Origin of the sequence: Nocardia goodfellowii (genome assembly GCF_017875645.1) — a bacterium.
Taxonomy (GTDB): Bacteria; Actinomycetota; Actinomycetes; order Mycobacteriales; family Mycobacteriaceae; genus Nocardia; species Nocardia goodfellowii.
Window position 1 is genome coordinate 2,857,238 of record NZ_JAGGMR010000001.1, and the last position, 113,914, is coordinate 2,971,151.

Consider the following 113,914-nt stretch of genomic DNA (forward strand, 5'->3'; position numbering starts at 1 on the left):
ATCCTGAGAGGTTCGGCGTCCAGTTGGCTGATGAAAAGGTAGTCGGAGCCGGACGCGGCGCGATGCGCTGGACTCTCGCCCCGGGGGGTGAGGATTGTTTGGGCGCGTTCCCAGGTGTCGATGTCGATGATCCGTGCGTGACAGCCGGTGATTGTGTTGTCGCGGCAGGTGAGTTAGCCGAGATATGTTCGGTCAACGCCCTCAGGATCTGCTGCCCCGACCAAGTGCCGCCTGCGGTGTTCCGGTGGCCACGTTCATTGAGAAGCTTCGCGATACCGCGAGCGCCGATGACGACTCGGTGGACGATGGCGTCACGCTCGAACTGCGCGAACATTCCGAGCATCTGCACCAGCATGCTTTCCATGGGGAAGGCTGTGTCGAAAGGTTTTGTCGCGGAACGGAATACGAAATCGACCCAGTCGCGCTCGTCCAGCAGCACGACCATGTCTCGGAGGTTGCGCGAGAATCGGTCCACCCGACAGACCAAAGCACGTCGATGGCTCCGCTCCGAGCGGCGGTCATCAACCTTCTCCAATCTGGGCTGCTTCGTGCTGGCGCCGGACGCATCATCAGAAATCGGGCGGTGAGCCGCCACCCGTGCTGTGAGTTGATGTAGGAGCCCAGCCGGGTGCCTTGAGCTTCGATCGAGTAGGGCTGGTGTTCATCGTCGGTGGACCGGCACACGTAGATCCCAACGCGGACATCATCGCCGCGAATGGTCACGGGGTTCTTGCTACTGGACCGCTTCGACGCCGGTCGTGCCATGTTCGCGCCTTCCTACCGTGCTGTCCCATTCGAGGGTAATTCCAATCCCAATCGAGAAGGTTTCTTGGACGGTGAGGAAGCTGCCCTCAGCGGAAGGTGAATTAGCTGGATGGGGCCTGAGCTCGTCCACCGAGATGAGTGGCCAGGAATGCTTCGATGGCGGCGTTGAGGCGCTCGGCGTTGGAAGCTTTGCGGATGCCGTGCCCTTCATCGTCGAATAGCAGGTATTCGTGCGGTATTTCGGCCTCGGTGAGGGCTGCGGCGATCTGGTCGGACTCGGTCACCTTCACTCGGGGGTCGTTTCGGCCTTGGACGATCATCAGGGGTATCCGTATGTCGCTGGCCCGAGATAGTGGCGATCGTTCCCAGAGCATGTCGTGTTCAGTGTCGGGGTTGCCGACTTGGCGGTGCCAGGTGCCGACTTGTCCTCGGTACTGTGCGGACAGGGTGTTGATAAGGGTGATCAGGTTTGAAGGGCCGCAGATGCTGATCGCGGCGCAGAAGACGTCGGGGGTAAATGCCGCGCCGACGAGGGCGGCGTACCCGCCGAAGGATCCACCGTAGATTGCCACGCGTTTCGGATCGATCCATCCCTGGCCAACCACATGGTCGACAGCGTCGAGGAGATCGTGGTGCATGGCGCGCCCCCATTCCCGGTCGCCCGCGTTGATGAATGCCTTTCCGTATCCGGTGGATCCGCGAAAGTTGACCTGGATCACCGCATATCCGCGGTTGGCTAGCCATTGCACGGTCGGTTTGTATCCCCATGTGTCGCGCACTGAGGGGCCGCCGTGGACGAGTAGCACGGCAGGCAGATCCGCACGCGGTTGCTCGACCGGGAAGGTGATGTAGCCGTTGATTGTGAGTCCATCGCGGGCGGTGAACGCCAACGGTTCCATGGCGGCGAACTGGTATCCAGCCAGGTCCGGACGCTCGTCGTAAAGTGGTGCGATTTTGTCGGTGGCGCAGTCGTAGATGTGATAGCGGGTCGACGTTCGGTCGCTGGACTCGGCGACGAGCCAGCGATCGGATCCAGGGGAACGGGAAATGCTGATGTCGCCATCGAGTTGCGCGCGGAGGTGGTCGATCCTCGTCCCGAAGTCCGGGTCGAGGTGGACCCAGATCCGCCGGTCCCCTAGGAAAACGGCAGATTGCGGCCGCAGGGTGAATGGGTCGGAGTAGACGGTCATCAGATCGTAGGTGTCGTGACTTGCGAGCACTGTGTGGTCACCGGTGTGCTGGTCGATATGGATCAGCCGCTTCGTGTGCGAACCAATGCCTGATGACATGTGGATGTTTCCGGCGCGGTCGAAGGTCGGCAGTCCAGTCGTCGCCGTGTCTTCCGGAGCGATCGTCATCCATGGCTCGTCGCGTCCAGTTGCGAGATCCCGCAACTTGATTTCGCGGCCACCGTCCGCGGTGATGCTGGCCCCGCCTCGGATGCGCAGATCGGAGTCGATGAGCCAGTTGCTGTACCCCGGGTTGGACTCCAGGTGTTCCAGGGTGCCGGTGGTGAGGTCGAGACGGTAGGGGTCGATGCGTCTTGGGTCGTCGGAAGGGAGCCCGATCAGCATTGTGTTGGAGTGAAAGTGGTTGTGCGCCAGGATGGTCGCGCGAACGCCAGCACCGGGGGTGAGGAGCCGGACCTCGCCGCTGGAAAGGTCGAGTGCGTACAGGCGCCAGTTCTCGTCACCGTCGAAGTCCTGGACGTAGACCAGGGTCGAGCGGTCATGGCAAAACAGGAACGACCGGATCCCCGGACCGCGGTCATAGGTGACCGGCGCTGCAGCTGCCACATTGTCGACCGGTCCGATCCACACATTTGCGACGCCGTCGACCCCATCGATGAAACCGATGCGGTAGCCGTCAGGAGACAGGCGGGGGGTGGGCCGCCCACGGCTGCCGAACAGAACGGATCGCGGGATCAATACGGGCATACCGTCAGCTTTCCGCATCCGCGGGTTCGCTCCTTCTCGGAAGCTTCAATGGAGAGGCCGAGCCCCGGCAGCACTGATGCTGACAGCGCAGCCAGGGATCAGACACCGGTGGGTCGTCGAAAATTTTAGGGCAGGTTGAGATGGTTGACGATGCCGTTTTCGGTCACGCACTCGTTGCCATCGTGTTCGCCGGTGCAGTTTTCCCAATGTCCGTCGAATCCCTCGTTGGCCATGGCGACGGCGGGGCCGAAGGCCAGGCCGCCACCGATGGAGCCGAAGGCCAGGGCGGCACCGGTAGCGGCGGCGGCGATGATCTTCTTGAACTTCATGGATCTTCCCTTATCTGTTGTGGGTTATTCGAACCACTCCAGCGAGGCTGGAGCGCGTCTCGGGTGGCTTCCCGGCCCGTGCTTGGCGGGCGCCGATCGAAGAGGGCGATTCAGAGCACTGCCGTCTACCTGGTCAGGGGATCTGGGACGTAACCTGGCTGTGCACACACCGTTTCGGTTTGGAACTCAGAGTTGATGACGTGTGGACTGTGGTACATGCAGATGGGCGTATCCGTCCCAATAGCAGGTGAGTCCATGGACAGTTGGTCAATCCCGAACGCAATGCTCGTGACAAGGACGCCTGCGGCCACGAGCAGCCAAATCCATTGCTTAACAGTCGCCCCCACTTGCTCCCCCTGTGATTTGTGCCTTACCTGATCCTCGCCAGCGTGAGGATGTTGCCTTCACTAACCTTTGACGGGCTTGCGGCGCAACAGGTTCCAGTAGAATCGGTGACCTGAGTCACAGTCAATCGGAAGGCTCCGATCGGAACGGGTACCGACAGAAAGGTTGACTGTTTCCCAGGCAGCCCGTCTCTTCGTGGCAGGTGCTTCAGCGGCGAAATCTACGGGGATAGCGCTTATTTCGCGATCCCGAGCGTCGTGGTTGGATCGTGTAGGTGGCCTGTTCGCCATGCTTCTGGGCCTCCTGCCCCTTGTCGTTCCTGCGCGGTGACCGGGCTAGTGCCTCGTCAAGCAACCTTCGGTAGGTAATCGGGTAACCGGATCTTGGAGTTGACTGCGAACTCGCGTTTGGGTTGGGCGTGCTGGTTGTGCCAGCGGATGTAGGCGCCGATCGCGGCGTCCTGTTCGCCGTGGCTGCGGTGGTCGGTGCCATTGAGTGCGAAGTAACGTAACGCCGCGAATTCGGACTCGATCCAGTTCAACCACGACGAACTCGATCCAGTTCAACCACGACGAATAGGTCGGCAGGAACACCAGTTCCACCTGGTGGGCCGCGGCCCACTCCCGGACCTCGGCGCGCTTGTGCGGGGAGAAGTTGTCGGCGATGACGTAGAGCTTCTCGCCGGGCCAACGCGCTCGCAGCGACTTCAGAAGTGCCAGGAACTCCTGCCAGCGCTTGCGATCCCGGATCAGGTAGTGGATTTCCCGGTGGCCAGATCCAATGCGCCGAGCAGGTGCCGTACACCTTGGGTGCGGTGGTAGGTCGTCGGCAACCGTTTCGGTCTGCGCCGCGGGAACCAGCCGCGCCCGGCGCGGGGTTGCAGGTTCAACGGCCCGAACTTGTCCACGCAGATCACCCGCCCGTCCGCGGGCCGGTAATCGGAGAGGTGGAGGATGCGGTTCATCTTGGCGGTGAACTCGGGATCGGCGCCGGCCTTCCAGGTTTCGGTGGCCTGCCACGACACACCCTCGGCTTTGAGGATCTTACGCAGCGTCTCACGGCTGATATCGGTTATCTCGTTGGTGGCCAGCGCTTCTCGTAGTTTCGACAGGCTCCACGTCGAGAACGGCCAGCCCAGATCGCGGGGGCAGCACCGGGCGGTGCAGGCGATGCGTTCACGCCTCGCCCGATCGACCTTCTTCGGCCTGCCCCCGCTCCATTTTGGACACTGATGGCGATTCGGCTGGGGCGGAGATCGTTCGGCATGATCGACACCGGTGTCTGGGTCATGGTGTCGATGGAGGCTGTGGTGTAGTTGCGTCCACGCGGGTTGGATGTGGCTCCGGCGGAGACGTTTCGGGTTGCGCGGTCCGTTACTCGGTGCTCAGCGAGTTCCGTTCGCGGCTGGTCGCGGGCGGGTTGGAGCAACGTGTGCTCGACGCGGTCCTGGAGGCAGCGCGCCGGGTCGGGTTGCTGAAGCCGGGCGGGCGGCAGCGAACTGATTCGATTCACGAGCTGGCCGCAGTGCGCGATCTCAACCGACTGCAGTTTGTCACCGAAACCTGCGAGCCGGGCTCAATGCACTTGCTGCCGTGGCACCGGAGTGGCTGACCGGCATCACCGATCCGGAATGGTTCGACAGATACAGTGCCCGATCTGAAGACGCTCGGTTCCCGAGCCGCTGGGCGGCGCGTGCCGCCCACGCGAACCAGATCGGCTCGGACGGAATGGCCGTGCTATCCGCGGTCACCTCCGCAGACGCACCTGCCTGGCTACGGCAGCTTCCGGCGGTCGAGCTGCTGCAAGAAATTTGGGTTCAGCGATACAAGGTCTCCGATGGAACGGTGTCCTGGAGAGACAAGAAAGACCTGCCACCAGCGGCGATCCGCTACTGCTCACCCTATGGCAACCAGGCCCGGACCGGCACCGAACGGGACGCGTCCTGGAACGGCTACAAGGTCCACCTCACCGAAACCTGCGAGCCCGACGCACCACACCTGATCACCCAGGTCGCCACCACGCCGGCACCGGTCCCCGATATGGCGATGACCGCGGCGATCCACACCAACCTGGCCGAGCGGGACCTGCTGCCCGAGGTGCACCTGGTCGACGCCGGCTACATCGATGCCGGATTGCTCATCGCCGCACGACGCGAACACGAGATCGAGCTGCTTGGCCCGGCGAAGTCGGCCACCGGCTGCCAAGCCGCCCCCAACGGCGGCTACACCCTGTCCGACTTCACCATCGACTGGGACAACGAACGGGTGACCTGCCCGCAAGGCACCGCCTCCAGCGCCTGGCAAGCCGGCCAATCCCAAGACGGGATCCCCGTCATCAGAGTTCGATTCCCCAGCTCAGCATGCCAATCCTGTCCCGCCCGGGAACAATGCACCCGTTCGGGTTCAGGTCGACGGCTTACCCTGCGCCACCAAGCCCAGCACCAGGCGCTTCAACTCGCTCGCACCGAACAACAGACCGAACCGTGGCAACAGCGCTACCAGCATCGCGCAGGCGTGGAAGGCACAATCGGCCAAGGCATTCGAGCCTGCGGCCTGCGCCGTTCCCGTTACCGCGGGTTGCCCGAAACCTGCCTCCAGCACCTATTGACCGCTGCAGACCTCGACCTCAACCACCTCGATACCTGGTGGGGGGGCAACACCTTTCGCTCCAACGCGAACATCACATGTCGGTGCGCTCAGGCCAGCCGTCTGACGGCTCACCAGGATTCGGCAACAGTGTTCATTTTGGGTTCAGTGCCTCGAACCTCCGGTCGTTGAACTCGTGAATTACTTGCCGCACATAGTTTTCCGATACTTGCATCAGTTGCGCGATCGCGGGGACCGGTTGCGGCTGGGCAGAGGGCATCACCACGATCGCGCGTCGCGTCCTGAGAGGTTGTCTGCTCGTCTTGGTGGTCTTCTGCAACCGGCGTCCCTCCTCCGGGCTCAACGCTCGCACAAAAACTTCCGGCTTCCGGGCCACCGGATGGCCAGTTTTTGCACGGCGCCGCCATAACCAGTCCAGATTGCGCAACCTGCATGGGTGCAGGCTTCGCGTGGAGTCAGTCTGCTCCACGCAAAGCCTCGCCCCCTACTGAGGAAGTTCGACACCCGCAGGGAGATCATACTCTTTGAGTACGACTGCATCGCTATAGTCGGGATCGAGATCCTCATTATCTCGGGAAACTCTGAACTGGATCTTCAAATACAATTCAGGGTTGTACGCCTTGAGAGGCTCAAGCGACACCTGATGAGAAATGCCGAACGGGTCAGTCAGCGTGCCTTCCCAAGAGTCACCGAATTCTTCGATATAACTCCGTATGGTCCGGCCTGGATAGCCAAGCCTTTCAACCGGGTTCAGCGCGGTCGCTTCAGCGGTGATTCTGACGCGATTGGTCATTGATGGTAACTCCCAACGCATTCGATGGAGGATTGCACCCTCAGTCTACCTGCGTATAAACCAGCTCTCCGTTGCACCTCTCCACCAGGAACTTCCCATCCTCAGTGATGCCCATTACCGCACAGCCGTCATCCGCAGTGGCATTCGCAACGGCTGGGCTGATCGCCGCCACGCCAGTAATGGAACCGAATGTAAGTGCCGAACCGGCAACGACGACAGCGAAGAGCTTCTTCAACTTCACGATGTTCCTAACTGTTTTGTGATTTTTCGATCCCTCCAGCGGAGCTGAGGGAGTTTTTGAGGGCGCGGTAGTTTCCGTCACCGCCATCCGCAGCGTTTCAGTAAGCAGGTTGATAGCCAGCGCGGGGTATCCGATCGCAACCGCAGCAGGCGACAGCCAAAATGTCAGCACCGCAGACTATTCGTCTCGCCGCACGGCCTGCTCGTCATCGATTGCCCTGAACGGCAGGAGATTCCCGGCACTGCCGAGGATTTTGTCTCCGTCTGCTCGGCTAGCCTGCAGGCATCGCCCCGCCTATCGGTGGTTCACCCCCGTATGTGGACGGTCGTGGAGTGAACTCCGGCGTGATCGTTTCATTTCGCCTCAATCGCCCTAGTGGTCCCCTGTTACTAAGATTCGACGCCCCTGCGACCCAACAGGTTCCATCTCTTATTGGTGACCTAAATCACATGAGCCGAAAGCAGTGGCCGTAATCGTTTGGGCTGCAAGCCAACTCCGCCAGAGCGGGTACCCGGGGCCCGTGCATGGAGTGCAGCAAGGCTGCCGCGATCCGGCAGGAGCTGCCGATGGCGGCCTGTGACCTGTGCTGGGACACGATGGGCGGCTGGCCCTCGGCGCCGACCGCGGCATGAGCGGCAGCGCGATGCAGGCTCCGCCAATTGGCCTGCACCACGCGATGGGCGACAGCCCCTTTCGCGCGCAGACCCGCTCGAAGACACCACCCCGAAGCGGATCCGGATCGGACTGGCCCCGCTACGCCGGCAAAGGTACCCCTTCCTGCAGCCCGCCGGCAGGACCTGGCTCATAGCGGCGGTCGGTTGTCGATCAGCCGATGCCTAAGCGCGCCACCCGTCGAGACCGACGCCTTTGTGGTGTCGCCCTTCACCGCGGAGCTGCGCGGCGGCTCCAAGACCTCCGTCCGAGGAACGGCTAGGCCCTGGTGACATCTGCCGCCGCAGTTCCCCTACTCGACAGGGGCACCCGTACGGGAAGCCCAGCGCGGGCCCGCTCGACGGCCGCTCTCGATGATTTGCCCTGTGCGATCTTCTTGTCGTAGTAGCTGCGTTCGGCACTGCCGCGCATGCGAATCTGAATCATCGCGATGGTGTGTAGGGCGGAGTTCAGTTCTCGATCGCCGTGGCGAGACAGGCGATGCCGAGTCGAGTCACCGCTGGCGATGTCGGCCGTCGCAGTGCCGGTGTAGTTGGCGTAGGCCGCCGCCGTCAAGAAACGACGTGCGGGCCGGTTCGACCGATGATGCGGGCGGCATCACCGGCCCGATCCCGGGGATGTCGCGCAGCGTAGTGCCGTGCATGTTGAGCAGTTCATCCATGGCCAGGGATTTGCGTACCCGATCGGTGGCGGTGACCGGGCGTAGAGCGCGCAGGGCAGTCGTAGCCTTCGGAGCGGTCAAGTCGGTGGGCACGCCGCCGGGCAGCAACTCCCTCAACAATGCATGCAGCTGGTTGACCGATCGAGTTCTGATGCTGGACAGGTCCTTTCGGCGTTCAACGAGCAGCGCGAGAGATTCGGCATGCGTTTCTTCGAGCACAGGGCGGGCATCTCCATGCAACGCTGGTGGCGGCGGCGTCGATTCGGTCGTTCTTACGGCGTCCGCTACGGGAGAGTTGGCGGACTCGCGCTGTTGCGGCTGGTGCGACATACGGTCACTGTTGTTTCGATGGCTTGCCCGATACGCAACTTAAGGCTGAGGAAGAAATCGCAGGTCATGAGAGTCAAAGTCCGTGGAGACGGACAGCGAGTCCTCGTCCATCACTCCTCGATCGGAGACGACAGGATCACCGCGAACCGTAATCCCAATCGTCCCAAGGAGAGTCGTACACCGAAAAGAGCTCCTCGTCTTCCCGGATCTGCGATGTCGGTGGATCGGCGGCCGCCGGTGAAATCGGATCCTCCGGGGCGCCCATTGCTGGGCTGTCGAGAATATCGGCCTCACGTCCAAGGTCGGCCCGCTGGTAGGAATCGCCGCCCTGACGGGACGTGGAGACGCGTTCCGCTTCGGTCGTGGTAACGCCGGGGAATCTTCTGCGGGGAGGGGGATTCGGCAGGATGCGAACGTAAGCAGAATCATCTTCTGGCAGTTGATATGGGCGGATGAGATGTTCCATCGAGCCATAGGAGAACTCGGCAGACTGGTGCTCCGCCGACAAATCTTGTTCGTCCTCGTCTAGGAGCCGATAGGGACGAATGGTAGGCCAATTCGCGTCGTCAGATACTGGTTCGGATTCGGCCGTGGATACGGGAGTCACATCGGCGACGGGAGCTGATGCTTCCGTATCCGCCTCTTCGTCGTGAGGGTCGTCGCCGTCGTCAATTTGGGCAACAGCATCGTTGAGTACAGCAATCGCGCGTGCGAGACCGATCTTGTGGATCTCAAAGATTATCTCGGCGGCTTGGGTTGCGGACAGCCTGGAGCCCTGTTCGCTCAGTTGAATCGAATGCAACGTGCCATCCGCGCCAACCTCGACTGTGACCATATCGTTGGGTGAAGATGCAGTGCCCCGCGCGATAGCCAGAGCCTCCTGCAGCGCTTCAGCTTTCGCTGTTTGTTGCTCGACTTTCCCCACTTTCCCCACTTTCCCCTTCTTGCTCCTGCCCAGCTGATCGGCCAGTCCGCGCAAGAGGTTCTCTCCGCACAAGCTACAAGGGTCGGGGGCTCCCCACCATAGGGGATTTGCGGCAGACTGTGATCTGCACCCCGGCGGCAGTAACGTCCTTGCGACTAAGTGAGGGATGGCCTAATCTACTGCTGCACTTGCCCATTCGCCCACATGAGGATCCTAGCCTCATGTGGGTAGAGTGATCATCGAGCGGCATGGGGTGGCTGGAGGCTAGGCGAAATGGGGGAGCAAGATGAAGGTCGATCCTGCTGAGTTGCGGGCCTTGGCTCGTTGGATGGACAGTGTCGCCGCGGCTATCGGCGCACTGGAGGTCAAAACCTCTGCGTCCGCTGTCCGGACGGTGTTGCCGGGCTCGCCACTGGGTGCCCTCACCGACACGGCTGTGGCGCAGGTGGAGGAGGCTTGGTCGCGGATGGCTAGTCGGTGTACTCGCATCTCGGTGGTAGCGAAGGGCACGGCAGGGGATTTCGAGGTCACCGACGACGAATTCGGCCGCAAGTTGAAGGCGATGGGCAGTTGACAGTGCAGACCACATCCGACACACCAACATTGACCCAGATCCGCGCCTGGCAACCGTGGAAACTCGGTGAGGTCGGTGATGTCGTTTCGGCGCGCAGCGGCGAGTTCGTGTCGCTGCTCGAGCGGATGGTCACCCAGATCAGAGATGCAGGCAGCCATTGGCGAGGCAATGCCTATTACGCCGCCTACGACCGGATCGCCGGCGACCGTGACCTCGGTAAGCGAATCGCCAGCGAAACCGTCGGGCTCGCACAGGCATTCACCGACGCCGGTAACACGCTTACGAACCATCGACGGTCGTTGCTGAACAAGGTTACCGACGCCACCGAGGCTGGCTACGCAGTGTCGGAGCAGTGGGTGGTATCAGCGAAAGAGTCCACCGACTCCAATGGGTTACGAACGCACCAGGCTGCGGTAGCAGCAGCCTTGACCGAGTTGCTCGCAGCGCAGACGATTTCCGCCGCAAAGATCCAGGCGGCGCAAACGGCGCTGAAGGCGTTGGTCGACCAACTCGAGCCTGTTGGCGCACCGGTGAATAGCCCAAGCGCGTCTCCCGCCGCCGCCAGCTCGGGTCCGCCGACCACAAGCACGCCCGCAGCGACAAAACCCGCGACTGCTGCACCTACCAGTCCCGCATCCACAAGTGCGGCGCCGACGACAACAACTCCAGCGACGACAACAACTCCAGCGACGACAACAACTCCAGCGACGACAACAACTCCAGCGACAACAACAACTCCAGCGACAACAACAACTCCTACGACGACACCTGCCACGCCTTCGCCGTCCAAGACTCCGAGTCCGACGCCTTCGCCGTCCAAGACTCCGAGTCCGACGCCTTCGCCGTCCAAGACTCCGAGTCCGACGCCTTCGCCGTCCAAGACTCCGAGTCCGACGCCTTCGCCGTCCAAGACTCCGAGCTCGACCCCTTCGCCCGCTGCGACGTCAACGCTTTTGGGAGATCTTGCCAAGCTCGTTAGTGCCGTTGCATCCCTGGACGATGATATCGCGAAGATCATCAAGGCGCCGGGTGAAGCGATCGCGCAAGTGATCGGCGCTGTCGACAAACTAGTTGTTGATGTCGACAAGGCTCTTGACTCCTCACATTCGAGCCCGACAGCCGAACAGCCGAAGGATAAGTAGAAATCCGATCTTGAAGATGACGGCCATTGTGGGTGGCTGTGCGTAGATTTCGGACCGACACCAGAAGCCAGCTGATCTTTCAGATCACTAGTACTTTTTAGTCTGGACGCTTCAAGCCAGTAAGCCGATGAAGTAATACACCGAAGTCGACTCGAGTTGTTCGGCTACAACCACGACAGCCGCGACCGGACGGTCCGAGCTTGCGCCGCAATCGAATCCGACGACGGTGCAGTCGCTGCGCAACTATCGGGACCAACTTTCGGGCGGACGGCAAATATTGAAATCGCCTTAAGTCCCCGCAGCTGCTGTCGTGTCACGGCGGCTGGTCGTGCTTCCCGGCGCGGGGTCCAGGAACCGGCCCCAGCAGCCAAAGCCCACCCGGAAGCTCTGGTGCCGCAGCGGGTTGACTCCCATCGCCTCTCGCCCTTCCAGCACCAGTCCGCTTCCTCAAACGCCCGTTCCGCACCTACGCTGAATTGCGCGTCTGCGCCGGCCATTACAGACGGCTGGCGAAGGCGAAGCCCAGCTCTACATCGTCGACTACCGCCACGATGGCCGATACCTATCTGCGGGGACGAATGCATCGGAGCCATCCGTGCCACCACTGAACACCTCCCGCGTTGAAATCGGCCACTTGATCAACCGTGCGGACACTAATATCCACGAAACTGCCTGCCAGCACTGAACAGTCGATGCTGCCCGAGAACGGTCTAACGCCACCACACCAAGCTCGACCGCGACCACAGCGCAAGATTCACCTCCATCTTCGGGGGGTTGGATCGACCAGGCCGCCCGCCAGGCCCCCCGCAAGAAGCAAACGCTTGTAGGACCACCAGCTAATTCCACCACCCGTCGGCCAATCAAAGTGCCGCGCCGGCTGCCGCCGCAGAGCGACAGGCGCAATCCGAGTCCACGTATGAGCCGTTCAGTGGTGCGCGAGAACGGCGCCGCGCGTGTGGCGAGATGCCGCCCCATCCGACGCCGAGCCCCCGGCGCATATGGCTGGCTGCCAACTGCCGCGGTTGGCAGCCAGTGAGGAAGATCTCCGCGGAGCGCCGACTTCACTGAACACCACGATATCGACGCCGTTTCGACGGCATGGGTATTGTGGCGCGCTTTCGTCGAGGTTCATCTTGCTTGACTTGGCCAGTGCCGGGTGTCAGCTGGTGTTCCTGTGCACTACGCCTCATTGACAGCCTGCGCAATCGCGCACCCGGCACCACCGAAGGACAGCTGTCAACTGGCAGGTTGCAGAGCGGTCCGCTCGTCCTCAAGCCATGTTGTCAGGCGTGGCCACGTCAGCATAAGGTCGTGACTCAAATACACCTCGTCGTCGGCCATGGTGATCAGCCTCGCGCGAAGTAGGATCTTTAGTGTGACAGTGGCGGCCGCCGTGCTGCCCAGGATCTGCCCGAGCTGACCACAGGGGAAGCGCCGACGCGCATCGTCCGAATCCGCTCGGATCGACACCAGGTTTAAAATCAGCCGTTTGGCGCAGTGCTGCTGGGCGGACGAAAGATCGCTCCAGCAGGCATCCGCCGCTTGGTGCAACACACCTTCGATTCCACCGATGCGACGGAAGCCCGCGATCGTCAATCGCAAGCCTTCTCGCTGCGGCCACATCGCATCCATCGTCATCGAGATCAGGGCGACGTCGCTGTTTTGATGGCGGCCGCTGAGTCGACGAACCCGACTACCGAGTATTAGCGTCAGAAGCACCTCCTCGAGCCCGGACTCGACCTTCACCCCCACCTGGCGCGGTGGTTCGCTGATGACGCTCCGTAGCTCGTCGGAATCCATAGGCTCGAGGGCATAGCTGCGGTGGGCAAGCGCGTCAGCAAGAATCGGATAACTCGCGCATGCCGTCCTGCAATCAGAACTGACGGAGATCAATACGACCGCAACTTCAGTCAAGTTCACCAGTAGTCGGAGCATGGTCTCGCGTGTTTCGTCCGTGAGCAGGGGAGAAAAGAACACTTCGAATCCGTCGATAATCAACAGTCGCCGATCGCCGGCTGATGAGTCAGTATCTGATGCGGGCGTGTTCGCGCGGCTCAACGCTGACCACGGACTGACAGTATCGCTCACGGACTGCACCGGATCGAGGCCCAAACAGACTGATAGCACCGTCCATTCGCGCCCGCGCGATGATTCGAGGGCCGGTGCCAAACCCGCTTCTAGCAGGGAAGTCTTGCCGCTACCTGTAGCTCCGACCAACCCGATGAGTCGTTCCACACCAACAGCGGTAGAGGACTTGTGAACCAGTGCAACCAAATCTCCTATGGCACGTGATCTTCCGGCGAAGAACGGCGCGTCTTTGCGGGAGTACGGGGCAGTGCCACGGAATGGGCAGCTGGCAGTTGCTGGGAGGCGACTCGCCTTAGGCGGTTGAGCCTGTGTCCAAAGGTCCTTCCAAGCTTTGAGGCTCAGAGATGTAGTGTCGCTCGTTTCTGATCGACGCCGAGCGCGTTCGATCAGAACCAGCAACACCGGAAGCAGCACCTCATATCGCGAAGGCACGTTCCGGCCGCTCTTCCAGTCGCTGATCCGCTGAGCCGATGCCGCAGGTTGCACACCCTGCGCTGGTTGTGTGCGCTTATGGGCCAGCGCGGAGAGGGCTCTAAGAGGCGGACTACCAGCGGCTACATACAGTACGACGAAGCGTCTTTGGAATTCCCCGCGTGGTGCATGCTCAGAGTTGAGCGGTGTGTGTTGGTAGGCAACCTTCGTGATCATCCATCCCCCGAGCGATCGAGCTAAATTACATGCAATTCTGGGGACGATCTCTACCGTCCTCTACAGATTCGACGCAGCGGTCATCTGTTTGGTTCCCGTACAGCACAACCGATTTCGTGGATGAGCGTTCGAGGTCGTGACCAGGACGCGGTGGACACCAAGAAGTCGGCCTAGCGACTGCTGGAGCACGCCAATGAACAGGTACATCGGCGTGGTCGAGTCGGGCGGGTTCGCAACCGGCCGGCCGAAACTGTCCTCGAACCCGTGCTGGCAGCGGAGCGAACCGAGCACATCGGCAGTGAGATACGCGATACTGGCAGACAATGACTTGCCCACTCCCGCAACAGGACTCGGGCTAGAAGCTGACTGTGTCACCTCCACCAGAGCCGGTCACTACGAGAGACGCCGAACACTGGCCCTCGTTCGGAACCATCGGGACGCAGTGAGTGGCGATCCCCGCGGGGAATCCGAAATCTGCACGACCAGCGCCGCGACGGCGCCGGTCGGCGGCTCCGGCAACCCATGAACCGACCGCTGCAGAGTACTCCAGCTGCCGACAACCTTATGCGGCTTGCCAGCCTCCCCGGCGCGCTGTTGACCTCCTGTGTTCACACGGAAAAAATTGGTGCGCAGAAACTTCAGTGGGGGGCGGCCATCTTGTCCAGCACCTTCACCACTGCGATCTGCAACACCTGATCGTTTCGGGCTTTGACCAGAGCCAACCCTAGTGCCCTGTGTTGTAACTCGCCGTTGAGCAAGCCCGTCATCCGGATTACCCCACCCCGGGGACTCGAACGCCGTCAGCAATAGTGCGGCGCGCCTACGCTCGGCGCCGGCAAGGTCCGACCTTGGCCACCAAATCCAGCCCGCGGAGCCCGGTGGCAACTGCTGAACCGCCACGGCACCGCGCCCACCCCCCTGAGGTTTGCGTAGGAGGCCGATACGAGGTCTCGTCGGCTATGTGTACGGGATCGAGATCAGTCCGGTCCGGACAGCAATTTAGCGCCATCATCCTCGGGTTATCGAACGACAGAGTTGCCTTGGGATGGCGAACACTTTGACGCATGTCTAGAGTCAGGTTTGAGGTGCTGCTCGTAAGCACCCCTCGTCTACTACGGGGTCAATAGGAGGGGGTTATTTGACGACCCGTGTCTATTTCGGACGGAACTCCTACGGCCACGTCTGCCGGGTCGTCGTTTAGCTTGTTGAGTAGCCGAGGATAAAGGCCTATTCGAACGATTATTGTAAGGAGGTGAACAGAATGGAAATCAAGTTCAAGAAGGTCAATTTCGAGATCATTGATGATCTTGACCTCGACGACATCGTCGGCGGGGAAGAGCCGGTTGTGGCTTGCCCGCTCCAAGTTTAGACGGATATCCGCCATGGGGTTCCGGCGCCGAGTGCTCCGGATCCCATGGCGCTCCGATCGTCGTATAGTTATTAACCCGAGGATCTCTATGAAATTTCCCGTTCTTGCTGGGCAAGCTGACTTGCTCTTATGGCAGGAAACTTCGGGGCATTCCCCTAGTCCCCTCGGTTTCATAATGAATTATCCAGATCAGGTACGGCCAGAGCATATCGTGATGGGGATAGAATCCGTCGTGCGGGGCTTTTCCGCACTCCGGCTCAAGTTCTCAGGCTCGGCGCAACTCGGCTACTTTCAGGAGATTGTTCCATTCGATCTCCATGTGCTAGATATCGAATTCCATGACGTATGTGGAGTAAGCGCCGACAAGCAATCTCGATACATTAATAGCATTCTCTATCGAGATACTGTTGAGTGGGACTGGGATCGTCGTGGAATGTATCGGTTTGTAGTGGTTAAGGTTTCGGAACAGAAATATCGACTCGTGATTTCCCTCCAACAGATGGCTGTCGACCGGGAATCAATCATCCTGGTTATCAATTCGCTTCGATCGACTGTCCTCGACGCTGCCAATGGCGACGTTCCGGTAGTGCCTGAAGATCGATACGAATCTGTCGTCGCGGGAGCGCGATTGACATCCAGAGTTGGGGCAGCAGCAAAACTGTATTGGCAACGTGAATTTGATCTACCCGCCGATGCATTCAACGACAATTCTGATATTCCTGCTGCGCGTCTACGAACGCACATTGTTGCCATTGAAGGTGCGGCGTATATAAATCTGAAGCAAACAGTAGCGGCCGGGTCCTGGGGGCCGGCGGCATTGTTCCTGGACCGCTTGGCTACCGTATGGCAGAGGTATCGACCTCGTGCAACTCTGGTTGATGCCGTCTGCACCTTTCGATCGGCCGAGCTAGCAAACCAAGTCGGAATGTTCTCCACCATCCGTCCTATTGTTATGGACCTTGGCGGAAATTCGTGGCATGACAGAATCGCTGGTCAACTCATCCGAGCGTCCGCATATCAGCAGTTCGATAGCAGCGAGCTACGGAGCATAGAGCAGCGATCGGCCGTCCCTCAACGCCCATTTCCAGTATTCAATTATATCGGCGCTGTCGGAACGGGCCCAAAGAGCGAAAAATTCGATGTTGTGTCCACAACAAGGTTCAGTCCATCGAATACCATGGCTAGGCCGATATTAGTGAAGATTCGCGATATTGGTGATGCTTTCGCCATCACCGTGCAGACCAATTATGCGAAATTCTCGGCTGAAGAATCGCAAAACATCGTCGGCGAGTTGATCGGGCAATGACATTTACGGAGAGCGTTGATCGACGCTCGATTTCTGACCGCTTTCGGAAGAATTCGATCGATCGATACGGTCGATCGGGAATATTCGGTACAGTAGCGTTCCTCGCTGGCCGTGACCCCAATGGCCGTGGCTCCTGGTTCGGAGATTCCGCTGTTGTGCCGTATTACCCACAGGTGACTGCGGCGGATTGTGGTCCTGCATGCTTGCGCATGGTCCTTGCCAGTAGGGGTATTCATGTATCTTCCGAGAAACTCCGGGAAGAATTGAGTAGCAGCCGGAACGGGGTTTCCGCGTCTGCTCTGCTCGAACTCGGTCGGCGCCATGGGTTGAACGGTCGCGGAGTGCGAACGAATTTGCCGGGGCTGGCGCACCTAACATCCGGATCAATACTGTTTTGGCGGTTGAGCCACTTTGTTGTTTTGGAAAAGGCCACCCGGTCACATATTGTGATCGTTGATCCGGCTGTCGGGCGGAGAAATGTCAGTTGGGATGAAGCGGATATCGATTTTACTGGCGTGGCTTTGGAATTCTCCGGCGAGGTTGCTATCGACTGCCATGATTCTGAAAATGCGAACCAGAACGAGGCAATCGAAATTGCGAAGTCATTTTTGCCTCGATCGGTGAAGTGGATGGGCATACTGACCACCTCAGGCATGCTCCTTCTCTACGGTCTGATATTCCCACTTCTGCTCGGAAATATAGTCACCAAAGGCGCTGACGCCGCGCGATCCACTGCGTCGGAGCATCTACTACTAGCTGCGGCACTGCTCTGCGGCATTATTTCATTCGGGCTGCTCAATTTCGTCCGATCACGGCTTATCGTCTCGATCCAAAGCCTTCTGGAAGAGCGTGCCGGACACCTACTCATGGCCCACCTCAACAGGCTACCGATAGACTTTTTTGCCGCGCGTCATCCAGGTGATTTGGTCCAAAGGGTGAGGTCGGTGGCGCGACTGAAATTGGTTATATCGGCAACTACCGTTAGCGCATTATTCGACACGATATTAGTTGTTGGGTATGTTGTCGTGATTGGTTATTGGGAGCTCTGGCTGTCGCTCGTGGTGGTTGGTTGCATTGTCGGATTTCTGCTGATTACGGCATTGTCGTGGCGCAGGCAGCGGCAGTTATCATCTGATGTTCTGGAGGCGCGAACAAAATCGTCCGGTGAGCTCAGCGAGATCCTGGCCAATATGACGACCGTAAAAGCGTTGGGCGCTGAAAACATCGTGCAGGTTCGCTGGCTGAACTTGTTCGCCAACGAACTGACAGCCGGCACACGGCAGCGGCGCCATGCCGCAACGATCTCGTCGCTTGTGGTGACGCTTCAGTTCGCCGCGCCGCTATTGGTGCTTCTCGTCGCTGTGTCGCTTACTGCGAACGGAAGTGCGGGTTTGTCCGCTGCGGTCTCATTGGGGGTGCTGAGCTCTGGGCTGTTCTTCTCGATGTCGAACCTCTCGCAGGTATCGACGACGTTCGCTGAGCTCACTCCAGATCTGCGCCGAATGAACGATATCCTGACAAGTTCAACTGAGCGACGTGGAATCTTCGACGTAGCGCAGGCAAGCCGACCGCCGATCGTTCGTCTGGAAAATGTTTCATATACCTATGCCGGTGCAACGACGGCATCTGTGTGCGCGGCAACAGCCGAAGTTCCATCAGGTGGGTTGCTGGCGGTTCTCGGTGCATCCGGCTCCGGGAAGTCTACGTTGGGAATGTTGCTAGGTGGTTTGTTGATACCGAGATCGGGCCGGATATTAATTGACGGCGTAGATCTGACTGACCTCGATCCGGTCCAATATCGCAAACGCATCGGTTACATCGACCAAAGCAGCACATTGATGTCAGGAAGCATTATCGACAATATTAGATTCGCCTGCCCTGAAGCTTCCCTTGACGAAATACGGGAAGCAGCACGCCTGGCAGAAATCGATGATTTTATCTGCGCTCTGCCAATGAAGTATGAGACTGTGCTGGGGGCCGGCGGCGCGGGTGTGTCCGGTGGGCAGCGCCAGCGCATAGTTTTGGCGAGAGCGCTGGTAAAGGCACCGTCCCTACTGATCTTGGATGAATCAACGAGCGCGGTTGATCCAGATACGGAGAGCAAGATTCTCCGCAACATTCAGACTCTAGGAGTCACGACCATTGTGCTCGGCCACAGGGCAGCGTTGGCAGTCGGAGCATCCGGGATCCTGACGATGACGAAAGGTATCGGGGAATTCAAGAACGTCCCCGCTAGCTCTTCGCCCCTAGATGAGAGGGTTAGGACGAACTCGTGACCTATGAACAATGCCGGACTTCGAACATGCCTATGGGTACTCATCGTGGCGAGCCGGTCTCGCCCTACTCCTATCGGGTTCTGGGTGCCTTGGAAGTGCGACGGTTCGGCAGGCGGGTCGACGTCCCCAAAGGGAATACCCTGAACGTTCTAGCAGCGCTGTTGTTGAACGCAAACGCGGTGGTGAGCAGCGACACATTGATTGAACGAATTTGGGGAGACGATCCACCCAAAACGGTGAAGGCGATACTGCAGAATTCTATTTCGCGCCTTCGGTCGCTGAGTAGCCCGGCCCACAGTTCCAGAGCAGTGCCAATGCCCGTCGTAACAGAACCGCACGGCTACTCGATCCGTGTCCAGGACGGTACGCTCGATATACACAGGTTTGACCATATGGTATCCGCGGCTGAGGCTGCCCGCACAGAAGGGCGAACAGGGGACGCTGCAAATCTGCTATATCGGGCGTTGTCAAGCTGGAAAAATAATCCGCTGTCTGACGTCACGGCGGCTGGCTTGCAACGCATCGAGATTCGGCAACTCAATGAGCGCCGCGTCGGTGTGCTGGACCGTTGGGCAGATCTCGAGCTCGACTCCGGACATTCAGACAAAGTCATTCCTGAGCTGCGCGCTGCCATTGCGGCGTATCCCACAGCAGAGCGCCTTCGCTACCAGCTTGTTCGTGCCTTGGCCGATAATCAGCAGCTCGGGGAGGCAAGCCAGCTCTTGCGAGAAACAGAAATTATGTTGCGCGAACGGTATGGCCTTGAAGCGCGACCAGTACTGGAGCGTTGGTGGAGGCAACTCGTTATAGGAGCCTCCGCCGAAGGCGTACATTGGCCGCAGATCGTCAATACCTGATAAGACGCGGTCTCCCTATGTCACGCACCCGTCAATTGGCCCCGGACTCGATCCGCTGACACGACCGATTCGATTCGCATTTTATTGAGACCAGAGAAGGCAAAGGATGAACCAGTACGTTCGTGCTTTCGTGGACCAGGGATTTGTCCTTGTCCCGGGAATGCTCGACGAGTCGACGCTCGGACGCTGGCGGGCCGCGGTTGATCGGACCGCCGCGACAGTGCGGGCGGCGCCTGATGCATATGAGAGTCGGTACACCATGCGTACCGAGGAAAAGAGCGACACCTGGGGAGTCAGCCACATCTTCGATCCGGCGTTGTACGACGCGGTTTTCTCGGAGGTCTTCGACCATCCCGCGTTGATGGGATTCGTCCATGAGGTGCTAGGGGAGCGATTGCGGTTCTGGAGTGCTCACGCACTGTGGGAGCCCACTTCGGTGAATTACGAACTCAACTGGCACAAAGACAACATGGAAACCGAACGATATGCACCGGACGGACGGAGCACCCATGTCCAGTTCAATGTTTGCCTCACCGCCGACGACTGCTTCCGAGTGGTTCCCGGTTCACATCGGCGCCCGTTGACGGATGCGGAACGGGCTGAGGTCGACTCGAATGGTACGGGTTCACTGCCAGGTGAGGTCGTGGTTCGATCCTTGCCCGGTGACGTGCTGTTCATGAACCACCATGCACTACACCGCGGTTCGGGTGTCGCCGGCGTCGTCCGCCGTACCTTGCATATGAATTTGCAGGCCGCAGACGAGCCGACCGGCGGACACACGTCATGGCGATTCATGCGGCACGAGGGCTACCTCCAGCGGATGTCGCCCACTGTGCGCGCCCTAATGGAGAACACGGTCGCTTGGGACGACGCACATCCGCTACCGATTGCTGAGGTCGTGCGCCGACGTCGAGCCAGCCGGTACATCAAGAAACATGACGCAAGAGCTGCCGGGGGGACACAACAATGACCACCACTCCGCAACAGTTGCGGCGTGACGCGATCCAGATGACCGCGCACGCCATAACCGGACATATCCCGTCGAACCTGTCGGCGATCGAGATCGTCTACACCCTTTTCCTACGTGTCTTGAAACTGGATCCAGCACGTCCTGACTGGCCAGACCGGGATCGTTTTATCGCAAGCAAGGGTCACTGTGCGGCCGCGATCTATTTGGCGATGTCCGCCGCCGGAATCATCGACCGGAAGCGGCTCGACGACTTCAATGTCGACGGTAGTGAGGTACCCGCAATTCTGGCTCGATACGGCCTGCCAGGGCTGGAGGCCGATTCGGGACCGCTCGGCCGAGGTCCTTCAATCGGGATCGGCATAGCCCTTTCCGCCAAGCACGACGGCAAGGACTATCGCACCTATGTGCTCGTGGGCGACGGCGAGTGCCAAGAGGGGCAGATCTGGGAGGCCGTCATGCTGGCGCCGACGCTCGGTCTTGACAACCTGATTTTGATCGTTGACGACAACCGGCTGCAGGGCTCATTCGAGACCAGCAGCGTGGTCTCTACTGACCTGGGTGACCGGTTCATTGCGTTCGGCTGGCAATGCCATCGAGTTGACGGTCACTCCGTTCCGGAATTGGAGGATGCGTTACGGGCTCCACAAGACCGTCCGAAAGTTGTCATCGCGAACACGATCAAAGGAAAGGGGGTGTCCATGATGGAGAATCAAGCAGCATGGCATTACCGGAGACTCACCTTCGGTGAGCTGGTAGCCAGCCTGAGGGAGCTTCGATGACCACGGTCGGCGAAGTCGTAGGCGAACTGCTTATGCGGGAAGGTCGCCGTGCCGGTGACACCTATTTCATCGTCGCCGACGGTAACCTGAACGGAACTGAGCCATTCATAGCGACGTACCCCGACAGGTTCCTCAACGTTGGCATCGCCGAGCAGAATGCCGTGTCGATCGCTTCGGGACTCGCATATAACGGCAAGCAGGTCTATCTCTGGAATTGCAGTACCTTTCTGCTCTACCGGCCGTTCGACCAAATCCGGGTGGACGCAGCCTTCGCGAGAACGCGGCTCCGTCTGATCGGTACGAGCTCCGGTCTGACCCGCGGTGCGTCCGGTATCGCACACATCGCCATCGAGGACATCGCCCTGATGCGAGCCCTACCCAACATGACCGTCGTTTGTCCCGGCGACATCTACGAGGCGAGTCAGCTGCTGGAGCAGTGCCACGCGCTTGACGGGCCTGTCTACATACGCTTCGGACTGGAGAACCACGACCTACCTGAAATCCACATGCCCGGCTCGCGGATCGTTCTCGGGCGCGCGATCACCGTGACAGACGGTGACGATGCAGCGCTGATCGCAACCGGGAACATGTTGGCGACGGCTCGACGCTGGGTCGACGAATTCGCCCAGGCGGGTTTGCGCGTGCGGCTGATAAGTATGCCAACCATCAAGCCGTTCGATGCCGCGAGGGTGGAAGCGCTCGTATCCGAAGGGCTGCCAATTATCACCTTGGAGGATCATTCCGTCATCGGCGGACTGGGCAGCGCAGTGGCCGAGGCAATCGCCGGCACCGGGCGCGGTGTCCCGTTTCGCCGGGTCGGCGTGCCCGATCGATACCCCTACGTTGTTGGCACTCCGGACTATCTCAACGCTCACTTCGAAATCCCGGGCGTTGCGGAACTGCTGGTTTGGATTAGCAACTCCGCAATGTCTCATCCGCAGGAGTACATCACACCATGAACAGGTCTCTCGCAGTCGCGGTCGCAGGAGTCGGCTCCTGCATGTCCAGTCTCCTGCAGCTGGTTGCCTTGGCCCGACAGAGTTCGGCGCCGTTAGCTGGAATTATGCACGAGCGCATTGGAGATTATGAGCTCAAGGACATCGAGTTCGTCGCGGCCTTTGATGTCGATGCGGGTAAAGTCGGACTGGATCTCAGCAAGGCCATCTTCCAATCACCGACCGCAGCGAATGCCTACGTATCCGTGGACCCCGTCGGGGTGGCGGTGGAAGCGGGACCGCTGCTCGATGGGCTCGTCGGGCCACTCAGCCGAATCATCACAATCAATGGTGAATCTGCTGGGCTAGACCCGGACATCGTTCGAAAGCGTTTGGTTGAGACTGGCGCCGAAGTGCTGATCTGTCTGCTGCCCACCGGTTCGACCGAAGCAGTGCAGATGTACGCGCGGGCCGCCGCGCTGGCTGGAGTTTCGTTCGTCAATGCGACCCCTGAGCCCGTCGCGCACGACGCGGAACTCGTGGCGCTTTTTGAGAACTGCGGAGTGCCGCTGCTTGGGGACGACCTGCGAAGTCATCTGGGCGCCACTACCTTGCATACTGCGCTGCTGGACCTCCTACATTCGCGTGGGTTGCGTGTGGTCAATACTTATCAGCTCAATGTCGGTGGCAATACCGACTTCCTCAACCTCGCCGATCCGAGCCGCTCGGCGAGTAAGCAGCGCTCGAAGCGGCGCGCGCTATCGGCAGCTGGGATCGACGCAAGCAATGTCGCGGCCGGTCCCAACGGGTTCGTGCCGCACTTGGGCGACACCAAGATAGGCTTCCTGCGAATTGAGGCGGACTCCGTCCTGGACACACCGGTGTCGTTGGAGATTCGGATGGAGGTCGAGGACAGCCCCAACGCCGCCGGCGTGCTTGCCAACGCAGTTCGAGCGGCGGCCGCGGCCAGCGCCTGCGGGCAATCGGGCGTGATCGACGACGTGTGTGCGTTCCTCTTCAAAAGCCCACGGCGAGCCGCCACCGAGGCCGTCGGATTGCGCGACTTCCAGACGTTTGTCGCAGCGTTGCCATGACAATTCGATACGCCGCCCTGGACCTGGACGGCACGCTGATCGATGGCGCCGACCAGCCCTATGAGGGAGTGATAGCGGGGCTTGAATCTCTGCGGGAACAGGGGGTGTTGCCGCTGCTAGTGACTGGTCGTTCTGCGTGTTCATTCCGTACTCTGCGCCACCTAGATGATCTCTTCGATCTTTTCGACGATCAGGTATTGCTAAGTGAGGGCAACGTTCGGCTTGCCCGGGACGCTGATGCGCTGACGTTCCTACAGACCTCCCCGCATGAGGTGCTGCGTCGCTTGACGGCTGCGCCCGGCATCGATTTGGTGGCGGAGTGGTCTGGCGAACTCCACGCGACCACTGCCCGCGCCGCGATGCAGTTCGCGATGGCGTACCGCGTGCCACGTCGTCAGATTGCGGTAACTACTTCGGTCGCGGAGATCAACGCTCGCCCGACCGCGGTGACAGTCTTCGGCAGTTGCACCCCGGTTCGCGAGCTTGTGATGGGTCTGGACTGCGAGGTCATACAGATCAGACCGTTCGATGCGCAGGTCGTCAGACCTTGCGGCACTGGAAAAGCTGCCGCACTCGTGCGGCACATGCTGTGGCGTTTTGGTGAACCAGATCTGAGCCGAACGCTGGCGGTGGGCGATGGTGCGGGCGATGCGGGGATGTTGAGCGCATGCGCAATGAGTGCGGCGACCCACGGCGCCGATCCGGCTGCGGCTGCTGCCGCAGCAGAACGCCTGCAGGGCGACCTCGCTAGTTTCCTGCGCGACTTCCACCCCGAAGGGAAGGTAAGACCGTGACCGAAACGGTTTCTCAGGAGATAGACCTAGTTCTACTCCTGGCATTGCCGCATCCGCGTCCCGATGAGGTCGATACGATGCTGAGGCTGCTGAATTCGCCATTGGATTGGAACCAGGTCCTCGGCATGCTGACGGTCCACCGAGTAGTCGGTGTGGCATGGCACAACATCGTCCGTTACGCGATCCAACAAAGACAGACGCTGCGGTCGGCGTACTTCCTGAAATCACTCGAGGTGACAGCGGGTGGGCAGCGGGTCATGGCCGGGGAGCAGACGTCACGGACTGCGCAAGTACAACAGATCCTGAACGAGGCCGGCGTACGCAGCGCCATCCTCAAAGGTGGCGCGGTGGCCGCGATGGCGTACCCAGACAGGTGCATGCGGACATTCCACGATAACGACTTGCTCGTGGACCGGGAGCGGCTCCACGAAGCAACTGAGGCGCTCCAGGCATACGGTTACGTGCAAGGAAGCTGGGACTATGCCACCGACACGGTTCGTCCCGCACCGCGACGCCAGATTTTGCATATGGCCATGCACTCACATCAGACATACTCCTATATGAAACCAACACCCGACGCATGGCTCCTGAGGTGTCATCGACTGGATGTGCACTTCTCGATCGACCTTATGACCGGAAACCGTAGCGATGACGCGGTATCGGCGTTGCTCGACGACCGAACTGAACTTGACGGGCTGAGCGTGATCTCGGGGCCTGACATGCTCATATTCACGTGCCTGCATCTGGCTAGGGAGGCCGTCCATCGCAACGAGGTACTGGCACTGAAGGATTTGGTGCTGTACAAGCTGGTGGATGTCCTGGCGCTGGTCGCCGACCGCGACTTGGCCGGATTGCCCGAGAGAGCCGAGCAACTCGGCTTCGCCCGGGAGCTCTATTTTGGTCTCCACTACACCGACGAGGTGTTCCCTGGGCGGGTGCCTGCCGAGTTACTCGATCGACTGCGACCGGACGATCTCGATTATTTGCATGAGGTGAACGACCGTGGGGCGGTGATCCATCGGTGGCGCGGGCCCGTGAAGGCCCGGATGTTCGACATTCACCGGCTGCGAGAACTCGACGGTGACCTGAGCCTTCCGATCCTGGGGGAAAGGGGAGCGGTGCGATGATCGAGGCGACTGAGCAGGTGGACGCCGCGTGATTACCAGTGGAAGCCTGCGCACTCTTGTCGCCGACGTGCATCGGATCGGCCGCCGCCGGGATATCGGTACTCAGCGAAGGCCGACGATTGACGACGGTACTCATTTCGTGGCCCTGGTGAAGCCAGAGGTGATGCAGATCGGTAGCGCAGCCGACGCAATGGCGGAGGTTGCGCGGGTGCTCGGCGAAGCTGACGTGACCGCCCTGCGCTATGCACTGATTCCGGCGAGGGAGTACGGCGAGCTCGGGTTTCTGATGCAGCACTATCCCCGTCTCCACCGCATCGCCGTCGATGGTGCCCGGGGTCTGTGTACGTATGCGCACCGAGAATTTACTTCCCTACTAGACCAGTCTGAAGCCGACATCGCAGTGGGTGCGTTCCAAGCGGGTGCGTACGAATTGGCGCTAACCGCGGAGATGTTGGAGGCTCGCTGTCGCCAGGCGGGCATCCACAAACTGGGTTCTGGTTCCTATGCCTCCGTTGTGGACCTCAACGGCTGCCCCGTCGTGGTGCTGAACGGATTCGTGCCGGCCTTAGCTTCCAGCTACGGCAGTGACCGCACCAGCCTGGTCGGCCTCGTCGAGTGCCACAGCTATCGCGAGATCGCTGATCTGCGCGCACACGTTCTCGGGGCTCTCAATCCAAGTGCGGCGCCTCCGACTTCACTGCGCGGCGCACTAGGCAGGTTGGTCGACCGGCAATACGGCATCACCCTGTCAGAGGGGCGTAACGGGGTGCATTTGTCGGCGGGGCACCTGGAAGGGATGTTCCAGGTCTGGCGGTATTTCGCAGCGGCCGATGGACTCGGGCTGGAGTGCACGGTACTGGGCCGAGCGCTGGCCAACCGCCGCATACGGATGGCCGCCGTGGCCGAGATGGCCGCAGATCATAACTTCAGCGAGGGTTCCGGAAGGAACGTATCGCCGCACGGTGCGACCGAGAATTTGAATCGCGAGGCGGTTATCGACTGTGTGGTGCGCTGGACTGACGAGTCGAGAGGGTCCCACGCGTGACAAATTTACGGGTCGGGCTCGCTGGCCGGACCGCAGTGGTGACCGGTGGCGCGCAAGGCATTGGCGCTGCCGTTGTCGAACGACTGTGCGCTGAGGGCTGCCGCGTGGTCATCTATGACAAGAGTGCCGAATATGGCCGTGCCACCGTACATGAATTGGCGCAGCGTGGTCTTTCGGCACATCTTGCCATCGGAGACGTCGTCGATTCAGCCGCGGTGGAGGATGCGTTCGCCAACATTCCGGTCGATTGGTCAACTCCGACGTTGTTGGTGAACTGTGCCGCCGGTTTCGTCTTCGAAGGTGTCGGGGCGACCCCGGAACAATGGCGAGGAGCGCTGGAACCAACCATCATCGGGCTGTCCGTAGTCACCCGCACCTTCGTCAACGGCCTGGCAGAGCATGCCGACGGGGCGGCGATCGTGAACATTGCCTCGATCTCGGCGCATATTGCGCAGGAGGGGTACCTCACGTACAACACGAGCAAGGCGGCCGTGCTTGGTTTCACTCGTTGTGTGGCGCAGGAGTTGGCACCGTGTGGGGTTCGGGTTAACTCAGTTAGTCCAGGAACAGTGTGGAACGCCAACAACGAGCGTTACCACCGCGAAGTCCTCGGCCTCGACCGCGCGGCGGCCGAGGCCGCTCCAGAGCACGGTGGCAAATTTCTACTCAAACGTTTCGCGGACCCAGCGGAAGTCGCAGCGCCGATCGCGTTCCTGCTGTCAGCCGAGGCAAGTTTCATCACCGGTGTCGATCTACCGGTCGATGGCGGATATCTGGCGGTCTGAAATGCCGACGGCAAGAACCCAAGGGAAGATCAAATGAAATCCAGCCAGCTAGCAGCTTTGACGCCGGTCGGCGCGACCACCAGGCAGCTAAGCATCCGCAGTCATCTTGTGCAGATTGTTACGACTGCGACCGGCGCCGCAGGGTTGGTCTCCGAAACCTTTTACCCGCCAGGGATGCTGAGCGTCTTCGAAGCCATCGATGAGCAGCAGCCCGAGCTGACGATCGTCGATCTGGCATGCGATGCTACCGAAATAGTCGAATTGCTCGAGACCGCAGCTACCGGAACCCATGGCGAGTATGAGCTCACCAGAAACTATCGCTTGCCCCGGTTCGATGGTGACGGTTATACGGTCTTCGCTCTGCGAGATGTGAACTCCGACGAGGTGGCTGCGCTCATCCGAACGGACCGACGCATCACGATCGTGCGTCCCAGGACCAATCTCGGTGATCGGTGGCTCACCCGCGTCATCCGCGATATCGCCACTCGATATGCGAAGGCAGACGGGGCGCTAGTCTTGCACTCTTCGGCATTCGTTTTTGGCGGTCGGGCATATTTGGTAATCGGCGACTCAGGCGCTGGAAAGTCAACCACAGCCATCGCGCTAGCACGTCTGCTGCCAGAAGGTGGTTGGATGGGCAACGACCGCATGCATCTTGATTTGAGCAATGACCATTACCGGGTGACTGCGTGCCCCTTGCCGCTGGCTATCAATAAGGGATCGCTCGATGTCATGGGAGTTACTGATTTCCACGAGTGGTCGGTGCGCGCAGGCTTTCCCCACCCTGGATCAGACTGGGACAAGTTCAATGGCGAGGATAAGCTGAAGTTGAGCTCGCTGGAAGTCAAGCGATATCTTGATGTCCCTGTCGTGCCCGAGGCGGAACTTGCCGGAGTGATCTTGCCACGGGTTGACCGCGCGGCGGACTACTTCTGCGAACCCGCGAAGCCTGACCAAGTCGCCGGAATCGTCGAGAGAAATTGCTTTTCCCTGGATGACAATCTCTATGGCGAGGATTGGCTGGAAATATCGGGCACCAGCCATATCGCCCCGCCATCGATTCACGAATTTCTCGATCACATCGCGATTCTCCCCGTACTCAGCTGCTCCATAGGCAACGCCGACCACGTGGCCCGGCTGTTGGTCGACTTCCAGCGTGCAGTCCGAGTATAGGGGACTCGCCGATGCTACCAATTCAAACCCAGAGGAACAGGGCAGTGACGCTTTCCTTCCGTCAGCACCTCGCCAACATCCAGGATATGGACGAATTCGACGAGGATGCCGTGCTCGCAAAAATACATCTTGTCGATGGGGACATCCTGATGCTGTCGGGATCGTTAGTGGACGGCTCTGGCACTCCTTCGTCGGATTTCGACTTCTGTGTCATCGCGCAATCGGAGGACGAGCGGTTTCACCGTGATACCTTCCCGCGGGAAAATCACATGCGGTATTACACCAGTGGTGACAGGGTTAAAGCCAGCTTTGACTACCTTCCGGACAGTCTACTCGGAGTGGACGTCGAATATTGGACGGTTCAAGGTATTTCCGACATGCTCGCCGCGCACCGACGACTTTACAATCACCTGACAAGCCGGGCGCGGAAGTCGTCCAGCTTCGCTTCATCAGCCGTTGACTTCCGGCTGCTGTCACGTCTGACATACGGGGTTCCACTGACGAGTGCCACCGAGTTCCAGACCCTCAGGAACGGGGTTATGGCTGGAGAGGTCGCGTATACGGCTTTTCGCACGGCTGTTGGTAGCTACCCGGACTTCCGTGACCTGGTTGGAATGTGGGTGCAGGGAGACTACGAGTCTGCGCTTATAGCGGCTCGCAAGCTCGGTATAGATACTTTCCGTGGACTGACGCACGTCTACGGAAATACGAATCGCAACCCAAAGTACCTCGGCCGTTTCCTTGCCCGTTTGCCCGAATCGCTTTTCGAGCTGACCGAAAGATTTCGAGAGCTGAACGCGTACGGCGTGGCCGGGGCGGCTCAAGCATCTGCGGCCATTCTTGCTTGGCTCGACCTCATCGACCTGGCCTTTGCTGAGATTCGCCGCGTCCGGGATGACGTCGAGGCATTTGTCGATCGAGAACGCTTTCTGGATCTTCTGAAGCAGGAGCTACACGAGACCATGAGTTGGAATCCCGAGATTTCGAACGAGTACTGCTTTCGGTCACGGGAGGCGCAGGAAGATGTTCCGACGCTCCGAGAGCTGCTTGAGGCCATGGAGAAGCGCGGGGCGGTCGAACACCGGCTGCCGTTGGAGCGGTGGGCAGCGGGACGATTGGCACCCGCCGGCGAAAACAACAGGTCCGCTTGATGTGTCGAATCTACGGTTATTTCGGCCGGGGCTTTGATTCATCTGGTATGGCCGCCGCACGGGATGCACAGCTGTCAGGTGGTCCGGATTACCAGCGCCATGTCACGGGCGATGGTTGGGCTGTTGGCTGCAACCGCCTGTCCATCCAGGACCCCGACAGTGGATTTCAGCCTTTCACCAACGGAGACGGCTCGGTGCACCTGGTCTTCAACGGGGAGATCTACAACTTTCGCGCCATCAGGAGCGAGCTCGCACAGCATGGTGTGCAAGTCGACGGCGACTGCGATGCCTCAGTCCTGCTGCCTTACTACGAATTGCACGGTGACCGTTTTGTAGATCAGCTCGAAGGAATGTTCTCCATCGCGCTGGTGGACCTGCGTTTCGGACAGCGGATGAAGATATGGTGCGATCCCCTCGCCATCAAGAGTGTGTACTATTTCGTCACCGACGAAGGCGTAGCTTTTGCGTCTGAACTGGGCGGCCTGGTCGCGTTGTTGAAGCAGCCACTCAGCGTTGACCCCTTAGCCGTCGACAACTATCTGGACTTGCAGTGCCTGCCGGGTGGCGCATCGCTGTATGGCGGGATCTCCGTGCTGCTTCCAGGCGAGCAGCTGGTCTGCTGCGATACCGACACCGTGGTCGAACGCCGTACGCGAGATTCGAATCCGCCCGACGACGAGTTGACACCGCGAGGGCTGCGTGCTCGGCTGTCGCATGAGGTAACACGTATGTCGGTGCAGTCCGCCCCGATCGCAGTTCAGGTCTCGGGCGGGCTCGACTCGAGTATCCTTGCGACGTTGCTCAGCGCCCGCCGCGATGACGTCACCGGGTTCCATGTAACGCATGAGGGTGGTCACCCAACAGACGAGTTGGTTTTTGCTCGTGCGGCGGCCTCGCACGCCCGTATTCCACTGCAGGTTGTCGAGGTCCGGCCGGCCGAGCTGCCGGATCTGATCCCAGCCATGGTGACGGCGCTCGGCGCACCGAACGCGACGCCGCATGCTCTCAGCGCCTTCGTCCTATTTAGAGAGATCGCGCGCAGCGGTTTCCGTGTCTGCTTCGTAGGTGACGGGGCAGACGAGCAGTTTGGTGGCTACCGTCGGTACACCACTGCCCTCGCGGCGAACAACGACGACTGGCCTTCCCGCTATCTGGATCGGCTTTCATTGGTTCCGCGTGCAGAATACCGGCAGCTTTATACCCCGGAGTACCGTGATTTGGTCGACTCGAGTGTGACCAGCCGACAGCGAGCCCTGGAAGTGCTGAATCGTCCAGCTCCGTCACGCCTAGAGCAGGTCCTCGCCCATGATCGGCTGTACAAGCTGCCGGGACTCAACCTGCGCAAGCTCGACCATCTCTCCATGGCGCACGCAGTCGAAGGGCGGGTTCCCTACTGCCAACCCGGCGTCACCAGATTCGCCCGACATACGCCCGATGCTTTAAAGGTCGACGGGTCACGTCGAAAGCAGATCCTGTGGGATGCAGGTGCCGGGTTGGTGCCGTCGTTGGTCCAACACCGAAGCAAGCAACCGTTTACGTTCCCTGTAAACGCCTTCATGAAACAGCCCAGCAAACTTTGGGACTTCGTCATCGACGTTCTGACGCGACCCCGGCTCTGCCTGTGGGGATTTTTGGATGAATCCGCTGTGCGGAAGGTGATCGCGGAACACGTCGCGGGTCAGGATCATTCACGTCTGCTGTGGGGATTGATGGTGCTCGAGCTATCAATTTCGCAGCCTGCTTGATAAGCGGGCTGGGGGCAGACAATTTGTTGGCGCATCTTGGTCGAGTGCTTCTGCCGTCCTGGTGATGAGATCCAGGTTGTGCCGGAACCGTAACCAAAAGCGGGAGATCCAGTCTAGATACCATGCGACCAAATTCGCATCGCGCTGCTCGAGCAGCGCGATGTGGCTGTGCCTCGGCAGGAACCAGATCGCCCCGAGCTTCGCCACGTCGGCAATGCTCCTATACGGGAGATGCAAACACGCGTGTACTTGCTCGACAAAGCTATGGACAGCCCTCGGATGCAGCGCAAAGTCACCGCGTTCGCGGCGGCACGAGAGCCATAGCGCCTTGCCTGCGTCTGCCGGCCGACGCGAGAAACCAGCTTCGTCCCAATCGATTACGGTGCATTGCCGAGACTTACTGAGGATCAGGTTTCGGCCGTGTAAGTCGCCGTGATACACGCTGATATTGTCCGCGCGGGTCAACCGCACGGCACTGGCGCGCAGTTCGGCACCGTGTTCATCGATCACCCGCACAAGCCCCGCCCATTCGCCAATCGAAATGCGGGCTGCTAGTCGGCGCTCCTCGGTCCAACCAGCAAGCCAAGGCGAGGCGTAGTCTTTGACCAAATCCTCCGCTACCTCGGCGCCTGCACCGCGGATAGCCAAGTCACCGAGAACACCCGTGAGTTCGGCGAGATGATGGCGCAGGTTATCCAGGGGGCCGCCGCTGGCAAACGGCCGGACTACTACAAGAACGGGGTGCTCGAATTCGTAGAGACCGATATCGATCACCGGTGGATACCACCGTGCTCCGTGAAGCGCAGCATCTGCTCGAAGTATCCGCCGCAATTCAACTTCGGAGGACTGATGGTGGCTATGCACCTTCACCGAGAGCAGCCGATCGCGGTCGGCGATCCGGTACGACGAGTTGACACCTCTGCCCTCGAGAACCTCGGCATAGCCACCCAGAATGGCGTCCATGGCACGACGGATATCGAACGGGAGCGGCATGGTCATGAGCCGTGATCGGCAGAACCTGCGGCGCAGCCGATCCATTCGGTCACCGCGCTGATCAACTGTTCGGTCGGTGCGGCGCTGTCCAGCCGTAGCACCGGGCAATGTAGCTCAGCGAGCCAACGCTCATGCTCGGTTCGACTACGGCCTGAGAATTCAGCGTTGTCGTATCCGCGGGCCCAGTCCAGGAAATCGTGGTGCGCCGCTTCGTTTATTCCACCGCGCTCGATTGTGTTGCCATATCTCAGGACTTCACGCCTCACCAATCGGTCGAGGCGCACGTGCGGATCGATGGTGAGGAAGACGACGCCGCTAAATGCATTGATTAGACTGTCGCCCCATCCAACGATGGACCCGGAGAGTATCCAGGCGTCCCGCGGCAGAAACACCGAGTGCATCAGTGTCAGTCGATCTTCCACTGGGCGCTTGTGTATATACGGTGGCGAGGTCGGGAGCCAGAAGTAGTCGTCGACGTCAGCATGAGGTACCGACTGCTGAGACGCCAATGCGCGGCCGAGAGTTGTGGTCCCTGCTCCGCTTGCACCGGTGATAAGTAGTCGTTGTGAGTACATTCGGGTCACCTAATTGGGTTGTCGGAGCACCTGTAGCCGCGCCGATGCAGACTGCAGCCGACACGCTAGATGCTCGCCGACAGGAAGTCAGCGAGTCGACCGACCTCCCGATGGACATCGCGGAAATCGTATCGGAAGTAGAAAGAAGGTAGCGTTGCCAAGGCGGTTTGCGTTCGATCGAGGCTTCCGGGATCCGGCTCGTGTCCAAAGATATTGAGATGTTTATTGGGTAGCTTCAAAACGCGCTTCTCCAGCAAGCTCTTGCCCGCCATCGCCGATATCGCAGTCAAATCGACCTCTGATCTCTCGTCTGCCAGGCTCAGGTGGACGATCGCGTCGATCCTCGTCGACTGTTCTATTTTGGTGGCAAGGAGCTCTGCGTACTCCCATGGGTACAGCAGCACAGTGCCGTGTGGCTCGACCCCAGATTCACGCAGGCTCATCAGAGTTCGGTTGGCTGGATGTGACAGTGAGGAGCGGATAGTTGCCGCCCGGCTCGATCCGAACAGAAGGTCCAGTGTGTCCAATCGGACCGAGATCGACCGAGGCCACCCGACCCCTGCTACGTATTCTCGGCCCGGAAACGTCGTCACACTCACGTCGTCGTTGCAGACCATGACGCCGGATCCTTCCAGCACACTCGCCATGATGAACGAGGTCTTGCCTGCTCGGCTTCCACCGACTAGCGCCACCCCCATTCCGTTCAATTGCACGAGCCCGGCATGGAGAAACATCACACCTTGCCGACTTGCTGCCGAGCGATGCATGGCGCGGGTCGCACGAAGGACAGACTGGGTTACCCACGCGTCGCTACTTGGAGCCACATGGAAACAGATTTTCTTTGCATGGTCGACGGCGTAGTCCACGGACACCTCGCCCTCTGCCATGACCGATGCCGCGATGGTGTCGGGGGGCCGCGCAGTCCCCGCGATCACTTGCCATGCCCCCGGGCCCGGGGGGCCGGGATCGAGTGCCAGATACGGTGCTGCGAGGCGATGAACATGTTCTGCAACCGCCTCGGTACAAGTCAGACCGCTTCTCGCGAAGCGCGAACGCACAGTGTAGTGACGCGGCGAGTTACTCCCACCGAGCTTCATAGGCGACCTCATTTGATTACCGGAGGATGCGAACAACGCCTGTCTCGGCGCGCCGGGTATGTCTCTGCTTGCGTCTGATTGATGTGCTCCCGGCGAATCGGGTTGGCGGTCACCACATCACAACGCCCGTGCTCACCAGTTGCGCCGTGATGCCGGAGACGTTGGCCAGCGACCGCTCTACGATCGCCCGCACGCGCGCCTCCTCCTCGGCGTCTGGCTCCCAGCCGACCAACCGGATGATGACCTCGTCAGGAGCTCCCAGAGGTGCCTCCTTGGAGGTAAACACGTGTGTCTCGACCGAGAATCCCGTCTCGTTGTGGATTTCGGCCGCAAGGTCGCGGGCCAGCACTCCATACAACTTGCCCGTATGGTCGAGCGGATTCTTGCCGGCCGGTGCCTCGATACTCATCGAACGCATGGGCGTGATCAATCCGTTGATCCGATTGCCCCGCCCGACCACGCCGACATCTCCGGTGTCTGCGACGGACCCGAGCGCGGTCAGATAGGGCCGGCCATTGCGGTCCGTTGGGTTGACCAACAGATCCGGCCGAATCCCGAGCAGCTGTTCGCTGAATATGCCGATCTGGTTTTCACACTGCTGTTTCCGAGTGAAGTAATGTTCCAGTGAGCTGATCTGGGACGCTAAGAACGGCATGTTGACGATCAACTTGAAATGTTCACCGAACCGACTGCCGAATACCTTGACATCCCAGCCGGTATCCGGATTGGTTCGTTTGAACTCGGCTCCGTTGATGTGCTGCTCTACGCCCAGCACCAACTGCTCCAGGCGGCTCAGCGGAGCATAGCCGTGCAACAGGTTGCAGTCATTGGAGACCAACCTCGGATCGCCGATATCGATGAGGTCGTCGAGGGTTTGTGGCCGATACCGCGAGTGGCCTCGGCCCGCGCCTTGATGGTCTACGATTTCGCACTGCACGGTCAGATGTCGCGCGGGGTCGAATCCCGTGGTCACCTCCGATAGAACCTCCGCCGCAGCATCGAAGAGCAATTCGCGCAGTGGGATGGGCTGATCGCCAAAACTATAGGCCCCTTTGCCTGCGTACAAAACGGTGTAAGGCTTGGTCAGATCCCCGCGACCGTAGTCGATGTCGGCCTCGCCGCCAAAAAGCATCACCTTGTCGAACCAGTGATGCGCAACCCGACCGAACTGCTTCAGGCAGTATTCCGAGTACCTGCGCGAGGCTCTTTCTGCGATGGCGTCGCACATTGTATCCGGATGTCCGACTCCTTTGCGTTCCACTAGTTCGTACGGCTGAGTCTCTGCGCTTGCGGAGCTGTCGGGCAGAATGTGAATAGTGCTGACGTCTTCAGCGGTCATTCGGTCCTCGCTCTTGCTAGTTACCTTCATTGGGTACCGAGAATATGTCGTCACGCACCCATATGATACGAAAGTAACAATCTGCCAATTGATCTCTAATCGCCTTCTAACGGCTATCTAACTCTTTCGTCGGACTGCTACTCGAAAGCGCTTCATTCCTCCGAGTTGCTGCTGAATCGAGCCAATTCGTTTGACGGCCAGCGCATCACTGGGTACTTTCTTGGTATCACTAGGGGAAGGTCGAAGAATGCCAAGCGAACCTCGGCCAGTTTTTGTTCACGAACTCGTTTCGAATGCTGCCACGAAAAGACCGAATACGGTCGCGGTCGTCGACATCGACGGTTCGTGGACTTATGCCGAGCTGAATAGCCGCGCGATGGAATACGCAACGGTTCTGGTCGCGGCCGGCGTGCGCGTCGGTGATCGGGTTCTGATCCGCGCAACCGCCGAACGCTGGGTCCTTGCCGCGATCTACGGCTGCTCCCGGATCGGCGCGATAGCCGTGCCGCTCAATCCTGATCTCCGACCGACGCAATGGACGGAGATCGGCGACGACGCGGAACCAACGTTCGTGATGAGTGGCCCGCTATCACTCGCACCACCGGCCGTAGCAGGGGAGTCCACATCGCAGGCTGTTAGAGATCCCGATGCGACAGTGTTGCTTCTGTACACCTCCGGCAGCACCGCCGCGCCAAAGGCCGTGGTGTGCGCACACCGCCCGGTGTTGTTCGCAACGACCGCCATCGCCACCCGGCTGAACTATCGACCGGACGACGTAGTGCTGTGCAGGCTTCCACTATCCTTCGATTATGGCCTCTACCAGGCCTTTCTCACCGCCTATTGCGGTGCAACGCTGGTGTTGGCCGGAGCCGGCGGCGATGCTGGATTGCTGGGGGTCATGCGCAGGCACCGCGTGACGGTGGTGCCAGTGGTGCCATCGCTGGCGACGATGCTTGTACGGCTTGCGGCTCGCGGCTCGGTCACCACGATTCGTCTATTCACGAATACGGGCCAGGAATTGACTGCTTCACAGATCGGTGCACTGCGCCGGACGTTCCCGTCGGCAGCCATCCAACTGATGTACGGCACCACCGAGTGCAAACGGATCACGATCGGGGAACCCGACGGTGACACCTCCCGTCCTGGCGCGGTCGGGAAACCGCTGCCCGGCACCGCGGTTCGGATCGTCGATGAGGATGCTCGTCCTGTGCCGACTGGGACGGAGGGCCAAATTGTGGTCGCCGGACCACACCTGATGAACGGCTACTGGCGGGCCGAGGACCTCACCGCGCTGACGTACGGCACCGACACCGCCACCGGCGAAAGGGTCCTCTACACGGGTGACTACGGTCGCCTCGACGAGAGCGGAAACCTGTACTTTCACGGCCGCCGCGATCAACTGTTCAAACATCGGGGTGTACGCACGAGCGTCGCTGAGATCGAGGCGGCGGCACGTGCGGTGCCGGACATCGTCGACGCCGCCGTAGTGCCACCGCGGGGCGGTGATGACGCAGTGCTTTTCGCCGTCACCACCCTGTCGCCTGTCGAAGTCCTGCGCCAGTTGCGCGCCCGACTGGAACCGCTCAAAGTGCCGGCGCACTGCCAGACGTTGGCCCAGCTTCCGCTCGGAGCCAGTGGCAAAACTGACAGGACAGCATTGGCTGCCCTGGTCACCGACGCGAAGGCACAGGGTGCCAATGCCTGACATCGCCGCACTGGTCCGGCAGTACGGAAGCCCGCTTTACGTTTATGAACTGGACGCAGTGCAGCAGGCCATCGTCGACCTGCGTGCCGCCCTGCCTGCGAAGTCTGTTGTCTACTATTCGCTGAAGGCGAACCCGCACATCGCGATATCTCGTGAACTGCGGGAGTCCGGTTGCCGAGCGGAGATCAGCTCACCGGGGGAGTTGGAGGTCGCGTTAAAGGCCGGATTCCAGGGCCTGGACTGTCTCTACACCGGTCCGGGCAAGACTGACTCGGAGATCGATCATGCTCTCGCAAAGGGAGTGCGGCGGTTCTCTGCCGAATCTGCGGGGGAACTCGACCGAATCGGTCAGGCAGCGTTGGCGTGCGGTACCGAGGCGACGGTCCTGTTGCGGATTAACGGGCGTTCAGCTGGCGCAACAGGCCTTCGGATGAGCGGGGCCGAGTCGCAGTTCGGAGTGGACGAACAACAGGTTATCGGCGATCCTGGGCGCTTCAGGGATGTGCCCGGCGTTCGCCTTGCCGGGGTGCACCTGTTTCCCCTGAGCAACGCCCGCGACGAGAGCAGCCTTATCGCTGCTTTCCAAGCGAGCATTGCGCTTGCCGCACGGGTGCGTGACCGAACGGGGCTGCCCCTGCGCATCATCGACTTGGGTGGCGGATTCGCGACTCCCTACGCCCAGCCTGGGTGTCGCCCCACCTATCGGAACCTGATCGATGCGTTGAGCGCCGCCCTAGACGAGGATCTGCCGGGTTGGCGGGATCGAGATATCGAGCTCGCCTTCGAATCGGGCCGGTACCTGGTCGGCGACAGCGGTCGTCTGATCACCACTGTCCAGGACGTCAAAACCAGCGGAACCCGCACCTTTGTGGTGGTGGACGCCGGGATCAACCACCTCGGTGGGATGGCCGGACTGGGCCGGTTGGCGATCCCGCGTGCGACACCAGAGCAAACCGGCGGTGCGGCCACCAGGGTGACGCTGGTCGGGCCGCTGTGCACCCCCGCCGATGTGCTCGGTCGCGAAGTCGAGGTGCCTGCCCCGACACCAGGCGATCTTCTCGTAGTTCCGAATGTCGGAGCGTACGGGCTGAGCGCGAGCCTGGTGGCTTTCCTGGGACGGCCAGCCCCCACTGAGGTTGTGATGGCGCGCGACAGGGTGGTGGATGTGAGTCGGTTGCGTTTGACGTACGAAAACCTGCCTGTCGAGGAAACCGTTTTGGAGGTGTCATGAAGAAGGCCGCTGCAATAGCCACCGAACTGGTTCCAGTGCTCGCTCGGCACGCGCCAAAGGCTGACGTCGACGCCGAATTCCCCCGAGCGAGTGTCGAGGCGCTGCGCGCAGCCGGCCTCTTCGGATTGCTGGTTCCGACCGAATACGGCGGCATGGGCGGTGACCTCGGGGACATGATCGACGCGGCGACTTTGCTCGCTGGCGGATGTCTGTCTACCGCCATGATATGGGCGATGCACTGCCAGCAGGTCGACGCCGTAGTCCGACACGCAAGCGGCAGTCTACGCACGGACCTGCTTCCCCGTATCGCCGCGGACGGATACTACCTCGCCTCCGTGACCACTGAGCCCGGAAAGGGCGCGCACCTGCTCACTGCCAGCGCCGCAATCGTCACCTCGGATCATCAGCTGCTTGTACGGCGTGCCGCGCCAGTGGTAACTGGCGGTGAGTTCGCCGACGGATTTCTGGTGACCATGCGTGCAGGTATCGACGCCCCACCGAACCACGTCAGTCTCGTCTATCTGGATCGCAGTCAGGTCGAGGCTGACACCGTGGGTGATTGGAACGCGATGGGTATGCGTGGCACCCGGAGTGTCGCTATGACGTTGTCTGGCACCGCTTCTACCAATCAGCTGATCGGGGCCGCTGGTGGGTTTCGGGCGGTGGCAGTAGACAGCATGATCCCAGCTGGCCATCTTGCCTGGTCGGCGTGCTGGCTGGGGGCGGCGAGAGCGGCTCTCGACTCGCTGGCCATGCTCATCAGATCCCCGGGCCGGCCCGCGAGCATCAAGATCGACAGCGATCTCGTTCGGCACCGTCTCGCCCGGACGCGGGTGGAACTCGAGCTGTGTGGCGCCTATCTACTGCACATTCGGAACGAGGTAGCGCACCGCAGGAGTATCGGGCGTGGAATGGATGAGTACGCCTTTCAGATCAAACTCGACACGCTCAAGGTCGCCTGCTCGGAGCTGACCTTCTCAGCGGTAGACCGCCTAGTCCAACTCGGCGGTGCGATGACCGGCTATCAACGGGATGCGCCAGTGCCGCTCGAGCGGCATTTTCGCGACCTACGGTCGGCGAGTTTGAACTACGCAAACGATCGCTTGCTAACTGCGATCGGAACGCTGACGTTGCTGGACGGTGCCGGTCGCCTCGCTGAAATGCCCGAAGCTGGTTCGACTGCCGGGCTCTTGGACTGAGCGGAGGGCCAGCATGACCAGACCAGAGTTTTCGAGAGTGTCGTCGACCGCGGCAGTCCACATCCTAATTACAGAGGAGTTCAGATGAGTCGGCAGACATGGTCCGAGCCGTTCGAAAGCAAGTTGCGTGCCTACCTACCGCTGTTGTCTGCCGACAAAGAGCTGACTTCGGATCTGAGCCTGGCCGATCACGGTCTTGACTCCCTGGCCACCGTAAGTCTCTTGCTCGATCTAGAAGACGCATTCGCAGTGATGATCCCCGACCACTTGCTGTCCGTGGACACCTTCGCGACGCCTGCCGGACTATGGGAGGTCATCGACAGCCTGCGAGACCGAGAGGCCGCAAAGTGACGGCGTCGTTATCGTGCACCGCAGTCCCCTCCGGGACGACGGTGGGCATCCGCCGACCCACTGCAGGGCGGTCGGATAGAGAATCCTCCGCAGTGATCCGGGTAGCGATCGTGTTGCCGCATCCGCTGGTCCGATTGGGTGTCGAATACGTGCTCGCCACAGATGATCGCCTGCGAGTAGTCGGGTCGGCGAACCTAGCGGATGGCGTCGGCGTAGCGGCGTTGGGAACCGATGTCCTGGTCTGCGGACCTGATTCGATCCCGGCCCTCGATGGAGGTTGTCCGGCCGTCGTTTTTACACCTCACCCCAGAAAGATTCGCGCCGGCGCCGCAGTGACCATTGGGTGGCGGGCTGACCCGGAGTGTCTGATTGCGGCTGTGCTCGAGGCGGCGGCGGGCCGATCGAATAACCCCTGCCTGACCGGAGTCCAAGGCCAAGGACAACTTGGGAGGCGGGAGATCGAGGCCTTGCAGTGGGTTGCTCGTGGCCTGACACACCGACAGGCCGGGCGACAGATGGGACTGACCGAAGAAACCATCAACACCTACATCAAGCGCATCCGCTCCAAACTCGGCGCCCACAACAAAGCCGCGCTGACCCGCCGTGCAATCGAGCTGGGTTATTTGGTCAGCCCTGAGACACAAAACTCGGAAAGGTACGCGGAGCTGCCTGGCTAAGGCCCGGCCTTCCAGCGGACTTCTCCGGTTAGTCTTCGAGGCTGTCTCCCTACAATGGTCGGCGATGGCGCATACGGTCGCGGAATATATACCAGTCACGGTAGCCCAGGCCGCGTAAATGCTCGCGTACTGCCTCGAAATCCTCTCCGATCCTGCCGGGCCGGTGGGCATCTGAGCCGAATGTAACTTTTACACCGAGATAGGCGGCTCGCTCCAGCACATCTGGTGCCGGATACCAGCCGCCTACTGGTTTCGTGCTACCAGAGGTATTGATTTCCATCACCACATCCGACTCGGCGATGTCACGCAGCATGCGATCCACCGCAGGCGTCTGAATCTCGGCGATCTTCGGGCAGTTGCCTTTTATAGCATCGACGTGGCCGAGTATGTCAAACAAACCACTGCGCGCGGCGCGGCCCACTGCAGCACAGTACATTTCTTTTTCGTCGAGTAGGTCTGCTCCCTCCCAGCGCGCGGGATTGAAGATATCCAGCTCTCCGAGCACGTGCACCGAGCCGATAACGTAATCCAACGGGTATCGCGAATATATTTCACGATACAGCTCTCGGTGATCATCGAAAAAGTCGGACTCCACGCCAACCAGCACTGCTATCCGTTCGCGGTACTCAGCGCGGAGTGCAATCGCTTCGGCCACATATTTCGGGAACTCCGACTTGGCCATTGCCACCCATGTTTTAAAATGGTCGACTGGTTCAGCAAAAAACGGCGAGTGGTCGGACAGGCCGATAGTGTCCAGGCCCGCTTCGATCGCAGCTTCGACCATCTCTCGAAGTGTGCCTTCGGCGTGGCCACAGCGGTTGTGATGGGTGTGTAGATCGAACATGCTCCAGCCTCTCACTCCTCGACCCCCGGATCATCCACCCGCCGGGCTTCCTCGTCGATGTCCCAGTTTTGGGACCCTGCTTCGAACACGGACAACCACAACAGGACCGCTAGCGTGATGCACCATGGCAAGAACCCGTTTCGCCGCAGTTGACCAACGGTCGAAAGCTGTTACCTTCCTTCGTGATCGGGGCATGCTGCTGGCCGAGCTGCGTCACGGCCGTCCGCTCGCGATCGGAACGCTCGCTACTTTGCAGCTAACGAGCAGCTCGGTGCCGGCGCTGATGGCGTTGGCGATGGAGAATCTGGTCGGTCGTCTGCTCGCTGGTGCTTCGGTGACGTGGGCTCTTGTGGTTCTCGGCGCGATTGTGCTGGTGGGGCGTTTGGCTCAAACTATGTCCGCGCCAACGGTTTATCTGGTGTCACAACGTATCGACATGGCTCGTCGAGCAGAGCTGGCCGAACTCGCGTCGTCGAGTGCGGAAATCGCAGTACTGGAACGGCCTCGGGTGCGTGAGCTTCTTCGGATCGCTCGGGCTGATCCAGAGTTCTGGGCCGAACGGACGCCAGGGCAAGGTGCAACCGCTCAGCTCGACCTGATCGTTCGTTGGATCGGTGTGCTCAGCTCGGCCGTGGTGTTGACAGTCTTCGCCTGGTGGCTCGCCCCCTTGGTAATCGTCCCGGCACTGGTGAGTCGGTCTATCTGGCGGCGGCAATTCATGGAGCACATCCAAATCGAAAGGACCGGTGTACTCGCTGGGATAGAGGCGGACTACTGGCGGCGACTGGCCGTGGATTGGGCAGACGGAAAGGAGAGCCGCACCTTCGGTTTGCACGACTGGTCGATCAACCGCTGGAAGCAGCAACATTTGGAGATGGCGTCGCCCAAATGGACCGCAGGGGTCCGCAGCGTTCTGGAGCAGTGGAAAATCGCGGCGGTAGTCGGTCCACCGCTGATGATGGCATTCGCGCTGATTGTGTGGCAGGCTGGCGGATCCGCTGAGGGTGTGGCAGCCGCGGCAGCGGTACTGGGCGCTGGATGGGGGATACTGAACCTTCTCGGCTTTGCAGACGCACTCGAGATCGAGGGCGCGATTCCGGGCTGTAAGGCGTATGTGGAACTACGCGCCGAATTCGAAGAGTCGGGGTGCAGTACCCAGGATCTTGGAACAGCGCAGTCAGAGCAGCCAAAAGCGCCTTTGGTTCGCTTCGAGGGTGTCTCATTCGGCTATTCCGATACGGGACCTGCGGTGCTCGATCAACTGGAGTTAGAGATCCGACCCGGCGAGCTACTGGCAATCGTCGGCCTCAATGGCGCGGGAAAGTCGACGCTTATAAAGCTCCTCGCCGGGCTGTACCGGCCGACCGCCGGGCGAATCACTGTGGACGGAGCTGACCTGGCACGAATTGACCGGCAAACATGGTATCGCCGAATCTCTATCGTGTTCCAGGACTTCGTTCGCTACCACCTTCCGGTGCTCGACAACGTAGCGCTCGGATACGCGGCTGTGCCGGTCGATCGGGAGCGAGCCGAACGCGCCGCGGCCGAGTCGGGACTAGGTCGTATCGTGGCAGGGCTTCCCAATGGGTGGGAGACCCCGTTGGCTCGGGCTCGGACTGGCGGTACCGATCTGTCCGGCGGCGAATGGCAGCAAGTGGTGTTGGCGAGAGCTATGTACGCGCTGAACAGCGGCGCGCGGCTATTGGTGCTCGACGAGCCGACGGCGCACTTGGACGTCAAGGCCGAGTTCGAGACCTTCCATCAACTCGCCCGCCACAAGCAACATGCCGGAGTTGTTCTGATCTCGCATCGCCTCTCCACCGTGCGGCTGGCGGACCGGATCGTCCTGCTCGACGGTGGCCGGATCGTGGAATCCGGTGGACACGCGGAGTTGATGGAGCTCAACGGAAGGTACGCCAAACTCTTCGTCACTCAAGCTGAACGGTTCAACCAAAAATTCGACGACCGAACCGCAGAGGGAGACATGTTGTGACCCGCTACCTTCGCCTATGGGGCGAGGTGCTCGGCATCTCGTGGCGTCATGCGCGTGCGCTGACGTCTACGGTGTTCGCCACGGAGATCGGTCTGGTTGCTGCCAACGTTGGTATCGCCCTGACGATGCGCACGGCTGTGAACAACCTAGTTGCCCATCAAACGGCATCTGCTGTCATCGCAGCCGTCGTCGCCGCTTCAGCATGCACCCTGGTGTTCGTGCTGAACCGAATGCATGGTCTTGTCGGGCTGTTCCTTGTTGTAGAGACGGTCAGCGTGGTCATTGAAGACCGACTGATGCACGATATCGCCAAATTGGAGACACTCGAGCATCTGGAAAGCAGCGAGTATCTCGATCGCATCACTGTATTGAGGGGGGCTCCGCGCCGGATCGTCGGCGGAATGTGGGCCGCCGTGCGCACATGCTTCACCATTCTCCAGCTCGTGTTGACATTGCTGCTGCTGGGAACGGTCAGTCCCTGGCTCCTGGTATTACTCCTGCTCGCGGTGGCTCCGCTGTGGTGCGACCGTAAGGGACGCGAGCTTGAGAGCCGCGCCGAGACAGACACTGCTGAAGCGTTCCGGCTCCAGCAGCACCTGTTCGACATTGCCACAGATGCCGGCGCAGGCAAGGAGATCCGGACGTCTCGAGCGGGCTACGTCGTGGCGCAGTTGCAGGCCGCAGCGATGAGAGAGGTCACCGCGGGCCGATACGCTGCTCGCGTACGAGCCGCTGGGTTACGTGCACTGGGATGGATTGTTTTCGTCGTTGGATTCACCGTATCGCTCGGTGTGGTGGCGCATTTGGCAAAATCCGACGCCGCCACCGCGGGTGATGTCGTTCTCGTGGTGACACTCACGGTCGCCCTGCAACAGACGGTGCAGGCAGCTGTGGGGCAGCTCACCATGACGATGAACGCCAGTGTGTTCCTAGAGCCTTATCTGTGGCTCAGGTCGTACCTAGCAGCCGAGCGGAAGGCACACTCCAGCGATCAGCCACCCCCGAAGCGGCTACGATCCGGAATCCGGTTCGAGGGTGTCAGCTTCACATATTGCGGCAGCGAGACACCTGTTCTCCAAGATATCAACGTCCTACTACCCGCCGGCAGTGTGATTGCGCTCGTCGGCGAGTTCGGCTCCGGCAAGTCAACTTTCGTCAAGCTGCTCAGCAAATTCTACAAACCCGGCTCAGGCATTATCACAGTTGACGGCGTCGACTTACAGGATATCAGGACCGAGGACTGGCGCCGGCGAACTAGTGCCGCCTACCAGGACTTCGGGCGCTATGCCCAGATGACCCTTGCCGAAGCAATCGGATTGGGTGACATCGACAGGCTTACGGATGAAGTGGCGTTGGCTAGCGCAATAAGTGCAGCCGACGCCGAAGGACTGGTCCAGAGGCTGTCAGCGGGAATCGACACCCGCCTGTCGCCAATTTTCGGCGGAGTCGATTTATCCGAGGGGCAGTGGCAAAAGGTTGCACTCGCGCGCTCTAGTATGCGGTCGGGCCCGCTACTGTTCATGCTTGACGAGCCCACTGCGTCGCTCGATGCCCCCAGCGAGCATGCCATCTTCCAGCAATATATGCAGCGGGCGCGCCGGTTGGCGGTGCTCAACGGTGCGATCACACTCGTGGTGTCCCATCGTCTTTCAACAGTCGCAGACGCCGACCTGTTGCTGGTGTTGGATCGCGGAAGGATTGTTGAGTACGGCACCCATCAGCAACTGCTGGCGCATAACGGACGTTATAGCAAGTTGCATCGCCAACAAGCTAACGCGTATAACCTGCGCCCCGGCCACGCCTTACACACCAGCGCCGATGAGGTGCCGCTGTGATCTCGCAGAGCCAGCCGACCGCATTGGTTAGCGGCGTTTCGCGCGGACTCGGGCGCCACATTTCCTACGCGCTCAAGGATGCAGGTTACCGCGTGTTGGGTGTGGGAATGGCTCCCAACCCGCAGAACGACGCGATTGACGACTACCAGATCGTCGATTTGCGCAAGCCGATTGCGGCCAACCTCTTTCTCAATCAGCAGATAGACGTGCTCATAAACAACGCTGGAGTCTACCTCGACGACCCTCGCAGGGGCTACGGCGATCTATTCTCTCTTTGTGTACAGGACCTGCGAAACACCTTTGAGGTCAACCTATTCGGAACCTTTCAATTTGTTCTCAGATATGCGCCTCAGATGATTGCCCGTACATCGGGCCGGATCGTCTGCGTCTCTTCCGGGATGGGCAGGCTACAAGACGCTGACGGGTCGTCGTTCGCCTATCGTTCATCGAAGTTGGCCGTCAATTCCATGGCGGTGACGGTAGCGCGACACTTCGAGTCCAGTGCCGGGGATCTATCATCTTTCTCCTACTGTCCGGGATGGATCCGCACGGAAATGGGTACGGAGTCTGCCCCGCAAAACCCCGAGTCCGCGGCGGCCGACCTGGTCCAGCTCCTGGAGCTACCAGCCGCCTGTTCCAATGGCAAATTCTTCCGTCGACTCGACGAACTCGGATGGGATACCCCCGAACCCATCGAGGGGGACGAGAGGCTTCAGCGGGCTACGCAGCTCGTCGACGCAGATCTGGTTAGCGCCACCGATGACGTGACTAGGAAGGAGGTCCAATTATGAGCTCGTGGTTTTGATTTCGGAGACCTGCCGTAAAGCTGCGGCGACAAGATTTCAATGGTGCCGACACAAGCAATAGGTACCGATCGTCGAGAGGAAAGCTAGGCTATGCGAACGATATATGTCATCGCGCATCCGGAGTCGACACACCATGTCGACGGACTAGTCGGGGGTTGGTACAACTCCAAGCTCACCCCACAGGGTATGAGTGCGGCGGCATCAATCGCCGACGCTCTACGAGCAAGGATCCCCGAGCAGGTCGATGTGGAGTTGTTCTCGTCAGATCTGGACCGTGCCTCACAGGCAGCCATAGTCATAGGTGATGTGTTGCGGGTAAAGCCGGTGCTCGATCGAAGGCTTCGTGAGAAGTCCTATGGAGAGGCCGAGGGCCAGCCTCAAGAATGGCTGACCAAACGATTCCTACCACCGCCTGCTACCGGGGAGCGGATGGGGCACGATGAAGGTATCCGGGGCGCCGAGACCATTGCAGTATTTGCGCAACGTATCTACGAGGCGATGGACGAAATCCTGTTGAGCGAGTGCGAACACCAAATCATCGTCACACACGGCGGCGCAATTACATTCGCTGTCGCATCATGGATGAAATTGCCGATCGGCTCGCTCGACTACGCGCGTTTCCAGGCGGCATCTGGAAGCATCACGGAACTCCGCCAAGACGACTACTTTCACAACCGCCAACTTGTAAGCCTCGGTGACACCCGTCATCTTGCCTCATGCGACCAAAACTCTTGAGTTGAACCCCCTCTTTTGGCCAGCAGCACCTTGTTTGGTGGGAAGCACCCAGCCGCCGTACTCGGTTTCTTCCCGCACCAGCTCGGGGCTGGTCGAGGTCGGCATATCGGGAGCGGTGTTGGCTTCGACGAAGCGGCCGCAGGCCGCGCCAGCCAGTGACGTCACGGCCAGGACCGTGAGGCCGGTTCGGGCCAACCGTCGATGTTTCACTGGAATCCTAGGAATCCTAGGATGTCCGGGTGGGGTACTTGGAAGGATGGCCAGTCGCCAGTGAATGAGGCCACTCGGTATTAGAGTCCTGTTGGCCCTGGTCAGGGCTGGAAGGGACACTGAGTGACATGGCAGGACGCAAGCGGCATTCCGCAGAGGAGATCGTGCGGAAGCTGCGCCGTGCCGATGAGCTGATCGCAGCGGGCCAGACCGGGGAGGAAGCAGCGGCCGAGCTGGGGGTGTCGGCGGCGACGATGTACAACTGGCGACGCCAGTACGGCGGTGTGGACACCGACGCGGCCAAGGAACTCAAGGAGCTGCGCGAGCAGAACGCCCGGTTGAAGAGGTTGCTGGCCGATGCCGAGCTGGAGAAGGACGCGCTGCGGGAGATCGCCAAGGGAAAATTCTGAGCCCCGCGGCCAAGCGCCGGGCCGTGGACATGCTCAAACAGGTCAAGAGTATGTCGGAACGGTTGGCGTGCAGGGTCGTTGGGCTTCACCGGTCCACGTATCGTCGGCTGCCGGCCGCGTAGACCTCGGCCGATCCCGACGCCGGTTTGCGGGCCTGGCGGCGTTCCTACGCCACGAAACACCAAGGCCACGGGTTTCGGCGCGCCTGGGCAGCGTTGCGGTTCGATGAGGGCAGCGGCGTGAACAAGAAGAAGGTGCACCGGCTCTGGCGCGAGGAAGGCTTGCAGGTGCGGGCGCATTCCCCGCGCAAGCGAGCCGGATGCTCGTCGGCACCGCCGTCGCTGCGGACGCTCCGAAAGTGGTGTGGGCGCTGGATTTCCAGTTCGACTCCACCGTCGACGGCCGCGCGGTGAAGATCGCGTCGATGATCGACGAGCACACCCGTGAATCGCTGCTGCATCTGGTCGAGCGGTCGATCACCGCCGAGAAACTCATCAGAGAACTCGAGCGCGTGTTCTCTGCTCTCGGCGGACCACCGAAGGTGCTGCGGATGGACAACGGCCCGGAGATGATTTCCTACGCGCTGCAACAGTTTTGCGCTGACCGTGCGGGGATCGTCTACATTCCGCCCGGCACGCCGTGGAACAACGGATTCATCGAGTCGTTCAACCGCAGATTGCGGGCCGAGTGCCTCAACCGCAACCATTGGACGAGCCTGCTCGAAGCCCGGGTCGTGATCGGCGACTTCAAGACCGAGCACAACCATCGGCATCGGCATTCGGCGCTGGGCTATCTCACCCCGGCCGAGTACTCTGCCCGCTGCGGGCACGTCCACCATCCCGTGGCTTGCGACATCAACTGAAACTGGATCGAACACAACCCGGACTCAACGACCGGGTGGTCCCGTTACAGGGGACCGGTCAGGTGCAGGGAGGCGATCGAAGAAGTACGGTCGACCAATTCTATTCCGTTCGTGGACATTTCGGACCCGGCATCCCGTCGACGGAGGAGCGGACCTCCGCCGAGTCGGACGCGCGCATCAATCCAACGCCTCGCAGAGATGATCGGTCAGGATGGTGGCCGTCGGATACTCGAACACCACCGTGGTCGGTAAGGAGATACCGAGCGCGGCGCGCAGGCGATTGCGGAACTCGACGGCGCCGAGGGAGTCGAAGCCGAGGTCTTTAAAGGACTGGTCGATTCCGATCGCGGTGGGGCCGTCGTAGCCGAGTACTGCGGCGGCGGTTGATCGAACGAGGGCGAGTATCTGTTCGCGGCGTTGGGTGGGGGTGAGGGTGGTGAGGCGGCCGAGGGTGGGGACGTTCGGCGTGACCCCTGCTTTTGGTGTTGTTCGCATCAAGCCGCGGGTCAGCGCTGGGAGGATATCTCCGGACTGCATGCCGGGGATGTTCAGTCGAGCGGGTAGGACGAACGGGCGGCCGAGGCCGAGCACTTCGTCGAACAGGGCCAGGGCCTCGGCCGATGACATCGCGCCGAAGCCGATTCGTTCGACGCGGGTCCAATCCTGTTCTCGGAGATGGCCGGTCATGCCGGTCGCGGCGGCCCAGACGCCCCAGCCGAGCGAGACGGCGGGCAGGCCGAGTTGCGTTCGGTGCGCGGCGAGCGCGTCGACGAACGAGTTGGCCGCGGCATAGTTCGCTTGGCCGGCTGGGCCGAATGCGCCTGCGATCGAGGAGAACAGGACGAACATCGACAGGTCGGATCCGGTCGTCGCTTCGTGCAGGTGCCAGGCGGCGTCGATTTTCGGCCGGAGGACGGTCTCGAGTTGCCGCGGGGCCATCGTGTCGATTACCGCGTCGTCGAGCACGCCGGCGGCGTGGATCACGCCGACGAGCGGCGGGTCGATGTCCGCGATCACCGCGCGTAGTGAATCACGCTGCGCGGCATCGCAAGCCACGATTCGGACGTCCGCCCCGAGGGCGCTGAGCTCGTCGTGCAGCTGGGCGGCGCCGGGCGCGTCGATGCCACTGCGGCTGAGTAGCACGAGGTTTCGGACGCCGTGCCGATCTACGAGATGGCGCGCGAGCATGGCGCCGATGGCGCCGGTGCCGCCGGTGATCAGGACCGTGCCGTCCGGCCGCTGTTCCGGCGGGATCACGAGTGCCAGTTTGCCGACATGGCGCGCTTGACCGAAGTGGCGCAGCGCTTCCGGCGCGCGACGGATGTCCCACTGCCCGACCGGCAACGGCCGGAGTGCTCCGGTTTCGAACAGCGCCGCGATGTCGGCCAGGTTCTGCTGGATCCGGTCGGGATCGACATCGAGCAGATCGAACGTCTGGTACGTCACGCCGGGATGTGCGGCCGCGACGGTCGCCGGGTCGCGGATGTCGGTCTTTCCCAGCTCGACGAACCGGCCGCCACGGGGAAGCAGTCGCAGTGCAGCATCGACGAAATCGCCTGCGAGCGAATCGAGTACGACGTCGACGCCGGCACCGGCGGTGGTCGCGAGGAAGTGTTGCTCGTACTCGACGGTGCGTGAGTTGCCGATGTGGTCGTTGTCGATTCCGAGTGCCCGCAGTACGTGCTGCTTGCCTGGGCTCGCCGTGACGAACAGCTCGACGCCCCAATGCCGAGCCAGCGCGATCGCGGCCATGCCGACGCCGCCGGTCGCGGCGTGCACCAGCAACCGCTGGCCCGGCGCCAGCTGTGCCAGGTCCCGCAGGGCGATGTAGGCCGTGAGGAACACGCCGGGGGTGGTGGCGGCTTCCGCGAACGACAGGCCGGTCGGGATCGGGACCACCAGCCGGTGATCGACGGTCACGGTCGACGCGATCGGGCCCAGTAGGCCCATCACCCGGTCTCCGGGCGCGACCGCCGTGACGTCGGGGGCGACTTCGACCACGACACCGGCCCCGTCGATACCGATGTCGGTGCCGGCTTCGGCGTGGGTCTCGTTGCGGATCTCGTCGTACTTGCCGAGCGTGACCACGACGTCGCGGAAATTCAGCCCGGCCGCGCGAACCGCGATCCGGACTTCACCGTTCCGCAGCGCCCGCTGCTCCGGAAGTGCCTCCAGGCGCAGGTTGGTCGACTGGAGCGTTCCGGTACCCGCGGTTCGTAGCCGCCAGGGTCCGGCCTCGACCAGTCCGGGATTTCCGACCAGGTCGGTGCGGGCGCGAATCAGCCTGGGCGCGTAGATGATTCCGTTCCGGTACGCGAGTTGCGGCTCGTCAGCGGCGAGCGCCGCCGAGATCGCCGGGCGGCGATGCGCCCAGTCGTCGACATCCACGAGCACGATTCGCCCGGGGTGCTCGTTCATCGCTGTCCGCAGCAGTCCCCACACCGGTGCGTGGACGAGGTCTTCGACGTCTTCGCCGCTGTGCACCGCGATCGCCCGGCGGGTGACGACGACGAGTGTGCTGTCGTCGTCGCGTTCCAGCCACCGCTGGATCTGATCGAGGATCGCGGCGAGCCGCGTGTGCACCGCCCCGGGGAGATCGCCATCGGCCACGGGCGTCGCTTGGCAGCGTAAAACGGTGGGGGATTTGCTGATTCGGTCCCGTTTGTGTTCCGGGATCGCGACCGGGACCCAATCCAGACCGAACACCGGCCCACCCGCGAACTGCCGTCGATCGATCGGCCGGGTTGCCAGCGAATCGATCGTGGCGACCACGGACCCGGCGGTGTCGAACAGGGTCACCGCGGCGCGGTCGTCGGCCAGCGGCGCCACGTGCACCCGCAGCGCTATCGCGCCGGTCGCGTACAGTCGCACGCCCTCCCAGGCGAACGGCAGGCCGAGCGTCGTGGTTTCGCGCGTGCCGAACGACTCGATCAGCGCGTGCAACGCGGCATCGAACAGTGCTGGATGCAAGCCGAATCCCGCGGTGCCGGACGGGAGCGGCACGGCGACCTCGGCGAAGAACTCCCTGGTTCTTCCGTCCTCGGAGTCCTTCGTCCAAGCGGAACGCAGCCCGCGAAAGGCCGGACCGTATTCGTAACCCAGAGCGGCGCACCGTTGGTAGAAGCCGGCGGCGTCGACCGGTGTCGCGTCTTGCGGGGGCCAGGTCGTGGCAACCGGCGGCGAGCTGTGGTGCTCGCTCGACACCGCACCGGTGGCGTGCAGGGTCCACTGCGCCGTATCGTCGGTGCGCAGGTAGCACCGGACCGCTCGCCTGCCCGACGTTTCGGGCGTGCCGAGAACTGTTTGGAGTTGCACCGCACCGGATTCCGCGACGATGAGCGGTGCGTGCAGCACGAGTTCGGACAGGTACGGGCAGCCGACCCGCGTGCCCGCCGACAGGACGAGCTCGACCGTCGCGGCACCCGGCAGCAGGGGCGTTCCGGCGACGACGTGGTCGATGAGCCAGGGCTGGCGGTCGACGGATACCTCACCGGCGAACGTCACCTCACCCGACTCGGGGTGTTCGACCATCGCGTCGATGAACGGGTGCACGGCGCCGGCGCCACCCGGGTCGGGTGCCAGCCAGTATCTGTTGTGCTGGAACGGATATACCGGCAGGTCCACCCGTTGCGGTCGCAGTGCTTGCAGGTAGGTCCGCCACGAGGCGTTCATCCGCGCCGCGGAAAGCAGGAAGCGGCGCATGCCGCCCTGGTCGCGGCGCAGGGTTTCGACCACCGTGATGTCGTCGGTCTCGAGCGTTTCCTGGATTCCGATGGTCAGCACCGGGTGCGGGCTGACCTCGACGAAGCTGCGGTATCCGTGCTCGTAGGCCGCTCGTATCGCCGACTCGAATTGCACCGGCTGCCTGAGGTTTTCGAACCAGTAGGTGGCGTTCATCACGGACGGGTCGAGCAGGCTGCCGGTGACTGTCGAGAAGAGTGGGACGGCGGGCGTGACGGTTTCGATGGCGGCGAGTGCCGAACGCAGCTCCGCGCCGATCGAATCGACCTGTGCCGAATGCGCGGCGTAGTTCACCGGAATTCGCTTGGCGCGCAGGTTATTGGCGTCGCTGTGCGCCATCAGTTCGGCGATCGCGTCAGCCGCACCGGACACCACCGTCGAACGCGGGCCGTTGACCGCGGCGACACCCAGGCGGCCGGACCACTTTTCGAGCAGGACGCTGACCTCTTCGACCGCCTGCGGCACCGACACCATGCCGCCGTGACCCCCGAGCGCGACGAGCGCGCGGCTGCGAACCACGACGACACGCGCGGCGTCGGCCAGTGACAGCGCCCCGGCGACATAGGCGGCCGCGATCTCGCCCTGCGAATGCCCGACCACCGCAACCGGTTCGACGCCGATCGACTGCCACAGCCGAGCCAGCGAGGTCATGACGGCGAACAGCACCGGCTGCACCACATCGACGCGGTCCAGTCCGGGCGTTCCCGGTTCGTGCCGCAGCACGTCGTGCAGCGACCAGTCGACCAGCTCGGCGAACACAGCGGCGCACGCATCGATGTGGTCGGCGAATGCCGGTGCGGTGTCCAGCAATTCGGCTGCCATCCGCACCCATTGCGACCCTTGGCCGGGGAACACGAACACACAGGGATGGGCGGACGCTGAGCCGACGGGGTGGATGAGCGCCGGGGAGTGGGCGACGGCGGAGCCGACGGTGACGACGTTCTCGGCGGCGCGGCCCTCGGCGAGCGCGGTCAACCCGGCACGTAATTCGTGGCTCTCCGCGCCGACGACGACAGCCCGGCAGGCTAGGCGCGCTCGGCCGGTCGCCAGCGACCACGCGACGTCCACCGGCTCGTGGTCCAGCACAGTCAGCAACCGGGAAGCCTGCTCCGCCAACCCTTCTGCCGTTTTCGCCGACAGTTCGAGCGGAACCACAACGGGTGGCCGTCGCCGCACCGGTGCCGCCGATCCGGCAGGCGCTTGTTCCAGAATCACATGAGCGTTGGTGCCGCTGATCCCGAACGCCGACACACCCGCGCGCCGAATCGGGGATTCCGACGGCCATGCGGTCGGTTCGGCGACCACCCGCACCGCGCCGGTCGACCAGTCGACCGCGGTGGTCAGCTGGTCGGCATGCAGCGTCGGCGGGACTGTCCCGCGCCGTATTGCCTCGATCATCTTGATCACCCCGGCGACGCCCGCCGCCGCCTGCGCGTGGCCGATGTTCGATTTCACCGACCCGAGCAGCAATGGTCTCGCGGCCGGACGGGCTCGGCCGTAGGTCGCGATCAGGGCGGCCGCCTCGATCGGGTCGCCGACCGTTGTTCCGGTGCCGTGCGCCTCCACGACGTCGATGTCGGCAGGCGTGAGTCCGGCATCGGCGAGCGCCTTGCGGATGACCCGCTCCTGCGCGGGACCGCTCGGCACCGACAGCCCGCTCGAAGCGCCGTCCTGCCCGGTCGCCGATCCGCGCAGCAGCGCGAGCACCGGATGATCGTGCCGGCGAGCCTGCGAAAGCCGTTCCAGGACAAGCACACCCACGCCCTCACCGATGCCGAACCCGTTGGCGGCGGCCGAGAACGGCTTGCACCGGCCGTCTTCGGCGAGCGCGCCGAGTTCGGCCAACCCGATGAAGGAACTCGGTGAGCTCAGCACTGTCGCACCACCGGCCAGCGCGAGCGTGCAATCGCCGGTCCGCAAGGCCTGCGCCGCGAGGTGTATCGCGACGAGCGAGGAGGAACATGCCGTGTCCACGGTGATCGCGGGACCGGACAGCCCGAGCGAGTACGCGACTCGCCCGGAGGCGACGGCGGTCGCGGCTCCGGTGGCGAGGTGCCCGGTCAAGCCCATGCGATCGGAGGCGATCCCGCCGCCGTATTCCAGCGCGCCGACGCCGAAATAGACGCCGGTTTCGGTACCGGCGAGTGACAACGGGTCGATGCCGCCGCGCTCCAAGGCTTCCCACGATGTCTCGAGCAGCAGCCGCTGCTGCGGTTCCATCGCCAGCGCCTCGCGCGGGCTGATGCCGAACAACGCGGCATCGAACGCGTCCGCGTCGTCCAGGAAGTTTCCGCGCTCGGAGCTGACCGAGGCGGGGAGTCTGCTTCGATCCCAGCCCCGGTCGGTCGGGAAGGCCGAAGCGGCATTGCGTCCTTCGGCGGCGAACCGCCAGAGGTCGGCCGAGGAGGCGATACCGCCCGGATACCGGCACCCGATGCCGACGATCGCGATCGGGTCGGCTGAATCGCGGGTCGACTCAGCCATCGACGAACCTCGGGTAGAGCGCCCGGGCCAGCTCGAGGGCGATCTCCATACTGACGGCGTCCATGTTCACCGACGCGTTGGTGACGACCGCGATCGACGCCTCCTCGGCGGGATAGCGATACACCGCGCACGACGAGCCGGGCAGGATGCCGCTGTGGCCGAGGAGGCCGCCCAGACACTGCACGCCGAGGCCGTATCGATGAAAGGCCCGCCGGCGGTCCAGGTGCCTGCGCGTCAATCGCTCACGTTGCAGGTCCGCCGACAACAGCGTGCTGTCGGCGAGCTCGCGCACCCAGATCAGGAGATCGTCGACCGTCGAGGTCATCGCACCGGCTGTCCAGAGGAAATTGGGATTCAGATAACTGAGCTCGTGCAGTGTGCGGCCGTCGGGCATGAGTACGTAGTGCGTCGGATGCGGATCGGGAAGCTTTGCGGCCGAGAGGAATTCGGTGCTGTTCAGGCCCGGGACCGCGGCGACGACATCGTCGTTGATCACGTCGGCGGCCGGCTTGCCGGTCAGCTGCTCGAGCACGAGTCCGAGCAGAATGTAGTTGCTGTCGCTGTAGTCGGCCTTTTCCCCCGGTTCGAAAACCGCCGGCTTGCCGCGGATCAGGTCGACCTTGTGCTCTTGCGGCGAGTCCGCATCGGTGGGGTCGAACAGCGCGCCCTCACATGCCGGGAGCCAGTCCTGCGCTCCGACGAAGTTGGCGACACCGGAGGTCATGTTGAGCAGGTGCTTGATCGTGATGCGCGCACCGTTCGCGATGCCTGGGACGAAGGATTCGAGCGTGTCGTCGAAACTGAGCCGGCCCCGGTCGATCTGCCGCAGGACCGCCGTCGCGGTGAACGTCTTGGTGATACTTCCGATGCGGCAGTGATCGCCGATCCGGAACGGTTCGCCGGTGGTCACGTCAGAGACTCCGAGCGCGAGCTCCCACCGCTGATCGCCCACCTCGACGACCGCGCCGAGGCCCGGCAAGCGTTGCTCGTAGAACTGCGTCTCGAGGAGGAACTCGAGCGTGTCACAGGTCATGTCGTCCAACATCACACGTCCGCTCCGGGTCAGAGGACTCGGAAGTTGCGATCGGCGGGCCGGTTTTCGCGAATCCGCCGGACCAGTTCGGCAACTCGCTGGTTGACGAATCGCTCGAACGCGGCGTCGTCCACCGGAATCGCGACCGGATTGGGCTTGGGCTCGATCAGGTAGCGGCCGTCATCAGCGAGGTCGCGCCAGCGTAGGAGATAGCCACTACGGTCTTGGATCCAGTGCACCCCGCTGCCCGGCTCGACCTTCAGCTCGCCGAACTGAGTCGCCTTCGCGTTGCGCCAGGAGTCGGAACGTTGACGTGGTGAGTGGGCCGCTTCGAGCACCTGCGAGGAGCCGTAGGTGTAATCCATTCCGTCCGGCTGCTCCGAGAGGAGCGGGACGTCGCCTTGTTTACCGCGCCCCACTTTCGGCAACTGGTCGATCACGGCTTTCGCCAGCCCGGTGACGTCGGTCTGGTAGACATCGATATCACCGCCGCGCCCGATGCTCTCGCCGGGCTGCTGGACCAGGACCACCGCATAGCCTTCGCGCCGCAATCCGACGACCCGCGTCACCGCCGACATGTCCGTCTCGTCGTCGGGCGCCTCGCCCGCGGCCCAGATGACGATGTCCGGATTGACGGCGGCTTCCCACAGCTGCTGCGCCTCGACCTTCATATGCGCCAAAAGCCGTTCCGCCGTCGCTCTTTTGGCGCGGTAGTAGTCCTCCTCGTACTCGTGCGTCGGCCAGTGTGTCAGCGGCCACGGCAGCCTGTCACTCGACATCAACTCCCACAGCACTACCAGTTCGAGCGACGTCAGCCGCCCCAGATGCACGCTCATCAATCAGCGACCGGCTTCGAGGCGATAGGCGCGTCGCCGAGCGCCTCTTCGAGGTGCTCGGTGGATTCCAGGTAGGCGGGACGCTTGCGATTTTGGTTCTGTCCGCCCTGCGCACCGGCGCCGGCCGGGCCCATGCCGCCCGGTGTGCCGGGCTGGCCCGCCACGGCTCCCAGACCACGACCGGCCATCGCGGCGGTCGCCGCCGTGCCACTGACCGAGGCGCGCGGGAACAGCTTCGAGCCGTCTTTCGCGAGCGAGGGGCCCGCGCTCAACGCACCGGTCTTGGCGGGCCCGGGGCCCGGCCCCGCCGCCTTCGGCATGCCCTTGCTCAGCTCCTTGCCCAGGCCGGCCAGGGATGCGGGCAGCCCGGCCGCGTTCGCCGCCTGCAGGCCCTGCTGTGCCGCCTGTTGCGCGGCTTGCAGACCCTGCTGTGCGGCCTGCTGCGCCGCTTCGAGGCCTTTCTGCAAGCCCTGTTGGGCCGCCTGTTGCGCTTGTTGCGCCTGCTGCTGGGCAGTGCGCAGCGCCGCCTGCCGCTCGGCATTGGCGGTCTGCTTGGCGATCTCGGCCGCGCGTTGTTTGGCGTCCGCTTCGGCCTTCTTCTGCGCGTCCTCCATCGCTTTGCGCTGGTCGGCCAGCGTATTCTGCTGCTGTTTGAGCGCGGCCAATTGGGGGCTGGTGGCCGGGCCGGGTCCGGGCCCGCCGATCTTCGGTGACGGTCCACCGGAAGGGCCACCCGGGTTCGTCTTTCCCGTGGGGTCCGGGAGGCCCTGCGTCACCGGTTTCGGGAGCGGGAATATCGGCATGGCCGCGTCCGCGGACTTTCCGCCCGGCAGGAAGACCTGGTTCATGACCTCGTTGGCGCGTTGTTCGAGCAAGCTCTTCAACTGCGCGCGCGTCTGGTCGGTCTCGTAGTCGCCGGAGGTCTCCACGATCGACTTCCCGTCGATCAGCTTGCCCTGCTCGTCAGGAATGTTCTTGCGCGTGGTGTCGAGGAAATCGGCCGCGAAATCCAGGCTGCTCGCGACCGCGTTGAGGACCGAGGTGAGACTCGTCAGTTGTTCGGCGTAGCGCTGTACCGCCGGCGCCGCGGCGGAGCGACCGGCGTCCGAATCCCAGGAATCGATGATCTTCGAATTCACTTGGTTGGAGAATTGGGCGGCGAGCGACTTCAGCGCGTTGCCGTGCGTACGCCAGTCCTTCGCCATGTCGCGCACCGATTCGGGATTGATCGAATTGCGGTATTGCACAAGGGTTTCCAAGGACTTACCGTAGGTGTTCCAAGGAATCTGGCCTTGTTCGGTCGTGACTGTGCCGTCGCCGAGGACCGTGCTCTTGTCGACGCTCGCGTCCTTCGGCTTGAATTCATCCAGGTCGTATTTCTTCGGATCCTGCTGGACTGAGTCACTTGACATTGATCGCCTCCACGGGCCGGGGCGGCCGGAACCTACTTCCGGTACCCCTTCGTCGTCGTGTCGTACTTGGCAAGCTCGTCGGCGGAAGCCTTCTCGTGCTCCAGGTAGGCACGGCCGGCCGCGATGAAGGTGTCCATCATGTCGTTGACCACCTCGACGTGCTTCTTCAGCGCGTACTCCAGTGAGGAGTCGCCGTTGGTCGCACGGTCGCTATAGCGTTGCGCGAGCGCGGTCGCGTCCGGGAGGTCGCCGAAGCCCTTGACATTGCCGAGCGTTTTGGCGTTGTTGATCGCGCTGTTGAGTTGGGTGACCATGTCGCTGCACAGCTTTGCGCAATCCTGAGCGGCGTTCGGCTCCAGCCGGATGTGCTTTCCCTCGGCGGCCTTGGTGAGGCGGTCGAATTCACTGTCTGCCATCGGTCGATCCTTACGACGGGATAGTCGAAAACATGGCGTCGGCCCAACGCTGCGGGTCGCTGCCGGAATGCTGAGTCGGCACTCGATCGGTGCGGGTGAGCGTTGCTCCGGTGGTCATCCCCCAGCCGACCTCGCACGTGCGGGTGCGGTGGTAGGGCTGCACCAGCACGATCGCGCTCACGCCGTTCATCGTATCGGATTGTGCGTTTCACGCAGCGGCAAGTAGGTGGCCAGGGCCACGGCAACGACTTGCATACATGGCTATGTATGCATAGATTCGGCGGCGTATCCGAACCTCTTGTCTGCCAGGGAGATAGACATGACCTCTGTTCTCGACCGCGCGGCGGCCTTCGATCGCGACCACGAAACGGTGAGTTTGCGCGCCGGTGGTCATGAATGGACTTACTACCGTGGCGGCGAGGGCACACCAGTTCTGCTGCTGCCGGGTGGGGCGGGCATTGCCATCAGCTGGCTCGACCTGACCCCTGCTCTGCGGCCGGGCTACCGCACGCTCACCGTCGACTATCCGCCCGGCCCAACGACTCTCGAAGAACTGGCCGACGGAGTGCTCGGCATCCTCGATGCCGAGCACATCGACAGCATTCACGTCATCGGACAATCCGCCGGTGGGATGCTCGCCGAGGTGCTGTCGCAGCGTGCCCCTGCGCGTGTGCGATCGCTGGTACTCACCAGCACCGGTCTCTATGGTCCCGAAGATCTTGCCCGGCTGCGGACGTCCCTTGCTCGCACCCGCGACACCCCTTGGGATGACACTCTGGCCGCGATCGGTCACTCGCTGCGCAAGACTTGGAAAGACGCCGCCGAAGCCGACTTCTGGGTCGAACGCGTCGGGCACGCGACCCGCACGGCGGGGCAGCAGGGGGCGGTCACTTCCTATCGGCGGCTGCTCGACGCCGCGCAACGGTTGACCGACCTGCACCCCGAAACTCCTTGGCACGGGCCCGCGCTCATCATTCGAGCCGCCGATGATCCCTTGATCACCGCGGCGCATACCCAGCGGCTGCAAGATTTGCACCCGGATGCCGAGCTACTCGTGTTTCCCGACGGCGGGCACTCCTTGCTGCTGAGCCGCCCTGCCGACTACGTCGACGCAGTCACCGATTTCTGGAAACGCCACTGCGAGTGACGAACGCGGTCGATATGAGCGGCATCGCAATTCGAAGAGTCCCTCGGGTGCACCGGAGGGTTCGGCGGCGGATCGGCGAACCCTCCGACATCCCGGGTTGTTACCGCGGGGGATTGGTGCTGAACGCGGCCGTGACCGCACCTGTCGAAGCGCCGTCGACCGCGCCGGCCAGTGCGCCTTCCGCGCCGACCAGTGCGCTACCGAGTGCGCAGCCGGCGGCGGCCGCACCGACCGGGGCCGGCGACGGCACCGCGGCCGGTTCGTCCAGCACGATGAAGGGTGCGAGGACGGCCGCCGTCAGGCCGCCGGTGATCGCCGCGACGCCGTTGCCGATCTCGCAGTCGACCGTGGTGCCGGGGATGCTGCCGGCGATCGCGCCGATCGCCGCGCCTTCGGGGATCCGGTGCGGCGGCGGGGGCGGCATGGACGGGTTGGCAGCCCTGGGGGCGTTGAGGTTCGGCCGCAGGGTCACGGTCCTGCCGGCGACCGCGGCCTCGATCGGATACGACACGTCGTCGAGCTCGAAGGTCCGGCTGAGGTTGCGCAGCACCGTGCCCTCGCTGTCCATGATCAGGATGCTGTCCGCGTTGATGGCGACGCTGCCGTTCTCGACGGTGATGGCGCCTTGATCGCCGTCCAAGCTGGCCTCGATTTCGACCCGGTCGTCCTCGGCGTTAGCGGGAATAATCGAAAAACCGACAGTGGAGAGGAAAGCGGTCGCCACTACGGCTGTTGCCTGTTTGAGCTTCATCGCGTTCTCCCTTTATTGGCGAACCGGACAGACCGGGCTTAACCCGGGACGGCGTGGTCACGCCGAAAACTGGCGACCGATGAACGACGGAGACTGAACTGATGCCGACTGTTTACTGGTGATTAGTTATTTGGCTGGTTCGGGGTGCGTTGTAGGGGTGTGGACGATGTCGTAGTAGCGGGCCTTGTCGGCGGGGTCGAGGTATATGCGGTAGGTGAATTCCTGGTCGTTCAGGGTGACGATGTCGACCACGCGGCGCGATTGTTCTCGGCCCGCATCATCTTTCGCGATGATGGTGCGGGTTTTGCCGTCGGGGGACACCGACCAGTCGCCGTGCATCTTGGGGGCGTCGTCGAGCCCGAACATGGTGAACGTGCCGTCCGGATCGAAATAGGCGAAGCCGACATAGTTTTCGACGTTGTCGTCGGTCAGTGGCACCTCCGACCCGTGGGAATCCCGCGCGGAGGTGGTTTCCCACGGCGTGGCCGCGAGGGCGGCCGCGGGGGAACCCGGGGTGACTGTCGGTGCCGCCGGGTGCGAGGTCGCGGTGGCCAGCTCGGTGGGCGTCGTCGAGTCGGATGTCGTGTCCGCACTGTCGTCGCTGCCGCACGCCCCGAGCAGGCCGACCGCGGCGATGGCGGCGGTCACGATCGTGAACCTTTTCCAATCGGTCATTCAACCGATGCTAGCTATTGGACAGCGAACTGGATTCCGGATCAGTTGCTATGCGGTCGCGATTTGGCCGGATGCGGCCGCGCGCGAAAGCACCGCGACCATAAAGTCTGATTCGTCCGAAAAGGGACGCAGGTCCCAGGTCGAAAATCGCGAATCGACCGTGAGTCCGGCGGTTTCGGCGTCGGCCAGGAATTCGGCGAACTCGTAACCGCGGTCCGCGCCGAAACCCACCACCGCTCGGCCGGCGGGGGCGAGATGGCGGGCGAAACCGGTCAGCGTCGCGACCCGGGTGGGCGGCGCCAGGAATGTCATCACGTTGCCCGCGCACACGATCGCGTCGAAGTCGGCGGCGATGCCGCGACCGGGAAGATCCACTTCGGCGAGATCGCCGACCAGCCAGCTGGGTCCGGGATAGTCCTGTTCCGCCGCGGCGATCAGCACCGGGTCGACGTCGACGCCGACCACCACGTGCCCGGCGCGGTGCAGATAGCCACCCACGCGTCCCGGGCCGCATCCGGCGTCCAGAACCCGGCTGCCGCGCTCCAGCATCGCGTCGATCAACCGCGCCTCGCCGAAGATGTCCGCGCCCTCGGCGGCCAATGTGCGGAACCGCTCCACGTACCACGTCGAATGCGCGGGGTTGGCGGCGGTGAGGTCCTCCCACTGACTACGGGTGCGTCCGCTCATCGTCTGTTCCTCCTGGCTCGGGCCCACGTCCGGTTCACTGTGCCAGTACCTGCCGCGCGCCGCATCGGCGGTCGTCGGCGTGCAGCGGCTGCCGTCGGGTGATCAGGAGTCGGTTTCGCTCACCGTGTGCCGCGCTCGGTCAGGCGCACTACGCTGCGGAACCCAGGCCGAGAGCTCGCTCCCGCAGGCTGGTCAGCATGCGCATCAGGATTCGCGACACCTGCATTTGGGAGACGCCCAGGCGGTCGGCGATCTGGGCTTGGGTCAGCGATTCCCGGTAGCGCCAGATGAGGAGTTGTCGTTGCGCCGGGGTGAGTTCGGCGATCAGCGGGCCTACGGTCATCGCCTCCTCCAGGAGGCCGTAACAGCGCTCGTCGTCGCCGAGCCGTTCGGCCAGGGGCAGCTGTGCACCGGAGTCGTCGGCGGCGGTCTGGTCGAGGGAATCCGCGACATAGCAGTTGGCGGCCAGTGTCGCCTGGGTGATCTCGGTGATATCCGTGGCGAGTTCGGTCGCGAGTTCGCTGGTGGTGGGCATGCGGCCGTGTCGTTGGGCGAAGGCTTCGGTGGCCGGGCCGAGCATGGCCCGGGTTTCCTTGGCTCGGCGTCCCACGCGCAGCGCCCAGGTGTGATCGCGGAAGTACCGGCGCACCTCGCCCATGATGGTCGGGATGGCATAGCCCAGGAATGACGAGCCCAACGTTGGATCGAAGCGGTCGATGGCTTGCAGTAAGCCGACGCGCGCGACCTGGACCAAGTCTTCGGAATCGGCGCCCCGTCCGGCGTAGCGCTGTGCGATGTGATCGGCCAGCGGCAGTGCCTGGCACGCGATGCGGGCGCGCAGCGCGCGGTGGCGCGGGTCGGTGGGGTCGAGCGCGGCGAGTTCGGCCAAGGCGGGCTCGAGGTGCTCGTAGTCGTCACATTCGACGGCGACCGGAGGGTTAGCGGCGTCGGATGGTCGATGTAGAGCGGTCGAGACCGTCATATGAACTCCTATCCTCCGAGTTTCGCTGCACGGCAGCGGATTTCGTTCGACCGGAGCCACGGTGGAAGTGCCGGTTCTGCTCGCTGCCCGCAATCCAGGCTAAGCGCGGTGGCGGGATTTTCGACAACAAATCGGTCACGATAGCTATCGTGCAGCAAATCACATTTGAGCAGCTAATGTGGGTGGGCGCTGACGGTCTGAACGGGGACCGGAAGCGTGGCGTGTGCCAGGACCGGCCGGAGCCGAGCGTCCGCACGGATAAGCGGCACAACTACGGCTATGCGACGCGGCTGATATGGCCTTCGATGCAGAGCGAAACGCGGACGGCCGGGGCGTTGTGCGTGCACTGACCCCAAGACTGTGGTTTTGAGCTCTCGTCGGCAGGCGCGGTACGGTTCGCCCGTACCAAATTTGGGGGGATTCCGCTGACTCTGATCATTACGCGCGATGTGGTGGAGCCCGAAGGGGTCGCGGGTGTGCCCGTGGCGCAGCGGGCCGGTCGTCTGGCTTTCGCCGGCGGAATCGTGGTCACAGCAGTGCTTTTCGCCGTGGGAGGTTGGAACCGGCGCTGGATCGCCGACGACGGTCTGACCGTGCTGCGTACGGTGCGGAATCTGCTGGCAGGCAATGGGCCGGTCTTCAACGTGGGCGAGCGGGTGGAAGTCAATACGAGTGCCGCGTGGACCTATCTCATCTGGTTCTTCGGCTGGCTGACGCACGCGCGGCTCGAATACGTGGTGCTGGGGATCGCGCTGGCGCTATCGGTGTCGGCCATCGTCTTCGCGATGCTGGGTGCGGCCCGGTTGTGGGGTGTCGGGGGCCGATTGCTGTGTCCGGTCGGCGCTTTGGTCTATATCGCGCTGCCACCGGCGCGCGACTACGCCACCTCGGGGCTGGAGTCGAGCCTGGTCATCTGCTGGCTGGCTGTGCTGTGGTGGTGGTTGATTCGCTGGAGCCGGACCGAGAGGGTCGGCCTGGCAGGGTTTTTCGGCGTCGCGTTCTGGGCTGGGCTGGCTCCGCTGATCCGACCGGAGTTGACGTTGGTCGGTGCGTCGGCGCTGCTGATTCTCCTGTGTGCCCCGTTGCCCGGAAACAGGCTGCGCCCCTGGCTGGTTCGTGGGATCGCGGTACTGGTGTCCGGCCTGTTACCGGTGGCCTATCAGATTTGGCGTATGGGCTATTACGGGCTGCCGTACCCGAATACGGCGGTTGCCAAAGACGCGAGCGCGGCGAAGTGGCGGCAGGGGTTCGGCTACCTGTGGAATTTCGTTGAGCCGTATCGGCTTTGGATGCCGCTGCTGGCGCTGGGTGTGGCGGCAGTGCTGACGGTGTGGTCCCGGCGGAACGACGGCTCCGCCCGGATTTCCGGAGGCGCGAAACCGGCGCTGCGAGAGCGCGTGCGCCGGTTCCGCCTGAGATCGCGGTCCCCGGCCGCGGTCGTCGTCCTCATGCTCGGCAGCGGTGCCATGCTGATCGGGTACGAGATCCGCGTCGGTGGTGATTTCATGCACGGCCGCATGCTGCTGCCGCAGCTGTTCTGCTTGCTGTTGCCCGTCATGGTGTTGCCACTGAGTGCACCGGGTACGCGCCGTCTGGTGCTCAGGGCGTTGGTCGCCGGAACCGTGGGCTGGGCGCTGCTCGCGGCCGATGCCACCGCCATCACGTCCGGCAGCAGGATCAGTGCCGCCGGCATCGCGGACGAGCGGCTCTACTACATCCAGACCACCGGTCGTGCGCATCCGATTCGGGCCGAGGACTATCTGGGCTATCCGCGGCTTCGCCCCATGCTCCGTGCGGTGGCCGACAGTCCGAACGGCGGTCTGCTCATCAATTCGCCGTCCTTCACCGCTTGGCACCTCGTCCCGCCGCCGCAGCCCGCCGGGCACACGGTGTTCTATGTCAACCTCGGCATGATCAGCATGAATACGCCGTTGGATGTCCGGGTCCTCGATCCGATGGGTCTGGCGTATCCCCTTGCCGCCCATACCTTCCGGTTCCCGGAGGCCCGCATCGGACACGACAAGAACCTCGACGCGGATTGGGCGCTGGTGGACGCGGGCATGGTGGACCGGCATCCCCGGATGCCCTGGTTCCTCGGCGAGGACTGGGTAACCCGGATCCGAACCGCCATCCGCTGTCCCGAAACCCAGGAACTACTGGCCTCCGCCCGCGCACCGCTCACCGCCGAACGCTTCCGGCGCAATGTCTTCCGGTCGTGGGACTACGCCCGGTATCGCATCGACCGGGTGCCGGAATTGGAGCTCGAGCGCTGCCGGCTCGGCTAACCAGAGGCCCGGCACCACCTGTGGGGGTCGACCCGGTCGGCAGTGCCGGTCCGCGGCGCGGGTCACTGTAGGGTCGGTACCCGGCGTAGGGAACACCGGTGCGAATCCGGGGCTGTCCCGCAACTGTCACCGGGGAGCAATCCGCCGATTCATGGTCACGACCTGCCCAGGTTGGAAGGCCGGCGGAGGTGTGTCGATCCGGGAGCCAGGATACCTGCGCCCGAGGTATCGGGATCACACCCACGAGGATGGCGATGAACAACTACACAACGGATCGGCCCGGACTCGGCCGCCGGAAGTTCCTGCTGGGCAGTGCGGGAGCCGTCGGTGCTGTCGTGCTGGGCACGATGACGACGAGCTGCGGTTCCGAAACCGGTTCGGCCGGTGCGCCGCTGGGACCACCGCGTCCGGGTGGACGCCTGCGTTCGGTGATCGCCGGACGGTCGGCGAGCGCGGATGTCCTGGACCCGCACCAGGCCGGGAGTTCGGCGGGCGGTGCGGTGTCCAAGAACGTCTGGGACAAGCTGGTCGCCTACAACAACGACCTGACCTTGCGCTACCGCCTGGCGCAGTCGCTGGAACCCAATGCCGACGGCAGTCTATGGCGCATCAATCTGCGCCCGGGTGTGGTGTTCAGTGACGGCAGCCCGCTCACCGCACGGGATGTGCTGTGGAGCTTCGAGCGGATGCTCGATCCGGCCAAGAACTCCTCCGGCGATCTCTCCGTCGTCGACATGTCCCGCACGCGCGCAGACGGTGAACTGGGCGTCGTGGTGGCGATGAAATCGCCGCTGGCGGACTTCGGTTCGGTGCTGGCGGGGTGGTACTGCTACATCGTCAAGGAGGGGACCGGGGTCATCGACGGGTCGGCGCTGCCTGTCGGCACCGGTCCCTTCGCGCTGGCCCGCTGGTCGCCGGGCGACCGAACGCTGTTGCGGCGCAACGAGCGATACTGGGACGGACCGGTGTTGCTCGACGAGGTCGAGATCATCCAGATCGCCGAGACCGAAGCGCGGATGAACGCCTTCCTGTCCGGGGAAGCGGATGTGGCGCACGAGATTTCGTACCTGCAGGCGCGGACGTTGTCGAGTGATCCGGACACCACGGTGGTGGTACCGCCGGCCGGTCTGATGGGCGCGTTCCAGATGCGGGTGGACACAGCGCCTTTCGACGATCCGCGGGTGCGTCAGGCGATGCGGCTGGCGGTGGACCGCCAGGCCATGGTGGATTCGGTGTACTACGGCTACGCCGAGCTCGGCAACGACGTCTACGGCAAGGGCGCGCCGTTCTATCACGACAGCCTGCCGCAGCGGTCCTACGATCCGCGCCGCGCCCGCGAATTGCTGCGGGAGGCGGGGCGGGAGAACCTGACGGTGACGCTGCCCACCGCCGACGGTATGCCGGGCATGCTCGAGGCGGCGACGCTGTTCGCGGAGCACGCCAAGCCCGCGGGGATCACGATCGAGCTGGAATCGGTGCCCGCCGACACCTATTTCTCCCAGGTCAGCGGCAAGGCGCCGCTGACCCATATCGGCTGGTGGAATTACAGCCTCGACTACTTCTACGGCCAGACCATGACCAGCGCCTCGCCCAGCAACGGCACCGGCTGGCGGCGGCCGGGTTGGGACGCCACCTTCGCCCAGGCTCGCGCCGCCATGGATCCGCGCCGCCGCGCCGAGCTATATCGGCAACTCCAGGAAGAACTTTGGCAGGAGGGCGGATACATCCTGCACAGCTTCGCCAAACGACCGGATGCGGCGAAGAATCGCGTGGGCGGGGTACGCAACGGCGTGCCCGGCACCGACGACTGGGCGAACTACGCGACCACCTGGCTGGCCGAGCAGTGACCCGCCGGTCGTGATCATCTACGTCATACGGCGCGCCGGGGCCGGGGCCGGCGTGCTGTTCGCCGTCGCGCTGATTGTCTTCCTGCTGTTCGAGACGTTGGATTCGGACGCGGCGACCGTGCTGCTGTCGCGGTCCGGTGCGGGTGACCCCACGCCGGAGCAGCTGGCCGCGCTGCGCGCTCAGCTCGGGCTGGACCGGCCCGCACCGGTGCGGTTCGCGGACTGGCTGATCGGCTTCGCGCACGGCGATTTCGGGAATTCGCTGATCTCGGGCCGCCCGGTCAGCGAGGTGTTGCTCGGGCGCGCCGCGAATAGCGCTGTGCTCGCCGTGAGCACGGCCGCGTTGCTCATTCCGGCGGCGCTCGCGCTGGGACTGGTGGCCGGCGCTCGGACGGGGTCACGCACGGACCGGCTGATCAGCGTGGGTGCGCTCGCGGCGGAATCGGTGCCGCCCTTCGTCATCGGTGTCCTGCTGGTGGCGACGGTCTCGCTGTCGCTGGGTCTGCTGCCCGCCGTCTCCTTGCTGCCGACGGGTGCGAGCGTGTGGAGTCGCCCGGAAATCCTGGTCCTGCCGGTGACCTGTCTGCTGATCGGGTTGCTGCCGCACCCGGTCCGGATGGTGCGGGCGCAGACGGCCGAGGTGCTGGCGAGTCCGTACATAAAAACGCTGCGGCTCAACGGGATCGGTGGTCTGCGCCTGATGCTGCGGCATGTCGCGCCCAATGCCGTGTCGGCGTCCATCCATCCGCTGGCGGGATCGGTCGTCGGGTTGATCGGCGGCGTGGCCGTGGTGGAGACGCTGTTCTCCTATCCGGGTCTGTCCCAGGAATTGCTGCGCGCCATCGAAGCTCGTGATTTTCCCTTCGTCCAATCGGCCGCGATCCTGCTGGCGGCGGTGGGGATCGGGGTCTACCTGCTCGCGGACCTGCTCACCCTGCTGGTGAGTCCGCGCGCCCGGCAGGTCGCGGTGGGGGACCGGCGGTGAAGGGCCGCAGCGGGATTCGTTCGGGATGGCTGCTGGTCACGCTGGCGGTGCTGTTGCTCATCATCATCGGGCCGGTCCTCGCGTCCTATGCGCCGACCGCCGTGACGGGACCGCCGTTCCAGCCGCCGTCGGCGCAGCACCCGCTGGGCACCGATGTGGTCGGACGGGATGTGGCCGCGCGCGTGCTGCACGGTGGTTTGCCGCTGCTGTCGATCGCCGGACCGGCGCTGATCGTCGCTTATGTGCTCGGTTCGATGCTCGGCCTGGTCGCCGGACTGCGCCGGGACTGGGACCACTGGATCATGCGGCCGGTCGACGCGATCACCGTCGTCCCGTGGTTTCTGTTGCTCGCGGTGATCGCCACCGCCATGGGTGCGGGGCCGGCCGCGATCATCGTGACCGTGGCACTGGCCTCGGTGCCGTGGATCATCCGCATCGTCCGCACCTGCGTGCTCGAACTCGCCTCGACCGGCTATGTCGAATCCGCCCGTGCCAGAGGCGAACCGCTGTGGCGGCTGGCGCTGGTCGAGGTGCTGCCGAACCTGCGGGCCGTGCTGCTCGCCGACGCGGGCGTGCGGATGTCGGCGACCGTTTCGCTGGTCGCGATGAGCGGATTCCTCGGGTTGGGGTTGCGTCCGCCCGCGCCCGATTGGTCTTTGATGATCACCGAGAACCGGCCCGGGTTCGCTGTGCAACCGTGGGCGGTGCTGGCTCCGGCGCTGTTGATCATGGTGCTGGTGGTCTCGGTGAACATGGTCACCGATCGGGCATCCGGCACCGGTCAGCGGAGCGCGGCACCTCGGCCGATGGAGGTTTCCGCACCCGGATCGGGGCTCGCGGTCGACGGTCTCACGGTTCGCGACGCGATCGGAACCGTTGTGCTGGAAGGTATTTCGCTGCGTCTGCCGCAGGGCGGCGGCATGGCCGTGGTCGGTCCGTCCGGTGCCGGGAAGACGACCCTCGCGCTGGCGGTGCTCGGGGCGCTGCCGCCCGGACTGACCGCGACGGGCTCGGTCAGCCTCGGCGGATCGGCCGACCGCCGCGCGGTCGGCTACGTCCCGCAGGATCCGGCGACCGGGCTCAACCCCGCGCTGCGCATCGGCACCGTGCTGCGCGAAATCGCCAGGCGCTACGGCACATTCGGCGACGGTGATTGCGTGGCGGCGGCCTTGCGCCGGGTCGACCTGCCCGATGACCGCCGGTTCCAGCGCCGATTCCCGCACGAACTCTCCGGCGGCCAGCAGCAACGGGTGCTGCTGGCCATGGCGCTGCTCGGCGATCCGGCGCTGCTGGTTCTCGACGAACCGACCACCGGACTGGATGCGCGTACCCGGGACCGGCTGATCGAGACACTGCGCCGGATCCGGCGCGAGAGCGCCACCACGCTGCTCGTGATCACCCACGACTCGGCGGCGGTGCGATCGCTGGTCGATGACGTGCTGACCTTGGCGGCGGGCCGGGTGGTATCGGCTCCGCGTGGAAGTTCCAGTGCCACAACGGTTGTCCGCGTGCCGCGCGCCGAGATCGCGACCCCGCCGATCTTGCGGGTAGCGGGTCTCACGGTGGCGCACGGGCGCGGCCGCAAGGCGCACCCGGTCGTAGCCGAGCTGTCGTTCACGCTGCGGGCGGGCGAATGCCTCGCCGTCACCGGCAGATCCGGCGCGGGCAAGACGACGGTGGCACGGGCCCTGTCCGGTCTGCACGTGCCACTGCGCGGCTCGATCGAATTGGACGGCGTGCCACTGCATCCACGTGTGGACCGGCGTTCGGAGCAGCAGCGCCGCGCCATCCAGCTGGTCTTCCAAAATCCCGCGACCTCGCTCAACCCGGGCTATCGCATCGGCGGCCAGATCGCCCGGCCATTGCGCCTGCTACGGGGCATGGACGGTAGCGCCGCCCGCGCGCGAAGCGGTGTATTACTCGACGAGGTGGGGCTGGACGCCGTCCTGGCCCTGCGCCGTCCCGGGCGGTTGTCCGGCGGCCAGCAACAACGTGCCGCCATCGCCCGCGCCCTCGCCGCCGAACCGCGCATTCTGATCTGCGACGAGATCACCTCGGCGCTCGACCCGGTCAGCCGGCACCGAGTGCTCGACCTGCTCGACGAACTGCGCCGAACCGGACTGGCACTCATCGTGATCAGTCATCAGGAGACGGTGATCGACCGTCTGGCGGACCGGGTGCTCAGTCTCCCCGACGGGCGAACCACCCCGATCCAGGGCTCGACCGCCGGTTTGCCGGGCGGTGTGCGAGGTAGTCGGCCGGTATGACTACGACTGCTCCCCTTCCCGAGGAACGCACCGGCGCACCGCTGCGGGCGGTGGTGACCGGATCCGATTCCGGTATCGGCGCGGCGATCGCCGTCGCGCTGGCCGGTGGCGGCGTCGATGTCGGCGTCACCTTCCATACCGATGCCGAGGGCGCGGAAAATACCGCGCGACAGGTCCGCGAACGCGGGGCCACGGCCGCGGTGCGCCGGCTGGACCTGAACGACCTGCCGACCGCGGCCGCGGTGATCGACGAACTGGCCGAGGAACTCGGTGGCCTGGATGTGCTGGTGAACTGCGCGGGGACCGGAACCGCGCAGAAGGCGATGGACATGGATTTCGACACCTGGCGGCAGGTGCTGTCGGTCGATCTGGACGGCGCTTTCCTGTGCGCGCAGCGGGCCGCGAAGCACATGATCGAGGGCGGGCGCGGTGGCCGGATCATCAATATCACCAGCGTGCACGAGCATGCGCCGAGAGTCGGGGCGGCGCCCTACTGCGCGGCGAAAGCCGGCCTCGGTGCGCTGACGAAGGTGCTGGCGCTGGAGCTTGCCGAGTACGACATCACCGTGAATTCGGTTGCGCCAGGCGAGATCTCGACACCGATGACCGGTCAGCACGAGGTGGATCCGCGCGAGCAGGCGCGACCGGGTGTGCCGCTGGGCCGACCCGGCCACGCGAAAGAGGTGGCGTCGGTGGTGGCCTTTCTGGCGACACCCGCGGCCGGCTATGTGACCGGGGCGTCGTTCGTGGTCGACGGCGGCATGTTGCTGATGGGACCGCAGGCCAGCAGCGCGCTCACCGATGAGAAGTGGCGCGCGGGGTAAAGCGTTCGAGCAGTGCGCGTAGCTCGTCGGCGCTGACGTTGGCGCCGAACGCCGCGGTGCCGGGCTGCAGCCGCACCCCCTCGGCGAGCGGGCCCGCGCTCACGGCGTCGAAGCCGAGCTTTTCGACGAAGCCGGTGACGGTGGCGACAGCCTCGGCATCGTCGCCCGCGACGGCGATCGCCTTGCGTCCCGGGGCTTGCGGCGGACGCCCCTCCTCGTCCAGATCGTGATAGCCCATGTGGTTGAACGCTTTGACCACCCGCGCTCCGGGCAGGAAGGCCTGCACGATCTCGCTGGAGGAGGTGCGTGGATCGGTGAGGTCGTCGCGGACTCCGTCCACCTCCCACCAGTAGTTCATCGCGTCGATCACCAGTTTCCCGCTCAGCTCCGCGGCCGGAATGCTGCGGTATTTGCCGAGCGGCAGGGCCAGGATGACGAGGTCGGCGGCGGTCGCGGCCTCGGCGGCGGTGACGGCCACCGCGCCGGGCGTGAGAACTTCGGTGGTGAGAGCGATCTTGGCGGGGTCGCCCGACCCGGCGAGTAGGACGCGATAGCCCGCGGCCACCGCGAGCCGGGCGAGTACGGTACCGACTTTCCCCGCACCCAGAATGCCGACGGTGCGCACGTCCATGGTGGTCATATGCGCCTCAACGGGTAACGGGCGCGGGGCATTCCCGTGGCCGAGCGCGTCGGCTACAGGTTGGCCACCTTGGCCTGGCCGGTGATCACATTGTCGGCATTGTCGACCAACGCGATCCGTACCTGTACGGTCTGCCCGCGCGAGAGCGGCGCCCCGTCCAGCACGACCACGGTGTTGTGCGGATTGCCATCACAGGTGAGACCGCCTTGGACGCCCACGGCCGAGGGCGCTTCGGCGTCCGGCGCGCCCACCATCGCCTTGATGGCGGTCGCGCCGGCCGTGGCGTCACAGCTGTAGTCGACCGCGATATTGGCCGGGCCGAGGGCCGTGGCGTCGATGCTGTTGGCGGCGAGAGCGGGGGCGGCGGTCGCGACGACGGCCGCCCCGGCCATCCCGAACAGGGCGATGCCCAGGGCCGGGCGGTGGAAGTTCTGGAATGTTGCCATGGATCTTGGTCCTTCCTGGTTCAGCGGAAGTAGATCGGCACCATCCATCCTGCCACTTCTTATTTGAACCGCTGCGCGAGGAGGTCCAGGGTGGCCATGGCATTGCGGTAGTCGGGGCGCTGACTGGTGGCGGGCAGGTCGTAGACCTGGCCGGAGCGGAAGGCCGGGAGCGTGGCGAGCATCGCGTCGTCCTTCAGCTGCGCGAGGTCGCGGCCGCCCTCGAGCCGCACGACGAACAGGGCGGGGGCGTCGACCACGACGGTCAGCAGTTCCGGGCTGAACGACACCCAGTCCGCGGCCGTGGCGCGGGTCGGGTTGCCCGCCTTGGCTTCCACCTTGTTGTCGACGGTGAAGCCGACCTCGGTCAGCAGCGCGGCCAGCGGGGTGCCGGGAGCGATGACCGACGGCTTGTTGTCCTTGCGTGACTGGAAGACCGAGACCGTGCCCGCCGGCACCTTGATGGCGGCTTTGACCTCGGCGACCTTGGCGGTATAGGCGTTGATCATGGTGTCGACCTTGTCGGCCTTGTTCACGATGTTCGCGACGGCCCGTAACTGGTCCTGCCAGTTGGTGAGGTTGGACGGCACCAGGACGGTCGGCGCGATCGCGCTCAACTTGTCGTAGGCGTCGATGGACTGCTGGCCGGGGAAGCCCTGGCCGCCGCCGATGATCAGGTCCGGCTGCTGGGCCGCGATGAACTCCAGATTGATGTTGTCCCCGGACGGCAGCACCGTGGTGCCCTGCTGCTTGGCGTCCGCGGCCCAGGCGGCGGGGAACTCGCCGGGCGCCAACGGAACGCCGAGAATGCGCGGGTCGGCGGCTTTCACCTTCGCGCCGAGGTCGAAGAGGTATCCGGCGAGCGAGCCGTTGACCACGGCGATGCGCTGCGGTTCGGCGGGCACCGCGATAGCGCCGCGGTCGGTCTGTACCTCGCGGGTGCCGGAGGTCTCGGCGGCGTCCGTACCGGAATTGCCGCATCCCGCGACGACCGCGACCAGTGCGAGGACGAACAGGGCGAGCGCAGCGCGCATGCGGGCTGCTGTTTGGTTTAGGCTAACTCTCACGAGCGAAGGCTAGCCTAACTTTATTTCGGCGCGAAACCCCCGGTTCTGCGGAACGAAGGGGCCGGAAGCGTCGCGGGTCTGCCGCAACGAGCGACGTGCAGGAGACTCGCGGGTTCGCCGATTCCGAGCAGGTCGGCCAGGGTGGCACGGGTCGCGGAGCAGTCGAGGAGTTGGCTCAGCGGGTGCGTCGTATGACCGTGGCGGGAGAGCTCGAGCCAGATCCGCAGCAGGGCCCGGCCCGCTCCGATCGGATCGAGCGGGTCGGCCACGAGAACGAAAAGATCACCGTCGCAGTCGAATCGACCTTGTGCGGCCAGCAGCCGTGGCAGGCCGAGCCGGCGCAGGACCGGATATCCGGCGAGTGCGACACGCAGCCCGCGAGCTTCGAACCGGGTAAGGCCCAGGGCCGCGGCGGTAAGTCCGTCTTCTCGGTATCGCGGATGATGCGAGGTGAGGCGCAGCCAGTCGCGCAGTTCGGCTACCACCGCGGGCGTACCGAACAGATGCCGATCAGCTTGGCGCACCAGCGGATTCACGCTGTCGCCGGAGAGGAGGCGGAGTTCGGCCCCGGAGGCGTTCGCGATGCCGGTGACCCGGGCCCGCAGCTTTTCGTTCAGCGGGCCGGGCTGATACGCGCCCCGGTGCGTGGTTCGGCGCTGCAAGTCCGCGATGGTGTACGGGGTTTCGTAGCGGAGTGCGGCCGGGACCAATCGCCCGATCCGACGGTCGCCGCGCTCCGGCTCGAAGGCGATCGCGAGACCCGAGTCCGCGCAGGCGATGAGGCAGCCTTCGACGAACGCGCCCAGGGATAGCAGGAGATCTCTTGCGTCGGAGTCGCTTCGGGGAAGCGTGCGGCCGACATCCCAGCCGATGGTGACGTGGTCGTCACAGTAGGTCAGGGTCCACGGCTGGGTGTTGTGCGCGCTGGGTGCTCGACCGAACACCGGTTCGAGGGCGCGCACGGCGTCGATGGTCATCGAAGGTCCTTGTCGTAGAAGGTATAGCCGTGCAGCGGGCGGCCGCCCATCGCGCGGTAGTGCGCCGCCGAGGCGGGATTCGCGCGTTCGACGAAGGTGCTGCGCAACTGCTCGTAGCCGCCCGCCCGCAGGTTGCGCAGCAGTTCGCGGGACAGATAGCGCATGTAGCCGCAGCCCTGGCGACCGGGGACGGTGCCCTTGATGACCAGCACCGCCTCGCGCCGGTAGCGCGACCTACCGGCGAGCAGTCGGAGCTGATTGCGGAGGCCGAGGTCGCCGTCGATCTTGCCGAGAAACTCGGAGATGTCGGGAACGCACAGCACGAACGCCACCGGGCGGTCCGCTTCGGTGAGGTAGAGCAACAGTGATTCGTCGAGCAGATAGGCCAGGCCGTCGGTCTGTGCTGCCAGCTGTTCGGCCGAGATACCGGTGTAATAGCCCAGTTGAGCGAAGGATTCGTTCAGCATCTCGCGCAGGATCGGCAATTGCGTGGCGATGCGTCTCCGGTCGCCTCGATGCAGGCGCAATCGCTCGGCGGACAGCCGGGCGTCGTCGAAGCTGAACGCGGTGTCGGGATCGGCGTCCGTCGGGCAGATCCAGGTGTCGGACTCGAAACGCCTTGTAAAGCCGAAGGATTCGTACTCCTTCGGGTAGTACTCAGGATTCCAGGCGCTGTCGATGAATCCGCGGTCCGCGAACCCGGAGGTGATGACGCCACCGGCCTGATTCGGCAGCAGAGATACCGGTCCGAAGACTCCGTCCCGCCCGTTTCTCCTTGCCGCACGGCCGATTTCGGCGAACAGCGCCGCTCCCGCGCCGGGCCGGAATTCGGTGAGTCCGAACAACTGCGGCCGTCGGCTGAGCTTCGTGTCGAAGGCGGCGTCGGTGTGCAGCGTGGTGCGCGCGATCACCCGCCCGCTGCTGTCCCGCAGCAGGTGGAGTGCGACGCCGTCGCGGTACCACCGATTGATGGTCTGGTGCGGTATCGGCACATAACGGTGATCGTGCAATTGCCGCGGCAACGCCAGGAACTCGCGCAGCGCAGGGGCATTCGTCACCTGCTCGAACCTCATCGCCGCACCACCGGCGGGCCCGCCTGCTCCGTGGACAGCGGCGTGAAGGTCGGAATATGCCCCATCCGATTGCCTTCGGCCCGCCAGATGCCATTGCTGTACCCCGCCGGATCCGCGTAATACAGCCGGATGAAGCCGCCGGTGGCGTTGTTGGTGTCGTCGGTTACCCAGACCATCAGTTCGCGATGGCGCTTGCTGCGGGCGAAACTCAGCAGCGCGTCGCGATCCTCGAAGAACGCGATCGTGCCGAGTGTGAGTGGAAACTCGTAATAGACCTTGTGCCAACGATATCCGCGCATGCGCCGCATGTCGCGCACCATCCGGACCCAGGTGCGGGTCAGGGTGAGAATCGAGCGCGGGCCGCGGTATCTCGTCGCGCCGATGAACATGGCGGAGGCCTGTCCCTGTGGCGGGGTCTTGCTGAAGTCGGTGGTTCTCACGACGCCTCCACCAGATACGAGTTCTTGAGCTTGGTCCGCGCGGCGAAGGGGCCGGTACCCGGCTCGAACAGTCGTACCCGCAGGTCGGCGGCGCTCGGATCCTCGCGCACGGAAGCGGCGAAGTCACGCGAGACATGCGCCAGGTGGTTCAGCACACCGCGGCGGCAGGATTCGGCGAGCAGCACCCGCTCGCGGGCGTCCAGGCCGGTGTCCCGCAGTTCCAGGTTGACCACCGGGCGCGCTTCCAGGCTGGGCAGCTCCGCCAGCGACAGGCAGAACCCGGCGATTCGGTCGGCATACGGGTTGTCCTGGTATAGGCCGTATTCGACATCCTGGGGATAGAGGTTAGCGCCCATGTAGGAGACGGTGCTGTCGGTGCGGCCGAACAGGAACAGCAGCGGCAGGTTCATCCGGTCGGCGCCGCGATGACGTTGGAACTCGGCCCAGCGCACCGGGTCTCGGCGCAACGCGCGCAGCACCGTGGGCAGAGTGTGCAGCACCGCTTCGTCACCGACGTTGTAGCGCAGCTTGGGTTGCAGGCAGTGCCGGGAAGTGATGGTGCACAACAGCTCCGAGCGCGCGTTGGTCTCCAGGTACGTCTCCAGCGGGTTGTAGTGGAAGATCATCGGCAGTCGCTGTTCGCCGGCGCCCAGCAGCTCGCGCCGCAGCTCGGCGTCCTGGGCCAGCAGCTTGCGCAACCAGACGGTGCAGCCGGTCTCCGCGCCGATGCCGATCGACAGATCGCTCGCGCCGTATCCCGACCGCACCCGGACGAACCGCTGCTCCAGGTAGTCGCGCAGCGCCTCGGTCAGCGCCTCGCCGCCCACCATGCCTTGCAATCGGTATGCGTCCCAGTCGAATCCGAGCTCGTCGAGGCGGTCGCGCAGGTGCTTCAGGAATGGCGGGTACGCGGCGACGACATAGTCGTAGTCCGGCCCGAACTGCCGCAGCGTGTCGACGATCTTGTCCAGATCCGGGCCGGTGTTCTTCACCATCGCGATCCGCGCCAGCGCGGCCCCGGTGGTGGTGCCGGTCGCCCACGCACCCATCGAGTAGGCGTTGATCACGAACAGTCGATCGCCGGGAAACGCCATCTGCACATAGCCCGCCGCATTGCGGTAGATGGTGCGCAACTCCTTGGGCCCGCGCGCCCAGTTGAACGGTGTGCCGGTCGAACCCGAGGACTCGTCGACGATGACGCCCGCGCGATGCAACCGGCCCTCGCGGCAGCGGCTCTCCTGGTCGTACCGGCTCGCGTAGCCGGACTTGTCGGTTTCGGGAAAATCATTGAGCCGCTTCGCCTTTCCGGCACCCGATCGGCGCAGGAAGTCCCGGTAGGCGGGAACTTCCAGGGCCGCGAGGCGGCAGGTCGCTTCGGCGTGCCCGGCCGCCACCCGGGCGAGACTCGGATGGTAGGTCCGAGCCATCCGCCGCCAAAGCGCCGGATGTGCCGACGCGGTGTGATAAACCCCCGTCAGGAACCCCGAAACAGCTTGCAGTCGAACGCGTCTCGCCCGCTCCCGCGCGGTCGCCCGGCGCGTTCCCCCGGTGAAAGTTCTGTTCATACGTCCAGCCTGCTCGCGCGCGGGCCGCCGGGAATCTGTGCGCCTACCCGGATGGATTAGGTGGCACTACTCATTCCGCTCGGCTACGGCGGCAACAGTCCCGCAGAAACGGCACCAGGTGCGCGGCAACGGCGTCGGGGTCGTCGGCGAAGGGCCAGTGGCCGAGCCCGGGCAAGATCTGGATGTCGGCCGCCGGCCAGACCTCGGACTGGGTGTGGGCGAAGTGGGCGGGCACCCACGGATCCTCGGCGCCCCAGAGAACCAGGGCCGGAACCTCGCGCGGAATGGCCAGCATCGATGCGGCCAGCATGGCGGCGGGGTCCCGGGCGGCGCGGTAGAGCTCGAGCACGGTGCGGCGGGTGTGCCGGTCGTAGCCGTCGTACATGTGGTCGATGAAATCGCGGGGCAGCCGCGGATTGGCGCGTCGCAGCAACCAGCGCATGCCGGGGCGGTTGGTCACCGCCTGGGTGAACTCGCCGAGGATCGGTGTCTGCCAGATCCGGGCGTAGGCGTGCCAGCGGTAACCGGGCAGCGCTCCGGCGTTGATCAGCGTGATCGAGGCGACCCGCTCGGGCCGGGCCGCGGCCCAGGCCAATCCCCACGGAACGCCGAAGTCGTGCCCGACGAGGTGGACACGGCGCAGGCCGAGCGTCTCGATGGCGGCGATGAGGAAGGCGCGGTAGTCGCCTTCGACGCGGTGGTCGAAACCGGGGAAGGTGCGGGCAGCGCCGTAACCGGGCAGGTCGAACGCGATCGCACGGGCGAACTCGCCGACCCGGGGCAGTAATGAGAGCCAGTCGGCCGCGTTGCCCGGGGTGCCGTGCAGAAAAACCACCGCCTCGTCGGCGGTGGGGTCACCGGATTGCAGCAGCGTGGACGTGACCTGGGCGACGCGGAGTTCTTCTGCGGAAATATTGTGCATGCCTTCGGCTTTCGATCGGTGGTTGCCACCAATCTGCCCGGTTGCCGTGGCGCTCGATACCGTCCAGGGGACGATGTTCGCCACCTACCACGGCAGGAGACGGCGCGACACGCGGCCTACGCGGGCGGTGGGCCGGGGCGCCGGTGCAGGCGGAGAAAATGCACGGTGACCATTGACTGCTCGTCCTCCCGGCTCCGGTCGGTGTGGTTTCTCGTGGCGGCGGCGCTAGCGCTGTCCAGCACCCCGGCGCACGCCGCGCCGCTGCCCGTGCCCTACGACGGCCCGGCCGGACAGGTCGTCACCGTTGTCGCTCCGGCGGAGTCGTCGACGACGGCCGTGCTCGAGGCGTGGAACCGCCAGGGCGCCGGCTGGATTCGCGTGCTGGGACCGTTTCCGGCGTTCGTCGGGACGGAAGGCGTCGGCGAGGCCCGGGAAGGGGTCGCGCGCACCCCGGCGGGAGTGTGGGGGCTGACCCACGCGTTCGGCAATCGGCCCGACAACGGCACTCGGCTGCCGTATCGCCAAGTGACGCCGTGGGATTGGTGGGTCGGGGACTCCCGGTCGCCGCTCTACAACATGCCGTTCCTCTGCCCGCCGGGCCTGTGTCCCTTCGATCAGGGAGCCAGCGAACGGCTCGGCGCGGTCGGTACGGCCTACGACTACGCCGTGGTCATGGACTACAACCGCCGCCCGGCGGTACCGGGCAAGGGGTCGGCGTTCTTCTTGCACGTATCCACCGGTTCGCCCACCGCGGGGTGTGTCGCCATCGCCGCCGCCGACCTCGACGCCGTCATGCGCTGGCTGGACCCGGCCGAACACCCGGTGATCGCCATCGCCGCGCAGCCGGGCTAGCGGAAACCGAACAGCGGCGGGAAGGCCAGCACCACGATCCACGCCCACCCGGCGTAGACGACGAGGTAGCCGGTCTGCCAGCCTTCCAAGCGCTCGAACGGCATACGGCCACGCAGGAACCCGAGCAGCAGCCAGGCGGACCAGGCGAGATTGGCCAGCAGGATGAGGTTCTCACCGAGGGCGGCGATCTTGTTCGGTGTGGAGCCGTATTCGGTGATCCGGCCGGTGAGGGCGGAGAGCACCAGCAGATCCACCAGCAGCGCGCTGACCACCAGCGCCAATTGCAGTTTGTCGAACAGTGTCGGCTCGGCCGGGCGGTCGAGGGCGGAGACGGCGTAGAGCAGCAGGCCCAAGATCACCACCAGCAGCAGATCGAAGAGGATCAGCACATCGCGGTCGACCTCGAGACCGGTCCGGCTCAGACCGAAACCGATCAGCAAGGCCAGCAGAACGACGGTGAACAGCGGGGTGAAGATCTTCGTCAGCACCGGCGCGATGGTCTCCAGCACACCCTGTTTGGTCTCCACCAGCCAGGCCGCGACCACGATCGCCGCGACCGCACCGCACGGCGCGAGCCATTCGCCGACGAAGGTCTCCGCGTCGATGCCGATGGCGTCGAAGGTGCCGACCGTGATGGCGGTGAGCACACCGCCGCCCAGCCCGATCAGGACGAGGTACACCAGCCATTCGCCGCTGAAGCGGATGAAGTCCATGCGCCGGTGGTGGGCGCGCCAGTCACGGCCCGCGTAGGCGACGCCGGTCGCCAGCCAGAGCGCCAGCGGCAGATGGATGGCGGACAGCGCCACCGACTGCGAATCACTCTCCAGCCCATAGGCATTGGCGGCGACCGCGCCGAGTACGAACAGGCCGGCCACGACCACGGTGGCGGCCGGGCTCAGCTTGCGGCGCAGCCCGAAGTAGAGCGCGAGCGGCGCGAGCGCGAACAGCGCGAGGTTGCGCAGATAGAACTCGCCGCTGTCGTCGAAGTCGACGCCGAACAGTGCCGGGGTCTTGATGGCGATCGCCGCCGTCGCCGCGCACCCGAGCATGGTGCGCAAAGCGGAACGGTCGGCGGGTTGCTCGGGCCCGTCGCTCAGCACCAGATCGCGCCACAACCGGTTGGACTGGGTACGCGCGAACTCGCGCGCCTGGCCGTCCTCCGCGGCCAGCCGCTTCAGTGCGACGAGGAAACTCTCACCGGGTCGCAGCCCGGTCGCGGTCAATTCCGCGATGCTGCCCCGCAGTCGCCCGTCCAGCGCGTCGACCTCGGCCTCGGAGCGGTGTTTACGCAGGTAGGTTTGCCATTGGTCGAGTTGTGTGTCGATCCCGTCCGCGCTCATTTCGTCATCACAGGCTGATCGAAACACAGGATGTTGTAGTTCCTGTGGTCATCGTGGGCGGGAGCGGTGTAACCCGCCGCGCGCCAGCCCCAAGCCCGGTACATCGCGTCGGCGGGGGCCGCCGGATCGACGGTGAGGACCGCGAGCGGCTCGGCCCGGCCGCGCAGCAGGGTCTCCAGCAGGCCGCGGCCGAGCCCGTGCCCCCGATTCGACTCGCGCACAGCCAGTTCCATCACCGCGAACTTCGGCACTTCCAGCGCCCCGGGCGGTGGCGGCGTGGCGGCTTCGGGCAACCAGGTACCGGCGGCGAGGGTGTACCCGTATGCCATGCCGACCAGCACACCCGAGTCGAGGGCGCAGACCAGTTCGAATCCCGGTTCCGCCATTTCGGCGGTCAGCAACTCCCGGAACCGGGCCACCTCCGCCGGTCCCTCGAGGTACGGCGGCTCGGCGAAAACCTCGCCGTACAACTCGATCAGCGCCTCGACCCGCGCTGCCGCCGAGGTCGCGTCCGCGCGGACGAACAGTGCAGTCATCATGCATATTCTGCCGGTGCCGGCACCCCGGGCCAAGGCCTCTTGGTGTCGGGATCGGCCTGAGCAGGTGACGAAGACGCACTGCGACCTTGCCGCGCCATGACGATCTGGCAGACGGCAATGAAGTTGACGTAGTTCCGCGCCGCGCCCAGTGCCGATCCGGCAGACGGCGCTGAGGTCGACGTAGCTCCGCTCGTCAGACGACAGTCGATCGGATCGGATGCGGGGCACCGATTCTCAGGCGAGGGGCTGCAGGGTAACCGCGGATCGCGCCAGCTGAGTGAGGACTTCCGGGGCGGGCCAGGTACGGATTTCGTAGCGCGGTGGGTCCATGCCGGGGATCGGAGTGAGCCCGGTGTGTTCGGCCGCGGCGTGGAAGGGGACGTCGAACAGTCGCTCGATGGCGCCGGATTCGGTGTTCTGGCAGAAGGCGATGTAATCCGCGTGCGGGAGCAGGTAGTCGACGCCCTCGCCCCAGACCGTGATCGTGCAGGGACCGTCGGTGGTTTCCATGAACGTCACCGCGGCCACATAGGCTGGTTCCAAGTCGTGGCCGGGTATTTCGTAATGCTCTTCGAAAGTTTCGTTGAGCCACTGGGTTTGGGTGCCGTACTCGGCGGTGGCGAGCCCGGCGCGGGCGCGGTGCGCGGCGGGGAGCATATCGTGCGGCCCGGCCTGGTCGAAGGGCACGACGTTGTCGTCGCCGTCGAGCGTGTAGCCCTGCGGGGAGAGTGGGCGCGCGGCCGCGCGGTACTGCTCCTCGGCCATCTTGTACATCCGGCCGAGCAACTCGGGGACGTCGGGAACCACGATCAGGGTGTCGGTGTCGGGCATGAAGGCGACCGGGCGGCGGTGGCCGTAGCGGGCGCGGAAGGAGGCGAGCCAGCCGGGGACCAGCGGCCAGGACGCGAAGTAGGCGCTGCCGTCGTCGACGTAGCGGACGATCGCGTTGCCGCCGCTGTCGTGCGGGTCGACCATCGTGGCCAGGTTCTCGTGGGCCGCGGCGAAGACCTCGTCCGCCGAAACACCCCAGGTGGCGAGGAAGGCGCGCGAGACGATGGCGCGCGATTCCGGCTTGTCCACCGCGACGAACTCATTGATGAACGGGAACGCCGGACGGGACAGTGGGCGGGCCTCCGCGAGATGCTCGATCCCATAGGTGACCGGCCGCAGGACCGGGCGCAACTGCGCGCGCACGGAGGGCCAGTCCTGCGGTGTCGCCGGATCGCGCAACGCCGACAAGAAGCGGGTGATGCGCGCGGTGCGTTCGACCGCGGGTAGTTCCCGCGTCTCGCGATAGATGTTGCCCAGATAGATTTCCAGGTCGTCGACGTGCAGGGTGAATTCGTCCGCGTCGTAGCGCACCTCCGGGGTGCCGAGCGCCTTCAGTTGCGTCATGACCAGTGCCGCAAAGTGATTCGGAGACTCGTCCGCGAAATCCGCCACCCGGTCACCGTAGTCCGGACGGTGCCGGCGTGCACGGCCGAGTTACCGCGGCCCTGGGTTCTGTTCGAATTTTTCGGCGTAGCGAATGAGAAGGTCCCCGGGGTCGGCGGGTGGCGATCGGCGGCGCCACACGGCCCGGAATTTGCGGGTCAGCACGGCGTCGGCGAGCGGGATCTCGATCAGTTCGCCGGACGCCAGGGCGGCCCCGGCGACCAGCCGGCTCAGGACGGCGGGCGCGGCGCCGGTCCGCGCGGTGGTCAATATCGCTGCCGTGGAGCCCAATTCGGCTGCGGGAGAGCAGGGTTCGGCATCGGCGGCCAGGAGTTCCCAGATGGTATCGCGGGTGCCCGAGCCGGGCTCGCGCCATAGCAGGGCGGTGGCGGCCAGTTCGCGCACCGTCAAGGGTTTGCGGCGCCGGGCCCAGGCGTGACCGCGCCCGACCACGACCACCAGGTCGTCCGCGCCCAGCACCCGGCTGGCCAGTTCGGCCGGCGGATGCGGGCCTTCGACGAATCCCACGTCGGCGTGCGCCTGCTGCACCCACGCCTCGACCTGACGCGAATTGCCCACCTCCAGTGCCACGGTCACCTCGGGCCGGGCGGCGCGCAGAGCCGCGAGCCAGTGCGGGATACGGTGGTCGGCAATGGTTTTTGACGCCGCGATGCGCAATTTGGGCAGGTCGACGGACCGCAGCGCCGCGACGGCGGAGGTGAACGCCCGCGCCGCGGCCAGCACCGGCCGGGCCTGGTCCACGACCACCCGTCCGGGGTCGGTCAGCGCGGAACCGGTGGGACCACGGTCCAGCAACCGCAGCCGCAATCGGCGCTCCAGCGCGGCGATGCGCATGCTCGCGGCCGGTTGCGTGATGCCGTGCCGGCGGGCGGCGGCGCCGAGACTGCCCAGCTCGGCAACCGAGACGAGAAGATCGAGCACCTCCAGGTCGGGTGTTCCCGGTGGGAGGGTCATGCGGGGATTATGCGGCATCCACCCATAAGCCCGCCTGATGAGGTGGTCGGCAGTTGGCGTCTACCGGCCGGCGACACCGACGGCGATGGTTGAGCTCTGCCCTGCGGGTAGCGAATACCGAGGAGAGATCATGACTTTCGTCATCGGAGCGGCTTGCGTCGACGTGCTGGACCGCGCCTGCATCGAGGAATGCCCGCTGGACTGCATCTATGTCGGCGATCGCATGGCCTACATCAATCCGGCGGAATGCACGGACTGCTCGGCGTGCGAGCCCGCCTGCCCGGTCGAGGCCATCTACTACGAGGACGATATGCCCGCCGGTGAAGAGGTATTCGTCGTCGAGAACGCACGCTTCTTCGAGGCGGTGTTGCCGGGCCGCACGTCGGCGCTCGGCGACCCCGGTGGGGCGACGAATCTCGGCGCGGTGGGTGTGGACACGGCCTACGTCGCGAGCTATCGGCCGGAGTGCTGACTACTTCGCGGCGCTCGCCCATTCCGTCCTGAGCATGGCGAAATCGAGTTCGGTGGTCCACTCGCCCTTGAAGAACTCGTTGTGCACCAGCCGCGCTTCCTGCCGCATGCCCAGTCGCCGCGCGACGGCGGCGGAGGCCGTATTGCGTTCGTCGAGCCGGGCGACGATGCGGTGCAGGCCCAGTTCCTCGAAACCGAGACGCAGCATGGCCTGCGCCGCCTCGGTGGCGTACCCGTGCCCGGCCGCCGCTGGATCGAAGACATAGCCGATCTCGCCTCCGGCATGGATTCGACTGTGCCAGAACAGGACCGCGTCCCCGATCAGGATGCCGGTCTCGGCCACCTCGACTCCGAGGGTAAGTGCCTGACCTTCGTCGGTGAGTCCGCTGTTCGCCCACTGCGTCGCGATCCGCTCCCGAATCAGTTCGCGCGTCATCGGCTCGAACGGTACGTAGCGGCACACGTCGGGGCGGCTGCGGTAGGCGAACAGCGCGTCGACGTCGTCCGTCGTGAAAGGGCGCAACAACAGGCGCTTGGTCCGGACCGGGTAGCTGGGCTGCAACGTGGAGAGCACGGCGTCCATCGTGCCAGTGCGAGTCACATCGCCGTCGCCGCCGACGATAATCGGAGAAGGGACCCACCTATTCCTGGAGCGATGTCATGGTCGAGCTCGGTTTCGTCGGCGTCAGCCGTCCCGCGAACGATCATCGGTTCGTCAGTACGACCGATGGTGACACCCCGAATATCGAGATGGCCGTGCGCATGGTCTCGATCGATACTCCCGAATCGCTGTTCGGTGGGAGCCCGCCGACCGCGCAGGCCACCCTCGACCGGGCGAAAACCCGTCTGCTGGACGGCACCTTCGACGCACTGCCCGAAGCCCTGCGCGACTATCTGGTCGCCCGCATCACGCCGGACGCCGCGCAGCGGCACTTGGCGGCGGGAAAGGCCGCGGCCGCGGTGCACAAGCAGATGGTGGACACCCGGCTCACCCGCCCGGACGGCAGCCAGCGCAAGATGGCGGTGATCGCGACCGGCGAGCTGATCGAGAACAAGGGCCGGATGCTCGCCTACACCGCGCCTTGGTTCAGCGGATCGGCGAGTGATCCGCTGCCGCCGCGCGACGACCCGCGCCGCCGCACGTTCAACCTCGACCTCGTCGCCGCGGGCTGGGCCGCCACGTTCGTCATCTATCCGTCGATTCCGTCCGCCGCGGATCTCACCATGCTGCTGGAAGCGGCGAAGTCGGCCTGGGACAACAAAACCGGCGCATGGACGCACGGTGGTGCGGACCTGCTGCTCGCCTATGAATACCGGGCGCTGATCAAACTCGGCACCGCGAACCTCGAAGATCCCGCCGCGACCATGGACGAGGCGTTCCAGCGGGTCTGCGTGGATCTGCGCGATCTCACCGAGGTGGGCCGGCACGGCTACCACGAGGTGCCGCCACCGGACCGATTGTGGTTCTGGGCCAAGGACATCGAACAGGCGCGGCGGGATCTGCCGATCAGCCACTGAGCCCCGTCCGGCGAGCGCATCGGCAGGACCGCGGGCTGGAGACGGCTCAGGGCCCGGCCCGCCGACGGCGAACCAGGCCCTGAGTCGCAGTTACTTACTGGTTCTCGGGGGCGTTGATGCGGTTGTAGAAACCGATGCCGACCACGATGGCGGCGGGCACACCGGTGATGACCAGACCGGCGGCCGTGCCCAGCGGGATGCCGACCGCGGCACCGGCGAGGCAACCGGCGATGCCGGTCGCGCCGCCCAGATCCAGCACGGGCAGACCCAGGATGAGGCCGCCCGCGCCGCCGATGGCGCAGCCCGCGCCGCCGCCGACGATGGTGCCGACGAGGGTGCCGATGGCGGTGATGATGCCGAACTGGGTGGCCGCCGCGGACACGGCGTCATCGAAGGCGTCCTGCTTGACCACGTCGTGGCGCAGGCTGGACGGGTGCGCCGCGGACACGTCCTTGACCGGGGTCAGGACGGCACGCAGGCCGTCGACACCGGCGTCGATCGGGTATTCGAGATCGTTCAGGGTGTAGGAGAGCGGCAGGCCGACGACGACGTTGCCCTGCTCGTCCCGGACCTGGAACTGGCCGTTGTCGGTGGTGAGCGAGCCCTTGTCGGTCTCGACGACGACGGAGTCGCCCTCGATGGAGGTCTTCCAGCCGATACCGGGCAGCACCTGCTGGACGCCCTGGTCCACGCCGTCGAGGAACGACGGGATGACCGGAGCGGGCGCGGCGTGCGAAGTGCCGGTGGCGATGCCGAGAGCCGCGATAACCAGAGCCGAGGTTGCGGCGATCTTGCTGAGCTTCATTACTTTGCTTTCCCTCAGTGGCGCGGTCCCTCATCGAGCCCGCAGGTCCTCGACCGAGCACCCATGGTCAAGTGTCCAAGAGAATGTTGCTGAAAAGTAACTTAAAGTTTCATAAGCGCCCGAATCGGACTGTGATGTAGATCAAACGCGCTAGCCCCGGCCGCTCAGGGGCCAGTTTTGCACTGTGGAAGAGCTTTGTGACTCGCGCCACTAACCGGGGGGGGGAGGGTCACTCAGCCGCGAGCGTCGGGCAGATCCGGCGGGTCGGCCGGGAGGCCCTCCTGGACGCGCAAGAACTTGAGGTAGTCGATCAGCGAGGCCAGTGACTGCTGGGACAGATCGATGGCCCGGAAGGCGATGGCCTCGAGCCCGGGGGCGGTACTCAGCCGCAGGTATTCGATCTCCTGACGGCCGCGCTGCCAGGCGTCGTCGTCGGTGAAGAAGCGGATGTCGACACCGAAGGCGGCGGCCAGCCCGGCGGCGTGCTTGAGCGAGGGATTCTGCTTCAGCCCCGAACGCAGTTGCGCCACGTAGACAGCCGAAATCGGATGACCCTGCTCGGTGGCGCGGCGCGCGATCTCGTCGGCGGTGTACCGCCGGCCGTCCGGATTGGGCATCGTGCGGAACAGGTATTCGAGACGGTCCGAGAAGGCCGCTCCCGCCATGCCGCGCTCCTCACTGACTAGGGCTCTGCGTTGAGACAGCAGTCATGCTACAGCATATGCCGATTACGGCTCGGGCTGCTGTCCGGTGCCCGGCAACGCTTATGCTGCAGAACTTTTCGACGGCTCCGGCAGGACACGGCCGCGGAACAGCCTGGCGGCCGCGAGTTCGTAGGCGGCGCAGTGCGTACTGCCGCCCGCGGCGGCGCGGATCGTGTGGTCGTCCAGTCGATGGGCTGTGGTCAGCGCCGGTTCGTCGCGTTGCAGCAGTCGCAGGGCGTCGCTGATCTCGATCAGCATGTCGGTCACCCGGGTTTCGCCGCGCCTGCTCGCCTGCGCGCGGAACCGGACCTGCGGATAGCGCCGCGTCAGCCACTCGTGCAGCGGCGCCAGCTCTTCGATGTAGGACCGGGCCAGGCGGGTGCTCCGGAACGCGCCGAGGACGGCCGGGCCCACGCTCCCGGCCACCAGCAGCAGACTCGCGACGATCTGGATGGTGGCGGTGAGCAGTTGGGCCCACTGCGGCGGCATCGCGGGCCACAGCAGGACCACCAGGATCACCCAGGCCTCATAGACGGCGTACACGGCCACTACGCCGACCAGGACGTTGAGCAGGGCGCGCCGCCAGTGCCGTTCGCGCGCGCCGGCGCGGGCGGCGACGACGCCCAGTGTGCACATCGCGTGCATGGTCACCATCGCCTGCAAGACCCAATAGAGCTGCATGCGCGGATGGCCGTCGAATTCGCGCCCGAAGCCCGCACCGTGTGGTTGCTGTGGAGAAGTCAGGAACAGGCAGACCAGCGCCAGCGCGACCATGCCGTAGACCGCCCGCGTCACCAGTAGCCGGCGCCGGTTCGGCGGCGTGGCCGACAGGGCATGGCCCCAATAGAAAGTGGTCAGCGCGATGGCGGACAGACCGCACAGGTGGCTGAACAGGTACGCGGCGTTGACCCGGAGCGCGTCGAACAGCGCCTCGACAGTGGGGGTGAGCGTGAGGAAACTGAGCGAGAGCAGCACCAGGATGACGATGGGAGCGCGCTGTCCGCGCGCGCCTTGCGGTGTGAGTTGCCAGAGCATGACGCAGGCCCCGAGCAGGATCAGCACGGCGACCACCGTGATGAACTGTGTCACCGCTACTCGATCCGGCTGCGGGGAAAGCCCAGCGCGCCGCGGATCTGCGCGGATTCGCCGGTGTCGGCATCGCTCCACAGGATGGTGCGCAGGGTCTGCCGGGCGAAGGCCTCGGCTTCGCGCTCGCAGCGCGAGTCGTACGCCGATCGGTACCGAACCCGCGCGAAGTTCCCGATGGCGGCGGGACTGACGATGGAACACAGGGCCTGACCCGCGTCGATCCGGAGTTCGACGCTGGTGTGGCCGTGCAGGATATGGCCGGCCTCGTGCAGCACGGTATTGATGCGGGCGATCTCCGGGAGATCGGCGTCGTATTCGATGAGATCACCGGAACCGGTGCGCAGCCAGCGCCCGGCGACGGCGGGCGGCAGGGCGGTGCTGGCCGCGATGTGCACCGGAATCCCGCTGGCGGCGGCCAGGATTCGGCCGAACTCGGGCAGGCTGAACGGCTGCAACTGGGCGGCCTTGCGCTGGACCGCGGTCAGAGTTCGGCGTCGGTTGCGATGGCTCATCTTCACTCGGCTGGGTCCTCGGGCACATCCCCCTCGCACGATAGTGCCACAGGCTACCGGCGGATCGGGCATGCGACCGCACCCGCAGTTCCTGGGTCTTGTTCGCAATCGCACAGCGCGACAGGTGAATTGGAGATGATCTTGCCGCCCGAGCCACGGTTGCGGGAGGATGGCGAAATGGGCAGACGTGCGCGCGAGCAGGATGCGCCCAGCGGCGAGCCCGAGGTGGCGGGGATGGCCGGGGTGGTGCTGGCCCTGCATTCGGATCTGGCGGAGTGGATGGGCACCGATGCACCGCCGAAAGTCTTCGATCGGTTCGCCGAGGCGTTGCACGAACGGTTCAGCGCGGTCACGGTCGTCGCGCAGGTCGTCGACCGCGATACCTTGCTGACCGGAGTGTGGTCGGTGCGAAACGCACAGCCGGGGTTGCGGATCGAGATTTCCGAGGTGGAGGAGATCGTCGCGGCCGGCACCGTGGCCGTGGTGCGCTTCGTCGCGGAGTACGCACACCGGGAGATGCGCGCCCGGCGCATGGTCACCGCGGTCCTGCTCGCCACCGACCACGGTTACCGTTGGCGATCCATGCACGAAACAGCGCCGCAGGCGTGACACGCGCAACGCCTCGCCCAGTCCATTCGTCGCCGGGCGGGGTCAGGCGCTAACTTGTTCGGGTGACGAAGAGCGGTGTATCCACGGTGGCGGCAGCATGGCAAGCGGGCGACGGAACTCCGGTGCCATTGAAGGACGCGACCGTGGCTTGGGCGCTGGCCGCGCACACCGAACTCGCCGAGCTCGCCACCGGATACGGACACTTCATCACAGTGACGGAATTGGCGGAACGGGTGCAGGAGGTGTCCGGCGTGCACACCGCCGCGCCGACCCGCACCTGGATGGAGGCGATCTTGCGCAAGGTCGCGCGCCGCTGTCACAAGGCGGGGGAGCCGCCGCTCACCGCGCTGTGTGTGCGGCAGAACCACACCGTCGGCGAGGCCTACAAGTACGTCCTCGAGCTGGCCGCGCTGCCGATCCCGGACGACCTGGAGTTACACGCCGCCTACGCGCGCTGGCAGTGCTACCAGTTCCACGGCGCGGAAATGCCCGAGGACTTTTCCGTCCCGCCGCTCACGCCCAAGGTCGCGAGCCGTCGGCGCCCGGCCAGCAAGATGACCACGCAGGTGGCGCACGCCGGGGTGGAAATCACGCAGCCGGTGCGCCCCGCCGTGTGCTCGCAGTGCTACATGCAGTTGCCCCGCGCGGGGACCTGCATCAACTGCATCTAGCTCTACGGATCGAGCTAACGATCGAAGGTGCCGGACGTGATGGACGCGGTGAAGGCCGTCCACTCGCCGGGGCCGAATACCAGTGCCGGGCCGGACGGGTCCTTCGAGTCCCGGACGCCGACTCGCCCGGTGTCGAGGAAGGCGACCTCGACGCAATCCCGGGACGCGCCACTGCGCCGGCTCTTGAACCACTTCGCGTCGGACAGTTCTGATTTCACGGGTTTCTCCTTTGCAATCCTGCGAATGAGAGTTGGCGCCTCCCCGCCACATCCAATACGACAGACCCCAGGGTCTGTGCAGAACTACGATACGACCGGATCGGTCCGAGCACTGTCGATTCCGGTGTAATTCCGATAGCGCCGTAACTTTTCGGGCTTTTCCGCCCGTTCGATCGCACAATTCGATCCGCCGCGATCATGTGATTAACAGAGTTAACGAACGGACGATGTTTCTGCCGCACAACCTATTTCATCGGTCCCGCGGCGGTGAGACTATCCGATGCGGTGCTCCCGCACCGGTGTGCTCAGGCTCGCGCCGTTGAGCTCCAGGAACAGCTCCCGTTCGGTGATCGACACGGTGGCGGTGTTGCGCCGGTCGATGGCGGGCACGGCCGCGTCGATGAACGCCCGGTCGAAGCTGTAGACGGGGATCTCCGCGCTCTGGTGGATACGCTTGCCGGTCAGTTGCGCCAGCACCTTGACCGGATCGCGATGGGTGTATACGGCCGCGCGCCCGGCCAGCTTGCTGCCGCGGTGCAGGCGCTCGGCGTCGGGCGCGCCGACCTCGATCCAGGCCGTCACCCGGCCGGTGAGGTCGCGCACCAGCACGGCGGGCTGGTCGGTGGACGAGACACCGCCCTCGCTGAAGGTGATCCCGTCGGTGTATTCCAGGCAGTAGGCCAGCAGGCGGGTGAGCATGAACTCGGCGGTCTCCGAGGGATGCCGCGCGACCCGCAAGTCCAGTTCCGTGTAGACGCCGCGATCGACATCGGCGAGGTTGACGGTGAAGGTGTGCAGGGTTGCGCTCAGGGCCATAGCTGCGGAGCCTACTGGGTGCTACACGTTTGCCTGCAGGTCGAGCTCGGCGACCTTGATCAGGCCCTCATCCGGGATCGCGGTCTCCAGCGTGAACGTGGCCGCCCGGCCCGCGATATCCAGGGACGCGATGGAATTCCCGAAATGCGGTCCGCTCACCTTCTCCCAGCGCACCGGGTCCGGTGAGATGCCGCGCTTGTCGGCGAGCCGGCGCAGCGCCGCGGCCAGCGGACGGGCCCAGGACAGGGCGAACAGCAGGTGGTACTGCTTCGGTGGATCGTTGTGCACCGGTGAGCACACCAATTGCAGCACTTCGGATTTCGTGGGCTCGGGGTATTCGGCTCGAGCCGCATAGCTGTGGTGCACATCGCCGGACAGGACGCAGATGGTGCTCGGCGCGTCCGGCGCGGTGCCCAGCCGCTGGATCAACCCGGATAGTCGTTCGAACGAGACCCGGAACGCCGGCCAATGCTCCAAATCCGCTACCTGCCTGACTTTCTCACCCAACCGGCCGCGCAGCCCCGGCAAACTCGCGGCGCGTTCGTTCAGTGATTGCAGGTGGCTTACCGCGTGCGGCATCAGCCACGGCAATGACGACCCGATCAGGAGGTGGTCGAAATCGCCTGCCGCATTGGCCTCGATCCAATCGAATTCCTCGTCACCGACCATAAGCCGTTGCCCGTCGAGAATGCGGCCGCTGCGAGTATCGATGACCAGCAACCGGATTCGCCCGAAATCGCGGCGATAGGACCAGCGGGTGGGTTTGCGGCCGTCGACTTCCTTGTCCGCCTGCTCGGCGAAATCCTCCAGCAGTTGCTGAACGTCGGTGCCCGCCTTGGTGATCTCACGGTAGAGATCGTTGCGTTCGAGCTCGTCGCGGCCGAGATTGCCGAGATGCTGATACACCCAGTAGGAGGCCAGCCCGGCGCGGATACGACTACGCCACCAAGGCTTTTCGGCCATCTGCGCCCGCCAGGTGCGGGAGGTGTTCCAGTCGTCGCGGACATCGTGATCGTCGAAGATCATCGAGGTAGGCGTGGTCGACATCAACCAGCGGATCTCCGGGTCGGACCAGGATTCGTGGTAGAGCTCGGCGTATTCGCGGAACGAGACCACTTCCTTCTCCGGCTCCTCGCCACCGCGGCGCCGCGCGAGCCACTGCTCCACATACGGTGTCGGCTGATCGGCGTAGACCTGGTCGCCGAGCAGCATCAGCGCGCCCGGCCACTGCTCCTCGGGCAGGTCACGCATCCGCAGCGCGTAGGCGTCCAGCGCGTCGGGGCCGACCTTGTCCGCCTCGAGGACGCCGGGCGTCGCCTTCGCGGCGCGGCAGGAACCGAACAGGATCCGCCGCACCGGATGGGTGCGGATGCGGCACGGCGGAAACTCCGAACCCGCTTCGGGCCAGACGGTTTCACCATCGAGGGCGACCTGATAGGGGTTCGAGGTGTCGGGCTCGAGGCCGTCTACGCACACCAGCGCGAAATGCAGCTCGCCCACCTGGAAGGTGCGCGCGCGGTGCCCCAGCACCTCTACCTCGCACGCCGAATCCGTTTCCACCCAGACCGTCGCCGAATTCGCGTCGACGTGTCGCAACACCGGGCCCAAAACCAACTCAGCCATAGTCTCGACCGTACGTCGTCGCGCGCCGGCGGGCTCGGGAAAGCACGCGGTTCCGGGATCCCACTACGCCGCCGATCCGGCGGCGCTGAGCGGTCGCGCCAGTTCCTCGAGCGACCGCTGCTCGGCCCGCACGCCGTAGACCACTTCCACCAGCCCGGCGAGCAGCATCGCCGTCGCGCCGATGGCGAACGCCAACGCGGTGCGGCCGGGGTCACCCTCCTCGGCGAGCTTCGCGAAGACGAGCGGACCGGCCACGCCGCCCGCCACGGTGCCGATTGCGTAGAAGAACGCGATGGCCATGGCCCTGGTCTCCATCGGGAAGATCTCGCTGACCGTGAGATACGCGGCGCTCGCACCGCAGGAGGCGACGAACAGCACCGCGGTCCAGCAGGCGGTGAGTGTGACGGCGCTCAGGTGACCGCCTTGGAAAAGCCATGCGGTGCCGAACAACAGGAGCGCCGAGCCGATATAGCAGCCCGCGATCATGGGTTTGCGCCCGATCGTGTCGAACAGCTTGCCCAGCAGCAGCGGGCCCAGGAAATTGCCGAAGCAGATCACCGCGAAGTAGTAACCGACCCGACCATTGTCGATGTCGAACGATTTCGTCAGAATCAGCGCGTAATTGAAGGTGATCGCGTTGTACAGAAATGCCTGACCGATGAACAACGAGAACCCGAGAGCCGCGCGTTTCGGATACAACCGCACCAGCACCGAAGCGATCTCCCCGAACCCGGTGGCACGGCGCTGGGTGATCTCCAGCCGTTGATCGGAGACATCCTCGAGCTCGCCACCGGTGTCCGCGCGCACCTGGCGTTCGATCTCGGTGACCGTGCGCTCCGCGTCGTCCTCCCGGCCGTGGATGAACTGCCAGCGCGGACTCTCCGGCACCGTCCGGCGCACGATCAGGATGACCACGCCGAAAACCGCGCCGAGCGCGAACGACAACCGCCAGCCGATATCGGTCGGGAACAGATTCGTGTTCAGCGCCACGATGGACAGCAGCGCGCCCGCCGTCGCGCCCAGCCAGAACGTCCCGTTGATGACGATATCGATGCGCCCGCGGTATTTGCGCGGGATCAGTTCGTCGATGGCCGAATTGATCGCCGCGTACTCGCCGCCGATACCGAATCCGGTGAGGAAGCGAAAGAACACGAACCACCACATGTTGAACGACAGCGCCGTCATCGCGGTCGCGAACAGATACACCGCGAGGGTGATGAGAAACAGTTTCTTGCGCCCGAACCGGTCGGTCAGCCAACCGAAGAACAGCGCGCCCGCGCCCGCACCCGCCACATACAGCGCCGCCGCCAGGCCGGAGACCTGTGCGGCGGTGATGGCCAGGCCGCTGCCCGGTTCCGACAGCCGGCCCGCCACGCTACCGACGACGGTGACCTCGAGCCCGTCCAGAATCCAGACCGAGCCCAGACCGATCACAATCGTCCAGTGCCAGCGGGACCACGGCAGCCGATCCAAACGCGCCGGAATATCGGTGGATATGGTTCGCACGGGGCACCGCCTTCGATCGCCATCGGTCTGCTCGGGGCGAATACCCGCCGACGGCGCGCGCAACCGGTGCGGCTCAGGACTTTTCGGCGAGCTCCGCGAGGCGGTCCACCGAGGCCTGCAACTTGTCGGGAGTGGTGGAGCGGGCGCGCGGCATCCGCTGCTCATCCGTCAGCCCGGTCCAGTCGTAGGTGTGCGTGACCAGAGTCCGGTTGGCGTCCAACGGTTCCAGCTCCCAGCGCCACAGATGCCCCGGCGGCTCCTTGCCGGATTCGGCGGGCAGCCAGGCGATCCGGCGGCCCTCCTCGAACTCCACCACCCGGTTCTCGCGCACCTGCCCCTTGGTGAGGGTCATGGCGAAAACCGCGCCCTCCGCGCGAACCCGTTGGCCCGCAGGCGCTTCCGAGAGGTTGTCGTTGCCGTCCCAGCGCGGTTGCTGCGCCGGGTCCGCGATCAGCTCGAAGATCGCCGCGGCGGGCGCGGAGATCTCCCGGCTGGCGAGGACTACCCGGGGCACGTCGATGTCGTCCGTCATGGATCCCATCGAACCACGCGGCGGCGCGGCCTGCGGGGCGGGTTCGAACCAGGTCGGGCCGTCGGCCAGGGCGTGTTCGAGGCGCAGGTGTTCGTGCGGTGACAGGTCCGGTAGCTCGTCGAGGGCGAACCAGGCGACCTCGAGCGACTCGTCGTCGTTCACGCGCGCGGTGCCGCCGACGGCCCGGCAGACCAGAGTGATATCCATGAATTGGCAGATGTCACCGTTGGGATAGGTGTGCGGCGGCAGGGCGCGGACGTGCGCGATGCGAACCGGGACGCAGTGTACGGCGGTCTCCTCGAACACTTCTCGTACGGCGCAGGCGGCGGGCTGCTCGCCGGGTTCCGGGATGCCCGCGATCACTGTCCAGCGCCCGGAGTCGGCGCGACGGCCCAGCAGCACCCGGCCATCGTCATTGAAAACAACCGCCGCTACCCCGGGCATCCAGAGCAACTGCTGTCCCGCCGTCGCGCGCAGCTTTCGGATGAACTCAGGAGTCGCCATGCGACGACAGTAGAGCGGTTGGCAAGATGCGGTTGTGAGTGCCACTGGGGATGATGTTCGTGCTGTCGCGCTGTCGCTGCCGGAAACGGCCGAGGACTTCGCCTGGGGCATGCCGATTTTCAAAGTCGCCCGGAAACTGTTCCTGACCCTGCCGGAGTCGGAAACCTCGATGGCGGTCCGCTGCCCGATCCTGGAACGCGACGAACTGGTCCGCGCCGAACCCACCAAATTCTGGATCGCGACCCACGAAGCGAACAACGCCTGGGTCCGCGTCCGCCTGTCCGCCCTGGACGACCGAGCCGAACTGGAGGCCATCGTGCTCGACTCCTGGAAACAGGCCGCCCCACCCCGCTTGCTGAGCGAGAGCGGTTCAGGGCCGCAATAGGCGGGACCGTAGCCGGTCGATGACGTGCTCGCTGAGCCCGGCCGCCCCCGTCAGGTGGTCCCGGTACGAGCCGAATTCTATGTGGCGCTTCATGTTTCGCAGGGTGTCATAGTCGGCTCGTAGTCTCGGTGGATGACTCTGCTGGAGGTGTTGGCCGCGACGCGGCGGTACATGGTGCTGCCGGACAATGATTTCTCCTGGTCCACTTGGGAGGATGCCGAGGGGGCGCTCGCGGAGTTCGATGGGTTGGTCGCGGAGGTGGAGCGGGGGGCGAGGCCGCGCACGTTGGTCGTGTTGTTCGCGCCGACCGGGCCGCTGCAGGAGCTCGCCATCTCGAGTGGGTGGGCCGATTCGTATCCGGAGCTGGCGGCCCGTTTCGACGCGCTGTTCTGACCGTTTCCGCCAGGTCTGGAGTCCGGTGCATATCGACTCGGATAGAGGGCATACAGTTTTATAAGAGACTCGGGGTTACAGAAAGAGCGGTTCAAGATGGGGCCTGTACTCGCGCGCGGACCGGAGGGTGGCGGCGCCGCGCTGGATCAAGTGCTGATACTGACCGGGGCGGCGACCCTGATCGCGGCGGGGTTGATGTGGGTGGCCTACCTGCACCGGACCCGGCGGATCACCTGGCTGAAGAACGCCGCGGACCGCCTCGGGCGGCTGGGCAACCGGCCGGGCTGGGTGGCCTTGCCGCTCGCGGTGTTCATCACCACGATCTTGACGGCGATGCTCGGCTTCATCTGGGACGTGAGCCTGCACATCGGGCAGGGCCGCGATGAGGGGCCGCTGGCGAACCCGGCGCACTACTTCATCATGGTGGGGCTGTTCTTCCTGTTCATCGCGGGCATGCTGGCGATCATCCTGCCGCTGGACGAGAAACCGGGCCCGGCCGCGATCCGGATCACCCGGAACTGGCACGCGCCGGTCGGCGGAGTGCTGATGGCGGGCGCGGGTTTGTACGCGCTGATCGGGTTCCCGCTCGACGATATCTGGCACCGGTTGTTCGGTCAGGACGTAACGCTCTGGGGCCCTACGCATTTGATGTTGATCGGCGGCGCGGGCCTGTCGCTGATCGGTGTGCTGCTGCTGGAATTCGAAGGGCGACTGGACAAGCCGGACCCGGACCGCGCCGACGGCACATTCATGTGGACCTTGCGCAGTTTCGCCTTCGGCGGCCTGGTGATCGGTCTGTCGGTGTTCCAGGTCGAATTCGATTTCGGCGTCCCGCAATTCCGGTTGGTCCTACAGCCGATGCTGATCGTGGCGGCCGCCACCGTCGCCCTGGTGTCGGCGCGGTACACGCTGGGCCGCGGTTCCACCTTGGTCCTGGTGGTGTTCGCGTTCCTGGTGCGCGGGATCATCGCGGTGATCGTCGGCCCGGGACTCGGCGCGCCGTACAACGTCTTCCCGCTCTACCTCGGCATCGCGGTGGTGGTGGAGTTGCTGGCCTTGCTGCCGCTGATCCGCAAACCGGTGTGGTGGGGCGCGGTCACCGGCTTGGTGGCTGCCACCGTGGGGCTCTGGCTCGAATCCTGGTGGGTCGATTGGATGTTCGTCGATCCGTGGCCGACATCGATGTGGCCCGAACTGCTGGCCATGGCGGTGCCGGTGGGTATCGCCGGTGGTGCGGTGGGCGCGCTGCTCGGCATGGTCCTGCGCGGCGAACAGCTACCGCGGCCACCGATCCGGCGGGCGCTGGTGATCGGCGCCGTGCTGGTCGCGGCCATCGCGACCGCCAACGGCCTGCGCCACGAGGTGCCCAGCGACGCCACCGCGACCGTCCGGTTGCAGGACGCCGAACCGGTCAACGGCGGCCGGATGGTGACCGCCGAAATCCGGCTCTCGCCGAGCGATCTGGTGAGCGATGATCCCGAGTGGCTGCAGTTGCTGGCCTGGCAGGGCGGGACCGGCCGGGTGCTCGGCCGCTGGCTCGAGGACGGGACCGAAAGTCCCGGGCGGGGTTTGGTGGTCGATCATCTGCGTCGGGTCGGACCCGGACACTATGTGAGCACGAAACCTGTTCCGGTCTCCGGCACCTGGAAGACGGTGCTGCGCCTGCAGGACGGCCGCACGCTGACCGCGCTGCCGGTGTTCATGCCGAACGACCCCGGTATCGGCGCCACGGAGGTCGCGGCGGACAACGAGTTCACCCGGCCGTTCGTGAGTGAAGTGACCGTGCTGCAGCGGGAACGGACTTTCGACAGTCCGTCCTGGCTGATGCCGACCGCGTCGTTGCTGGTGCTGGCCTGTTCGCTGATCCTGATCTGGGCGCTGTCCTGGGGCGCGGCCCGGGTCAACCTCGCCTATCGGCGCACCGCGCAGCCGGAGTCGGCGGATCTGGTTCGTCGATGAGGTACGAGCCTGGAGTTGATGTCCTGGCCGATCATTCGGCGCTGCTGGCCATTCCGGCGTTCGCGCCCGCGTTCGCGATCGTCGGGGTGGTCGTCTATATCGCCATGCGTGACCGGCGGGCGGAGCGCAGTGAGTCGCCGGAAGCGCGGGCCGAGGAGGAGGAACGATGAGCTCGAAAGCCGCGTTGGGGATGGCGGTGGTCGCCGCGGCGACGCTGGTGTCCAGCTGTACGACGACGTCCGAGGGACCGGCCACGGTGCCTGATCGGCCGTCGGCGACCGGGACCGCTGCCGCGGCGACCACCGTCGCCATCCGAATCGCCTCGGGTGCGGTTACTCCCACGAACAGCCGCACCGATGCCACTGTGGGGCAGCCGATTCTGTTGCTGGTGGACAGCGACGCCGCCGATGAGTTGCACGTGCACGCCGACCCCGCGCACACCTTCACCGTCGAACCGCGGGCGGGCCAGGAGTTCCGGTTCACCATCTCCGTCCCCGGACAGGTGGAGGTGGAACTGCACCACGCCGGCAAGACCGTGACCACCCTCCAGGTCCGTCCGTGACGGTGCTCGCCCACGGTCTCGGCGGCGCCGACGACCTGCCTATTCCCTTGTCCTATGCGCTGATCGGCGCGGCATGGGCATTGACGTTCTCCTTCGCGATCCTGCTGGTGGCGTGGCGGGAACCGCGGCTGGATCCCGAGTCGCCCGGCCGCCGCCTGCCCACGATCCTCGATCGGCCGATGGTCCGGACGGCGATCGCGGTGCCGAGTGTGCTGATCGCGATCTTCCTCGGGTTCGTCGCGGTCCTGGGTTCGCCCGACCCGCAACGCAATCCGCTGCCGGGTGTCTTCTACATCTACCTGTGGGTCGGCGTCATGACGGCGTCGCTGGTGTTCGGTCCGGTCTGGAAGCTCCTCTCACCATTGCGCGCCCTGCACCGCCTCGTTTGCCTGCTGCTGCGTCGTGATCCAGCCGAAGGGGTGCTCGACTACCCCGAATCATGGGGATATCGCCCGGCGGTCCTCGGCTTGTTCGCCTTCGTCTGGCTGGAACTCGCTGCCCCCGAGCCGGGTTCGGTGACGGCGGTGAGCATCTGGCTGCTGGCCTACGTGGTGCTCACTTCGGCGGGGCTGGCCCTGTTCGGCACGGTGTGGGCCGAACGCGCCGACCCGTTCGAGGTGTACAGCACGCTGCTGTCCCGCCTGAGCCTGTTCGGCCGCGACACCGCCGGTGCGCCCGTTCTACGCGCCCCACTGAACAATCTGGCGGCGAGCCCGGTCCTCCCCGGCGCGGTGGCCTTGGCCGCGACTCTGCTCGGCTCTACCGCCTTCGACAGTCTCTCCGCTCTTCCCGCGTGGCAGAACTTTCTCGATTCCCGCGGCGGCGGAGCGGTTTTCACCGAAACCCTGACCCGGACTCTCGGGTTGCTCACGGTCATCGCGATCGTCGGGGTCCTGTTCATCCGCGCCGCCCGCGCCGTCCCCGGCCGCACCCGCGCCGAGCGAATCCCACTCCCGCGTCTGCTCGCGCACAGCATCACCCCGATCATCGCGGGGTATCTCATCGCCCACTATTTGACCTTCCTGGTCGAAAAAGGCCAAGCGACACTGTTTTTGCTCGCCGACCCCTTCGACTGCGGCTGGAATCTCGCGGGTCTCGCCGACCACCAGGTCAGCTACTTCCTCTCCGCCCATCCCGCCGTGCTGGCTACGCTCAAGGTGCTCGCGGTACTCGCCGGGCATATTCTCGGCGTCACCGCCGCCCATGATCGCTGCCTGCGGCTGCTGCCCCGCGAACACCGCGCCACCGGTCAGCTCGCGCTGATGCTGGTGATGGTCGGGTTCACCTTCACCGGCCTCTACCTACTCTTCGGCGGGTGAGACAGGGTCACTGGCGAACGGTGAGCGCGGTTTCCATGCGCGCGTGGTATTTGCAGTAGAAGGGGTGCACCCCGGATTCCGCGGGCGCGGTGAAGGTGAGAGTTTGCTTCGGCGGGATCTCGTAGTCGAAAAAGCCGGTGCGCCGGCTGGTGATGCTGTGCTTGACGAGGTCGTTGTTGACGACGGTGACCACCGCACCCGGCAGGATCGGCGGCGCGAGGCTGTAGCCGAGTTTGTCGATGGTGAGAGTCATCGTGGGCACCGGGGCGGGTGCCGGGACCGGTGGCGGGTCGGACGGCTCGGATTTGCCGCAGGCCGCCGTCACAGCGAGCGCGAGCGTGGTGGCCGCGAGAGCGGCCCGGTGTCTCGGTGCAGCCATCGCTGCCTCCTGCGCGTTCGGACGAACCCTGACCTCGATGGTACGTCTGGAAACCCGGAGGCTTGGCGGGCCGCCGAAGGGGCGGAGCGCCAAGCCCTTTCATGGAGTCCTACCGTGTCGGCCGAAGGCCGACGGGCCGACTCAGTTGCTGCCGAACTTTCCACCGTCGCCGCCGGCGAGTCGCTGGGCCAGCAGGGCCTTGCCCTGCTCGGCGCCCTTGCGGCTCTCGCCCTGCGCCTTACGGAAGAACTCCACCAGCTGGCTGTCGCCCTGGCGCTCGGCGTCGCGGGCGTACTGCTCCATTCGCAACGCGTTGCTCAAGCACTGCTCGGTGAACCAGATCAGGTTGTAGTCCTTGTCGACGGTGCCCGTGACCTGACCGGTTTCGTGGCCGGTTGTCATTGGTGATACCTCCTGTGAATCGGTCGTACACCGACGCCGTACCCCCGGTGTGCGCGGCAAAACCAGCAGGGTTGACCCCGCGCCATGCGGCGGGGAAAGGTAGGACGATGGGCACAGAAGAGCGTGGCGGCGTAGAGCTGACCAACCTCGACAAGCCGCTGTTCGACGGCGCGCGGGCGACCAAGCGAGATCTGATCGACTACCTGGAGGTCGTCGGCGAACGGCTCGTACGCCAGCTCCGGGACCGCCCGCTCTCGGTCATCCGGATCCGCCCCGGCCAGCAACCTTTCATGCAGAAGAACCTGCCGAAGTACACCCCGGAGTGGGTGCCGCGGATAAAGGTGTGGGCGGAGAGTTCGCACCGTGAGGTCACCTACGCGCTCTGCGAAGATGTCCGCACCCTGCTGTGGTTCGGCAACCAGCGCGCCATCGAATACCACCCCACCCTGCTGCTCGCCGACCATGCCAAGGGTCCGACACACCTGATCCTCGATATCGACCCGCCCGAGGGACAGCCGTTCGACCGGGCGGTGCTCGCGGCGAAACTCATCCGGCAGGCCCTGGCCGACGACGGGCTCGCCGGGGCGGTGAAAACCAGTGGGGCCAAAGGCCTGCACATCTTCGTCCCGCTGGTCGAGGGTCTGCCCATCGAAGACGTCGCCGCCGCCACCCGTGCCATCGCCGCCCGCGCCGAACGCTTGGATCCGGCGCTGGCCACCACCGCCTTCATCGTGGAGGACCGCAAGGGCAAGGTGTTCCTCGATTCCACGCGTGCGGGCGGAGCCACCGTCGTGGCCGCCTACAGCCCCAGAATCCGCCCGGGCGCTCCCGTCTCCTTCCCGCTGTCCTGGTCCGAGCTCGAGGACGTCACCCCGGCCGATTTCACCATTCACACCGCCCCGGGCCTGCTCGGTGACCGCGACCCGTGGGCCGACGAAATGCCCGCGCCGCAAAGCCTTCCCGCGGATCTCCTGGAAGAGGGCCACACCATTCCGATCGCCCGGGTGCAAGCCATGCATGAAGGCAAACGCCGAGCCCGCGCGGCGCGGAGCAAGGGTGACGCGTAGCGGCGGGCACACCGTCCGCGCGGTAGAGGTCCGTTCGCCCGCCCGCCCGTTCGCCCGCCCGTTCGGTCCACCGTCGTACCCCCGGTGCGGTCGGCTCGAGGTGCTCGGCTCCACCGCTATTTGCCGCCTGGTCGCTGTGCTGGCCGAGGTCTGGCCTCGAAGGCCTGCCGAACTGAGACCCGTGGAGGTGGCTGATCTGTTGCGGGGCAGCGTTTTTCGTTTTGCGCACCGCCGAGATTCGCCGGCGGTGCGGCTCTCTGCGCCCATTCGCCTCCCATTTCCCGGCGAGTTATGCAATGTTGGTACTGCGCAACGGCATTGAGGAGATGCCGTGGGTCGCCGTGAAGGCGTCGGTCAAGGGAGTGTGGCGAACATGTCGTCGGCGTACGCATCCGAACCAGGCGGCCGCGCCGGCGCGCGTCAGTTCGCGGGGCGCGCCGGTAATGCCGGTCGAGGCGTCCCGCTGTGGCCGGGGATGATCCCGCTGCACCAGCAGGCGCAGCAACAGCGGCGGCTACAGCAGCGCGAGGCGGCGGCTCAGCCCCTGGAGCCCACAGCCAACGAGATCACCCAGCCGCAGCCGGCCGCGCTGCACCGGACGGTGCAGCGGGCGGCCCCCCAGCGGATCGAACCACGGCAGCCGCTGCCGGCCCGCCGGGTCGAACCGCACCAGCGGCTGTGGCCCGCCCGGGCGACCCGTCCGCACAGCCACCGCAAGCGGACCCGGCACCCGTGGGTGGTCGTCTCGGTGGCCAGCGGCGCCTCGCTGGCGGCGGTAGCCATCGTCGCCGTCTACACCGCCCAGGCCACCGGCCCCAGCGAATCCTCGCCCACGGTCGCCGGGGCGGCGCTCGGGGGCGGACCGGGGTGTGAGGCGGCTCGCACCGAACAGTTCGTGCGCGGCAACGGGATCGGTTCCACCGAGACCGGTCCGGACGCGATCCTGGCCTTCCAGCACGCCTACTACGTGACGCGCTCGGGTACCGCCGCGCGCGCCCTGACCGCACCGGACGCGGCGGTACCCGCGGCCCCGGTGATCGACAAGGGCATCGCCTCGGTCCCGGAGGGCACCCGGCACTGCGTGCTCATCACCCCGATGCCTGACGGTCGCTTCGACGTCGTCATCACCGATATGCGGCCCGACGCCTCCGTTCGCACCTACCGCCAGTTCGTCACGGTGGGGGTGCGCGACGGTGCGATCGTCATCACGAAGATCGCGCCGCCAACCTGACCCATCACCTCGAGGTAGGCTGACCGCCGCGGTCGGCGTGGCCACGGCAGTGCTCGCCGGATGACCACTCAGAGAGCGGTGATGGGATGGACGAGAAGATTTCGGAGTCCTCGACAGGAACGACGACGATCGGGGTACGGGTCCCGGCGGAGCTGGAGCAGCTGACGATGCTGCGCGCGCTCGCCGAAACCGTCACCCTCATCGCAGATTTCGGGATCGACGAGGTCACCGACATCCGGCTCGCCCTGGACGAGATCGCCACGGCCCTGATGCTGGGCGCGGTGCCCGGGTCGGAGATCGAGGCCGGTTTCAGCTATCGCGACGGCGCCATCACCGTCGAGGTGTCCGGCGTCGCGGCTACCGATACCGCACTGGATCAGGGCAATTTCGGCTGGCACATCATCGAGACGCTCACCGACACCATCTCGGTGGCCCAAACCCCGTTCGACGCAGCGGTTTCCGGTTATCCGACGGTGGTCGTCTTCACCTGGGTCAGAGGCGGAACCACCGGTGAACAAACGAAGTGAGCGAACCATGTGCCCGCGTGTCTCGCGGATCGCGGGGCCGAGCGTCAGTGAGGCGCAGCGATGAGCGATGAGGCGCATTCGCCTCGCCCCGACCGCGGACCCCGCAAACGCGGCAGCGACAGCTATGACAACATCGAGCCCCTCTTCGCCGAGCTGGCAGCGCTCGACGAGGCGGATCCGCGCCGGCACGAGGTCCGGGAGGAGCTGATCCGGCGGTGCTTGCCGCTGGCTGAGCACATCGCCCGGAAATTCACCGGGCGCGGCGAGAACTTCGAGGACCTGCTACAGATCGCGCGGGTCGGCATGGTCGCGGCCGTGGACCGGTTCGATCCGTCGCACGGCGCGTCGTTCCTGTCCTTCGCGATTCCAACCATCATGGGCGAAGTCCGGCGGCACTTCCGCGATTACGCCTGGGCGGTGCGAGTTCCGCGACGGCTCAAGGAGATTCAGCAGCTCATCGGCCCCGCCGTTGAGACGCTGTCGCAGCGGCTGGGCCGGATGCCGAAGGCCAGCGAGATCGCCGAGGAGCTCGAGGCCGACCTGGTCGAGGTGACGCAGGCGCTGATCGCGCGCAACGCGTACCAGACCTCGCCGATCGACGCCGCCACCGACAAAGACGACGACAACAGTCCGCTCACCCCGATGGACACCCTCGGCACGGACGACCCGGAATACCGCAATGTGGAGGACTACCTCGCGGTGAAGCCGCTTATCGCGGCACTGCCCGAGCGCGAGCGCAAGGTACTCATCCTGCGGTTCTTCGAGTCCAAGACGCAGACCGAGATCGCCGAGCAACTGGGCGTCTCCCAGATGCAGGTGTCGCGGATCCTGTCCAAGACGCTGAACTCGCTGCGGGAGCAGGCGCTGAAGGATTAGCGCCGGGTGGGCTCAGGCACTGTAGCCGCCGTCCACGTCCAGCTTCTGACCGCTGATATAGCCCGCGCGGTCGGAGGCGAGGAAGCAGACCGCTTCGGCGATGTCCTCGGCGTCACCGAAGCGGCCCAGCGGGATATTGCCGCGTGCGATCTCCCGGGCGTGCTCGTCGAACTCGCCGGAGGCGAACAGCCGCACCGCCATTCCGTCGGTGGTCATGCCGGGTCCGACACAGTTGGCGCGGACTCCGAACCGGCCTTCCTCCGCGGCGATAGCGCGCACCAGGGCCTCGACCGCGGCCTTGGGCGCGCTGGACAGGCTGTCGCGCACCGGGAATCGAGCGGTGGCGGCGGTGGTCACCGCGACGATGGTGCCCTGAACGGCGCGCAGGTGCGGCAGCGCGGCGTGCGCGGCATTGAAGAAGGCCGCGGTGTCGGCACTGAGCTGGCGCCGGAAGTCGGCCGGGGTGACCTTGCTCAGATGCACCATCGGCACGTGCGGGCCGGCGGCGTAGACGAGGGTGTGGATGCCGCCGAACGCCGCGGCCGTCTCGGTGACGACTTCGGCGGTCTGCGCGGCATCGGACAGGTCGAGTTGCCAGGCTTTCGCGGTGCGGTCGTGCTCCTTCGCGACGGCCCGCAGTGGTTCCAGCGGGCCCGCCGAGCGGAAGTAGGTCATCGCCACGTGGCTGCCGCGCTCGAGCAGCATCCGGGTGATCGTCTGACCCAGACCACCGCTGGCGCCGAGCACGAGCGCGGCGCCCGGGCGGTGCGCGAAATCATCCATCGGGCCATTGTCGGCCCACAGGCTCCAACCAAGCAAGTGCTTGGGTGGGTGTGTCGTTCAGGACACCGTCCGCTCGCACTGGAACCGGCCCCGATAGATGTCGCGGGCGCGCTGCCGCGCACCGAGTCGATCGTGCGCCCGCGCGGGCTGTTCCGGGACGAAAACCGCGGGCGGATAGGAGAAGTCGAAATCGATCGGGTCGGTGTCGCTGTTCCGGATCCGGGCGTCATTGGCATCGGAGTTCCGGCGGGGGATCTGCATGGGCCCAGATTAGGCGCGAACCGCGCGGCGGGGCACGCGTAGTTATACCCGGCAAGCGAACGTAAAGCTCACCAGGCCAAGGGGATTGGGAACGGCTCCGTGTTGCGCGGTCCAAAGTCGGGCCCGGGGCCTAGGGTGGGCGGTATGCGGGCAATTGCGTACAGCGAATTCGGTGGGCCGGAGGTACTGCGGGTTGTCGAGGCGCCGGTGCCGGAACCGACCGGCGCCGAGGTTCGGGTGGCGGTGCGGGCGGCCGGGGTGAATCCGGCGGATTGGAAGATGCGGTCCGGTGCCCTGGTTTTCGGGGAACCGAAGTTCCCGCAGTTCCCCGGCAGTGAGATCGCCGGCTTCGTCGACGCGCTCGGACCCGACGCACACGGACATGCCATCGGTGATCAGGTATTCGGGTGGGCGCGCAGCGGTGGCTACGCGGAATACGCGCTGAGCAGCGCGCTGGCGCGTAAACCCGAGGGGCTGGACTGGGCCGACGCGGTCGCGCTGCCGGTCGCGGTGAGTACTGCCGCCAAGGTGCTGGACATGCTGAAGGTGCAGGCGGGGGAGACGCTGCTGGTCAACGGCGCCTCGGGTGCGGTCGGCTCGATGGCGGTGCAGTTGGCCCGTGCCGAGGGCGTGGTCGTCATCGGTACGGCCTCGGCGCGCAATCAGGAGCTGGTGCGCGGACTGGGCGCCATACCGACCACCTACGGGGACGGGCTCGCCGATCGAGTCCGGGCGGTCGCGCCGCACGGTGTCGACGCCGTCTTCGATGCCGGACAGGGCGGGTTGCCCGCGGCTATCGAACTGCGCGGCGGCACCGACCGGATCGTCACCATCGCCGACCCGGCCGCAGGCGAACTGGGCGTCACCTTCGCCAGTGGCTCGCCCGGTCCGCGTCCCGTCGAATTGGCCGAACAGGTCGCCGAGCGCGTGCTCACCGGTGAGTTCCGGTTGCCCGCGCCCGCGCGCGCGTTCACGTTGGAGGAAGCCGCGCTCGCCCAGCGCGAGATGGAGCACGGGCACGGATCGGGCAAGGTTGTCCTGCTGATCAATTGAGCACGGGCGCGCACGCCCTCCTAAGCTCCCAGGATGAGCGCCGGCGATCTTGTTCTGACCGTACTCGGTAGTGCGACGCCCTATCCGGCCGTCGACAACGCCTGTTCCGGGTACCTCGTGAGCCATGCGCGGACCCGCCTGTGGTTGGACGCGGGCACCGGCACGCTGGCTCGGCTCCAGCGCCACACCCGCCTGGACGAGCTGGACGCGATCTGGATCTCGCATCTGCACGCCGATCACTGTGCGGACCTGCTGACCGCCTATTACGGCCTGCGCTACGCGGACGTGCGGCTGACCGCGCCCCTCCCGCTCTACGGTCCGCCCGGTATCGCCGACCGCCTGGCGAGCTTCCTGACCAATGGACCGGTGCGCAGTCCCGTCGAAGCGGCGTTCGAGGTACACGAGCTGCGGGACGGCGATGAAGCCCACGTCGGCGGCCTGACCGTCCGGGCAGCGGCGGTGGAGCACGGTATGCCCGCATTCGGGGCCCGGATCGAGACGGGTGGTAAGGCGCTCGCCTACTCGGGGGATACCGGCCCGTGTGCCGCCCTGACCGAGTTGGCCACGGGTTGCGATCTGCTGCTGTGTGAGGCGGACGGCTCTCCGTCGGAGGGCCCCGCGGTGCACTGCGCACCCGAGGACGCGGGCCGCACGGCCGCGGCGGCGGGGGTGCGGCAGCTCGTTCTGACGCATGTCAGCCGGTTTCTCACTCCGGAGGACGCGGTCAGGCGCGCCGGCGGGCATTACCGAGGGCCGATCGCCCACGCCGCGCCTGGCCGTACCTTCGTAATCTAGTGCGCTGGCTCACGATCTCGTAGTGATCTCGTCCACATAACGCACTGATAACAACAAACATGTAATTTCCACGCCACGCGTGGCGACTTGCGCCGATGCCGGAATGTCCGAAATTCGGTCCGGACATCCATTCGGAATCATGGCGTGACCATTCCGTGATTCTTCGATACCGTCGTTGGCGGTCCGAATAACGACGGGCCGCGACTCGACCGCCGAATGCCGGAATCCCTGTCCCGCGGTCCGAGGATCCCCGATTTCCCCTGGGGGCAGGGACCTGGCTGGAGTAGCGCCGGGACGGTAAGACGCAGGGCAGGAATTCTTTTATGTCGCTTATCCGTAATGTCAGCACGCGTGCCTTCGGCCTGACCGCGGTCGCCGCCGCGCTCGTGGCGGTCCCCTTCGGCCTGTCCACCGCCACCGCTTCCGCCGAGGGCGGTAACAACTGGGATGCCGTCGCCGAGTGCGAGAGCGGCGGTAACTGGGGCATCAACACCGGCAACGGCTACTACGGTGGCCTGCAGTTCTCGCAGTCCACCTGGGCCGCCAACGGTGGGTCCGGCAGCCCGGCCGAGGCCAGCCGTGAGGAGCAGATCCGCGTGGCGGAGAACGTGCTCGCCACCCAGGGCCCCGGCGCCTGGCCGGTGTGCGGCGCCAACCTCTGAGGTTCGCCGCTCCGGAAAGCTGATCGACGCCCGCCGCATCTCGACTCGCGGCGGGCGTCGAACTGTCAGAACCCCGGTGTGGCGGGGGTCAGATACATATAGCTCTTCTCCTCGACCCGCGTCGCGATTCGCCACTCGCCTTCGATGCGGGCGAATGTGTCGAGATACCAGAGGCCGCAGAACATCAGGGTCTGATTGCCGTCCTTGTCCTTGATGAGCATCGGGTTGTGACAGATGGTGCGGGCGGTCGCGCTGTCGCCGTCGACCTTTATCGAGGAATTGCTGACGAGGTGTTGGTAGGCCGGGAAATTGGGCAGGGTGGCGGCCAGGAAGGCCTTGGTCGAGGCCAAGTCGCCGACGGCCCCGCCCATCGCGGAATAGTCGATGTGCGCGTCGGCGGTGAAGATGTCATCCAGCAGATCCCACTGCCCGGTGTCGACGGCGTGGGAGTAGCGGACCATCAGGTCCTCGATTTCCAGGCGGTCCGAAATCTCCTGCAACGACAACATTCTGCCTCCGATGTGCGGTGGTGCGTCCGCGTAATCGGAGCAGGGCGAAGCCGCGGACGCAAGGGCTGGGTTCACCGCGGGGCGGTGACGTCGAGTTCGCGAACACCGGGGTGCCCGGCATCCGAGCCGGTCACGTCGAGACGGACATAGCGTCCGGTCGCGGCGGTACTGAGCTGCCCCGTCGCCGGGTCGACATCGACCGGTGCCCAGATCTTCTCGTCGACGGACACGGCGAGGGTGAACGCCGTGGGCGCGGGATCGGTCCAGTGCGGGACCACGGCGCCGATCGTGGTTTCGCGGCCGAGGTCGACGGTGAGGGTCCCCTGCGCGCCGTCGGGTGACCAGGCCGTCGCCAGGGTGCCGTCCACGGCGGCGTCTCCGTAGCGGCCTGATTCGGCGGAACTGGCGCGCACCGCCTTGCACTGCGAAAGATCCTGGCCAGGCGCGATATCCGGCCGCCGAGTCGGCAGCACCAGCGGTGTTCCGGCACTGGCCAGTTGCGTGCCGGAGGTCGTGCGCACCGGCATCGGCGCGCCCTGGGTGACGGTGATCCGGGTTTCGCCGGCGCCGATCTCGGCATCGAAAACGCGCCCCTGCCAGTGGATTCCGCGAATCCGCAATTCCGAGCCGAGTTTCGCGGGCAGCAGCGGGGCGATCTCGATCTCGCTGTCGTGCAAGCGAAGTCCGAGCAGGCCGTTGGTGAAGGTCTGCAGGAAGCCGCCGGCGGCCGTGGTGAAGGTGAACGCCGGTGCGCCCGCGAGCGGGTCCAGCGCGCCCGCCTTCGCACCCCTGGCTTCGGCGAACTGCGCGAACGGCCCCCGGATGAACGGGCGCACCGAACGTTCCAGGTAGGTGTCGGTGGCGCAGCCCGGTGCGCCGATCCGCGCGGCGTCGATGGCGTTGACCGAATCGGTCATCGCCGGGCCGTCGGGATCCGTGCGCTCCGAATAGTATTCGAGCACGTTGGCCGCCGCCTGCGGCGACATCGGCCAGTCCAGCGGATAGACGAGCAACACGGTGTCGGCCTGTTTGGTCGGCGTGCCGCCGTAGCCGTCGTATTGCAGGAAGATTTGCCGCGCCGGATCGAACGGCATGCGCAAACCGTTCGCGATCGTGGACCATTCCGCGGGCGCGGGCACGCCCAGTATTTCCGCGGCTCGCACCGCGTGGCGCAGTGCGAGCGCCGCGCCGCCGTTGGTGTAGACGGCGTCGTTCACGCCGTTGCTGTACTCATCCGGTCCGGCGACATCGAGGATGGAGTAGCTGCCGTCGGCGTTGGGCCGCACCCTCGAGGCCCAGAACTCGGCGATATTGCGCATGATCGGCCAGATCCGTTCGCGCAGATAGCCTTTGTCTCCCGTGCCGAGGTAGTACTGCCAGGCGGCCAGCGAGATGTCACCCTGCAGGTGAATCTGAGTGAGGCAGTGCGGAGGATCCCAACTGTGACATTCCTCGAGGTCGCCGTCGGTGGCGCTGGTCCAGGGATAGAACGAGCCGCGATAGCCGAGCCGAGCCGCGTTGGCCTGTGCGGCGGGCAAGGTTTTGAATCGGTATTCGACAACGGATTTCGCCAGTGCCGGGGCGAGATGCAGCAAGCCGGGATACATCCAGATGTCGGCATCCCAGAACACCAGGCCGCCGTAGTTGTCGCTGCTCAACCCGACCGGCGAAATGCTGTTGTCCTGAGTGGCATTCGTGGCCGAATACAGGGAGTACAGCGCACCGCGAGTCCAGGATTGGATGTCCCGATCGCCCGGTACCTCGATGTCGCCACGCCACAGCTCGCGCCATGCGCCCGCGCTGCGGGCGAGCAGTTCGGGCCAGCCGATGCGCGCGGCGCGTTGCGCGGCGGCAAACGCCGCGGCGGCGGGAACCGTCGCGGTGCGGGCGGTGTCGACGCCCACATACTTGGTGATCGTGTAGGACGTGTCCGCCCGCACGGGAATTCGCGTCTCCTGGCTCACCGACAAATTCTCGGCTTCCGGCTCGTGCCCGCGATCGGGTTTCGCCGTACCCGAATCCAGCACGGAGACAACGCTGCCCGCGACGCCGGTGCCTGCGGTGCGGAAATCGACGCCGATGGATCGATCGTCGCGCGCCCCGCCGCCGGTCTGGGTGATCCGCCGAGCGCCCGCGCCATCGAGTTTGTCGGTGACCACGAGCTCACCCGACCAGCGGGGAACAGCGGTGAGCCGCACCGCACCGACGTGCTGATCGGTGCGGTCGGTCAGCACCTCATAGGTCAGATCGGTGGCTTTGCCGTCGGGGGTGGTCCAGGTCAGTTCGGTGTGCACCAAACCGCAACGCTGGTAAAGGGTTTGCGTGAAATTCGAGATCTGCGCCGCGGGGGTCGCGGGCGAAAACTGTTCGGCACCCACGCTCACCAGCAACGTGGACCAGTTCGGGATCGCCGCCGCGACCTCACGGTCCTCGGCCACGCCGGGTTGATTGCCGTACAACCCCGCCACGAAGGCCCCGTCGTAGGCGGGGGTGTAGAGCGGCCATCCGGTCGCCTCCCGCGAGGCGTAGTAGCCCATTCCGCGCGTCGGTACCCGCAGACCGAGATAGCCGTTGCCGACGAACGGATGCCGATCGATGCCGGTGTCCACCTCGGTATTCGACGGTGACCAACCGGTCGCGGGCGCGGAGTCGCCCGGGCAGCCGGCCGCCGCTGTCGCGGTCTGCTCCGGCGATCCGCACGCGGCGACCAGGGCGGAGCCGGTCAGCAGCAATGCCGCCAGTGCGGATTCGAGTTTGCGCGGCCGGGAACGCCGGCCGGCTGACTGGGCTTGTGAACGCACCTGGCACCTCCCGTTGTGAACGAATCGGCTCGGCAATGCACCCCACGGCGAAAATCTCGACCACAACAACTGATTCAGCACGAGGCGCCGCTACTACCGGCTATACCCATCGGTTTTCCGCGGTACCGCGCGCGCCCGATCGGCACCTGACATTGCCCGCTCCGGACAAGGCCGACCTCCGGCCCGGCCGACGCCGGAACCGTTCGACCGTCGTTGACCAGGGATGATGGTAGCTCTCCGGCCGACCGGATGATCATCGCTAGGCTGGGACGATGCGTGTTGAACGGGATCGCCAATCGGCCGGACCACAGGGATTGGCCAGTGCTCTGGATGTGTGGCTGGTCGACCGCAGCGCGCGCGTCCGGCCGTCGCGGGCCGACCGGATGCTGCGCGGTCTGAGCACCAGCGCGAATCACAGCCGGTTGTGGATCGGTGTGGGCGCGGCCATGATCCTGCTCGGTAACCCCGCCGCCCGCCGGGCCGGCACGCGCGGCCTGGTCGCGGTCGCGCTCGCCAGCGGCATCGCGAACGGTATTGCCAAACCGCTGTTTCCGCGGCGGCGGCCGCCGGACGAGTCGGTGCCCTTCGTGCGCCGCCTGGTGAAGCCGCCGGTCTCGTCGTCTTTCCCGTCCGGGCACTCGGCCTCGGCCGCCGCCTTCGCCACCGGAGTGGCACTCGAATATCCCGCGGCCGCCGTCGCGGTGGTGCCGGTGGCCGCCGCGGTCGGGTACTCGCGGGTGCACATCGGCGTGCACTGGCCCTCCGATGTGGTGGCGGGCGCGGCGCTCGGTGCGGGGGTCGCGCTGGCCACGCACCGCTGGTGGGCGGTGCGTGAGGACGAGCCCGCCCTGCTGGGGCCGGCCGCGCGAATCGAACCGCTGGAACAGGGGCGGGGTCTGCTCATGGTGGTCAACCCGCTGGCGGGCGCCGGCAGCGGCGGCGGCCCCTACGACTGGACACTGCTGCGGGAACAGCTGCCGGAGGCCGATTTCGTCGAACTGGATCCCGCCGTCGGCCTCGACGCTCAGCTCGAAGAACGGTTGCGCCACAAAGATGTTCGCGGGATCGGAGTGCTCGGCGGCGACGGTACGGTGTCGTCGGTAGCGGGTTTCGCGGTGCGGCATCGTCTTCCGCTCGCGGTGCTGTCCGGTGGCACGCTCAACCATTTCGCCCGGGACGCGGGCGTCGACGACATCGACGACACTTTGGCGGCCGTCCGCACCGGTCAGGTCGCGGCATGTGACGCGGCGCTGGTCCGGTCCGACGATTCCGCCGCGCGCACCTTCGTCAACACGGCCAGCCTCGGCGGTTATCCGGACTTCGTGCGCCTGCGCGAACGCTGGCAGGAGCACCTCGGAAAATGGCCCGCGGCCGGCATCTCGATGATCCGCGTTCTGCTCGGGGCCGAACCCCTGCACGTCGTGATCGACGGTCAGCCCATGGCCATCTGGATGCTGTTCGTCGGCAACGGCCGCTATCACCCCGCCAATCAGATCCCGCGCTCCCGCCCGGAACTGCACCGCGGCACCCTGGACGTGCGGTACCTCCGCGCCGACGTTCCCTTCTCGCGCACCCGCCTGATCTGGTCCACCCTCACCGGCACCCTGGGTAGTTCACCCACCTACGTGCGCCACGAACGGCACCGCCTCGAAGTGTCGGTCACCGAGGCCTCGGTATCCCTCGCCACCGACGGCGAAGTCGACTTCAAGGGCCGCGATTTCGTCTTCGAGAGCCAGCCCGACACCCTCATCCTCTTCCATCGAGATCCCCGCACCGATCCCTGATTCCACCGGCGCGGACCGGCTCAAGCGGGGTAGGTGTGGGTTTCGGTGGCTTTGACGGCCGCCCAGAGTTCGGCGCCGGGATGGAGGTGGAGGTCGGCCACCGTGGCCGGGGTGATGTCGGCCAGGACCGGCGGGGTGCCGTCGAGGCGGACGCGGATGGTGTGGGCGTGTTGTTCGATGCCCGCGATGGTGACCGGCCAGGTGTTGCGCGGGCTGCCGGCGGGTTGTGCCGGGTGCAGGCTCACCGCGCTCGGCGCGAACGCGACGTGCACCGCGCCGCGGCCCGGTTCGGCGACGGTGAAGCGGCCGCCGCCGTCGAGGGTGACGTGGGCGCCGTCCGCGGTGCCGCGATACAGGTTGAGGCCCACCAGGTTCGCGACATAGTCGGAGCGTGGGCGACGGGCGACCTCGGCCGGCGCACCCTCCTGGACGATGGCGCCGTTCTCTAGGATGACCAGGCGGTCGGCGAGGACCATCGCGTCCAGGGGGTCGTGGGTGACCAGTACCGTGTGGCCCGGGTAGTCGGACAGGTGGTGGGCGAGGTCGGAACGCACGCGTAACCGGGTACTCGCGTCCAGTGCCGCGAGCGGTTCGTCGAGCAGGAGCAGTCGCGGGTCGGTCGCCAAAGCCCTTGCCAGCGCGACCCGTTGGGCTTGGCCGCCGGACAGGGCGCGTGGCCTGGCGTCCCGGTGCTCGGCCAGGCCGACGCGGTCGAGCCACCGGGCGGCGCGTTCCCGTGCCGGGGCGCGGCGGTGGCCGCGGGCGCGCAGACCGAACGCGACATTGTCGAGCGCGCTGAGATGGGCGAACAGCAGGTAGTCCTGGAAGACGACGCCGATCTCGCGCCGCTCGGCGGGCACGAACACCTCCGGCGGTGCGTCCCAGCGCTTTTCGTCCACCTGGAGGTTGCCCTCGGTCAGCGGCGTCAGGCCCGCCAGTGCGCGCAGCGCGGTCGTCTTCCCGGCACCGTTGGGACCCAGCAGGGCCACCACTTCACCGGCCGCTACTTCGAACGCGATATCGAGCCGGAACTGTCCACGCCGGACTCCCAATTCAGCGCGCAATGTCATGCCGCGCCTCGAATCCAGCGCTCGCGCAAGGCGACGAGCACGACGACGGACACCGCGAGCAGCACCAGGCTGAGCACGATGGCGGCGTCGGGGTCGGTTTCCAGCGCGAGATAGACCGCCAGCGGCATGGTGGTCGTCTTGCCGGGGAAGTTGCCCGCGAAGGTGATCGTCGCCCCGAATTCACCGAGTGCCCGCGCCCAGCACAGCACCGCACCCGCGATCACGCCGGGCAGCACGGAGGGCAGGGTCACCCGCCGGAAAGTCAGCCAGCGCGAGGCCCCGAGGGTGGCGGCCGCCTCCTCGAAGCGTGGATCCGCCGCGCGCAGCGCGCCTTCCACCGAAATAACCAGGAAGGGCATCGCCACAAAGGCTTCCGCGATCACGACGCCGGTGGTGGTGAAAGGCAAAGAGACGCCGAACCATTCGTAGAGGTACTGCCCGATCAGCCCGCGGCGGCCGAGCACCAGCAGCAGCGCGACGCCGCCCACCACCGGCGGCAGCACCAGTGGAACCGTCACCAGCGCGCGCAATAGGCTGCGCCCCGGTACGTCACCG

At 64.9% G+C, this 113,914-nt stretch carries 109 protein-coding genes, 5 pseudogenes and 1 riboswitch (2 of these 115 cut by a window edge); of the genes and pseudogenes, 52 read left to right on the forward strand and 62 right to left on the reverse strand.

Annotation, left to right across the window (positions count from 1 at the left end; translation table 11 throughout):
• The 6 genes and pseudogenes from BJ987_RS12760 to BJ987_RS37230 form a co-directional block, all read right to left on the reverse strand.
• Positions 1-595, reverse strand: partial view of a recombinase family protein gene (locus BJ987_RS12760; protein WP_209888633.1) — the 5' portion only. The gene continues 62 nt to the left of window position 1, outside the view; only the first 595 of its 657 coding nucleotides appear in the window; the start codon lies at positions 593-595; the stop codon falls past the left edge of the window.
• Between the two features lie 271 nt (positions 596-866).
• Entirely contained in the window at positions 867-2,720 is a 1,854-nt protein-coding gene (locus tag BJ987_RS12765) for a S9 family peptidase (RefSeq protein ID WP_209888636.1), read from the reverse strand.
• A gap of 107 nt (positions 2,721-2,827) precedes the next feature.
• Positions 2,828-3,031 carry a hypothetical protein gene (locus BJ987_RS12770; protein ID WP_209888639.1) on the reverse strand — a complete coding sequence of 68 codons (204 nt, stop codon included), beginning with the start codon at positions 3,029-3,031 and terminating at the stop codon, positions 2,828-2,830.
• A 691-nt stretch (positions 3,032-3,722) separates the two neighbouring features.
• Positions 3,723-3,917, reverse strand: coding sequence for a hypothetical protein (locus BJ987_RS37220; protein ID WP_245367872.1), 195 nt, complete (start codon positions 3,915-3,917; stop codon positions 3,723-3,725).
• 61 nt (positions 3,918-3,978) lie between these two features.
• Positions 3,979-4,236 (reverse strand): annotated as a pseudogene (locus BJ987_RS37995) (hypothetical protein); the annotation flags it as partial.
• Entirely contained in the window at positions 4,125-4,400 is a 276-nt protein-coding gene (locus BJ987_RS37230; protein ID WP_245367873.1) for a hypothetical protein, read from the reverse strand. The pseudogene BJ987_RS37995 and the gene BJ987_RS37230, both read right to left, overlap by 112 nt.
• 568 nt (positions 4,401-4,968) lie before the next feature.
• Between BJ987_RS37230 and BJ987_RS12780 the strand changes: the two genes are divergently transcribed.
• Positions 4,969-6,153, forward strand: a complete 1,185-nt coding sequence (locus tag BJ987_RS12780; protein ID WP_209888641.1) for a transposase — start codon at positions 4,969-4,971, stop codon at positions 6,151-6,153.
• Here the strand turns inward: BJ987_RS12780 and BJ987_RS38355 are convergent.
• The 6 genes from BJ987_RS38355 to BJ987_RS12805 all read right to left on the reverse strand — a co-directional run bounded on the left by BJ987_RS38355 (position 6,116) and on the right by BJ987_RS12805 (position 9,604).
• Positions 6,116-6,241 carry a helix-turn-helix domain-containing protein gene (locus tag BJ987_RS38355; RefSeq protein ID WP_504739757.1) on the reverse strand — a complete coding sequence of 42 codons (126 nt, stop codon included), beginning with the start codon at positions 6,239-6,241 and terminating at the stop codon, positions 6,116-6,118. The genes BJ987_RS12780 and BJ987_RS38355 overlap by 38 nt on opposite strands.
• A 225-nt stretch (positions 6,242-6,466) precedes the next feature.
• A complete protein-coding gene (locus tag BJ987_RS12785) occupies positions 6,467-6,775 on the reverse strand; it encodes a hypothetical protein (protein WP_209888644.1) in 309 nt (102 codons plus the stop codon).
• A 40-nt stretch (positions 6,776-6,815) separates the two neighbouring features.
• The gene (locus tag BJ987_RS12790) at positions 6,816-7,187 is read right to left on the reverse strand and encodes a hypothetical protein (RefSeq protein WP_209888647.1); all 372 of its coding nucleotides are present in this window, start codon (positions 7,185-7,187) and stop codon (positions 6,816-6,818) included.
• A 759-nt stretch (positions 7,188-7,946) separates the two neighbouring features.
• Entirely contained in the window at positions 7,947-8,243 is a 297-nt protein-coding gene (locus tag BJ987_RS12795; RefSeq protein ID WP_209888650.1) for a transposase, read from the reverse strand.
• Positions 8,182-8,568: a hypothetical protein gene (locus tag BJ987_RS12800; protein ID WP_209888653.1), complete on the reverse strand. Its 387-nt coding sequence runs from the start codon at positions 8,566-8,568 to the stop codon at positions 8,182-8,184. The genes BJ987_RS12795 and BJ987_RS12800 overlap by 62 nt, the downstream gene beginning before the upstream one ends.
• A gap of 247 nt (positions 8,569-8,815) precedes the next feature.
• Positions 8,816-9,604 (reverse strand): YbaB/EbfC family nucleoid-associated protein, encoded by a 789-nt coding sequence (locus BJ987_RS12805; protein WP_209888656.1) that lies wholly within the window; start codon positions 9,602-9,604, stop codon positions 8,816-8,818.
• 286 nt (positions 9,605-9,890) lie between these two features.
• Here BJ987_RS12805 and BJ987_RS12810 point away from each other — a divergent pair, with 286 nt between their 5' ends.
• Positions 9,891-10,178: a type VII secretion target gene (locus BJ987_RS12810; protein ID WP_209888659.1), complete on the forward strand. Its 288-nt coding sequence runs from the start codon at positions 9,891-9,893 to the stop codon at positions 10,176-10,178.
• A 334-nt stretch (positions 10,179-10,512) separates the two neighbouring features.
• On the opposite strand, the gene BJ987_RS12815 is transcribed toward BJ987_RS12810, so the two are convergent.
• From BJ987_RS12815 to BJ987_RS37720, 3 genes are all read right to left on the reverse strand, one after another.
• Positions 10,513-11,196: a hypothetical protein gene (locus BJ987_RS12815; protein WP_209888662.1), complete on the reverse strand. Its 684-nt coding sequence runs from the start codon at positions 11,194-11,196 to the stop codon at positions 10,513-10,515.
• Between the two features lie 1,360 nt (positions 11,197-12,556).
• Complete coding sequence (locus tag BJ987_RS12820) at positions 12,557-14,056, reverse strand: ATP-binding protein (protein ID WP_245365931.1); 1,500 nt, start codon at positions 14,054-14,056, stop codon at positions 12,557-12,559.
• A 638-nt stretch (positions 14,057-14,694) separates the two neighbouring features.
• A complete protein-coding gene (locus BJ987_RS37720; RefSeq protein ID WP_281070366.1) occupies positions 14,695-14,823 on the reverse strand; it encodes a hypothetical protein in 129 nt (42 codons plus the stop codon).
• Between the two features lie 690 nt (positions 14,824-15,513).
• Between BJ987_RS37720 and BJ987_RS12825 the strand changes: the two genes are divergently transcribed.
• The 14 genes from BJ987_RS12825 (at position 15,514) to asnB (ending at position 31,462) form a co-directional block, all read left to right on the forward strand.
• Positions 15,514-16,731 carry a condensation domain-containing protein gene (locus BJ987_RS12825; protein ID WP_209888667.1) on the forward strand — a complete coding sequence of 406 codons (1,218 nt, stop codon included), beginning with the start codon at positions 15,514-15,516 and terminating at the stop codon, positions 16,729-16,731.
• Positions 16,728-19,007 (forward strand): peptidase domain-containing ABC transporter, encoded by a 2,280-nt coding sequence (locus BJ987_RS12830; RefSeq protein WP_281070367.1) that lies wholly within the window; start codon positions 16,728-16,730, stop codon positions 19,005-19,007. Before BJ987_RS12825 ends, BJ987_RS12830 begins: the two co-directional genes overlap by 4 nt.
• Positions 19,004-19,864 carry an AfsR/SARP family transcriptional regulator gene (locus tag BJ987_RS12835; protein WP_209888673.1) on the forward strand — a complete coding sequence of 287 codons (861 nt, stop codon included), beginning with the start codon at positions 19,004-19,006 and terminating at the stop codon, positions 19,862-19,864. Before BJ987_RS12830 ends, BJ987_RS12835 begins: the two co-directional genes overlap by 4 nt.
• A gap of 106 nt (positions 19,865-19,970) precedes the next feature.
• Complete coding sequence (locus BJ987_RS12840) at positions 19,971-20,834, forward strand: phytanoyl-CoA dioxygenase family protein (protein WP_209888676.1); 864 nt, start codon at positions 19,971-19,973, stop codon at positions 20,832-20,834.
• The gene (locus tag BJ987_RS12845; RefSeq protein ID WP_209888679.1) at positions 20,831-21,613 is read left to right on the forward strand and encodes a transketolase; all 783 of its coding nucleotides are present in this window, start codon (positions 20,831-20,833) and stop codon (positions 21,611-21,613) included. Before BJ987_RS12840 ends, BJ987_RS12845 begins: the two co-directional genes overlap by 4 nt.
• On the forward strand, positions 21,610-22,572 hold the full coding sequence (locus BJ987_RS12850) for a transketolase family protein (protein WP_209888682.1): 963 nt from the start codon (positions 21,610-21,612) through the stop codon (positions 22,570-22,572). Before BJ987_RS12845 ends, BJ987_RS12850 begins: the two co-directional genes overlap by 4 nt.
• Before the next feature lie 41 nt (positions 22,573-22,613).
• Positions 22,614-23,642: an inositol-3-phosphate synthase gene (locus tag BJ987_RS12855; protein WP_209888684.1), complete on the forward strand. Its 1,029-nt coding sequence runs from the start codon at positions 22,614-22,616 to the stop codon at positions 23,640-23,642.
• Positions 23,639-24,436 (forward strand): HAD hydrolase family protein, encoded by a 798-nt coding sequence (locus BJ987_RS12860; protein ID WP_209888687.1) that lies wholly within the window; start codon positions 23,639-23,641, stop codon positions 24,434-24,436. The genes BJ987_RS12855 and BJ987_RS12860 overlap by 4 nt, the downstream gene beginning before the upstream one ends.
• Complete coding sequence (locus BJ987_RS12865; protein ID WP_209888690.1) at positions 24,433-25,563, forward strand: nucleotidyltransferase family protein; 1,131 nt, start codon at positions 24,433-24,435, stop codon at positions 25,561-25,563. The genes BJ987_RS12860 and BJ987_RS12865 overlap by 4 nt, the downstream gene beginning before the upstream one ends.
• A gap of 28 nt (positions 25,564-25,591) precedes the next feature.
• Positions 25,592-26,608 (forward strand): hypothetical protein, encoded by a 1,017-nt coding sequence (locus tag BJ987_RS12870; RefSeq protein WP_209888693.1) that lies wholly within the window; start codon positions 25,592-25,594, stop codon positions 26,606-26,608.
• On the forward strand, positions 26,605-27,393 hold the full coding sequence (locus tag BJ987_RS12875) for an SDR family NAD(P)-dependent oxidoreductase (protein WP_209888696.1): 789 nt from the start codon (positions 26,605-26,607) through the stop codon (positions 27,391-27,393). Before BJ987_RS12870 ends, BJ987_RS12875 begins: the two co-directional genes overlap by 4 nt.
• Positions 27,394-27,426: 33 nt before the next feature.
• A complete protein-coding gene (locus BJ987_RS12880) occupies positions 27,427-28,566 on the forward strand; it encodes a hypothetical protein (protein ID WP_209888699.1) in 1,140 nt (379 codons plus the stop codon).
• A gap of 44 nt (positions 28,567-28,610) precedes the next feature.
• A complete protein-coding gene (locus BJ987_RS12885) occupies positions 28,611-29,717 on the forward strand; it encodes a hypothetical protein (protein ID WP_209888702.1) in 1,107 nt (368 codons plus the stop codon).
• Complete coding sequence (gene asnB, locus BJ987_RS12890; RefSeq protein WP_209888705.1) at positions 29,666-31,462, forward strand: asparagine synthase (glutamine-hydrolyzing); 1,797 nt, start codon at positions 29,666-29,668, stop codon at positions 31,460-31,462. The genes BJ987_RS12885 and asnB overlap by 52 nt, the downstream gene beginning before the upstream one ends.
• Here the strand turns inward: asnB and BJ987_RS12895 are convergent.
• The 4 genes from BJ987_RS12895 to BJ987_RS12910 form a co-directional block, all read right to left on the reverse strand.
• A complete protein-coding gene (locus BJ987_RS12895) occupies positions 31,442-32,461 on the reverse strand; it encodes a phosphotransferase (RefSeq protein ID WP_209888708.1) in 1,020 nt (339 codons plus the stop codon). The genes asnB and BJ987_RS12895 overlap by 21 nt on opposite strands.
• Positions 32,458-33,030 (reverse strand): P-loop NTPase family protein, encoded by a 573-nt coding sequence (locus BJ987_RS12900; protein ID WP_209888711.1) that lies wholly within the window; start codon positions 33,028-33,030, stop codon positions 32,458-32,460. The genes BJ987_RS12895 and BJ987_RS12900 overlap by 4 nt, the downstream gene beginning before the upstream one ends.
• 65 nt (positions 33,031-33,095) lie before the next feature.
• The gene (locus BJ987_RS12905; RefSeq protein ID WP_209888714.1) at positions 33,096-34,127 is read right to left on the reverse strand and encodes a hypothetical protein; all 1,032 of its coding nucleotides are present in this window, start codon (positions 34,125-34,127) and stop codon (positions 33,096-33,098) included.
• Between the two features lie 109 nt (positions 34,128-34,236).
• A complete protein-coding gene (locus BJ987_RS12910) occupies positions 34,237-35,466 on the reverse strand; it encodes a methionine adenosyltransferase (protein ID WP_209888718.1) in 1,230 nt (409 codons plus the stop codon).
• Positions 35,467-35,713: 247 nt separating this feature from the next.
• Between BJ987_RS12910 and BJ987_RS12915 the strand changes: the two genes are divergently transcribed.
• From BJ987_RS12915 to BJ987_RS12935, 5 genes are all read left to right on the forward strand, one after another.
• Positions 35,714-37,171, forward strand: a complete 1,458-nt coding sequence (locus BJ987_RS12915) for a class I adenylate-forming enzyme family protein (RefSeq protein ID WP_209888721.1) — start codon at positions 35,714-35,716, stop codon at positions 37,169-37,171.
• Complete coding sequence (locus BJ987_RS12920; RefSeq protein WP_209888723.1) at positions 37,164-38,402, forward strand: type III PLP-dependent enzyme domain-containing protein; 1,239 nt, start codon at positions 37,164-37,166, stop codon at positions 38,400-38,402. The genes BJ987_RS12915 and BJ987_RS12920 overlap by 8 nt, the downstream gene beginning before the upstream one ends.
• A complete protein-coding gene (locus BJ987_RS12925) occupies positions 38,399-39,601 on the forward strand; it encodes an acyl-CoA dehydrogenase family protein (RefSeq protein WP_209888726.1) in 1,203 nt (400 codons plus the stop codon). The genes BJ987_RS12920 and BJ987_RS12925 overlap by 4 nt, the downstream gene beginning before the upstream one ends.
• 84 nt (positions 39,602-39,685) lie before the next feature.
• Positions 39,686-39,952, forward strand: coding sequence for a phosphopantetheine-binding protein (locus BJ987_RS12930; RefSeq protein ID WP_209888729.1), 267 nt, complete (start codon positions 39,686-39,688; stop codon positions 39,950-39,952).
• Between the two features lie 92 nt (positions 39,953-40,044).
• Positions 40,045-40,629, forward strand: coding sequence for a response regulator transcription factor (locus BJ987_RS12935; RefSeq protein ID WP_209888732.1), 585 nt, complete (start codon positions 40,045-40,047; stop codon positions 40,627-40,629).
• A 49-nt stretch (positions 40,630-40,678) separates the two neighbouring features.
• On the opposite strand, the gene BJ987_RS12940 is transcribed toward BJ987_RS12935, so the two are convergent.
• Positions 40,679-41,473 (reverse strand): histidinol-phosphatase, encoded by a 795-nt coding sequence (locus tag BJ987_RS12940; protein WP_209888736.1) that lies wholly within the window; start codon positions 41,471-41,473, stop codon positions 40,679-40,681.
• Positions 41,474-41,597: 124 nt separating this feature from the next.
• On the opposite strand from BJ987_RS12940, the gene BJ987_RS12945 reads away from it, so the two are divergent.
• From BJ987_RS12945 to BJ987_RS12960, 4 genes are all read left to right on the forward strand, one after another.
• Complete coding sequence (locus BJ987_RS12945; RefSeq protein ID WP_209888739.1) at positions 41,598-43,466, forward strand: ATP-binding cassette domain-containing protein; 1,869 nt, start codon at positions 41,598-41,600, stop codon at positions 43,464-43,466.
• The gene (locus tag BJ987_RS38000; RefSeq protein ID WP_209888742.1) at positions 43,463-45,301 is read left to right on the forward strand and encodes an ATP-binding cassette domain-containing protein; all 1,839 of its coding nucleotides are present in this window, start codon (positions 43,463-43,465) and stop codon (positions 45,299-45,301) included. The genes BJ987_RS12945 and BJ987_RS38000 overlap by 4 nt, the downstream gene beginning before the upstream one ends.
• The gene (locus BJ987_RS12955; protein ID WP_209888745.1) at positions 45,298-46,092 is read left to right on the forward strand and encodes an SDR family NAD(P)-dependent oxidoreductase; all 795 of its coding nucleotides are present in this window, start codon (positions 45,298-45,300) and stop codon (positions 46,090-46,092) included. The genes BJ987_RS38000 and BJ987_RS12955 overlap by 4 nt, the downstream gene beginning before the upstream one ends.
• A 105-nt stretch (positions 46,093-46,197) precedes the next feature.
• The gene (locus BJ987_RS12960) at positions 46,198-46,842 is read left to right on the forward strand and encodes a histidine phosphatase family protein (protein WP_209888748.1); all 645 of its coding nucleotides are present in this window, start codon (positions 46,198-46,200) and stop codon (positions 46,840-46,842) included.
• Here BJ987_RS12960 and BJ987_RS12965 read toward each other — a convergent pair.
• Positions 46,822-47,007 (reverse strand): hypothetical protein, encoded by a 186-nt coding sequence (locus BJ987_RS12965; protein WP_209888751.1) that lies wholly within the window; start codon positions 47,005-47,007, stop codon positions 46,822-46,824. The genes BJ987_RS12960 and BJ987_RS12965 overlap by 21 nt on opposite strands.
• A gap of 173 nt (positions 47,008-47,180) precedes the next feature.
• Between BJ987_RS12965 and BJ987_RS12970 the strand changes: the two are divergent.
• Positions 47,181-48,324 (forward strand): annotated as a pseudogene (locus BJ987_RS12970) (IS3 family transposase).
• A 177-nt stretch (positions 48,325-48,501) separates the two neighbouring features.
• Here BJ987_RS12970 and BJ987_RS12975 read toward each other — a convergent pair.
• Genes BJ987_RS12975 through BJ987_RS13000 form a run of 6 tightly spaced genes read right to left on the reverse strand, consistent with a single transcriptional unit; the run spans position 48,502 to position 58,427 of the window.
• Complete coding sequence (locus BJ987_RS12975) at positions 48,502-54,549, reverse strand: type I polyketide synthase (RefSeq protein ID WP_209888754.1); 6,048 nt, start codon at positions 54,547-54,549, stop codon at positions 48,502-48,504.
• Positions 54,542-55,582 carry a serine hydrolase domain-containing protein gene (locus BJ987_RS12980; RefSeq protein WP_209888756.1) on the reverse strand — a complete coding sequence of 347 codons (1,041 nt, stop codon included), beginning with the start codon at positions 55,580-55,582 and terminating at the stop codon, positions 54,542-54,544. Before BJ987_RS12980 ends, BJ987_RS12975 begins: the two co-directional genes overlap by 8 nt.
• A 29-nt stretch (positions 55,583-55,611) precedes the next feature.
• Entirely contained in the window at positions 55,612-56,418 is an 807-nt protein-coding gene (locus tag BJ987_RS12985) for an ESX secretion-associated protein EspG (RefSeq protein ID WP_209888759.1), read from the reverse strand.
• On the reverse strand, positions 56,418-57,830 hold the full coding sequence (locus tag BJ987_RS12990; RefSeq protein WP_209888762.1) for a hypothetical protein: 1,413 nt from the start codon (positions 57,828-57,830) through the stop codon (positions 56,418-56,420). The genes BJ987_RS12985 and BJ987_RS12990 overlap by 1 nt, the downstream gene beginning before the upstream one ends.
• Before the next feature lie 32 nt (positions 57,831-57,862).
• Entirely contained in the window at positions 57,863-58,246 is a 384-nt protein-coding gene (locus BJ987_RS12995; protein WP_209888767.1) for a hypothetical protein, read from the reverse strand.
• 10 nt (positions 58,247-58,256) lie between these two features.
• The gene (locus BJ987_RS13000) at positions 58,257-58,427 is read right to left on the reverse strand and encodes a hypothetical protein (protein ID WP_209888770.1); all 171 of its coding nucleotides are present in this window, start codon (positions 58,425-58,427) and stop codon (positions 58,257-58,259) included.
• A gap of 138 nt (positions 58,428-58,565) precedes the next feature.
• Between BJ987_RS13000 and BJ987_RS13005 the strand changes: the two genes are divergently transcribed.
• Complete coding sequence (locus tag BJ987_RS13005) at positions 58,566-59,393, forward strand: alpha/beta fold hydrolase (RefSeq protein ID WP_209888773.1); 828 nt, start codon at positions 58,566-58,568, stop codon at positions 59,391-59,393.
• Between the two features lie 100 nt (positions 59,394-59,493).
• Here the strand turns inward: BJ987_RS13005 and BJ987_RS13010 are convergent, their stop codons facing one another.
• The 4 genes from BJ987_RS13010 to BJ987_RS13025 all read right to left on the reverse strand — a co-directional run bounded on the left by BJ987_RS13010 (position 59,494) and on the right by BJ987_RS13025 (position 62,488).
• A complete protein-coding gene (locus tag BJ987_RS13010) occupies positions 59,494-60,144 on the reverse strand; it encodes a DUF8020 domain-containing protein (protein WP_209888776.1) in 651 nt (216 codons plus the stop codon).
• Positions 60,145-60,270: 126 nt separating this feature from the next.
• Positions 60,271-60,819: a DUF4822 domain-containing protein gene (locus BJ987_RS13015; RefSeq protein WP_209888779.1), complete on the reverse strand. Its 549-nt coding sequence runs from the start codon at positions 60,817-60,819 to the stop codon at positions 60,271-60,273.
• A 48-nt stretch (positions 60,820-60,867) separates the two neighbouring features.
• Positions 60,868-61,506: a class I SAM-dependent methyltransferase gene (locus tag BJ987_RS13020; RefSeq protein WP_209888782.1), complete on the reverse strand. Its 639-nt coding sequence runs from the start codon at positions 61,504-61,506 to the stop codon at positions 60,868-60,870.
• Positions 61,507-61,654: 148 nt separating this feature from the next.
• Positions 61,655-62,488, reverse strand: a complete 834-nt coding sequence (locus BJ987_RS13025) for a SigB/SigF/SigG family RNA polymerase sigma factor (RefSeq protein ID WP_209888785.1) — start codon at positions 62,486-62,488, stop codon at positions 61,655-61,657.
• 449 nt (positions 62,489-62,937) lie between these two features.
• Between BJ987_RS13025 and BJ987_RS13030 the strand changes: the two genes are divergently transcribed.
• From BJ987_RS13030 to BJ987_RS13050, 5 genes are all read left to right on the forward strand, one after another.
• The gene (locus BJ987_RS13030) at positions 62,938-64,773 is read left to right on the forward strand and encodes an arabinofuranosyltransferase AftB family protein (RefSeq protein ID WP_307869589.1); all 1,836 of its coding nucleotides are present in this window, start codon (positions 62,938-62,940) and stop codon (positions 64,771-64,773) included.
• Positions 64,774-64,860: 87 nt separating this feature from the next.
• Positions 64,861-64,989: riboswitch (cobalamin riboswitch) on the forward strand.
• Between the two features lie 38 nt (positions 64,990-65,027).
• Positions 65,028-66,620, forward strand: a complete 1,593-nt coding sequence (locus BJ987_RS13035) for an ABC transporter substrate-binding protein (RefSeq protein ID WP_209888788.1) — start codon at positions 65,028-65,030, stop codon at positions 66,618-66,620.
• A gap of 10 nt (positions 66,621-66,630) precedes the next feature.
• A complete protein-coding gene (locus tag BJ987_RS13040) occupies positions 66,631-67,605 on the forward strand; it encodes an ABC transporter permease (protein ID WP_307869590.1) in 975 nt (324 codons plus the stop codon).
• Positions 67,602-69,872 (forward strand): ABC transporter ATP-binding protein/permease, encoded by a 2,271-nt coding sequence (locus BJ987_RS13045; protein WP_209888791.1) that lies wholly within the window; start codon positions 67,602-67,604, stop codon positions 69,870-69,872. Before BJ987_RS13040 ends, BJ987_RS13045 begins: the two co-directional genes overlap by 4 nt.
• A complete protein-coding gene (locus BJ987_RS13050; protein WP_209888794.1) occupies positions 69,869-70,696 on the forward strand; it encodes an SDR family oxidoreductase in 828 nt (275 codons plus the stop codon). The genes BJ987_RS13045 and BJ987_RS13050 overlap by 4 nt, the downstream gene beginning before the upstream one ends.
• Here BJ987_RS13050 and BJ987_RS13055 read toward each other — a convergent pair.
• From BJ987_RS13055 to BJ987_RS13090, 8 genes are all read right to left on the reverse strand, one after another.
• A complete protein-coding gene (locus BJ987_RS13055; protein ID WP_245365934.1) occupies positions 70,668-71,336 on the reverse strand; it encodes an NADPH-dependent F420 reductase in 669 nt (222 codons plus the stop codon). The two genes, BJ987_RS13050 and BJ987_RS13055, sit on opposite strands and share 29 nt — an antisense overlap.
• A 53-nt stretch (positions 71,337-71,389) precedes the next feature.
• On the reverse strand, positions 71,390-71,782 hold the full coding sequence (locus tag BJ987_RS13060) for a hypothetical protein (RefSeq protein WP_209888797.1): 393 nt from the start codon (positions 71,780-71,782) through the stop codon (positions 71,390-71,392).
• 59 nt (positions 71,783-71,841) lie between these two features.
• Positions 71,842-72,813, reverse strand: a complete 972-nt coding sequence (locus tag BJ987_RS13065) for an ABC transporter substrate-binding protein (protein ID WP_209888800.1) — start codon at positions 72,811-72,813, stop codon at positions 71,842-71,844.
• A 53-nt stretch (positions 72,814-72,866) separates the two neighbouring features.
• Positions 72,867-73,823 carry a nitroreductase family protein gene (locus tag BJ987_RS13070; protein ID WP_209888804.1) on the reverse strand — a complete coding sequence of 319 codons (957 nt, stop codon included), beginning with the start codon at positions 73,821-73,823 and terminating at the stop codon, positions 72,867-72,869.
• Positions 73,820-74,881 (reverse strand): hypothetical protein, encoded by a 1,062-nt coding sequence (locus BJ987_RS13075; protein ID WP_209888806.1) that lies wholly within the window; start codon positions 74,879-74,881, stop codon positions 73,820-73,822. Before BJ987_RS13075 ends, BJ987_RS13070 begins: the two co-directional genes overlap by 4 nt.
• An 11-nt stretch (positions 74,882-74,892) precedes the next feature.
• Complete coding sequence (locus BJ987_RS13080) at positions 74,893-75,336, reverse strand: hypothetical protein (RefSeq protein WP_209888810.1); 444 nt, start codon at positions 75,334-75,336, stop codon at positions 74,893-74,895.
• On the reverse strand, positions 75,333-76,763 hold the full coding sequence (locus tag BJ987_RS13085; protein WP_209888812.1) for a phenylacetate--CoA ligase family protein: 1,431 nt from the start codon (positions 76,761-76,763) through the stop codon (positions 75,333-75,335). Before BJ987_RS13085 ends, BJ987_RS13080 begins: the two co-directional genes overlap by 4 nt.
• Before the next feature lie 208 nt (positions 76,764-76,971).
• Entirely contained in the window at positions 76,972-77,823 is an 852-nt protein-coding gene (locus BJ987_RS13090; RefSeq protein ID WP_209888815.1) for an alpha/beta fold hydrolase, read from the reverse strand.
• A 165-nt stretch (positions 77,824-77,988) separates the two neighbouring features.
• Here BJ987_RS13090 and BJ987_RS13095 point away from each other — a divergent pair, with 165 nt between their 5' ends.
• A complete protein-coding gene (locus tag BJ987_RS13095; RefSeq protein WP_209888818.1) occupies positions 77,989-78,675 on the forward strand; it encodes a L,D-transpeptidase family protein in 687 nt (228 codons plus the stop codon).
• Here the strand turns inward: BJ987_RS13095 and BJ987_RS13100 are convergent.
• The 4 genes from BJ987_RS13100 to BJ987_RS13115 form a co-directional block, all read right to left on the reverse strand.
• Complete coding sequence (locus BJ987_RS13100; RefSeq protein WP_209888821.1) at positions 78,672-80,015, reverse strand: hypothetical protein; 1,344 nt, start codon at positions 80,013-80,015, stop codon at positions 78,672-78,674. The genes BJ987_RS13095 and BJ987_RS13100 overlap by 4 nt on opposite strands.
• Complete coding sequence (locus BJ987_RS13105; RefSeq protein ID WP_209888825.1) at positions 80,012-80,551, reverse strand: GNAT family N-acetyltransferase; 540 nt, start codon at positions 80,549-80,551, stop codon at positions 80,012-80,014. The genes BJ987_RS13100 and BJ987_RS13105 overlap by 4 nt, the downstream gene beginning before the upstream one ends.
• Before the next feature lie 237 nt (positions 80,552-80,788).
• A complete protein-coding gene (locus BJ987_RS13110) occupies positions 80,789-81,997 on the reverse strand; it encodes a DUF1444 domain-containing protein (protein WP_209888828.1) in 1,209 nt (402 codons plus the stop codon).
• A gap of 42 nt (positions 81,998-82,039) precedes the next feature.
• Positions 82,040-82,963 (reverse strand): LysR family transcriptional regulator, encoded by a 924-nt coding sequence (locus BJ987_RS13115; protein WP_209888831.1) that lies wholly within the window; start codon positions 82,961-82,963, stop codon positions 82,040-82,042.
• Between the two features lie 130 nt (positions 82,964-83,093).
• Between BJ987_RS13115 and fdxA the strand changes: the two genes are divergently transcribed.
• Complete coding sequence (fdxA, locus tag BJ987_RS13120; protein ID WP_209888834.1) at positions 83,094-83,435, forward strand: ferredoxin; 342 nt, start codon at positions 83,094-83,096, stop codon at positions 83,433-83,435.
• Here fdxA and BJ987_RS13125 read toward each other — a convergent pair whose 3' ends face one another.
• On the reverse strand, positions 83,436-84,008 hold the full coding sequence (locus tag BJ987_RS13125) for a GNAT family N-acetyltransferase (protein WP_307869591.1): 573 nt from the start codon (positions 84,006-84,008) through the stop codon (positions 83,436-83,438).
• An 86-nt stretch (positions 84,009-84,094) separates the two neighbouring features.
• Here BJ987_RS13125 and BJ987_RS13130 point away from each other — a divergent pair, with 86 nt between their 5' ends.
• A complete protein-coding gene (locus tag BJ987_RS13130) occupies positions 84,095-84,952 on the forward strand; it encodes a hypothetical protein (RefSeq protein WP_209888840.1) in 858 nt (285 codons plus the stop codon).
• 94 nt (positions 84,953-85,046) lie between these two features.
• Here BJ987_RS13130 and BJ987_RS13135 read toward each other — a convergent pair whose 3' ends face one another.
• The 4 genes from BJ987_RS13135 to BJ987_RS13150 form a co-directional block, all read right to left on the reverse strand.
• Complete coding sequence (locus tag BJ987_RS13135; protein WP_209888843.1) at positions 85,047-85,757, reverse strand: DUF8020 domain-containing protein; 711 nt, start codon at positions 85,755-85,757, stop codon at positions 85,047-85,049.
• Positions 85,758-85,990: 233 nt separating this feature from the next.
• Positions 85,991-86,422 (reverse strand): helix-turn-helix domain-containing protein, encoded by a 432-nt coding sequence (locus tag BJ987_RS13140; RefSeq protein WP_209888846.1) that lies wholly within the window; start codon positions 86,420-86,422, stop codon positions 85,991-85,993.
• A gap of 99 nt (positions 86,423-86,521) precedes the next feature.
• The gene (locus BJ987_RS13145) at positions 86,522-87,550 is read right to left on the reverse strand and encodes a hypothetical protein (protein ID WP_209888849.1); all 1,029 of its coding nucleotides are present in this window, start codon (positions 87,548-87,550) and stop codon (positions 86,522-86,524) included.
• A 2-nt stretch (positions 87,551-87,552) separates the two neighbouring features.
• Complete coding sequence (locus tag BJ987_RS13150; protein ID WP_209888852.1) at positions 87,553-88,062, reverse strand: ImmA/IrrE family metallo-endopeptidase; 510 nt, start codon at positions 88,060-88,062, stop codon at positions 87,553-87,555.
• A gap of 177 nt (positions 88,063-88,239) precedes the next feature.
• On the opposite strand from BJ987_RS13150, the gene BJ987_RS13155 reads away from it, so the two are divergent.
• Together BJ987_RS13155 and BJ987_RS13160 are read left to right on the forward strand one after the other, a co-directional pair.
• On the forward strand, positions 88,240-88,671 hold the full coding sequence (locus BJ987_RS13155) for a hypothetical protein (RefSeq protein ID WP_245365938.1): 432 nt from the start codon (positions 88,240-88,242) through the stop codon (positions 88,669-88,671).
• 62 nt (positions 88,672-88,733) lie between these two features.
• Positions 88,734-89,342 carry a hypothetical protein gene (locus BJ987_RS13160; RefSeq protein WP_307869592.1) on the forward strand — a complete coding sequence of 203 codons (609 nt, stop codon included), beginning with the start codon at positions 88,734-88,736 and terminating at the stop codon, positions 89,340-89,342.
• Positions 89,343-89,356: 14 nt separating this feature from the next.
• Here BJ987_RS13160 and BJ987_RS13165 read toward each other — a convergent pair whose 3' ends face one another.
• From BJ987_RS13165 to BJ987_RS13190, 6 genes and pseudogenes are all read right to left on the reverse strand, one after another.
• Positions 89,357-89,560 (reverse strand): DUF397 domain-containing protein, encoded by a 204-nt coding sequence (locus BJ987_RS13165; RefSeq protein WP_209888854.1) that lies wholly within the window; start codon positions 89,558-89,560, stop codon positions 89,357-89,359.
• A gap of 273 nt (positions 89,561-89,833) precedes the next feature.
• A complete protein-coding gene (locus BJ987_RS13170; RefSeq protein ID WP_209888857.1) occupies positions 89,834-90,376 on the reverse strand; it encodes a YaeQ family protein in 543 nt (180 codons plus the stop codon).
• Positions 90,377-90,397: 21 nt separating this feature from the next.
• Positions 90,398-91,999 (reverse strand): alkaline phosphatase D family protein, encoded by a 1,602-nt coding sequence (locus tag BJ987_RS13175; RefSeq protein ID WP_209888860.1) that lies wholly within the window; start codon positions 91,997-91,999, stop codon positions 90,398-90,400.
• Positions 92,000-92,062: 63 nt separating this feature from the next.
• Positions 92,063-93,505 (reverse strand): MFS transporter, encoded by a 1,443-nt coding sequence (locus BJ987_RS13180; protein ID WP_307869593.1) that lies wholly within the window; start codon positions 93,503-93,505, stop codon positions 92,063-92,065.
• A gap of 73 nt (positions 93,506-93,578) precedes the next feature.
• Positions 93,579-94,037, reverse strand: a complete 459-nt coding sequence (locus BJ987_RS13185) for an SRPBCC family protein (RefSeq protein WP_209898300.1) — start codon at positions 94,035-94,037, stop codon at positions 93,579-93,581.
• A 45-nt stretch (positions 94,038-94,082) separates the two neighbouring features.
• A pseudogene (locus tag BJ987_RS13190) lies at positions 94,083-94,541 on the reverse strand (NUDIX hydrolase); the annotation flags it as partial.
• A gap of 34 nt (positions 94,542-94,575) precedes the next feature.
• Here BJ987_RS13190 and BJ987_RS13195 point away from each other — a divergent pair.
• From BJ987_RS13195 to BJ987_RS13220, 6 genes are all read left to right on the forward strand, one after another.
• Positions 94,576-94,926: an MmcQ/YjbR family DNA-binding protein gene (locus tag BJ987_RS13195; RefSeq protein WP_209888865.1), complete on the forward strand. Its 351-nt coding sequence runs from the start codon at positions 94,576-94,578 to the stop codon at positions 94,924-94,926.
• 132 nt (positions 94,927-95,058) lie between these two features.
• Positions 95,059-95,319 carry a hypothetical protein gene (locus BJ987_RS13200; RefSeq protein ID WP_209888868.1) on the forward strand — a complete coding sequence of 87 codons (261 nt, stop codon included), beginning with the start codon at positions 95,059-95,061 and terminating at the stop codon, positions 95,317-95,319.
• A 96-nt stretch (positions 95,320-95,415) separates the two neighbouring features.
• Positions 95,416-97,278, forward strand: coding sequence for a hypothetical protein (locus tag BJ987_RS13205; RefSeq protein WP_209888871.1), 1,863 nt, complete (start codon positions 95,416-95,418; stop codon positions 97,276-97,278).
• The gene (locus BJ987_RS13210; RefSeq protein ID WP_209888874.1) at positions 97,275-97,448 is read left to right on the forward strand and encodes a hypothetical protein; all 174 of its coding nucleotides are present in this window, start codon (positions 97,275-97,277) and stop codon (positions 97,446-97,448) included. Before BJ987_RS13205 ends, BJ987_RS13210 begins: the two co-directional genes overlap by 4 nt.
• Positions 97,445-97,840 carry a hypothetical protein gene (locus BJ987_RS13215; RefSeq protein WP_209888877.1) on the forward strand — a complete coding sequence of 132 codons (396 nt, stop codon included), beginning with the start codon at positions 97,445-97,447 and terminating at the stop codon, positions 97,838-97,840. Before BJ987_RS13210 ends, BJ987_RS13215 begins: the two co-directional genes overlap by 4 nt.
• Positions 97,837-99,159 carry a hypothetical protein gene (locus BJ987_RS13220; RefSeq protein WP_209888880.1) on the forward strand — a complete coding sequence of 441 codons (1,323 nt, stop codon included), beginning with the start codon at positions 97,837-97,839 and terminating at the stop codon, positions 99,157-99,159. The genes BJ987_RS13215 and BJ987_RS13220 overlap by 4 nt, the downstream gene beginning before the upstream one ends.
• 7 nt (positions 99,160-99,166) lie before the next feature.
• Here BJ987_RS13220 and BJ987_RS13225 read toward each other — a convergent pair whose 3' ends face one another.
• Positions 99,167-99,538 (reverse strand): cupredoxin domain-containing protein, encoded by a 372-nt coding sequence (locus BJ987_RS13225; protein WP_209888883.1) that lies wholly within the window; start codon positions 99,536-99,538, stop codon positions 99,167-99,169.
• Positions 99,539-99,679: 141 nt separating this feature from the next.
• Positions 99,680-99,940 (reverse strand): hypothetical protein, encoded by a 261-nt coding sequence (locus BJ987_RS13230; RefSeq protein ID WP_209888886.1) that lies wholly within the window; start codon positions 99,938-99,940, stop codon positions 99,680-99,682.
• A 107-nt stretch (positions 99,941-100,047) separates the two neighbouring features.
• On the opposite strand from BJ987_RS13230, the gene BJ987_RS13235 reads away from it, so the two are divergent.
• The 4 genes from BJ987_RS13235 to BJ987_RS13250 all read left to right on the forward strand — a co-directional run bounded on the left by BJ987_RS13235 (position 100,048) and on the right by BJ987_RS13250 (position 103,641).
• Positions 100,048-101,007 carry a DNA polymerase domain-containing protein gene (locus BJ987_RS13235; RefSeq protein ID WP_209888889.1) on the forward strand — a complete coding sequence of 320 codons (960 nt, stop codon included), beginning with the start codon at positions 100,048-100,050 and terminating at the stop codon, positions 101,005-101,007.
• A 331-nt stretch (positions 101,008-101,338) separates the two neighbouring features.
• Positions 101,339-102,238, forward strand: a complete 900-nt coding sequence (locus tag BJ987_RS37240; RefSeq protein WP_245365940.1) for a DUF8176 domain-containing protein — start codon at positions 101,339-101,341, stop codon at positions 102,236-102,238.
• An 86-nt stretch (positions 102,239-102,324) separates the two neighbouring features.
• Positions 102,325-102,765: an ATP-binding protein gene (locus BJ987_RS13245; protein ID WP_209888893.1), complete on the forward strand. Its 441-nt coding sequence runs from the start codon at positions 102,325-102,327 to the stop codon at positions 102,763-102,765.
• Between the two features lie 60 nt (positions 102,766-102,825).
• Positions 102,826-103,641 (forward strand): RNA polymerase sigma factor SigF, encoded by an 816-nt coding sequence (locus BJ987_RS13250; protein WP_209888896.1) that lies wholly within the window; start codon positions 102,826-102,828, stop codon positions 103,639-103,641.
• 12 nt (positions 103,642-103,653) lie between these two features.
• On the opposite strand, the gene BJ987_RS13255 is transcribed toward BJ987_RS13250, so the two are convergent.
• Both BJ987_RS13255 and BJ987_RS13260 read right to left on the reverse strand, forming a co-directional pair.
• Positions 103,654-104,424, reverse strand: a complete 771-nt coding sequence (locus BJ987_RS13255) for an SDR family NAD(P)-dependent oxidoreductase (RefSeq protein WP_209888899.1) — start codon at positions 104,422-104,424, stop codon at positions 103,654-103,656.
• Between the two features lie 57 nt (positions 104,425-104,481).
• Entirely contained in the window at positions 104,482-104,685 is a 204-nt protein-coding gene (locus BJ987_RS13260; protein WP_209888902.1) for a hypothetical protein, read from the reverse strand.
• A 144-nt stretch (positions 104,686-104,829) separates the two neighbouring features.
• On the opposite strand from BJ987_RS13260, the gene BJ987_RS13265 reads away from it, so the two are divergent.
• The 3 genes from BJ987_RS13265 (at position 104,830) to BJ987_RS13275 (ending at position 107,195) form a co-directional block, all read left to right on the forward strand.
• The gene (locus BJ987_RS13265; RefSeq protein ID WP_209888905.1) at positions 104,830-105,738 is read left to right on the forward strand and encodes an NADP-dependent oxidoreductase; all 909 of its coding nucleotides are present in this window, start codon (positions 104,830-104,832) and stop codon (positions 105,736-105,738) included.
• A 33-nt stretch (positions 105,739-105,771) separates the two neighbouring features.
• Positions 105,772-106,533: an MBL fold metallo-hydrolase gene (locus tag BJ987_RS13270; protein WP_209888909.1), complete on the forward strand. Its 762-nt coding sequence runs from the start codon at positions 105,772-105,774 to the stop codon at positions 106,531-106,533.
• A 323-nt stretch (positions 106,534-106,856) separates the two neighbouring features.
• Entirely contained in the window at positions 106,857-107,195 is a 339-nt protein-coding gene (locus BJ987_RS13275; RefSeq protein ID WP_209888912.1) for a transglycosylase family protein, read from the forward strand.
• Between the two features lie 65 nt (positions 107,196-107,260).
• On the opposite strand, the gene BJ987_RS13280 is transcribed toward BJ987_RS13275, so the two are convergent.
• Together BJ987_RS13280 and BJ987_RS13285 are read right to left on the reverse strand one after the other, a co-directional pair.
• On the reverse strand, positions 107,261-107,704 hold the full coding sequence (locus tag BJ987_RS13280) for a nuclear transport factor 2 family protein (protein WP_209888915.1): 444 nt from the start codon (positions 107,702-107,704) through the stop codon (positions 107,261-107,263).
• 71 nt (positions 107,705-107,775) lie between these two features.
• A complete protein-coding gene (locus tag BJ987_RS13285) occupies positions 107,776-110,505 on the reverse strand; it encodes a discoidin domain-containing protein (protein WP_307869594.1) in 2,730 nt (909 codons plus the stop codon).
• A gap of 446 nt (positions 110,506-110,951) precedes the next feature.
• Between BJ987_RS13285 and BJ987_RS38335 the strand changes: the two are divergent.
• Both BJ987_RS38335 and BJ987_RS38340 read left to right on the forward strand, forming a co-directional pair.
• A pseudogene (locus tag BJ987_RS38335) lies at positions 110,952-111,320 on the forward strand (phosphatase PAP2 family protein); the annotation flags it as partial.
• A 72-nt stretch (positions 111,321-111,392) separates the two neighbouring features.
• Positions 111,393-112,289 (forward strand): annotated as a pseudogene (locus BJ987_RS38340) (diacylglycerol/lipid kinase family protein); the annotation flags it as partial.
• A 20-nt stretch (positions 112,290-112,309) separates the two neighbouring features.
• On the opposite strand, the gene BJ987_RS13295 reads toward BJ987_RS38340, so the two are convergent.
• Both BJ987_RS13295 and modB read right to left on the reverse strand, forming a co-directional pair.
• Complete coding sequence (locus BJ987_RS13295; RefSeq protein ID WP_209888918.1) at positions 112,310-113,359, reverse strand: ABC transporter ATP-binding protein; 1,050 nt, start codon at positions 113,357-113,359, stop codon at positions 112,310-112,312.
• Positions 113,356-113,914, reverse strand: partial view of a molybdate ABC transporter permease subunit gene (gene modB, locus BJ987_RS13300; RefSeq protein ID WP_307869893.1) — the 3' portion only. Its footprint extends 242 nt past the window's final position; only the last 559 of its 801 coding nucleotides appear in the window; the start codon falls outside the window, past its right edge — the gene reads right to left on this strand; its stop codon occupies positions 113,356-113,358. The genes BJ987_RS13295 and modB overlap by 4 nt, the downstream gene beginning before the upstream one ends.

Excerpts from the sequence above, each read along its gene's own strand:
- BJ987_RS12765 (WP_209888636.1), bottom strand. The coding sequence starts at position 2,720 with ATGCGGAAAGCTGACGGTATGCCCGTATTGATCCCGCGATCCGTTCTG.
- BJ987_RS12770 (WP_209888639.1), bottom strand. The coding sequence starts at position 3,031 with ATGAAGTTCAAGAAGATCATCGCCGCCGCCGCTACCGGTGCCGCCCTG.
- BJ987_RS38355 (WP_504739757.1), bottom strand. The coding sequence starts at position 6,241 with ATGCCCTCTGCCCAGCCGCAACCGGTCCCCGCGATCGCGCAACTGATG.
- BJ987_RS12785 (WP_209888644.1), bottom strand. The coding sequence starts at position 6,775 with ATGACCAATCGCGTCAGAATCACCGCTGAAGCGACCGCGCTGAACCCG.
- BJ987_RS12810 (WP_209888659.1), top strand. The coding sequence starts at position 9,891 with ATGAAGGTCGATCCTGCTGAGTTGCGGGCCTTGGCTCGTTGGATGGAC.
- BJ987_RS12815 (WP_209888662.1), bottom strand. The coding sequence starts at position 11,196 with ATGATCTTCGCGATATCATCGTCCAGGGATGCAACGGCACTAACGAGC.
- BJ987_RS12820 (WP_245365931.1), bottom strand. The coding sequence starts at position 14,056 with ATGATCACGAAGGTTGCCTACCAACACACACCGCTCAACTCTGAGCAT.
- BJ987_RS37720 (WP_281070366.1), bottom strand. The coding sequence starts at position 14,823 with ATGACGGGCTTGCTCAACGGCGAGTTACAACACAGGGCACTAGGGTTG.
- BJ987_RS12825 (WP_209888667.1), top strand. The coding sequence starts at position 15,514 with ATGAAATTTCCCGTTCTTGCTGGGCAAGCTGACTTGCTCTTATGGCAG.
- BJ987_RS12830 (WP_281070367.1), top strand. The coding sequence starts at position 16,728 with ATGACATTTACGGAGAGCGTTGATCGACGCTCGATTTCTGACCGCTTT.
- BJ987_RS12840 (WP_209888676.1), top strand. The coding sequence starts at position 19,971 with ATGAACCAGTACGTTCGTGCTTTCGTGGACCAGGGATTTGTCCTTGTC.
- BJ987_RS12845 (WP_209888679.1), top strand. The coding sequence starts at position 20,831 with ATGACCACCACTCCGCAACAGTTGCGGCGTGACGCGATCCAGATGACC.
- BJ987_RS12850 (WP_209888682.1), top strand. The coding sequence starts at position 21,610 with ATGACCACGGTCGGCGAAGTCGTAGGCGAACTGCTTATGCGGGAAGGT.
- BJ987_RS12855 (WP_209888684.1), top strand. The coding sequence starts at position 22,614 with ATGTCCAGTCTCCTGCAGCTGGTTGCCTTGGCCCGACAGAGTTCGGCG.
- BJ987_RS12860 (WP_209888687.1), top strand. The coding sequence starts at position 23,639 with ATGACAATTCGATACGCCGCCCTGGACCTGGACGGCACGCTGATCGAT.
- BJ987_RS12880 (WP_209888699.1), top strand. The coding sequence starts at position 27,427 with ATGAAATCCAGCCAGCTAGCAGCTTTGACGCCGGTCGGCGCGACCACC.
- BJ987_RS12895 (WP_209888708.1), bottom strand. The coding sequence starts at position 32,461 with ATGACCATGCCGCTCCCGTTCGATATCCGTCGTGCCATGGACGCCATT.
- BJ987_RS12900 (WP_209888711.1), bottom strand. The coding sequence starts at position 33,030 with ATGTACTCACAACGACTACTTATCACCGGTGCAAGCGGAGCAGGGACC.
- BJ987_RS12905 (WP_209888714.1), bottom strand. The coding sequence starts at position 34,127 with ATGAAGCTCGGTGGGAGTAACTCGCCGCGTCACTACACTGTGCGTTCG.
- BJ987_RS12910 (WP_209888718.1), bottom strand. The coding sequence starts at position 35,466 with ATGACCGCTGAAGACGTCAGCACTATTCACATTCTGCCCGACAGCTCC.
- BJ987_RS12915 (WP_209888721.1), top strand. The coding sequence starts at position 35,714 with ATGCCAAGCGAACCTCGGCCAGTTTTTGTTCACGAACTCGTTTCGAAT.
- BJ987_RS12920 (WP_209888723.1), top strand. The coding sequence starts at position 37,164 with ATGCCTGACATCGCCGCACTGGTCCGGCAGTACGGAAGCCCGCTTTAC.
- BJ987_RS12925 (WP_209888726.1), top strand. The coding sequence starts at position 38,399 with ATGAAGAAGGCCGCTGCAATAGCCACCGAACTGGTTCCAGTGCTCGCT.
- BJ987_RS12930 (WP_209888729.1), top strand. The coding sequence starts at position 39,686 with ATGAGTCGGCAGACATGGTCCGAGCCGTTCGAAAGCAAGTTGCGTGCC.
- BJ987_RS12940 (WP_209888736.1), bottom strand. The coding sequence starts at position 41,473 with ATGTTCGATCTACACACCCATCACAACCGCTGTGGCCACGCCGAAGGC.
- BJ987_RS12945 (WP_209888739.1), top strand. The coding sequence starts at position 41,598 with ATGGCAAGAACCCGTTTCGCCGCAGTTGACCAACGGTCGAAAGCTGTT.
- BJ987_RS12960 (WP_209888748.1), top strand. The coding sequence starts at position 46,198 with ATGCGAACGATATATGTCATCGCGCATCCGGAGTCGACACACCATGTC.
- BJ987_RS12975 (WP_209888754.1), bottom strand. The coding sequence starts at position 54,549 with ATGGCTGAGTCGACCCGCGATTCAGCCGACCCGATCGCGATCGTCGGC.
- BJ987_RS12980 (WP_209888756.1), bottom strand. The coding sequence starts at position 55,582 with ATGACCTGTGACACGCTCGAGTTCCTCCTCGAGACGCAGTTCTACGAG.
- BJ987_RS12985 (WP_209888759.1), bottom strand. The coding sequence starts at position 56,418 with ATGAGCGTGCATCTGGGGCGGCTGACGTCGCTCGAACTGGTAGTGCTG.
- BJ987_RS12990 (WP_209888762.1), bottom strand. The coding sequence starts at position 57,830 with ATGTCAAGTGACTCAGTCCAGCAGGATCCGAAGAAATACGACCTGGAT.
- BJ987_RS12995 (WP_209888767.1), bottom strand. The coding sequence starts at position 58,246 with ATGGCAGACAGTGAATTCGACCGCCTCACCAAGGCCGCCGAGGGAAAG.
- BJ987_RS13005 (WP_209888773.1), top strand. The coding sequence starts at position 58,566 with ATGACCTCTGTTCTCGACCGCGCGGCGGCCTTCGATCGCGACCACGAA.
- BJ987_RS13010 (WP_209888776.1), bottom strand. The coding sequence starts at position 60,144 with ATGAAGCTCAAACAGGCAACAGCCGTAGTGGCGACCGCTTTCCTCTCC.
- BJ987_RS13015 (WP_209888779.1), bottom strand. The coding sequence starts at position 60,819 with ATGACCGATTGGAAAAGGTTCACGATCGTGACCGCCGCCATCGCCGCG.
- BJ987_RS13020 (WP_209888782.1), bottom strand. The coding sequence starts at position 61,506 with ATGAGCGGACGCACCCGTAGTCAGTGGGAGGACCTCACCGCCGCCAAC.
- BJ987_RS13025 (WP_209888785.1), bottom strand. The coding sequence starts at position 62,488 with ATGACGGTCTCGACCGCTCTACATCGACCATCCGACGCCGCTAACCCT.
- BJ987_RS13035 (WP_209888788.1), top strand. The coding sequence starts at position 65,028 with ATGAACAACTACACAACGGATCGGCCCGGACTCGGCCGCCGGAAGTTC.
- BJ987_RS13050 (WP_209888794.1), top strand. The coding sequence starts at position 69,869 with ATGACTACGACTGCTCCCCTTCCCGAGGAACGCACCGGCGCACCGCTG.
- BJ987_RS13055 (WP_245365934.1), bottom strand. The coding sequence starts at position 71,336 with ATGACCACCATGGACGTGCGCACCGTCGGCATTCTGGGTGCGGGGAAA.
- BJ987_RS13060 (WP_209888797.1), bottom strand. The coding sequence starts at position 71,782 with ATGGCAACATTCCAGAACTTCCACCGCCCGGCCCTGGGCATCGCCCTG.
- BJ987_RS13065 (WP_209888800.1), bottom strand. The coding sequence starts at position 72,813 with ATGCGCGCTGCGCTCGCCCTGTTCGTCCTCGCACTGGTCGCGGTCGTC.
- BJ987_RS13070 (WP_209888804.1), bottom strand. The coding sequence starts at position 73,823 with ATGACCATCGACGCCGTGCGCGCCCTCGAACCGGTGTTCGGTCGAGCA.
- BJ987_RS13085 (WP_209888812.1), bottom strand. The coding sequence starts at position 76,763 with ATGGCTCGGACCTACCATCCGAGTCTCGCCCGGGTGGCGGCCGGGCAC.
- BJ987_RS13090 (WP_209888815.1), bottom strand. The coding sequence starts at position 77,823 with ATGCACAATATTTCCGCAGAAGAACTCCGCGTCGCCCAGGTCACGTCC.
- BJ987_RS13100 (WP_209888821.1), bottom strand. The coding sequence starts at position 80,015 with ATGAGCGCGGACGGGATCGACACACAACTCGACCAATGGCAAACCTAC.
- BJ987_RS13105 (WP_209888825.1), bottom strand. The coding sequence starts at position 80,551 with ATGACTGCACTGTTCGTCCGCGCGGACGCGACCTCGGCGGCAGCGCGG.
- BJ987_RS13115 (WP_209888831.1), bottom strand. The coding sequence starts at position 82,963 with ATGACCCTCCCACCGGGAACACCCGACCTGGAGGTGCTCGATCTTCTC.
- fdxA (WP_209888834.1), top strand. The coding sequence starts at position 83,094 with ATGACTTTCGTCATCGGAGCGGCTTGCGTCGACGTGCTGGACCGCGCC.
- BJ987_RS13130 (WP_209888840.1), top strand. The coding sequence starts at position 84,095 with ATGGTCGAGCTCGGTTTCGTCGGCGTCAGCCGTCCCGCGAACGATCAT.
- BJ987_RS13135 (WP_209888843.1), bottom strand. The coding sequence starts at position 85,757 with ATGAAGCTCAGCAAGATCGCCGCAACCTCGGCTCTGGTTATCGCGGCT.
- BJ987_RS13140 (WP_209888846.1), bottom strand. The coding sequence starts at position 86,422 with ATGGCGGGAGCGGCCTTCTCGGACCGTCTCGAATACCTGTTCCGCACG.
- BJ987_RS13150 (WP_209888852.1), bottom strand. The coding sequence starts at position 88,062 with ATGAGCCATCGCAACCGACGCCGAACTCTGACCGCGGTCCAGCGCAAG.
- BJ987_RS13155 (WP_245365938.1), top strand. The coding sequence starts at position 88,240 with ATGGGCAGACGTGCGCGCGAGCAGGATGCGCCCAGCGGCGAGCCCGAG.
- BJ987_RS13170 (WP_209888857.1), bottom strand. The coding sequence starts at position 90,376 with ATGGCCCTGAGCGCAACCCTGCACACCTTCACCGTCAACCTCGCCGAT.
- BJ987_RS13175 (WP_209888860.1), bottom strand. The coding sequence starts at position 91,999 with ATGGCTGAGTTGGTTTTGGGCCCGGTGTTGCGACACGTCGACGCGAAT.
- BJ987_RS13185 (WP_209898300.1), bottom strand. The coding sequence starts at position 94,037 with ATGACGGACGACATCGACGTGCCCCGGGTAGTCCTCGCCAGCCGGGAG.
- BJ987_RS13200 (WP_209888868.1), top strand. The coding sequence starts at position 95,059 with ATGACTCTGCTGGAGGTGTTGGCCGCGACGCGGCGGTACATGGTGCTG.
- BJ987_RS13205 (WP_209888871.1), top strand. The coding sequence starts at position 95,416 with ATGGGGCCTGTACTCGCGCGCGGACCGGAGGGTGGCGGCGCCGCGCTG.
- BJ987_RS13210 (WP_209888874.1), top strand. The coding sequence starts at position 97,275 with ATGAGGTACGAGCCTGGAGTTGATGTCCTGGCCGATCATTCGGCGCTG.
- BJ987_RS13215 (WP_209888877.1), top strand. The coding sequence starts at position 97,445 with ATGAGCTCGAAAGCCGCGTTGGGGATGGCGGTGGTCGCCGCGGCGACG.
- BJ987_RS13225 (WP_209888883.1), bottom strand. The coding sequence starts at position 99,538 with ATGGCTGCACCGAGACACCGGGCCGCTCTCGCGGCCACCACGCTCGCG.
- BJ987_RS13230 (WP_209888886.1), bottom strand. The coding sequence starts at position 99,940 with ATGACAACCGGCCACGAAACCGGTCAGGTCACGGGCACCGTCGACAAG.
- BJ987_RS13235 (WP_209888889.1), top strand. The coding sequence starts at position 100,048 with ATGGGCACAGAAGAGCGTGGCGGCGTAGAGCTGACCAACCTCGACAAG.
- BJ987_RS13245 (WP_209888893.1), top strand. The coding sequence starts at position 102,325 with ATGGACGAGAAGATTTCGGAGTCCTCGACAGGAACGACGACGATCGGG.
- BJ987_RS13250 (WP_209888896.1), top strand. The coding sequence starts at position 102,826 with ATGAGCGATGAGGCGCATTCGCCTCGCCCCGACCGCGGACCCCGCAAA.
- BJ987_RS13255 (WP_209888899.1), bottom strand. The coding sequence starts at position 104,424 with ATGGATGATTTCGCGCACCGCCCGGGCGCCGCGCTCGTGCTCGGCGCC.
- BJ987_RS13260 (WP_209888902.1), bottom strand. The coding sequence starts at position 104,685 with ATGCAGATCCCCCGCCGGAACTCCGATGCCAATGACGCCCGGATCCGG.
- BJ987_RS13265 (WP_209888905.1), top strand. The coding sequence starts at position 104,830 with ATGCGGGCAATTGCGTACAGCGAATTCGGTGGGCCGGAGGTACTGCGG.
- BJ987_RS13270 (WP_209888909.1), top strand. The coding sequence starts at position 105,772 with ATGAGCGCCGGCGATCTTGTTCTGACCGTACTCGGTAGTGCGACGCCC.
- BJ987_RS13275 (WP_209888912.1), top strand. The coding sequence starts at position 106,857 with ATGTCGCTTATCCGTAATGTCAGCACGCGTGCCTTCGGCCTGACCGCG.
- BJ987_RS13280 (WP_209888915.1), bottom strand. The coding sequence starts at position 107,704 with ATGTTGTCGTTGCAGGAGATTTCGGACCGCCTGGAAATCGAGGACCTG.
- BJ987_RS13295 (WP_209888918.1), bottom strand. The coding sequence starts at position 113,359 with ATGACATTGCGCGCTGAATTGGGAGTCCGGCGTGGACAGTTCCGGCTC.